This window comes from Streptomyces sp. NPDC025784 (assembly GCF_055558435.1).
The window spans coordinates 1-113,135 of sequence record NZ_JBVHMN010000022.1; the positions used below are offsets into that span (position 1 = coordinate 1).

96 protein-coding genes and 3 pseudogenes are annotated in these 113,135 nt (G+C 72.0%); 50 read left to right on the forward strand and 49 right to left on the reverse strand.

All coding sequences use genetic code 11. The annotated features are described in order from the left end of the window. Window positions 1-228 precede the first annotated feature (228 nt). Both ACZ4IF_RS36450 and ACZ4IF_RS36455 read right to left on the reverse strand, forming a co-directional pair. Entirely contained in the window at window positions 229-1,983 is a 1,755-nt protein-coding gene (locus ACZ4IF_RS36450) for an ABC transporter ATP-binding protein (protein WP_467570957.1), read from the reverse strand. A 94-nt stretch (window positions 1,984-2,077) separates the two neighbouring features. Continuing rightward, a complete protein-coding gene (locus ACZ4IF_RS36455) occupies window positions 2,078-2,644 on the reverse strand; it encodes a rhodanese-like domain-containing protein (protein ID WP_467570960.1) in 567 nt (188 codons plus the stop codon). Window positions 2,645-2,727: 83 nt separating this feature from the next. Between ACZ4IF_RS36455 and ACZ4IF_RS36460 the strand changes: the two genes are divergently transcribed. After that, window positions 2,728-3,015, forward strand: a complete 288-nt coding sequence (locus ACZ4IF_RS36460) for a metal-sensitive transcriptional regulator (protein ID WP_345652331.1) — start codon at window positions 2,728-2,730, stop codon at window positions 3,013-3,015. 186 nt (window positions 3,016-3,201) lie between these two features. Here the strand turns inward: ACZ4IF_RS36460 and ACZ4IF_RS36465 are convergent, their stop codons facing one another. The 3 genes and pseudogenes from ACZ4IF_RS36465 to ACZ4IF_RS36475 all read right to left on the reverse strand — a co-directional run. Continuing rightward, complete coding sequence (locus ACZ4IF_RS36465) at window positions 3,202-3,948, reverse strand: sulfite exporter TauE/SafE family protein (protein WP_467570963.1); 747 nt, start codon at window positions 3,946-3,948, stop codon at window positions 3,202-3,204. Further along, window positions 3,945-4,286: a rhodanese-like domain-containing protein gene (locus tag ACZ4IF_RS36470; protein ID WP_467571320.1), complete on the reverse strand. Its 342-nt coding sequence runs from the start codon at window positions 4,284-4,286 to the stop codon at window positions 3,945-3,947. Before ACZ4IF_RS36470 ends, ACZ4IF_RS36465 begins: the two co-directional genes overlap by 4 nt. Window positions 4,287-4,289: 3 nt before the next feature. Further along, window positions 4,290-5,630, reverse strand: a pseudogene (locus ACZ4IF_RS36475) (MBL fold metallo-hydrolase); the annotation flags it as partial. A 241-nt stretch (window positions 5,631-5,871) separates the two neighbouring features. Between ACZ4IF_RS36475 and ACZ4IF_RS36480 the strand changes: the two are divergent. From ACZ4IF_RS36480 to ACZ4IF_RS36490, 3 genes are all read left to right on the forward strand, one after another. Continuing rightward, window positions 5,872-6,957 (forward strand): S-(hydroxymethyl)mycothiol dehydrogenase, encoded by a 1,086-nt coding sequence (locus ACZ4IF_RS36480; RefSeq protein WP_467570966.1) that lies wholly within the window; start codon window positions 5,872-5,874, stop codon window positions 6,955-6,957. After that, on the forward strand, window positions 6,957-7,586 hold the full coding sequence (locus ACZ4IF_RS36485; protein ID WP_359499622.1) for an MBL fold metallo-hydrolase: 630 nt from the start codon (window positions 6,957-6,959) through the stop codon (window positions 7,584-7,586). Before ACZ4IF_RS36480 ends, ACZ4IF_RS36485 begins: the two co-directional genes overlap by 1 nt. 147 nt (window positions 7,587-7,733) lie before the next feature. Continuing rightward, entirely contained in the window at window positions 7,734-8,660 is a 927-nt protein-coding gene (locus ACZ4IF_RS36490; RefSeq protein ID WP_467570970.1) for an SDR family oxidoreductase, read from the forward strand. 66 nt (window positions 8,661-8,726) lie between these two features. On the opposite strand, the gene ACZ4IF_RS36495 is transcribed toward ACZ4IF_RS36490, so the two are convergent. Next, window positions 8,727-9,266, reverse strand: a complete 540-nt coding sequence (locus tag ACZ4IF_RS36495; RefSeq protein WP_467570973.1) for a hypothetical protein — start codon at window positions 9,264-9,266, stop codon at window positions 8,727-8,729. Window positions 9,267-9,316: 50 nt separating this feature from the next. On the opposite strand from ACZ4IF_RS36495, the gene ACZ4IF_RS36500 reads away from it, so the two are divergent. Continuing rightward, a complete protein-coding gene (locus tag ACZ4IF_RS36500) occupies window positions 9,317-10,117 on the forward strand; it encodes an SDR family NAD(P)-dependent oxidoreductase (protein ID WP_467570976.1) in 801 nt (266 codons plus the stop codon). A gap of 13 nt (window positions 10,118-10,130) precedes the next feature. Here the strand turns inward: ACZ4IF_RS36500 and ACZ4IF_RS36505 are convergent, their stop codons facing one another. Then, a complete protein-coding gene (locus ACZ4IF_RS36505) occupies window positions 10,131-11,528 on the reverse strand; it encodes a pyridoxal phosphate-dependent decarboxylase family protein (protein ID WP_467570979.1) in 1,398 nt (465 codons plus the stop codon). A gap of 61 nt (window positions 11,529-11,589) precedes the next feature. Here ACZ4IF_RS36505 and ACZ4IF_RS36510 point away from each other — a divergent pair, with 61 nt between their 5' ends. From ACZ4IF_RS36510 to ACZ4IF_RS36520, 3 genes are all read left to right on the forward strand, one after another. Continuing rightward, window positions 11,590-12,969, forward strand: a complete 1,380-nt coding sequence (locus ACZ4IF_RS36510; protein ID WP_467570982.1) for an aminotransferase-like domain-containing protein — start codon at window positions 11,590-11,592, stop codon at window positions 12,967-12,969. 205 nt (window positions 12,970-13,174) lie between these two features. Next, window positions 13,175-13,870, forward strand: a complete 696-nt coding sequence (locus tag ACZ4IF_RS36515) for a L,D-transpeptidase family protein (RefSeq protein WP_359499610.1) — start codon at window positions 13,175-13,177, stop codon at window positions 13,868-13,870. A gap of 71 nt (window positions 13,871-13,941) precedes the next feature. Further along, window positions 13,942-14,130, forward strand: coding sequence for a hypothetical protein (locus ACZ4IF_RS36520; protein WP_095938253.1), 189 nt, complete (start codon window positions 13,942-13,944; stop codon window positions 14,128-14,130). A gap of 58 nt (window positions 14,131-14,188) precedes the next feature. Here ACZ4IF_RS36520 and ACZ4IF_RS36525 read toward each other — a convergent pair whose 3' ends face one another. Further along, entirely contained in the window at window positions 14,189-15,583 is a 1,395-nt protein-coding gene (locus ACZ4IF_RS36525) for a S1 family peptidase (protein ID WP_467570986.1), read from the reverse strand. A gap of 208 nt (window positions 15,584-15,791) precedes the next feature. Between ACZ4IF_RS36525 and ACZ4IF_RS36530 the strand changes: the two genes are divergently transcribed. Continuing rightward, window positions 15,792-16,550 (forward strand): type 1 glutamine amidotransferase domain-containing protein, encoded by a 759-nt coding sequence (locus ACZ4IF_RS36530; RefSeq protein WP_467570988.1) that lies wholly within the window; start codon window positions 15,792-15,794, stop codon window positions 16,548-16,550. Here the strand turns inward: ACZ4IF_RS36530 and ACZ4IF_RS36535 are convergent. Next, the gene (locus tag ACZ4IF_RS36535; protein ID WP_467570990.1) at window positions 16,547-17,893 is read right to left on the reverse strand and encodes an NAD(P)/FAD-dependent oxidoreductase; all 1,347 of its coding nucleotides are present in this window, start codon (window positions 17,891-17,893) and stop codon (window positions 16,547-16,549) included. The two genes, ACZ4IF_RS36530 and ACZ4IF_RS36535, sit on opposite strands and share 4 nt — an antisense overlap. Before the next feature lie 368 nt (window positions 17,894-18,261). On the opposite strand from ACZ4IF_RS36535, the gene ACZ4IF_RS36540 reads away from it, so the two are divergent. The 4 genes and pseudogenes from ACZ4IF_RS36540 to ACZ4IF_RS36555 all read left to right on the forward strand — a co-directional run bounded on the left by ACZ4IF_RS36540 (window position 18,262) and on the right by ACZ4IF_RS36555 (window position 21,127). Beyond that, on the forward strand, window positions 18,262-18,903 hold the full coding sequence (locus ACZ4IF_RS36540; protein WP_467570993.1) for an HAD family acid phosphatase: 642 nt from the start codon (window positions 18,262-18,264) through the stop codon (window positions 18,901-18,903). Between the two features lie 87 nt (window positions 18,904-18,990). Continuing rightward, a complete protein-coding gene (locus ACZ4IF_RS36545) occupies window positions 18,991-19,377 on the forward strand; it encodes a PPOX class F420-dependent oxidoreductase (protein WP_467570996.1) in 387 nt (128 codons plus the stop codon). Window positions 19,378-19,955: 578 nt separating this feature from the next. Continuing rightward, window positions 19,956-20,288 (forward strand): annotated as a pseudogene (locus ACZ4IF_RS36550) (pectate lyase family protein); the annotation flags it as partial. A gap of 29 nt (window positions 20,289-20,317) precedes the next feature. Further along, the gene (locus tag ACZ4IF_RS36555) at window positions 20,318-21,127 is read left to right on the forward strand and encodes a pectate lyase (protein ID WP_467570999.1); all 810 of its coding nucleotides are present in this window, start codon (window positions 20,318-20,320) and stop codon (window positions 21,125-21,127) included. Between the two features lie 139 nt (window positions 21,128-21,266). On the opposite strand, the gene ACZ4IF_RS36560 is transcribed toward ACZ4IF_RS36555, so the two are convergent. Then, window positions 21,267-21,632 carry a Zn-ribbon domain-containing OB-fold protein gene (locus tag ACZ4IF_RS36560; protein WP_359499718.1) on the reverse strand — a complete coding sequence of 122 codons (366 nt, stop codon included), beginning with the start codon at window positions 21,630-21,632 and terminating at the stop codon, window positions 21,267-21,269. Window positions 21,633-21,821: 189 nt separating this feature from the next. Further along, window positions 21,822-22,505: a TetR family transcriptional regulator gene (locus ACZ4IF_RS36565; protein WP_467571324.1), complete on the reverse strand. Its 684-nt coding sequence runs from the start codon at window positions 22,503-22,505 to the stop codon at window positions 21,822-21,824. Window positions 22,506-22,907: 402 nt separating this feature from the next. Between ACZ4IF_RS36565 and ACZ4IF_RS36570 the strand changes: the two genes are divergently transcribed. Next, window positions 22,908-23,840: a hypothetical protein gene (locus ACZ4IF_RS36570; RefSeq protein WP_467571001.1), complete on the forward strand. Its 933-nt coding sequence runs from the start codon at window positions 22,908-22,910 to the stop codon at window positions 23,838-23,840. Between the two features lie 203 nt (window positions 23,841-24,043). On the opposite strand, the gene ACZ4IF_RS36575 is transcribed toward ACZ4IF_RS36570, so the two are convergent. Beyond that, window positions 24,044-24,724, reverse strand: a complete 681-nt coding sequence (locus tag ACZ4IF_RS36575) for a DUF6445 family protein (RefSeq protein ID WP_467571003.1) — start codon at window positions 24,722-24,724, stop codon at window positions 24,044-24,046. 93 nt (window positions 24,725-24,817) lie between these two features. Continuing rightward, window positions 24,818-27,280 carry a SpoIIE family protein phosphatase gene (locus ACZ4IF_RS36580; RefSeq protein WP_467571007.1) on the reverse strand — a complete coding sequence of 821 codons (2,463 nt, stop codon included), beginning with the start codon at window positions 27,278-27,280 and terminating at the stop codon, window positions 24,818-24,820. A gap of 203 nt (window positions 27,281-27,483) precedes the next feature. Here ACZ4IF_RS36580 and ACZ4IF_RS36585 point away from each other — a divergent pair, with 203 nt between their 5' ends. The 6 genes from ACZ4IF_RS36585 (at window position 27,484) to ACZ4IF_RS36610 (ending at window position 33,906) form a co-directional block, all read left to right on the forward strand. After that, entirely contained in the window at window positions 27,484-28,575 is a 1,092-nt protein-coding gene (locus ACZ4IF_RS36585; RefSeq protein WP_467571009.1) for a substrate-binding domain-containing protein, read from the forward strand. 115 nt (window positions 28,576-28,690) lie between these two features. Beyond that, on the forward strand, window positions 28,691-29,998 hold the full coding sequence (locus tag ACZ4IF_RS36590; RefSeq protein ID WP_467571012.1) for an ABC transporter substrate-binding protein: 1,308 nt from the start codon (window positions 28,691-28,693) through the stop codon (window positions 29,996-29,998). 78 nt (window positions 29,999-30,076) lie between these two features. Further along, entirely contained in the window at window positions 30,077-31,039 is a 963-nt protein-coding gene (locus ACZ4IF_RS36595) for a carbohydrate ABC transporter permease (protein WP_467571015.1), read from the forward strand. After that, entirely contained in the window at window positions 31,036-31,959 is a 924-nt protein-coding gene (locus tag ACZ4IF_RS36600; protein WP_467571018.1) for a carbohydrate ABC transporter permease, read from the forward strand. The genes ACZ4IF_RS36595 and ACZ4IF_RS36600 overlap by 4 nt, the downstream gene beginning before the upstream one ends. Window positions 31,960-31,961: 2 nt before the next feature. After that, window positions 31,962-33,017 (forward strand): hydroxyacid dehydrogenase, encoded by a 1,056-nt coding sequence (locus ACZ4IF_RS36605; protein ID WP_467571021.1) that lies wholly within the window; start codon window positions 31,962-31,964, stop codon window positions 33,015-33,017. A 43-nt stretch (window positions 33,018-33,060) separates the two neighbouring features. Continuing rightward, window positions 33,061-33,906 carry an alkaline phosphatase family protein gene (locus ACZ4IF_RS36610; protein ID WP_467571024.1) on the forward strand — a complete coding sequence of 282 codons (846 nt, stop codon included), beginning with the start codon at window positions 33,061-33,063 and terminating at the stop codon, window positions 33,904-33,906. Window positions 33,907-33,918: 12 nt separating this feature from the next. Here the strand turns inward: ACZ4IF_RS36610 and ACZ4IF_RS36615 are convergent, their stop codons facing one another. Continuing rightward, window positions 33,919-36,375, reverse strand: a complete 2,457-nt coding sequence (locus ACZ4IF_RS36615) for a polysaccharide lyase 8 family protein (protein ID WP_467571028.1) — start codon at window positions 36,373-36,375, stop codon at window positions 33,919-33,921. 162 nt (window positions 36,376-36,537) lie between these two features. On the opposite strand from ACZ4IF_RS36615, the gene ACZ4IF_RS36620 reads away from it, so the two are divergent. Further along, window positions 36,538-37,251 (forward strand): peptidoglycan-binding domain-containing protein, encoded by a 714-nt coding sequence (locus tag ACZ4IF_RS36620; protein WP_467571030.1) that lies wholly within the window; start codon window positions 36,538-36,540, stop codon window positions 37,249-37,251. Here the strand turns inward: ACZ4IF_RS36620 and ACZ4IF_RS36625 are convergent. The 3 genes from ACZ4IF_RS36625 to ACZ4IF_RS36635 all read right to left on the reverse strand — a co-directional run bounded on the left by ACZ4IF_RS36625 (window position 37,248) and on the right by ACZ4IF_RS36635 (window position 39,671). Next, complete coding sequence (locus ACZ4IF_RS36625) at window positions 37,248-37,946, reverse strand: alpha/beta fold hydrolase (protein ID WP_467571033.1); 699 nt, start codon at window positions 37,944-37,946, stop codon at window positions 37,248-37,250. The two genes, ACZ4IF_RS36620 and ACZ4IF_RS36625, sit on opposite strands and share 4 nt — an antisense overlap. Window positions 37,947-38,088: 142 nt before the next feature. Next, window positions 38,089-38,589 (reverse strand): methylated-DNA--[protein]-cysteine S-methyltransferase, encoded by a 501-nt coding sequence (locus ACZ4IF_RS36630; protein WP_467571036.1) that lies wholly within the window; start codon window positions 38,587-38,589, stop codon window positions 38,089-38,091. Window positions 38,590-38,987: 398 nt separating this feature from the next. Continuing rightward, window positions 38,988-39,671: a nucleoside/nucleotide kinase family protein gene (locus tag ACZ4IF_RS36635; protein ID WP_467571039.1), complete on the reverse strand. Its 684-nt coding sequence runs from the start codon at window positions 39,669-39,671 to the stop codon at window positions 38,988-38,990. A gap of 247 nt (window positions 39,672-39,918) precedes the next feature. Here ACZ4IF_RS36635 and ACZ4IF_RS36640 point away from each other — a divergent pair, with 247 nt between their 5' ends. Together ACZ4IF_RS36640 and ACZ4IF_RS36645 are read left to right on the forward strand one after the other, a co-directional pair. After that, window positions 39,919-40,659, forward strand: coding sequence for an HAD family hydrolase (locus tag ACZ4IF_RS36640; protein ID WP_467571041.1), 741 nt, complete (start codon window positions 39,919-39,921; stop codon window positions 40,657-40,659). Next, on the forward strand, window positions 40,656-43,001 hold the full coding sequence (locus ACZ4IF_RS36645; protein WP_467571044.1) for a glycoside hydrolase family 65 protein: 2,346 nt from the start codon (window positions 40,656-40,658) through the stop codon (window positions 42,999-43,001). Before ACZ4IF_RS36640 ends, ACZ4IF_RS36645 begins: the two co-directional genes overlap by 4 nt. A gap of 16 nt (window positions 43,002-43,017) precedes the next feature. On the opposite strand, the gene ACZ4IF_RS36650 is transcribed toward ACZ4IF_RS36645, so the two are convergent. From ACZ4IF_RS36650 to ACZ4IF_RS36670, 5 genes are all read right to left on the reverse strand, one after another. Then, complete coding sequence (locus ACZ4IF_RS36650; RefSeq protein WP_467571047.1) at window positions 43,018-44,265, reverse strand: serine hydrolase domain-containing protein; 1,248 nt, start codon at window positions 44,263-44,265, stop codon at window positions 43,018-43,020. Between the two features lie 238 nt (window positions 44,266-44,503). Beyond that, entirely contained in the window at window positions 44,504-45,904 is a 1,401-nt protein-coding gene (locus ACZ4IF_RS36655; RefSeq protein WP_467571050.1) for a CAP domain-containing protein, read from the reverse strand. Between the two features lie 70 nt (window positions 45,905-45,974). Next, window positions 45,975-46,289: a DUF1232 domain-containing protein gene (locus ACZ4IF_RS36660; protein WP_467571052.1), complete on the reverse strand. Its 315-nt coding sequence runs from the start codon at window positions 46,287-46,289 to the stop codon at window positions 45,975-45,977. A gap of 105 nt (window positions 46,290-46,394) precedes the next feature. After that, window positions 46,395-46,775, reverse strand: coding sequence for a hypothetical protein (locus tag ACZ4IF_RS36665; RefSeq protein WP_467571054.1), 381 nt, complete (start codon window positions 46,773-46,775; stop codon window positions 46,395-46,397). Between the two features lie 540 nt (window positions 46,776-47,315). Continuing rightward, complete coding sequence (locus tag ACZ4IF_RS36670; protein WP_467571056.1) at window positions 47,316-48,239, reverse strand: MurR/RpiR family transcriptional regulator; 924 nt, start codon at window positions 48,237-48,239, stop codon at window positions 47,316-47,318. A 202-nt stretch (window positions 48,240-48,441) separates the two neighbouring features. On the opposite strand from ACZ4IF_RS36670, the gene ACZ4IF_RS36675 reads away from it, so the two are divergent. The 3 genes from ACZ4IF_RS36675 (at window position 48,442) to ACZ4IF_RS36685 (ending at window position 50,975) form a co-directional block, all read left to right on the forward strand. Beyond that, complete coding sequence (locus ACZ4IF_RS36675) at window positions 48,442-48,840, forward strand: hypothetical protein (protein ID WP_467571058.1); 399 nt, start codon at window positions 48,442-48,444, stop codon at window positions 48,838-48,840. Then, window positions 48,837-49,670, forward strand: coding sequence for a DUF1206 domain-containing protein (locus ACZ4IF_RS36680; protein WP_467571060.1), 834 nt, complete (start codon window positions 48,837-48,839; stop codon window positions 49,668-49,670). Before ACZ4IF_RS36675 ends, ACZ4IF_RS36680 begins: the two co-directional genes overlap by 4 nt. A gap of 156 nt (window positions 49,671-49,826) precedes the next feature. After that, window positions 49,827-50,975, forward strand: a complete 1,149-nt coding sequence (locus ACZ4IF_RS36685) for a glycoside hydrolase family 88 protein (protein ID WP_467571062.1) — start codon at window positions 49,827-49,829, stop codon at window positions 50,973-50,975. A 65-nt stretch (window positions 50,976-51,040) separates the two neighbouring features. On the opposite strand, the gene ACZ4IF_RS36690 is transcribed toward ACZ4IF_RS36685, so the two are convergent. The 3 genes from ACZ4IF_RS36690 to ACZ4IF_RS36700 all read right to left on the reverse strand — a co-directional run bounded on the left by ACZ4IF_RS36690 (window position 51,041) and on the right by ACZ4IF_RS36700 (window position 55,984). Further along, complete coding sequence (locus tag ACZ4IF_RS36690) at window positions 51,041-52,333, reverse strand: ThuA domain-containing protein (RefSeq protein WP_467571064.1); 1,293 nt, start codon at window positions 52,331-52,333, stop codon at window positions 51,041-51,043. Window positions 52,334-52,355: 22 nt separating this feature from the next. Beyond that, window positions 52,356-54,494: an RICIN domain-containing protein gene (locus ACZ4IF_RS36695; protein ID WP_467571329.1), complete on the reverse strand. Its 2,139-nt coding sequence runs from the start codon at window positions 54,492-54,494 to the stop codon at window positions 52,356-52,358. Window positions 54,495-54,607: 113 nt separating this feature from the next. Beyond that, window positions 54,608-55,984, reverse strand: a complete 1,377-nt coding sequence (locus ACZ4IF_RS36700; protein ID WP_467571066.1) for a ricin-type beta-trefoil lectin domain protein — start codon at window positions 55,982-55,984, stop codon at window positions 54,608-54,610. A gap of 548 nt (window positions 55,985-56,532) precedes the next feature. On the opposite strand from ACZ4IF_RS36700, the gene ACZ4IF_RS36705 reads away from it, so the two are divergent. Next, the gene (locus tag ACZ4IF_RS36705) at window positions 56,533-57,516 is read left to right on the forward strand and encodes an aldo/keto reductase (RefSeq protein ID WP_359501397.1); all 984 of its coding nucleotides are present in this window, start codon (window positions 56,533-56,535) and stop codon (window positions 57,514-57,516) included. A 154-nt stretch (window positions 57,517-57,670) separates the two neighbouring features. Here ACZ4IF_RS36705 and ACZ4IF_RS36710 read toward each other — a convergent pair whose 3' ends face one another. After that, entirely contained in the window at window positions 57,671-60,058 is a 2,388-nt protein-coding gene (locus ACZ4IF_RS36710) for an ATP-binding cassette domain-containing protein (RefSeq protein ID WP_467571068.1), read from the reverse strand. 511 nt (window positions 60,059-60,569) lie between these two features. Between ACZ4IF_RS36710 and ACZ4IF_RS36715 the strand changes: the two genes are divergently transcribed. After that, on the forward strand, window positions 60,570-60,944 hold the full coding sequence (locus tag ACZ4IF_RS36715) for a helix-turn-helix transcriptional regulator (protein ID WP_359501478.1): 375 nt from the start codon (window positions 60,570-60,572) through the stop codon (window positions 60,942-60,944). A 10-nt stretch (window positions 60,945-60,954) separates the two neighbouring features. Beyond that, window positions 60,955-61,371 (forward strand): VOC family protein, encoded by a 417-nt coding sequence (locus tag ACZ4IF_RS36720; protein ID WP_359501401.1) that lies wholly within the window; start codon window positions 60,955-60,957, stop codon window positions 61,369-61,371. Window positions 61,372-61,456: 85 nt separating this feature from the next. Here the strand turns inward: ACZ4IF_RS36720 and ACZ4IF_RS36725 are convergent, their stop codons facing one another. Next, window positions 61,457-62,134, reverse strand: a complete 678-nt coding sequence (locus ACZ4IF_RS36725) for a DUF2238 domain-containing protein (protein WP_467571071.1) — start codon at window positions 62,132-62,134, stop codon at window positions 61,457-61,459. Between the two features lie 203 nt (window positions 62,135-62,337). On the opposite strand from ACZ4IF_RS36725, the gene ACZ4IF_RS36730 reads away from it, so the two are divergent. The 4 genes from ACZ4IF_RS36730 to tgmB all read left to right on the forward strand — a co-directional run bounded on the left by ACZ4IF_RS36730 (window position 62,338) and on the right by tgmB (window position 65,796). Then, entirely contained in the window at window positions 62,338-63,045 is a 708-nt protein-coding gene (locus tag ACZ4IF_RS36730; protein WP_467571074.1) for a TetR/AcrR family transcriptional regulator, read from the forward strand. Between the two features lie 85 nt (window positions 63,046-63,130). Then, entirely contained in the window at window positions 63,131-64,285 is a 1,155-nt protein-coding gene (locus ACZ4IF_RS36735) for an FAD-dependent oxidoreductase (protein WP_467571077.1), read from the forward strand. Between the two features lie 350 nt (window positions 64,286-64,635). Next, on the forward strand, window positions 64,636-64,827 hold the full coding sequence (gene tgmA, locus ACZ4IF_RS36740; RefSeq protein ID WP_266764475.1) for a putative ATP-grasp-modified RiPP: 192 nt from the start codon (window positions 64,636-64,638) through the stop codon (window positions 64,825-64,827). Between the two features lie 15 nt (window positions 64,828-64,842). After that, window positions 64,843-65,796 (forward strand): ATP-grasp ribosomal peptide maturase, encoded by a 954-nt coding sequence (gene tgmB, locus ACZ4IF_RS36745; RefSeq protein ID WP_359501411.1) that lies wholly within the window; start codon window positions 64,843-64,845, stop codon window positions 65,794-65,796. 103 nt (window positions 65,797-65,899) lie between these two features. On the opposite strand, the gene ACZ4IF_RS36750 is transcribed toward tgmB, so the two are convergent. The 3 genes from ACZ4IF_RS36750 to ACZ4IF_RS36760 form a co-directional block, all read right to left on the reverse strand. After that, window positions 65,900-67,501, reverse strand: a complete 1,602-nt coding sequence (locus tag ACZ4IF_RS36750) for a serine/threonine protein kinase (RefSeq protein ID WP_467571080.1) — start codon at window positions 67,499-67,501, stop codon at window positions 65,900-65,902. Window positions 67,502-67,654: 153 nt separating this feature from the next. Then, window positions 67,655-68,866, reverse strand: coding sequence for a 4-hydroxybenzoate 3-monooxygenase (locus ACZ4IF_RS36755; protein WP_467571083.1), 1,212 nt, complete (start codon window positions 68,864-68,866; stop codon window positions 67,655-67,657). Between the two features lie 23 nt (window positions 68,867-68,889). Further along, on the reverse strand, window positions 68,890-69,186 hold the full coding sequence (locus ACZ4IF_RS36760; RefSeq protein WP_467571086.1) for a hypothetical protein: 297 nt from the start codon (window positions 69,184-69,186) through the stop codon (window positions 68,890-68,892). 78 nt (window positions 69,187-69,264) lie between these two features. On the opposite strand from ACZ4IF_RS36760, the gene ACZ4IF_RS36765 reads away from it, so the two are divergent. Then, a complete protein-coding gene (locus ACZ4IF_RS36765; protein ID WP_467571088.1) occupies window positions 69,265-70,701 on the forward strand; it encodes a serine hydrolase domain-containing protein in 1,437 nt (478 codons plus the stop codon). A 158-nt stretch (window positions 70,702-70,859) separates the two neighbouring features. Next, window positions 70,860-71,324 (forward strand): annotated as a pseudogene (locus tag ACZ4IF_RS36770) (hypothetical protein); the annotation flags it as partial. Window positions 71,325-71,885: 561 nt separating this feature from the next. Here ACZ4IF_RS36770 and ACZ4IF_RS36775 read toward each other — a convergent pair. Further along, window positions 71,886-72,101: a hypothetical protein gene (locus ACZ4IF_RS36775; protein WP_359501423.1), complete on the reverse strand. Its 216-nt coding sequence runs from the start codon at window positions 72,099-72,101 to the stop codon at window positions 71,886-71,888. A 158-nt stretch (window positions 72,102-72,259) separates the two neighbouring features. Between ACZ4IF_RS36775 and ACZ4IF_RS36780 the strand changes: the two genes are divergently transcribed. Then, the gene (locus ACZ4IF_RS36780) at window positions 72,260-72,751 is read left to right on the forward strand and encodes a VOC family protein (protein ID WP_359501425.1); all 492 of its coding nucleotides are present in this window, start codon (window positions 72,260-72,262) and stop codon (window positions 72,749-72,751) included. Between the two features lie 64 nt (window positions 72,752-72,815). On the opposite strand, the gene ACZ4IF_RS36785 is transcribed toward ACZ4IF_RS36780, so the two are convergent. The 8 genes from ACZ4IF_RS36785 to ACZ4IF_RS36820 all read right to left on the reverse strand — a co-directional run bounded on the left by ACZ4IF_RS36785 (window position 72,816) and on the right by ACZ4IF_RS36820 (window position 81,295). Next, window positions 72,816-73,166: a UBP-type zinc finger domain-containing protein gene (locus ACZ4IF_RS36785; protein WP_467571093.1), complete on the reverse strand. Its 351-nt coding sequence runs from the start codon at window positions 73,164-73,166 to the stop codon at window positions 72,816-72,818. Then, window positions 73,163-74,605: an ATP-binding protein gene (locus ACZ4IF_RS36790; RefSeq protein ID WP_467571096.1), complete on the reverse strand. Its 1,443-nt coding sequence runs from the start codon at window positions 74,603-74,605 to the stop codon at window positions 73,163-73,165. The genes ACZ4IF_RS36785 and ACZ4IF_RS36790 overlap by 4 nt, the downstream gene beginning before the upstream one ends. Beyond that, on the reverse strand, window positions 74,602-76,278 hold the full coding sequence (locus ACZ4IF_RS36795) for an NAD(P)/FAD-dependent oxidoreductase (protein WP_467571098.1): 1,677 nt from the start codon (window positions 76,276-76,278) through the stop codon (window positions 74,602-74,604). The genes ACZ4IF_RS36790 and ACZ4IF_RS36795 overlap by 4 nt, the downstream gene beginning before the upstream one ends. Window positions 76,279-76,374: 96 nt before the next feature. Next, a complete protein-coding gene (locus tag ACZ4IF_RS36800; RefSeq protein ID WP_467571101.1) occupies window positions 76,375-77,649 on the reverse strand; it encodes a DUF4032 domain-containing protein in 1,275 nt (424 codons plus the stop codon). Window positions 77,650-77,698: 49 nt separating this feature from the next. Then, window positions 77,699-78,523: an amidohydrolase family protein gene (locus tag ACZ4IF_RS36805; RefSeq protein ID WP_467571104.1), complete on the reverse strand. Its 825-nt coding sequence runs from the start codon at window positions 78,521-78,523 to the stop codon at window positions 77,699-77,701. Between the two features lie 70 nt (window positions 78,524-78,593). Then, a complete protein-coding gene (locus ACZ4IF_RS36810; protein ID WP_467571106.1) occupies window positions 78,594-79,463 on the reverse strand; it encodes an N-formylglutamate amidohydrolase in 870 nt (289 codons plus the stop codon). Between the two features lie 85 nt (window positions 79,464-79,548). Continuing rightward, a complete protein-coding gene (locus tag ACZ4IF_RS36815) occupies window positions 79,549-80,001 on the reverse strand; it encodes a Crp/Fnr family transcriptional regulator (RefSeq protein WP_467571109.1) in 453 nt (150 codons plus the stop codon). A 76-nt stretch (window positions 80,002-80,077) separates the two neighbouring features. Then, window positions 80,078-81,295: an MFS transporter gene (locus ACZ4IF_RS36820; RefSeq protein WP_467571112.1), complete on the reverse strand. Its 1,218-nt coding sequence runs from the start codon at window positions 81,293-81,295 to the stop codon at window positions 80,078-80,080. Between the two features lie 248 nt (window positions 81,296-81,543). On the opposite strand from ACZ4IF_RS36820, the gene ACZ4IF_RS36825 reads away from it, so the two are divergent. Next, window positions 81,544-82,530, forward strand: a complete 987-nt coding sequence (locus ACZ4IF_RS36825; RefSeq protein WP_467571115.1) for an ArsR/SmtB family transcription factor — start codon at window positions 81,544-81,546, stop codon at window positions 82,528-82,530. Between the two features lie 24 nt (window positions 82,531-82,554). On the opposite strand, the gene ACZ4IF_RS36830 is transcribed toward ACZ4IF_RS36825, so the two are convergent. Together ACZ4IF_RS36830 and ACZ4IF_RS36835 are read right to left on the reverse strand one after the other, a co-directional pair. Next, window positions 82,555-83,358, reverse strand: a complete 804-nt coding sequence (locus ACZ4IF_RS36830; protein ID WP_467571118.1) for a VOC family protein — start codon at window positions 83,356-83,358, stop codon at window positions 82,555-82,557. Window positions 83,359-83,602: 244 nt separating this feature from the next. After that, window positions 83,603-83,818 (reverse strand): DUF4177 domain-containing protein, encoded by a 216-nt coding sequence (locus ACZ4IF_RS36835; protein WP_028804134.1) that lies wholly within the window; start codon window positions 83,816-83,818, stop codon window positions 83,603-83,605. A 165-nt stretch (window positions 83,819-83,983) separates the two neighbouring features. Between ACZ4IF_RS36835 and ACZ4IF_RS36840 the strand changes: the two genes are divergently transcribed. Further along, entirely contained in the window at window positions 83,984-85,576 is a 1,593-nt protein-coding gene (locus ACZ4IF_RS36840; RefSeq protein WP_467571121.1) for an aminotransferase class V-fold PLP-dependent enzyme, read from the forward strand. A gap of 193 nt (window positions 85,577-85,769) precedes the next feature. Here ACZ4IF_RS36840 and ACZ4IF_RS36845 read toward each other — a convergent pair whose 3' ends face one another. Then, on the reverse strand, window positions 85,770-87,485 hold the full coding sequence (locus ACZ4IF_RS36845; protein WP_467571123.1) for an ATP-binding cassette domain-containing protein: 1,716 nt from the start codon (window positions 87,483-87,485) through the stop codon (window positions 85,770-85,772). 167 nt (window positions 87,486-87,652) lie between these two features. Between ACZ4IF_RS36845 and ACZ4IF_RS36850 the strand changes: the two genes are divergently transcribed. Next, the gene (locus ACZ4IF_RS36850; RefSeq protein ID WP_467571126.1) at window positions 87,653-88,285 is read left to right on the forward strand and encodes a DUF6629 family protein; all 633 of its coding nucleotides are present in this window, start codon (window positions 87,653-87,655) and stop codon (window positions 88,283-88,285) included. Between the two features lie 375 nt (window positions 88,286-88,660). Here the strand turns inward: ACZ4IF_RS36850 and ACZ4IF_RS36855 are convergent, their stop codons facing one another. The 3 genes from ACZ4IF_RS36855 to ACZ4IF_RS36865 form a co-directional block, all read right to left on the reverse strand. Continuing rightward, a complete protein-coding gene (locus ACZ4IF_RS36855) occupies window positions 88,661-90,565 on the reverse strand; it encodes an AMP-dependent synthetase/ligase (protein WP_467571130.1) in 1,905 nt (634 codons plus the stop codon). Between the two features lie 211 nt (window positions 90,566-90,776). Continuing rightward, entirely contained in the window at window positions 90,777-92,564 is a 1,788-nt protein-coding gene (locus ACZ4IF_RS36860; RefSeq protein ID WP_467571133.1) for an SMI1/KNR4 family protein, read from the reverse strand. 144 nt (window positions 92,565-92,708) lie between these two features. Further along, the gene (locus ACZ4IF_RS36865; protein WP_467571135.1) at window positions 92,709-93,071 is read right to left on the reverse strand and encodes a hypothetical protein; all 363 of its coding nucleotides are present in this window, start codon (window positions 93,069-93,071) and stop codon (window positions 92,709-92,711) included. A gap of 306 nt (window positions 93,072-93,377) precedes the next feature. Between ACZ4IF_RS36865 and sthA the strand changes: the two genes are divergently transcribed. The 4 genes from sthA to ACZ4IF_RS36885 are packed head-to-tail and all read left to right on the forward strand — an operon-like array spanning window position 93,378 to window position 97,219. Further along, window positions 93,378-94,781 (forward strand): Si-specific NAD(P)(+) transhydrogenase, encoded by a 1,404-nt coding sequence (gene sthA, locus ACZ4IF_RS36870; RefSeq protein WP_467571138.1) that lies wholly within the window; start codon window positions 93,378-93,380, stop codon window positions 94,779-94,781. 58 nt (window positions 94,782-94,839) lie between these two features. Beyond that, the gene (locus tag ACZ4IF_RS36875) at window positions 94,840-95,862 is read left to right on the forward strand and encodes a threonine aldolase family protein (RefSeq protein WP_467571140.1); all 1,023 of its coding nucleotides are present in this window, start codon (window positions 94,840-94,842) and stop codon (window positions 95,860-95,862) included. Window positions 95,863-95,913: 51 nt separating this feature from the next. Next, complete coding sequence (locus tag ACZ4IF_RS36880) at window positions 95,914-96,081, forward strand: hypothetical protein (RefSeq protein WP_467571143.1); 168 nt, start codon at window positions 95,914-95,916, stop codon at window positions 96,079-96,081. A gap of 4 nt (window positions 96,082-96,085) precedes the next feature. Then, entirely contained in the window at window positions 96,086-97,219 is a 1,134-nt protein-coding gene (locus ACZ4IF_RS36885; protein WP_467571146.1) for an NADAR family protein, read from the forward strand. Between the two features lie 80 nt (window positions 97,220-97,299). On the opposite strand, the gene ACZ4IF_RS36890 is transcribed toward ACZ4IF_RS36885, so the two are convergent. Both ACZ4IF_RS36890 and ACZ4IF_RS36895 read right to left on the reverse strand, forming a co-directional pair. Then, on the reverse strand, window positions 97,300-98,799 hold the full coding sequence (locus tag ACZ4IF_RS36890) for a metallophosphoesterase family protein (RefSeq protein ID WP_467571149.1): 1,500 nt from the start codon (window positions 98,797-98,799) through the stop codon (window positions 97,300-97,302). Window positions 98,800-98,919: 120 nt separating this feature from the next. Then, a complete protein-coding gene (locus ACZ4IF_RS36895) occupies window positions 98,920-99,939 on the reverse strand; it encodes an LLM class flavin-dependent oxidoreductase (RefSeq protein WP_467571152.1) in 1,020 nt (339 codons plus the stop codon). A 265-nt stretch (window positions 99,940-100,204) separates the two neighbouring features. Between ACZ4IF_RS36895 and ACZ4IF_RS36900 the strand changes: the two genes are divergently transcribed. Then, window positions 100,205-101,665: an aldehyde dehydrogenase family protein gene (locus ACZ4IF_RS36900; protein ID WP_467571155.1), complete on the forward strand. Its 1,461-nt coding sequence runs from the start codon at window positions 100,205-100,207 to the stop codon at window positions 101,663-101,665. Between the two features lie 618 nt (window positions 101,666-102,283). Here ACZ4IF_RS36900 and ACZ4IF_RS36905 read toward each other — a convergent pair. Continuing rightward, window positions 102,284-102,715, reverse strand: coding sequence for a MarR family winged helix-turn-helix transcriptional regulator (locus ACZ4IF_RS36905; RefSeq protein WP_467571158.1), 432 nt, complete (start codon window positions 102,713-102,715; stop codon window positions 102,284-102,286). A 186-nt stretch (window positions 102,716-102,901) separates the two neighbouring features. Here ACZ4IF_RS36905 and ACZ4IF_RS36910 point away from each other — a divergent pair, with 186 nt between their 5' ends. The 4 genes from ACZ4IF_RS36910 to ACZ4IF_RS36925 all read left to right on the forward strand — a co-directional run bounded on the left by ACZ4IF_RS36910 (window position 102,902) and on the right by ACZ4IF_RS36925 (window position 107,220). Further along, entirely contained in the window at window positions 102,902-103,930 is a 1,029-nt protein-coding gene (locus ACZ4IF_RS36910; RefSeq protein WP_467571161.1) for an alpha/beta hydrolase, read from the forward strand. 149 nt (window positions 103,931-104,079) lie between these two features. After that, window positions 104,080-104,769 carry a response regulator transcription factor gene (locus ACZ4IF_RS36915; protein WP_467571164.1) on the forward strand — a complete coding sequence of 230 codons (690 nt, stop codon included), beginning with the start codon at window positions 104,080-104,082 and terminating at the stop codon, window positions 104,767-104,769. Beyond that, a complete protein-coding gene (locus ACZ4IF_RS36920; protein ID WP_467571166.1) occupies window positions 104,766-106,256 on the forward strand; it encodes a sensor histidine kinase in 1,491 nt (496 codons plus the stop codon). The genes ACZ4IF_RS36915 and ACZ4IF_RS36920 overlap by 4 nt, the downstream gene beginning before the upstream one ends. A 226-nt stretch (window positions 106,257-106,482) precedes the next feature. Further along, window positions 106,483-107,220, forward strand: coding sequence for an SAM-dependent methyltransferase (locus tag ACZ4IF_RS36925; RefSeq protein WP_467571169.1), 738 nt, complete (start codon window positions 106,483-106,485; stop codon window positions 107,218-107,220). An 86-nt stretch (window positions 107,221-107,306) separates the two neighbouring features. Here the strand turns inward: ACZ4IF_RS36925 and ACZ4IF_RS36930 are convergent, their stop codons facing one another. Beyond that, window positions 107,307-110,102, reverse strand: coding sequence for an alpha/beta hydrolase (locus ACZ4IF_RS36930; protein ID WP_467571336.1), 2,796 nt, complete (start codon window positions 110,100-110,102; stop codon window positions 107,307-107,309). Window positions 110,103-110,699: 597 nt separating this feature from the next. On the opposite strand from ACZ4IF_RS36930, the gene ACZ4IF_RS36935 reads away from it, so the two are divergent. Together ACZ4IF_RS36935 and glpK are read left to right on the forward strand one after the other, a co-directional pair. Next, window positions 110,700-111,545 carry an MIP/aquaporin family protein gene (locus tag ACZ4IF_RS36935; RefSeq protein ID WP_467571172.1) on the forward strand — a complete coding sequence of 282 codons (846 nt, stop codon included), beginning with the start codon at window positions 110,700-110,702 and terminating at the stop codon, window positions 111,543-111,545. A 24-nt stretch (window positions 111,546-111,569) separates the two neighbouring features. Beyond that, window positions 111,570-113,087, forward strand: coding sequence for a glycerol kinase GlpK (gene glpK / locus ACZ4IF_RS36940; RefSeq protein WP_467571175.1), 1,518 nt, complete (start codon window positions 111,570-111,572; stop codon window positions 113,085-113,087). Window positions 113,088-113,135 lie beyond the last annotated feature (48 nt).

Genomic DNA, 113,135 nt, shown 5'->3' on the forward strand with positions numbered 1-113,135 from the left:
AACAGTGATCTTGGTCGACACGGTTCTAGCAGGAGCTCCATCTCTGCTTCAGACTGCTTGACACACCAGCCCCGCCCCTAACTACACGGCATTGGGGCTAGTCCGGCAAAGGGCCTGCCCTCACGAGCACCGGGATCGGCCCGTACGAGCACGGAGGGCCGGTTCGGTGGGCGAATATCTCTTCGCTCACCGAACCGGCCCTCTTTCTCGTGCCGGGGCCCCGCCGTCTCACCCGGCGGTGGCGAGGAACTGCGTTGCGGCGAGTTCGGCGTACAGCGGGTCCGCGGCCACCAGTTCGCGATGCGTCCCCACGGCACGGACGCGGCCCGCGTCCATCACGACGATGCGGTCGGCCGTCGTGACGGTGGACAGCCGGTGCGCGACCACGAGGACCGTCGTCGTCCGGGCCACGTCGGAGACCGTGTCGCGCAGCGCCGCCTCGTTGACGGCGTCGAGCTGGGACGTGGCCTCGTCGAGGAGCAGCAGCCGCGGACGGCGCAGCAGCGCGCGGGCGATGGCGACCCGCTGACGTTCGCCGCCGGACAGTTTGGTGCCGCGGTGGCCGACCAGCGTGTCCAGACCGCGGGGCAGCCGGGCGACCAGCCCGTCGAGACGTGTCGTCTTGAGCACGCGGACGATCTCGGCCTCGTCGGCCCGCGGATTGCCCAGCAGCAGGTTGTCGCGCAGCGAGCCCGAGAGCACCGGGGCGTCCTGCTCCACGTAACCGATGGCGGACCGCAGCTGCGGCAGGTCCCATCGGTCCAGCTCCCGGCCGTCCACGGTGATGACCCCGGACTCGGGGTCGTAGAACCGCTCGATCAGCGCGAACACGGTCGTCTTCCCCGCTCCGGACGGCCCCACGAACGCGGTCATGCCGCGCGCCGGGACGGCGAACGTCACACCGTGATGGACGTACGGCAGGTCGTCGGCGTACCGGAAGCGGACGTCGTCGAAGGTGAGCGACGCGGGCTCGGCGCCGGGGGAGGGCAACGGCGCGGGCACCGCCGCGGGTTCGGCGGGCAGCCGCATCGCCTCCTGGATCCGGGCGAGCGCGGCGGCACCGGTCTGGTACTGGGTGACGGCGCCGACCACCTGCTGGATCGGCGACATCAGATAGAACACGTACAGCAGGAACGCCACCAGGGTTCCCACGTCCACGGCTCCCGTCGCGACGCGGGCCCCGCCCACCGCCAGCACCGTGATGAAGGCGATCTGCATCGCCAGTCCGGCCGTGTTGCCCGCGGCGGCCGACCACTTGGCGGCCCGGACGCTCTGCCGCCACGACTCCTCGGCCGCGGCGTGGACGGCCGCCTCCTCGCGGTGCTCGGCACCGGACGCCTTCACGGTGCGCAGCGCGCCGAGAATCCGCTCCAGCGCGGCACCCATCAGCCCGACGGCGTCCTGGGCCTGCTTGCTGGCCCGGTTGATGCGCGGCACGATCACCCCGAGCACCGTGCCCGCGCACAGGATCACGGCGAGGGTGACCCCGAGCAGCACCACGTCGACCAGGCCCATCATGACCACCGTCGCGACGAGGGTGAGCCCGCCCGTGCCGATGCCGACCAGGGAGTCGGTCGTCACCTCGCGCAGCAGGGTCGTGTCGGAGGTGATGCGGGACATCAGATCGCCCGGCTCGCTGCGGTCCACGGCAGGTATGCGCAGCCGCAGCAGATACGAGGACAGGGTGCGCCGCGCGCCCAGCACCACCGACTCCGCGGTGCGCCGCAGGACGTACGAACCCGTCGCCCCCACCGCCGCGTTGGTGACCACCAGCGCCGCCATCCCGAGCAGCGCCCGCCCGATCGGCCGGTCGTGCGACAGGTCGTCGATGAGGCCCCGCGCCACCAGCGGCAGCACCAGCCCGGTGGCGCCGGTCGCGAGCGCCAGCAGCGCGCCGGCCAGCAGGGCCCATCGATGCGGTCGTACGTAGCCGAGCAGCAGGCGCCACGCGGGCACCTCGGGCTGGGCGTCGGTGAGGCTCACGGCGCTCCTTGGCGTGAGTCGGTGCGGAGCACTCAGGCTACGTCCGGGCCCGCCGGGACCGGGAGCGGGTCAACTCCCTTACGGGATACAACAGTCAGCGTGCCGCCAGCGCGGCGAGCGTCGCGTCGAGGTCGGCGGGCCGGGGCCGGTTGTGCGGCAGCCTGGCCAGCACGGCCGCCATGCCGCAGGTGTTGGTCAGGGCGGAGAAGACCAGGCCGCCGGCGATGCCCGCCGAGAGCAACTGCCAGGCGGGGTGCAGCAGTCCGAGGCCCAGCCCGGCCAGGACCACGCTGCCCGCGGTGAACCGGACCTGGCGCTCCATGGACCAGGTGGTGCGGGACGCGGTCGCGGGACGGTCCAGTTCATGGCCGCGCGCGGCCCAGGCGCTCGTCCCGCCGGTCAGGGTCGCGGCCGTCACACCGTGTTCGGCGAGCGTCCTGCGGGCGCTGTCGGAGCGCGCGCCGGAGGCGCAGACGACCAGCAGGCCGGACGTGATGTCCTTGAGGGCGGGCAGGGCGCGGTGCAGCTGGTCGAGGGGGACGTTCAGGGCGCCGGGCAGATGCCCGGAGGCGTACTCGCCGGGCGTCCGGACGTCGAGGACGGTGAGCTCGGACAGGCGGGTTCGGGCCTGGTCGGCGTCGAGGGTCGAGGGAGTCGTCATGTCGGGTGTCATCCTTGCTCTTCGTGGGTGCCCCGGAGGGCGGAGTACGATACCCCTAGGGGTATCGGTGGAGGAGTGTTGTCGTGGACTTGGATCTCGCGGGTGCCGAGCTGAAGTCGGTGCTCAACCGACTGCGTCGTGCGCAGGGTCAGATCTCCGGTGTGATCAAGATGATCGAGGAGGGGCGCGACTGCGAGGACGTGGTCACCCAGCTCGCCGCGGCCTCCCGTGCTCTCGACCGGGCCGGATTCGCGATCATCGCCACCGGTCTCCAGCAGTGCCTGACCGATGTCGAGGACGGCGCGAAGAACGGCGAGGACAGGGACGCGATGCGTGCCCGGCTGGAGAAGCTCTTCCTCTCACTGGCGTGAGGCGCTCCGCCGCCGGGCGTGCGGCCCCGCCGTCACCCGTCGGCCCCGTGGCGACGCTCGCGGCCCGTCGGTCCACGGCGACGCCGGTGGTACGGCGGTCCGCGGCTACGTCGGTGGTACGGCGGTCCGCGGCTACGTCGGTGGTACGGCGGTCCGCCGAGCAGGTCGTCCCGTGACGGGCCCCGGTCATACGACGGCGTCGATCAGCATGAACGCGGCCACCGCCAGCAGGACCCAGGCGAAGATCCGGCGCAGCGCGGCGCCCGGGACCTTCGCCGCCAGCCGTCTGCCGTCCCACGCGCCGAGGACCGCCGCACCCGCGAAGGGGGCGACGACCGCCCAGTCGAGCCGTTCCGCCGTACCGGTGCGCGCCAGCAGTGCCGCCACCGAGTTCACGGTGATCACCAGGAGGCTCGTACCGACGGCGGCCCGCATCCGCAGACCCACCACACCGACCAGCGCCGGTACGGCGAGAAAGCCGCCGCCCACGCCCAGGACACCGGTCACCGCTCCGAGCCCGGCGCCCGCCCCGGCGATCCGGCCGCCCCGCGGGGCCGGTGCCTCCGGATCGGCCGACGACGGGCGCAGCATCCGCACCGCCGCCAGCGCGGCGACCACCCCGAAGGCGGCCGTCAGCAGCCAGGCCGGCAGCCGTCCGGCGACGGCTCCGCCCGCGGCGGCGGGCAGCAGCCCCGCCGCCGCGAACAGCGCGCCTGCCCGCCAGCGGACCGTGCCCTGCCGGGCGTGGGCGGCGAGCGCGGTCACCGACGTGACCGTGACGATGACCAGGCTCGCGGTGGTGGCCGCGGAGGGCGTGAAGCCCAGCAGATAGATCAGGGCGGGGACGGCGAGGACACTGCCCCCGCCGCCCAGCGCGCCGAGCGCCAGCCCGATCACACCACCGGCGGCCAGGGCGAGGATCAGATCGCTCACGCCGTCGGGCCGCCGTTCCCGTGCTCCCGGACCGACGGCAGGCCTTCCCGCACCCAGGCGCGCATGCCCCCGACGACGTCGACCGCGTCGAGGCCGCGGGCCGTGAGCAGCGCGACGGCGTCACGGGACCGCACCCCCGAGCGGCACACGACGACGAGGGGGCGGTGCCGGGCGGCCACGGGCAGGTCGCCTCCGGCGGCGAGCGCGGACAGCGGGGCGCTCACCGAGCCCGGTGCGTGCCCCTGCGCCCACTCGTCCGGTTCGCGCACGTCCAGCAGGACGGCCTCGGCCCCCGGGCCGGTGCGCTCGCCGGCCTCCGCCGGGGTGATCCGTGCCATGGGCAGACCGGCCGGGCCCGCCGCGGCGAAGGAGTCGTCCACGGCGACCACGTCACGGCCGGCGGCATCGAGGACGGACGCGGCGATGGCGGCCCGCATGCCTCCGGCGCAGTGCACCCAGACGGTGCCGCCCGGTATCTCGGCGAGCCGGTCGCGTATCTCGTGGACGGGGATGTGCACCGATCCGGCGATGTGGCCCTGGACCCGCTCGGACGCCCGCCGCACGTCCAGGACCACGATTCCGCTGCCGTACGAGCCCGCCAGGTCGGCGAACCGGGCGCGCGGGAAGGAGCGTGGTTCCTCCCCCTCGCGCAGCCAGTCGGCGGGCGCGCCGACGGCCCCGGCGGCGGGGCGGTCGACGCCCACACGGACGAGTTCCCGCTGGGCTTCGGTGATCCGCTCCGGTGACTCGGCGAGCAAGGTGACCGGCTTGCCCCACGGGAGCAGCCAGGCCAGGTACGTCGCGAGCTGGCCGTCGGCCTCGAAGTTGACGGACCCGGCGACGTGTCCCGCCGCGAACGCGACGCGGTTGCGCAGGTCCACGACCCACTCGCCGGCGGCGAGGCGCGCCGCGATCTCCTCGGCGTCCGCGGGTGCGGGCGGGGTGAGGTCGACCGGCGCGGGTCCCGCCGCGTTGGCCGGAGCCATGTGCGCGTAGTACGCGGGCACGTCGTCGAGTCCGGCGAGCAGGTCGGCCACGAAGGTGTCGACGTCCTTGACCAGTGCCTCGTTGACGGCACGCTCCTGCCCGATGGTCGTGGCCTCGCCGGTGGCGTCCCCGGCGGAGCAGAAGCTGCCGAAGCCGTGGGTGGGCAGCACCGCGGTGTCGTCGGGCAGCTCGGCGGCGAGCCGGTGCGCGGAGGCGTGCTGGGCCCGTGCCAGCTGTCCGGTCAGCCGTGGCTCGACCAGGTCGGGGCGCCCGACCGTGCCGATGAGCAGGGAGCCGCCGGTGAACGCCGCCACCGCGTGACCCCCCTCCTCCAGCACGTACGACGTGTGGTGCGGGGTGTGACCGGGGGTGGCCAGGGCGCGCAGGACCAGACCGGCGTCGACGTCGAAGCGGTCCCCGTCGGCCACCGCGACCCGCTCGAAGGCGACCCGTGCGCCGGCGGGCACCAGATAGGCGGCGCCGGTCAGCCGGGCCAGTTCCAGCCCTCCGGTCACGTAGTCGTTGTGCAGGTGCGTCTCCACGACGTGGGTGATCCGCACGTCCCGTCGGGCCGCCGCCGCGATCAGCCGGTCGACGTCCCTGGGCGGATCGACCGCCACGGCGCCCTGCGGGCCGCCCGCCAGATAGCCGCGGTTGCCCAGGCCCGGCACCTCGATGGTGTCGACGAAGAACACGGCAGCACTCCTTTCCTCGTGAACCCGCAGGGTGAGTACCCCCGGGGGTATATTCACGGTAGCAGAAGTACCCCCGGGGGTATCTGACCCCGGGGCGGTTCGCCTCGGCGGCCCCGCCCGGCGCGACCCCGGAACGGGGCGACCCCAGAACGGGGCGGACGTGCGTCACCTGGCCTTCTACCGGTCGGTCACCCCGTAGGGTCGGTTGACGGAACGTCGACCTAGGGAAGGGCTCAATCACATGGCGCAGGAAGTGCGGGGCGTGATCGCACCGGGCAAGAACGAGCCGGTGCGCGTCGAGACCGTCGTCGTACCGGACCCGGGACCCGGCGAGGCCGTGGTGAAGATCCAGGCCTGCGGGGTGTGCCACACCGATCTCCACTACAAGCAGGGCGGCATCAACGACGACTTCCCGTTCCTGCTCGGCCATGAGGCGGCCGGGATCGTGGAGTCGGTCGGCGACGGCGTCACGGACGTCGCGCCCGGCGACTTCGTCATCCTCAACTGGCGTGCGGTGTGCGGGCAGTGCCGGGCGTGTCTGCGCGGCCGGCCCTGGTACTGCTTCAACACGCACAACGCGAAGCAGCGGATGACGCTCAAGGACGGCACCGAGCTCTCGCCCGCCCTGGGCATCGGCGCCTTCGCGGAGAAGACCCTGGTCGCCGCAGGGCAGTGCACCAAGGTCGACCCCGCGGTGTCCCCGGCGGTCGCCGGCCTCCTCGGCTGCGGCGTGATGGCCGGGATCGGCGCGGCCATCAACACCGGGAACGTGGGCCGCGGCGACAGCGTCGCGGTCATCGGCTGCGGAGGCGTCGGCGACGCGGCGATCGCCGGGTCCCGCCTCGCGGGCGCCGCGAAGATCATCGCCGTGGACATCGACGACCGGAAGCTGACGACGGCCCGCGAGATCGGCGCCACGCACACCGTCAACTCCCGCGAGACCGACCCCGTCGAGGCGATCCGGGAGCTCACCGGCGGCTTCGGCGCCGACGTCGTCATCGAGGCCGTCGGCCGCCCGGAGACGTACCAGCAGGCCTTCTACGCCCGCGACCTCGCGGGCACCGTCGTCCTCGTCGGAGTGCCCACCCCGGACATGAAGCTGGACCTGCCGCTGATCGACGTCTTCGGACGCGGCGGCGCCCTCAAGTCCTCCTGGTACGGCGACTGCCTGCCCTCACGCGACTTCCCCATGCTGATCGACCTGCACCTGCAGGGGCGCCTGGACCTCGGCGCGTTCGTGAGCGAGACGATCGCGCTGGACGAGGTGGAGGCGGCCTTCGAGCGGATGCACCACGGCGACGTGCTGCGCTCGGTGGTGGAGCTGTGATGACCACCCGTATCGAACACCTCGTCACCTCGGGCACCTTCTCGCTCGACGGAGGCACCTGGGACGTCGACAACAACGTGTGGATCGTGGCCGACGACCACGAGGCGGTCGTCATCGACGCCGCCCACGACGCCGACGCCATCGCCGAGGCCGTCGGCGACCGGCGGCTCACCGCGATCGTGTGCACCCACGCCCACAACGACCACATCGACGCGGCCCCCGCCCTCGCCGACCGCACCGGCGCCACGATCTGGCTGCACCCGGACGACCTGCCGCTGTGGAAGCTGACCCACCCCGACCGCCTCCCCGACGCCTGGCTCCAGGACGGCCAGGTGATCGAGGCGGCCGGCGCCGATCTGACGGTCCTGCACACCCCGGGCCACGCTCCGGGCGCGGTCTGCCTGTACGACCCGGGCCTGGGCACCGTCTTCACCGGCGACACCCTCTTCCAGGGAGGCCCGGGCGCCACCGGCCGCTCCTACTCCCACTTCCCGACCATCGTCGAGTCCATCCGCGAGCGGCTCCTGAGCCTCCCGGCCGACACCGTGGTGCGTACCGGGCACGGCGACTCCACCACGATCGGGGCGGAGGCCCCGCACCTGAAGGAGTGGATCGCGCGCGGCCACTGACGCCGGTGGCCCGCCGCTGACGCCTCCACACGGAGACCGGCGAAAGGTCCCGGCGAATCCTGACAGAGGATGTCCGGCTTCCGGGAGACGCTCGGGGCAACACCGGCGCGAAAGGCGGCGCCGGAACCACGCGTACGGAGGTCGGACATGTCGGAGCCGCTGCAGGACACGCTGCGAGGCAGGGTCGCCCTGGTCGCCGGGGCGACCCGGGGCGCGGGACGGGGGATCGCGGCGGAGCTGGGCGCGGCCGGCGCGACCGTCTACGTGACCGGGCGCAGCACCCGGGAACGGCGCTCCGAGTACGACCGCCCGGAGACCCTGGAGGACACCGCGGACCTGGTGACGGCGGCCGGCGGCCAGGGCATCGCCGTCCCCACCGACCACCTCGTGCCCTCCGAGGTCCAGGCCCTGGTCGCCCGCATCGCGGACGAGCAGGGCCGCCTCGACGTCCTCGTCAACGACATCTGGGGCGGCGAGCACCTCTTCCAGTGGGACACCCCGGTCTGGGAGCACGACCTCGACAAGGGTCTGCGGCTGCTGCGCCTGGCCGTCGAGACGCACGCCGTCACCAGTCACTTCGCGATGCCCCTGCTGCTGCGCCGTCCCGGCGGCCTCGTGGTCGAGATGACCGACGGCACCGCCGAGTACAACCGGGACAGGTACCGGGTGTCCTTCTTCTACGACCTCGCCAAGTCCTCCGTGCTGCGCATGGCGTTCGCCCTCGGGCAGGAACTGGGGCCGCGCGGTGCCACCGCGGTGGCACTCACGCCCGGGTGGCTGCGCTCGGAGATCATGCTGGACACCTTCGGCGTGAGCGAGGACAACTGGCGCGACGCGCTGGAACGCGTCCCGCACTTCGGCATCTCCGAGACGCCGTCCTACGTGGGCCGCGCGGTCGTCGCCCTGGCCGCCGACCCGGACGTGGCACGCTGGAACGGGGAGTCGCTCTCCAGCGGGCAACTGGCCCAGGTGTACGGCTTCACCGACCACGACGGCAGCCGCCCCGACGCGTGGCGCTATCTCGTCGAGGTCCAGGACGCGGACAAGCCGGCCGACACCACGGGCTACCGGTGAGCCGGGTCCTCCCGCCCGGCGGCGAGCCGTACGGGCCGGGGAGGCGGTGCCGCCCGGGCGGCGGGCTCAGGGGCGCCCGTGGAGCGGCGGGACCTGCCACCCGGCCGGACGGCCCGTCGTGAGAGCCAGGTCGGCGCGGACCGCCACGTAGTACGCCTCGCGCACGGTGCGCTGTCGTTCGAGCAGGGCCTGCCAGCCGTCCGGATCACGAGTCCCGTCGTTCAGGAACCGCTCCATCTCCATCACCACGACGGCCCAGGCCCGGGCCTTCTCCACCACGTCCGGGATGCCCAGGAGCAGCAGGGCCTCACCGGCCGGGTCACCGGCCTCCGCGGCCTCGGCCAGCAGAGGAGCCGCTTCGCCGGGCGACAGCGGATGCGGATGCGGATCGTTGCCGAGATGGGCCGCGACCCGGTACGTCAGCGTGACCGACTTCTTCAGACAGCGCGCGTAGTCCGCGTACACCGTCAGCCGCCGCTCCTCCCACCGCGCCGTCTGCTCGCGGCGGAAGCGGGCGCGGTCCCCCCTGACGATCGCCAGGTACGAACCGAGGGCGCCGATCACCACGCCGATCAGCGCCGGGAGTTGTTGTATGAAGGCGGACATGCGCGCACGGTATCTGTCGTCCTGACGATCATGGCAGTACCTTCCCTGCCATGACTGCGACGATGCGATTCGAGGGACACGGCGTTCTCATCACGGGCGCGGCGCGCGGCATCGGCGCCGCAACCGCCCGCCGCTTCGTCGAGGAGGGCGCCCGGGTGCTCGTCACCGACGTGGACGTCGCCGAGGCGGAGAAGACCGCTGCCGCACTGCGTGAACCGGGCGGTCACGCCGAGGCGTTCCGCTGCGACGTGGGGGAGCGGGCATCGGTAGAGGCGGCCGTCGCGCACGCCGTGGACGCCTTCGGCTCGCTCGACGTCCTGGTCAACAACGCCTACCACTGCACCCCCGACGCCCCGCTCTTCGAGGACGAGACGGACGACGTCTGGGCCCGCGACCTCGACATCACCCTGTCCGGCGCCTACCGCTGCTCCCGGGCGGCCCTCCCGCACCTCGTGGCCTCCGGCCGGGGCGCCATCGTCACCATCGGTTCCGTCAACGGCATCCAGGACTTCGGCAACCACTCCTACAGCGCCGCCAAGGCGGGCCTCATGTCGCTGACCCGCACGCTCGCCGGGCATGCCGCGCCGAGGGGCGTCCGCGTCAACCTGGTGGCACCGGGCACCGTGCACACCACGGCCTGGGACGGCCGGGAGGACCATCTCGCCGCGCTCGCACGGCTGTATCCGCTGGAGCGGGTCGGCAGGCCGGAGGACATCGCCGCCGCCGTCGCGTTCCTCGCCTCCCGCGACGCGGCCTGGATCACCGGTACGACGCTGCCCGTGGACGGCGGCCTGATGGCGGTCAACACCGGCTTCCGGCACGCCCTCACCCTGCTCGACGGCACCCCCTAGGTCAGGCGCCCCGCTACCCGAGGTCCGCGCCGTGGCGGCGCAGGGCGGCGAGCACCCGGTCGACGTCGCCCGCGGTGGTGCGCCAGTTGCTGAACGCCGCGCGCAGCGCCGGCGTTCCGCCGTACGACGTCGGAGTCACAAAGGCCTCGCCGGAGGCGGCGACCGCCATCGCCAGCGCGCGGACCCGCTCCTCGGAGGGGTCGTCGGCCGGCGTGAAGCAGACGACGTTGAGCCGCACCGGAGCCAGGAGCCGCAGCTGGGGGATCTGCGCGATCCCCTCGCCCAGCCGCCCGGCGAGCGCGACATTGCGTTCGACGATCTCGCGATGACCCTCGCGTCCGTACGCCGTGAGCGAGAACCAGGCGGGCAGGGCACGCAGCCGACGGGAGTTCTCCGGTGTCAGGTGCAGGAAGTCCGGGGCACCGGTGGGCGGTCCGAGGTACGGCGACGCGTTGTGGAAGACCCGGACCTGGAGGTCCTGCCGGCGCGTGAACTGGACGGCCGCGTCGTAGGGGACGTTGAGCCACTTGTGCAGGTCGACACAGACGGAGTCGGCCGCGTCGAGCCCGTCGACCAGGGAGGCGTACGACGGTGACAGGGCGGCGAAACCACCGAAGGCCGCGTCCACGTGCAGCCAGAAGTCGTACCGCTCCCTGAGCGCGGCGATCGCCCGCAGGTCGTCGAAGTCGACGGTGTTGACGGTCCCCGCGTTCGCCACCACGACGGCGGGGCGCCCGCCGAGCGCGTCGAGGGCGTCGGCGAGCCGGTCGACGTCGACGGCCTCGCGGTTGCCCGGCAGCACCGGCACGGCACGCAGCCGGTCCCGTCCGACGCCCAGTACGGAGAGCGCCTTGCCGATGCTGGAGTGCGGGCTGCCCGACAGCACCTCGACCGGCCCGAGCGCGCCGACGCCCTCGCGCGAGACGGACACCCCCAGACGTTCGCCGAGCCATTCCCGCGCGATGGCCAGCCCGACCGTGTTGGAGGCCGTCGCCCCACTCACGAAGGCTCCGGTGTGGTCCTCGCCCAGCCCGAACAGCTCGCGCAACCAGCTCAGCGTCTCGCGTTCCAGCGCGGTCGCAGACGAGTCACCACCGCCCGACACGTTCTGGTCGTAGGCGGCCGTCAGCCAGTCCCCGGTCAGGGCGGCGGGAGTGGCGCCACCGGTCACGAAGCCGAGGTAACGCGGGCCCGCGGAGCCGGAGAAGCCCGCGGACCAGCGGTCCGCGAACCGGGTCAGCGCCCCGTCGGCGCCCACTCCCACCTCGGGAAGCGGCGCACGTGCGGGTGCCGCGTCGGGGCGGGCGACGGGACGTTCGGCGAGCCCGCCCACCTCCCTCGCGGCGAAGTCGCGGGCGGACTGGAGGAGATCGGGAAGCCGCTGGAGATCGTCGGCGAGAGTGCGGTGCATGACGGCAGCGTAGGCAGGAACCGGGCGGCAGATCCTGGTCCACTTGAGGAAAACTGGACCGATGGACACAGGGTTCGCGGTGACGCTCGCCGGCCGGCGCGCCAGGCGGGGCCCGCTCGCCGGGTCGCTGTCCGCGGCCGTCCGCGAGGCGGTGATCGACGGCCGGCTGCCCGCAGGGACCCGACTGCCGTCCGAGCGGGAACTGGCCCGCACGCTGAACGTCAGCCGGGGCACCGTCGTCGCCGCCCTCGCCCTGCTGCGGGACGACGGCTGGCTGCACACCCGGCACGGCAGCGGCAGCGTCGTCCGGCTCCCGGCACATCTCACCGAACGGACCACGCCGTGGTCCCTGGACCGGGGCGGCGCGGGCGACGCCGGCCTCGATCTGACGCTGGCCGTCACGGCGGCGCCCCACGACGCCTGTCTCGCCGCGCTGGGCCGTGCCGTCGAGCGCAGCGCGGCCCTGCTCGTCGACTCGGGCGTGCCGACCTCGGGCCTGCCCCGGCTGCGCGAACTCCTCGCCGAGCGGTACACCCGCTCCGGACTGGCCACCCGCCCCGAGCAGATCCTCGTCACCTCCGGAGCCCAGGCCGCGCTGACCCTGCTCACCGACCACCTGCACACCGACCGCAGGTCCCCGGTCCTGGTGGAGAACCCCACGTACCCGGGGGCGCTCACGATCCTCCGGCGGCGCCGCGTACGGCTGCTGCCCGTGCCGGTGACGGCCGCGCACGGCTGGGACGTCGAGCGACTGGCGCGGACCGTACGCGACCGCGGCCCCCGGCTCGCCTACCTGATCCCGGACTTCCACAACCCCACCGGCGCGCGCATGGGCGCACCCACCCGTGGGGAGATCGCTGCCCTCGCCGAGCGGCACGCCCTGACGGTCGTCGTCGACGAGACCATGCGCGACCTGGATCTGCGGACGCCGCCGCGTCCGGAGCCACACCTCGGCGGCGCGACGGCGATCCAGATCGGTTCGACGAGCAAGGTGTTGTGGAGCGGACTGCGGGTCGGCTGGATCAGGGCGCGCGCGGCACTCGTCGCCGAACTGGTGCGCAACCCGCTCCAGGCCCAGCTGTCGCCGCCGCCCCTGGAGCAGCTGATCGCCACCGAGCTGCTGGGCGACGCCGACGGCCTCGCCGCGGTGCTCGCCGACCGGCGCGCCCGCCTGCGCACCCAGCGCGACCGTCTCGCGGAACTCCTCACCGGGACGGGCTGGTCGTGCACGGTGCCGGACGGCGGGCTGTCGCTCTGGCTGCACCTGGGCCCCGACACCCTGGCCACGGAGCTCGCGGCACGGGCGGCGCGACGAGGGCCGGCGGTGTCGCCCGGGCCGCAGTTCGCCGCGGACCGCGCCGCCCTGGCGCACCACCTGCGGCTGCCGTTCACGGCGACACCGGACGTGCTCACCCGGGCGGTGCGGCTGCTGACGCGGTGACGCGGTGACGCAGTGACGCGGATTCGCGTTCCGGCTCCGTGTGACGTGTGACGTTCCGTACATGCGCGCCGCCCCCGACGGGCCGGGCGGCGACGAGGAATGTCACCGTTTGGTCCCAGTCCCGTCGGCCGCACAACGTATGCCCCCCGACGAGGGTCTAGCAGGCCGACGACACAAGAGAGAAGCAGGAAAAGGAAGGCCCACCATGGGGGACATACGCAGACGAGGCGCCGTCGCGCTCGGGATCACCGGACTGGTCGCGCCGCTGACGCTCGCGCTGGGCGCCGCGCCCGCGCAGGCCGCGAGCTGCACCACGCAGACCGGCCCGTACCAGAAGCAGGTGGAGAAGTTCCTCGGGCGGCCGGTCGACGGCCGGCAGTCGACCACCGACTGCAAGGCCATCCAGGCCTTCCAGAACAAGCACGGCATCACCCCGAACATCGGCTACGCGGGGCCCGTCACCTGGGGCGTGATGGACCTCATGAACAAGCAGAAGGCCGTGGGGAGCAACCCCAACAAGGACGGCAAGTGCCCGGTCAACAAGGGGCGCATCGCCTGTGTGAACCTGACGCTCCAGCTCAGCTGGATCCAGGACGGCGACCGACTGGTCTACGGGCCTGTGCCGGTGCGCACCGGCCGCAACGGGTACGAGACCCGCACCGGCCTGAAGAAGATCTACTGGCGGGACATCGACCACGTCTCCAGCATCTACAACGTGCCGATGCCGTACAGCCAGTTCTTCGACGGCGGGCAGGCCTTCCACTCGGTCGGCCTCAGCATGTGGAACCCGCCGGGCTCGCACGGCTGCGTCAACATGACCACGACCACGGCCAAGAAGTACTGGTCGCTGCTGAAGAACGGCGACGACGTGTTCGTGTACGGCCGCAAGCCCGGCACATGAGTGATGAGCTTCACGGTCCGTAATGTCGTTCGCTGTACCTTTACTCACAACGTCTTCACGCCGAGGACCGTATGCTTCACACCATGTCCACCACTCCTGATGCCGACACTCGGCGCTCCGCCGCCGAGGTCAACGAGGAGATCCGGGCCCTCTGGTTCCGGGCGGGCGGGACGTTGAGCATGGAGGAGCGGCGGGAGTACCAGCGGCTCGTCCTCGAATGGGCGGAAGCCGCCCCGCCGTCGCCCACCCGGGCGGCCTGACGGCTCGCGTCCCGGCACGGGGCTCCCCGAAGTCAGCGGGGAGCCACCGCCTCGGGCCTCATCCCCAACTCTGCGCGTACTGCCGCCGATAGGCCTTGCGGTCCTGTTCCGTGCGGATGAACCGCGTCGCCACCAGCGCGACGAGACTGCCCGCGATGACCAGCAGACCCGGCCCGACATTCTTCGGGTCGGTCAGACGCGACACCAGCGTCTCGGCGTTCGCTGCGGCACCGCCCACCGGCTCCACGGCGCCCGGTGCGGCGGACCCCGGCGAGGCCGCCGCGCCCTGCGCGCCGGAAGCCGCCGTCGAACCCGCCGGCGAGGGAGACGCGAGGGCGCCCGACGACGCCTGGGGCTGCCCCGCGAGCCGCACCCCCAGTGCCGTCAGCGCCTTGTTGACCGGCTGGAAGAACGTCGTACCGCCGATCCGGCAGTCCCCGTTGCCGCCCGAGGTCACACCGAGCGCGATGCCCTCGGAGAACAACGGGCCGCCGCTGTCGCCCGGTTCGGCGCACACCGTCGTCTCGACCAGCCCGGTGACCGTGCCCTCGGGGTAGTTGACCGTCGCGTTGAGCGCGGTCACCTTCCCGTCGTGCAGCCCGCTGGTGCTGCCGCTGCGGAACACCCGCTGCCCGACGGCCGGATCGGCGGTACCCGTGATGCGAACGCCGTTGCCCCCGCCGATGGCGACGACATTGGCTCCCGCCGAGGTCTGTTGCCCGTCGTCGTACTGCACGAGCGAGAAGTCGCTTCCGGGGAAGGCCGTGGTGACGGTGCGTCCGAGCTGCTGCCGGCCCGAGTTGTCGGCGAACCAGACGGATCCGGCCGGTCCGCAGTGACCCGCCGTCAGGATGAACTCGGTGCGCCCGTTGGTCACGTTGAAGCCCGCCGAACAGCGCCCGCCGGTCGAGAACATGGGCTGCGCGCCGTTGAGCCGGGTGGTGAACGCGCCCTGGGTGCGCTGCATGCGGACGGCGTCCCCGATCCCGTCGGCCATCTTCGTCATGCGTGACCAGTCGGAGGAGGAGACCGTGCTGTCGGCCCGCACCACCACCTCGTTCGTCGTGTAGTCCACGGCCCACGCCGTGCCCACCACCCGCGGCGCCGAACTCAGCTCCCGGGTGGCCGACTTGAGGTCCTGCATGCTGTGCCGTACGAGCTTCGCGCGGGCGCCCGCCTCCGTGACCTCGGCGGCGGCCCCCGGGTCGGTCACCGCGACGACGGGCCGGCCGTCGGAGCCGATCCAGTTGCCCGCGGTGCGCGAGGTGCCGAGCCGTGACACCAGTGCGGTGCCCGTGTCCACGGCCGCCTGGGCCCGGCTTCCCGCGGCACGCGACGTGTCGGAGGGTTCGCTCGCCATCGCTTGCGTCACCATCAGCCCTCCGCAGAGCAGCCCGCCGACGGCCGCGAGTCGCGCCCCCCGTCGGACGATCCGTCGTCGTGCGTGCCTCATCCATGGGCTCCCGAAGCCGAACGGCACGGCGTCATCGCCGCCGAGGGCCCCGGTCGAGAGCCCTCCCCTCATACGTGCGGCCACGCCCGCGTGTTCACCACGGCGCGCACCCCGGGCGGGACACCGCCTCGGCCGGCCCTCACCGCCCCGACGCCGTCGCACCGCCGCCGCCCTTCACGCCCGGTGCCGCCCTGCCATGATGGGGCCCATGCGTGTGCTGATGCCGGTCCCCGACCACGACTTCGACGTCACCGAAGTCGCCGTGCCCTGGCGGCTGTTGACCGAGGCGGGACACGAAGTCTTCCTCGCGACGGAGCACGCGGGCACCCGTCCCGCGGCCGACCCGCGACTGCTCACCGGTGTGCTGTTCGGGCAGCTCGGCGCCGAACCGGAACCCCGGACGTACTACCGGCAGTTCACCGAGGCGCCCGAGTTCCGCCGCACCCTCTCCTGGGCGGACCTGGAGGTGGCGGAGTACGACGGTCTGATCCTGCCCGGCGGACACGCGCCCGGCATGCGCCAGTACCTCGGCTCGGCCGTGCTCCAGCGGCGGATCGCCGAATTCTGGGCGCTGCGGCGCCCCGTCGGCGCGATCTGCCACGGCGTCCTCCTGCTCGCCCGCGCCCAGGATCCCGCCACCGGACGCAGCGTCCTGGCCGACCGTCGCACCACCTGTCTGCCCAAGTACATGGAACGGACGGCCTACTTCACCACTGCCTGGCGCCTCGGCCGCTACTACCGCACCTACCCCGCCTACGTGGAGGACGAGGTCAGGTCGGCGCTCACCGATCCCGGCACCCAGTTCGCGCGCGGCCCGCGCACCCTGACACGGCGCGGTACCGCCCGCGACGACACGCACGCCTTCGTCGTACGGGACGGTCACTACCTCTCGGCCCGCTGGCCGGGGGACGCCTACCTCTTCGGCCGCCGGTTCCTCGCCCTGCTCCGGGACACGGACGGGCGTTAGCCGCGGACGCGGGCGGTCACTTCCTCCCGCGTCAGATACATGTCCGTGTGCTCGAAGTCGCGCAGGGTGCCCTCGCGGTCGTCGAGGAACCCGGTGCGCACGAAGTCGTCGCCCGCGACCGCGTTGAGCAGCCAGTTCGCGCCGGTCCGGAACCGGGCGGTGCCGGTACGCAGGGCGTACAGGTGGTACCCGCGGGCCACGACCTGCGCGGGCACGCCCTTCAGGTCGATGCCGAGCGGCTTGGACACCGCGTCGTGTCCGCCGAGGTCGACGACGAGCCCGAGGTCCTTGTGCCGGTACGGCGTCGTCGGCTGCCCGCGCAGCAGCGCCGTGACGTTCCTCGCCGCGTGCCGGCCCTGCCGTGCGGCGTGCTGGGCGGTCGGCACGCAGTACGAGCCGTCGCCCTTGGCGAGGTCGGGCACGGCCGCCGCGTCGCCGAGCGCCAGCACCCCGTCCAGACCCGACACCTTGAAGTCGGGTCCGGCGAGGATCCGGCCGCGCACGGTCTCCGCGCCCAGCGAGTCGACCAGAGGGCTCGCCGCGACACCGGCCGTCCACACCAGCGTGCGCGAGGGCAGCACCCGGCCGTCGGTCAGGGTGACCTTGTCCTCGGTGACGGAGGCGACGGACGTCTCCAGCGAGATGCGCACCCCGCGTTCGCTCAGCATCCGCAGGGCGCTCGCACCCAGCCGGTCGCCGAGTTCGGGCAGCAGCTTGGGGGCGACGTCGACCAGATGCCACTGGATGAGGCCCGGGTCGAGACGCGGGTGGTAGCGCTTGGCCGCGGCGGTCGTCAGGCGTTGCAGACAGGCCGCGGTCTCGGTGCCCGCGTAGCCGCCCCCGACCACCACGAACTGAAGCCGTGCGGTCCGCTCCCCGTCGTCCGACGTGGCCGCCGCCAGGTCGAGTTGGCCGATGACGTGGTCGCGCAGGCACACGGCCTGGGCGAGTGTCTTCATCCCGCGCGCCTCGTCCAGCAGGCCCGGGATGTCGAAGGTGCGCGTCACACTGCCGGGGGTGAGGAGCAGGTAGTCGTACGACACGTCGACCAGCTCGCCGGTGATCTTGCGGACGACGCACACCTTGGCCTCGGGGTCGACGCCGATCACGCTGCCCGGCAGGAGCGCGGTGCGCCGCAGGATCCGGCGCAGCGAGGGCGCCACGGACTGCGGGGTGACGACACCGGCGGCGACATGCGGCAGCAGGGGCAGGTAGAGCTGGTAGTCGGTCGGGCTGACGAGCGTGATCCGGGCGTCGCCGGGGGCGAGCGAGCGCTCCAGTCCCCGTGCGGCCTCGACACCGGCGAAACCCCCGCCGACGACGACGATGTTCGGTGCGTCCATCCGAGCGCCTCTCTCCCTGTGGGGACACCGCGAGCCCAGGCTCACACGGGGCGGCCACACCTGCCACCGCGCATCGCACGAGGCCGATGGGGCAGCAGGGACGACCGTCGGGGGCGGGGGAGACGATCCCTGGGGGAGAGGCGGCGGTCTCCGGGGGAGGAAGAGACGCACGCGATTCTCTACCGATCAGTAACTGACGCTTCCCCCTTCGTACATCCTCAGGCACGATCATCACTGCCGCGGCGACGGGGCAGTGACCCCGCCGCCGCGGCACCAGCGGTGGGCGACAGCGGTCCCCCGCCGTACCGACACGAGCAGAGCGAGGGTCCCGGTACCCCCGCCGCTCCGACACGAGTCAGGGGACGGGCATGGCAGGACGTGGCGTGGGACGCAGGACGGTCGCGGTCTCGGCGGTCGTGGTACTGGGCATCGGCGGAACCGTCACGGCGGCCGGATCCGCCACCGCGGCGCCGGCCCGGATGACGGCGAGCACGGCGGCGGCCACGACGGCGTCGGTCGACTACGCCACCTGGCAGCGCGACGTCCGCGCCGTCGTCGACCAGGCCGTGCCGTACGTCGAACAGCGCACCGCGCACGCCGACGGGCAGAAGCTCGCGATCGTCTTCGACATCGACAACACCACGCTGGAGACCGACTTCCACCCCTGGTACCAGCTGCCCACCCCGGCGGTCGGACCCTCGCTGGAACTCGCCCGCTACGCCCGCTCACGGGGCGTCGACATCTTCTTCGTCACCGCGCGCCCCGGCATCATCGCGAGCGAGACGAAGTGGAACCTGAAGGCCGTCGGCTACCCCGTCTCCGGTCTGTACGTCCGCGATCTGCCGGATCTCTTCGACGAGGTCAGCGCCTACAAGACCGGCAAGCGGGCACAGATCGAGGCCCTCGGGTACACGATCATCGCCAACGTCGGCAACAACACCACCGACCTCGTCGGCGGCCACGCCGAGCGCACGTTCAAGCTCCCCGACTACGACGGTCAGTTGTCCTGACCTCTCGTCCGGAGGGGCGGTCGCCGCGGTCCGGGCAGTTCGCGCGCGCAGGGGGCCGCCCGGTGGCGGCGGCATAGACTGCCGCCCATGGACGAGGCCTCGCTGGACAAGCTCGGTTCGGGCAAGTACCTGCTGATCACCAGCTACCGCAAGAACGGGACCGGTGTCGCGACGCCCGTATGGGTGGTGCGCGACGGCACGGCACTCGGCGCGTGGACCGCCGCGGACTCCTGGAAGGTGAAGCGGATCCGCAACCGGGGCGACGTCCTGGTCGGCCCCTGCGACGCGCGCGGCAGGCCGACCGGCGACCAGATGCCCGCCACGGCCGAGATCGTCGACGCCGAGGCGACCGCCCGTTACCGGCAGCTGATCGCCCGCAAGTACGGTGTCGTCGGCCGTCTCACGCTCTTCGGCAGCCGGCTGCGCCGCGGCGAGACCGGCACGATCGGCATTCGCATCACCCCGGCACCCTGACCTTCACAGGCGCGGGGCCCGGCAATTCGCCGGGCCCCGCGCCTGTTGCCGTTCGCAGGTCCCCGGTGCCCCTCACAGTGACAGCCGTTGCCGACCGACCGCGACCTTGACAGGTGCATGCCCATCACGTACTCGGTCGCGTCCGTGCGGGTCTGTGTGGTGGGGGAGTTGGCCGGAAGTGTGCTGCGTGAGGCGTTGACTAGAAAGCGCTTACCACATACGTTCCCGTTCGGCGGCGTGACCCCGTGTGTGACGTCTCGTATCCGAGACATCAGCTCGCCAAGCCGCACCACCTGCGCAAGTCGACGCACCTGTCCTTCAGCGAGTCCCGTACGGGCATGCCGCGCGCCGCATCATGCCCAGGTCCTCGTACAGAGTTCACAGACATGACCCGGCATTCCTGAAGGGACGCACCCCTATGCGTACTCGCCCCCACGACGTCGCTGCCGCCGGCCGGTGCTCGCGGCGGCCACGACGGCGGCACTTGCCGCCGCCACGGCGCTCGTCCGCCCGCAGTCCGCGGGCGCCGCCGAGTCCTCACCGGTCGGCTTCGGCGCCGGGACAGTGTGTCCGGCGACGACGTCAACTCGCGTATCCCGAGCCTGCGTTTCGGCACCGGTGACCTCTACGACGACTATGTCGTCGGGGCCGAGACCGCCGTGCACCCGCGCACGGGCGCCCAGACGCTCGTCCAGAACAACGTCTTCCGTGACACCGACGTCGCCGTCACCGCCGGCCGGGACAGCGACGAGGACGGCTCCGTCAACCTCACCGGCAACGATCTCTGCGGAGCCGGCACCGAGATCTCACGGGTGGGCACCTTCACCACCCCGCCCCACAGCTGCACCGCCGAGCCCGCCTCGACCGTCGTCGCGTCGGTCGCCTCGGGCGCCGGCACCGGAAGGCTCTGACCCCCACACTCGGAAGAAGGAATAGGGACATGACTCCCTCGGTACGTCCGCGCGCCCGTCGGCGCGCACTCATCGGCACCCTGGCCGCACTCGGCCTCACCTCCACCACGTTCCTGGCGAGCGGACTGGCGGGCACCGCCGACGCGGCCGCGGCCTGGCCGGCCCCCACCAGCAGCGTGCCCGTCAGCTCGACCATCTCGGTCTCGGGCACCTACGACGGCAAGCTCCAGCGCTTCTACGGCAGCGGCGACCTCGGCGACGGCGGCCAGTCCGAGGACCAGGACCCCCTGTTCGACCTGGCGGACGGTGCCGTCCTCAAGAACGTCGTCATCGGCTCTCCGGGTGCCGACGGCATCCACTGCGCGGGCAGTTGCACCCTGCAGAACGTGTGGTGGGAGGACGTCGGCGAGGACGCCGCCTCGTTCAAGGGCAAGTCGTCGTCCGCCACGTACACCGTCACCGGCGGCGGGGCGAAGTCCGCCTCGGACAAGGTGTTCCAGTTCAACGGCGCCGGGAAGCTCACCGTGACCGGCTTCCAGGTGTCCGACTTCGGCAAGTTGGTGCGCAGTTGCGGCAACTGCTCGACGCAGTACAAGCGCACCGTCGTGGTCAGCGACGTGGACGTCACCGCGCCCGGCAAGTCGATCGTCGGCATCAACACCAACTACGGCGACACGGCGACGCTGAGCAAGATCCGCATCCATGGCGACAGCGGCAAGAAGATCAAGCCGTGCGTCCGCTACACGGGCAACAACACCGGTGCGGAGCCCAAGGAGACCGGCAGCGGCCCGGACGGCACGTACTGCAAGTACGCGACGTCCGACATCACCTACAGCTGAGGGCGCACCCGTGGGCCGGCCGCAACGGGCGCGGAATTCGTCCCGGCCGGCCCGCGGGAACCGGTCGCGCCCTCCGGTCCGGTCTGCCGGCGGGGCCGATCAGGCTCTCGCGCCGGTCCGGTGGGCAAGGACGGGACCCTCAGCCCCAGCCGCCGTAGGGGCCGTCGACGAGCTGGAAGACCGGCTGCCTGCGCACCGGGTCCTGGGCGGTGGAGAGTTGCACGCGGTCGCCGCTGTGGATGGCGGCGGGCGACCCCATGACCCGTCCTCGGACGGTGAACCCCTCCGACATCTCGATGAGGGAGACATTGCGGGCGGCGGGGGTGTTGCGGTGGATCACGGTGGAATGGCGCACGATGCCCGATCCCGTGCTCGACTCCGTCCGCAGGTCGCTGCCCTGGCACACCGGGCAGAGGAGGCGCTGGTACATCGCCGTGCCGCACCAATGGCAGCGCTGGAAGAGGAGGGCGTCCCCGGGCTGCTCGTCGCGGGCGGTCCCGAGCACGTCCGTCGCGGGAACGGGCCCCGGATGAAGGGCGATTCCTGGCTGGTACACGATGTCATCTCCCTGCGCTCGGCCGGAATCTGAGGTGCCCGGATCACCGTGCACGACCACAGAGTATGGCACTGAGTGTCACAGGTAAAGGCACTCGGTACCCTCAATGTGTCGGACCGGAGTCCGGCCCCGCGACGGTCAGTCCCGGCCGAGCGTGGACTCGATCTCCTGGACCACACGCCACAGCGGGGCGTCGCGCCGGGAGACCACGACCACCACGTCGTCGTACTCCTCCGCCCTCGGGCCGCCCCGAGGGGACTCCCGTGAGTCGCCGAACGTCGCTCGTACGTACCCGAGCGCGTGGTCGACCGCCGCGGTCGCGTCGCCCTGTCCGTCCGAACGCAGCCAGGACCGCAGGCCGTTGTTGTGCGCGGCGACCACGGCCGCGGCGATGACCTCGGCCCGCAGGGTGCCGTCGCGCCGGGCGGGCAGGCGCCCGCGCAGGTACTCGGCCAGGGCCCGCTCGTAACGCCGGACGACCGAAAGCTCGTATGCGCGCAGGCCCGGGACCTCCTTGGTGAGGCGGTAGCGCTGGACGGAGAACGTCGGGTTCTCGGCGTACATGCGCAGGACCAGTCGCGCCGCGTCGCACACCCGCTGCACCGGGTCGTCGTCCGTGTCGGCGGTGTCGTCGAGGAACGCCCTCATGTCCGCCAGGCAGCGTTCGTGGTCCGGGAAGACCACGTCCTCCTTGGAGGGGAAGTAGCGGAAGAACGAGCGGCGGCCGACGCCGGCGAGTGCCACGATGTCGTCGATGGTGGTCTGTTCGTAGCCGCGCTCCAGGAAGAGCCGGAAGGCCGCCGCGACCAGGGCGTCCCGCATGGGCGGCTTCACGGTCCTCGCGTCGGAGGGCTCGCGGCGCCGGGGTCCGTCGTTCATGAACGGAAACTAACACCGAACCGGATGGTGTGGCACTCAGTGCACTCCATCGAGGGAACTGAGTTCCATGGCGCGATGCTGTGGCAAGGGGCGCCGGAGAGCCGTCGAAATCGGGGCGGACCCTGTGATTCCTCATGTGGCTGAAATGTGATCACGCATGAAGTGCTTGTCTGTTCAACGAGGTTGACAGCCTCTCCGCGGTGATCGACTATGTGGTCGCGCCGTGGCCCATGTGACCGATGAGTCCGGTGTTTCTTCGACCACTCACCCCCGGCGCGGCCCCCGGCTGTCTCGTGCTGCCCGCTGCCGCCGACCGGGGCACCGCACCTTCGAGACGGGATCCGCATGTCCACAGCGAGACGTGTCACCCTGCGCTGCCTGCTGGGAACGGGCGCGGCGGCGCTCGCCCTCTCCGCGGCCACCACCACAGCCTGGGCGACGGGCGAGCCGGGCGGGGACGGCTGGGACAAGACCGCGGGCGGTTACGCCCCGGGGCAGGGCGCCGGCACGGCGACCGCGAGTGACCGCTGCCAGTTCTCCCTGGACGGGACGCACTTCTACGACTCGGTCCGCGTCGACGACGAGAGCCTCAAGCCCACCGACGACGGCAAGGTCCACATCAAGGTCCGCACGGCCGACGACGCCGGCACCTGCACCGCCTCGCTCGCCGCCTACCGGACCCACGGCGCCACCTTCAAGACCTCCGGCGTGCAGGTCTTCCACGACTTCGACTCCGTGACGGTCAAGCCTGGTGCCACCGACTCCCTCGACATCTCGGTGCCCGACGCCGGCTGCTTCGCGCAGATCGACCTCTACCGGGGCGCCGTCAAGTTCGACGGCAAGCACGACGCCGAGGACGGCTTCGAGCACGGTGACCTGCCCGCGGGACCGGACCACGCGGTCATCAAGGACAAGCTGATCATGGCGTGGAACGGCGGCAAGAAGGACTGCACGGCGCAGCCGACCACCCCCGGGACGCCGGCCTCCACGCCGCCCGCCGAGACGCCGGGCACCCCCTCGCCGTCGGCACCGGCGACGTCGGCCGGCCCGAAGACGCCCTCGGCGCCCGAGACGTCCGCGACCCCCACCGCCTCCGAGTCCGCCACGCCGCCCGCCGCCACCCCGAACGGCGGTGCGTCGCCGAAGGAGGGCGACCTCGCCGAGACCGGCGGCGGCAACACCCTGACGATCGCGGCCGGGGCCGCGGCCGTCCTCGCGGCCGGTGCCGCGATCACCGTCGCCACCCGGCGTCGCCGTTCCACGGGCGCCCGCTCATGACGCTTGTCGTCAGCGCCCCTCGATGACGGGGCGCCGGCATCCGGTCCGCGGTGACCGGTCATCAACTCCCCCGAGGTGACCGGCCAACGCCCCGTCGAGACCGGCCGTCGGCGTCCCGTCCACGAGCCCCGGCACCCGTCGTCCGTACCGCGGTGCCGGGGCTCGTCCCCGTCATGGCACGGGATCCGCGTGATTTCGGCGGGTCATGCCATCCAGAAGAAGACCGCGGTCATCCGCTTGTCCTCCATCGTGGTGCCGCAGTAGTCCGTGGCGCTGTGCATCAGGTTGGCCTGGTACAGGAGCAGCCGGTTGTACCGGTGCGGTACGCGGACGTCCTCCACGAAGGAGTCCGGCGCGACGAAGCGCGTGCCCAGGGCCTCCACCAGGTTGTTGTGCGGCGCGGCGACCGTGTTCCCGCCCAGCCGGCCACCGGGCAGGTTCTGCCGGAAGAAGCTGGTCCCGCAGTCCTTGGGCACGTTCGGATTGAGATAGAGGACGGCGGCGTAACGGCACAGCGCACGGGAGTCCGTGTGCGGGCGCGGCTCGCCCTCGTCCTTGCCGACCACCTGGATGCAGTTGTGGTTGAGGGTGGCCCCCGCCGGCGTCGACTGCTGCCACAGTTCCCGCGCGCCCGTCGCCTTCTTCACCAGGCCTTCCACGCACGTCAGTTCGCCCGGTTCGAGTCCGGGCATGGTGCGCAGGCCGGGCCAGCTCTCCGAGGTGTACGGATGCCCCTCGACCCAGTCGTCCTTCGCGACGCACCGGGCGCGGACCGCGTCCACGTCGGGCAGCACGTCGTCGAAGACCCAGTAGTCCCGGTCGCGGGTGGGTTTTCGGTAGGGGAGAACCGGGAGCGCCGGAGTCCTCGGCGGGTGTGGGGGCATGCGGCCGACGATATAGATGAGTGATTCAGCGATCTCCAGAGAATTGGTCAACGTTGCACCAACTCGGCCTGCGCGCACAGCCGTCGGGCGGTGCTACATCTGTGGGGCCCGGAGGGACTGCTCCGCCCAGATGATCTTTCCCTCGTCCGTGTAACGGGTGCCCCAGCGCTGGGTGAACTGGGAGATCAGGAACAGTCCCCGGCCGCCCTCGTCGGTCGTCTTCGGATGGCGCAGGTGCGGAGCGGTGGCGCCGCCGTCGGACACCTCGCAGATCAAGGCCTGTTCGCAGATGAGCCGCAGCCTGAGGGGGCCGGCCGCGTGCCGGATGGCGTTCGTGACGAGCTCGCTCACGACGAGTTCGGTGGTGAAGGTCAGTTCGTCCAGACCCCAGGCGTTCAGCTGCTGGGCCGCCGCCTTGCGGGCGTCGGCCACGACCGCCGGGTCGACGGGCAGCTCCCAGGTCGCGACCTGACCGGCACCCAGCCGCCGGGTACGGGCCATCAACAGCGCCACGTCGTCGTACGGCCGCGTCGGCACCAGCTCGTCCACGATGGTGCGGCACAGGTCGTCCAGCTGCTGCCCGCGCGCCTCCAGGGCGCGGCGCAGCCGTTCCCGGCCGGCCTCCTGGTCCCTTCCGGCGCCGGGGGTGGCGAGGAGCCCGTCGGTGTGCAGGGCGAGCACCGTTCCCTCCGCGAGCTCCAACTCGACGGACTCGAAGGGCAGTCCGCCCACGCCGAGCGCGGAACCGCGGGGCAGCTCGACGAACGACACCTGCCCCTCGGGCGAGATGAGCGCGGGCGCCGGATGGCCCGCGCCCGCCATGGCGCACTCGCCGGTCACCGGGTCGTACACCACGTAGAGGCAACTCGCGCCCAGCGCCTGCATTCCACTGGTGCGGGTGTCGGCGCCCGTGCCCTCCTCCCGTGCGGTACGGCTGACGAGATCGTCGAGATGGGCGAGCACCTCCTCGGGGGTCAGGTCGAGATCCGCGAGGGTCTGCACGGCGGCCCGCAACCGTCCCATGGCCGCGGCCCCGTCGATGCCGTGACCCGCGACCTCTCCCACGACGAGGGCGACGCGGGCCCCGGACAGGGGGATGACGTCGAACCAGTCGCCGGCCAGCCCGGTCAGCTCGTCGGCGGGCCGGTAGCAGGCGGCGACCTGCACCGCGTCCAGTTCGGGGAAGCGGTGCGGGAGGAGATTGCGCTGGAGCACGAGGGCCGCGTCCCGCTCGCGGCTGTAGCGGCGGGCGTTGTCGATGCAGAGGGCCGCCCGGGCGACGAACTCCTCGGCGAGGCTCAGATCGTCCTCGTCGAACGGGTCCTCGCGGGTGCGCCGGAAGAACGTGGTGATGCCGAGGGTGATGCCGCGGGCGCGGACGGGCACGATCATCACGCTGTGCAGACCGAGGTCGAGGAAGGACGTGGGGCGGTCGCCGGGCGAGCCGGCCGTCCACACGGTGGACAGCGGGTCGAGGCGCTCCTCGGACCAGGACAGGCCGTCCGCCAGGCACCGGACCGGGGGAGACCCGGCGAGGTACGCGGCCGGCTCGCCGACCCGCACCATGGTCTCGGGCACTCCGGACCGGACCGACTGCTGGCCGGCCCGGCGCAGCGGCACCGCGTCCGCGTCGTCCCGGGGACCGGGTGCGGGCTCCGCTCCCTTGAGGACCGATTCCAGCAGGTCGACCGTGACGAAGTCGGCGAGCCCCGGGACCGCGACGTCGGCCAGCTCCTGCGCGGTCTGCACGACGTCCAGGCTGCGTCCGATGTACTCGCCGGCCCGGTCCAGCAGGGCGAGCCGCCGACGGGCGCGGTAGCTCTCCGACACGTCGACGACGGTGTAGTAGACGCCGATGGGACGGCCGAGATCGTCCTCCAGCCGGATGAACGACATCGAGTGGGCCGACTGGCGGTGCGGCGCGGACCGGACCCGGCCCACGTGCTGGTAGCCGACCACCTGCTCACCCGTCGTCAGCGCCCGGAGCATCTGCGCCTCCAGCCGCTCGGCGTCCAGACCGGGCTGCACCTCGGCGAGCCGTCGGCCGAGCCGCTGCCGGGCCGGACCGCCGCCGAACTGCTCCAGCGCCGTGTTCGACCACACGTACCGCAGGTCCGTGTCCACGATCGCGATGCCCACGGGTGAGTGCGCGGCCATCCTCTCCAGCACCTGCCGGCTCATGTCCCAGCCGGGTCCGTCGCGCAGATCGGCGAGCAGCACCACCCAGCGCGCCGGGCCGTCGCCGTGCTCCGCGGGAACGGCCCGCACCATCAGCCGGAGGGCGCGCCCGTCGCGGTGGCGTGCGGACAGCAGCCCCGACCAGCCGCGGTCCGCGTCGCACCGCTCGGTGAGGTCCCGGACCCGCGCCGCGTCCTCGGGGACGAGCAGGTCGGCCGCGTGCCGGCCCAGCACCTCCGTGGCGGGGTATCCCAGCAGCCGTTCCGCTGCGTCGGTCCAGCTGGTCACCGTCATCCGGGCGTCCAGGAGCAGTGGCGCGGCGTCCGCCATGTCGAAGCGCCGCCGCGCCGACACGTCCCGTTCCTCGCTCGCACCCACTACGACCCTCTCCGCTTCCCGAAGGTGGTCTTACCCCGTCGTGCCCATTCTTCACGCCGCATGACCGGTCCGCGGTTTCGGCGGACCGGCTGACCGTATCGATCGCAAACGATCGATACGACTGTGGGCGTACAGTTGGCGCAGGGGATCACGCTCCGCGTCCGCCCCAGTTCGTCCGTCCGGCCTTGCCCCAGGGGGAGCCCATGCGACTGCACGTCGACCAGCGCCATGAGCGGGTGCTCGAACTCGTCCGGGAGCGCGGCAGCCTCCGGGTGTCCGACCTCGCGGCCGAACTCGGCGTGTCCGCGGTGACCTTGCGGCGCGACGTGGAGACGCTGGCCGCCCAGGGGCGGGTGCACCGGCTGCACGGCGCGGTCGTCTGGCCGGGCGACACCGCGGCCGAGCCCCGGCCCGGTCGCGAGCCGGCCGAGGGCGCCGTGATCGGGATGATCGTGCCGACCACCGGTTCCATCTTCGCGGACGTCGTCCGCGGTGCCCGCGAGGCCGTCGGCGCCCAGGGCGGCCGGCTGGTCCTGGGGATGACCGGTTACGTGGACTCCGAGGACGCCGTGCAGGCGGAGCACCTGATCGCGGGCGGTGCGCAGGGTCTGCTCGTCGCGCCCAGCTGGTTCGGCGGCGTGCCGCTGGGGGGCCAGGAGAAGTGGCTCCTGGACTGCGCGGTGCCGGCCGTCCTGGTCGAGCGGTCCGCGCCGGCCGGTAACCCGGCGGCCGGTCTCGACCGGGTGCGCACCGACCGGGCGCACGGGGCCGCCGTGGCCGTGGGTCATTTCGCCGCCCTCGGGCACCGACGCATCACCGCGGTGCTGCAGGAAGGGCCGCACGCCGCGCAGATCTCCTCCGGTTATCTGGCGGCCGTGCAGTCGCTCGGACTCGACGTCGACTCCGGCGCGCCGTCGGTTCGCGAGCACGGGGACTACGAGGCGAGCATCGACTATCTGGCGCAGGCCGTGGCGAAGCGCGGGGTGACGGCCGCGCTCGTGCACAGCGACGAGGACGCGATCGTGCTGGTGCCCAAGCTCCAGGCGCGCGGCATCAGGGTGCCCGAGGACCTCGCACTGATCGCGTACGACGACGAGGTCGCCGCCCTCGCGGACGTGCCCCTGACGGCTGTCGCCCCGCCCAAGCGCTCGGTGGGGGAGCTGGCCGCGAAGCTGCTGCTCCAGCGGCTCGCGGAGCGCGCCGACGGGCGGAGCGCAGCGCCGCGCCAGCACCTGGAACTCCTGCCCGAGCTGAGGGTCCGGTCGTCCTGCGGCGGTGAGACGCTCACCTCGTGAACATCGAGCGATCGTTTTGATTGATTTGGTCGAACGCTCTTGACTCCGATCGTGTGCGCACAAAGGATGTCCTGCATCCGCCTCTGCCCGTACGAGGTCTCGTAGGAGCCGTGCCATGTCGCGCACTTCACGTTCGTTCCGCACAGCCGCCATCGCCGTCGTCGCCGCCCTGGGCATGCTCGCCACCGCGTGCGGCGGCGACGGCGGCTCGACCGACTCCGCATCGGAGGGCAAGCCGGTCACCATCAAGTACTGGACCTGGACGCTCGGGGCCAAGTCGACGGTGGAGGCGTTCAACCGGACGCACAAGGACATCAAGGTCGAGTTCACCGAGATCCCCAGCTCGACCGAGGGCTACAGCAAGCTCGCCAACGCCGTGAAGGCGGGCAACGCCCCCGACGTGGCCACCATCGAGTACCAGATGGTCCCGGAGTTCGCGAGCCAGGGAAACCTGATCGATCTGACCGACTACGCCGGAAAGACGGTCAAGTCGAAGTTCCCCGCGTCCGTCCAGAGCCTGGTGACCTTCGGCGGCAGGACATGGACGGTCCCCTACGACGTCGCGCCGCAGCTGTACTACTACCGGACCGACCTGTTCAAGAAGTACGGCATCGAAGTCCCCAAGACCTGGGACGAGTTCAGGACCGCCGCCGCCGCGGTGAAGAAGGCCGACAAGAACGTCCGGCTGGCCTCCATGCCGAAGTCCGACCCGGCGCTCCTCGCCGCCCTGTCCTGGCAGGCCGGCGGCAAGTGGTTCACCACCCGGGGCGACGCGTGGAAGCCCGGCGTCGACGACGCGCCCAGCAAGAAGGTCGCCGCCTACTGGGACGGACTGATCAAGGACGACCTGGTGCAGTCCTTCACCGCCTACAGCCCCGAGGAGACCAAGGCCCGCGCCTCCGGCCGGACCCTCTCCTTCCTCGGCGCCTCCTGGTCCGCCGGAGGCATGAAGACCGCCATGCCCGACCTCAAGGGCAAATGGGCCGTCGCCCCCCTGCCGAACTGGGGCACCGCGGCGAGCGGCAACTACGGAGGCACCTCCTACGGCGTCCTCAAGGGCAGCAGGCATGCCGAGGCAGCGGCCGAGTTCATCGAGTGGCTCACCACGAACCGCGCCGGAGTCGAGGCCCGGCTCGCCGACCTGGAGTCGCCGAGCAGCGCCCTGCCGGCCGACCCGCGGATGCGTACCGTCGCGGCGGCGAAGTTCGACACCGCGTACCTCGGCGGCCAGGACCTCTACAAGCTCGCCTCCGAGCAGGTCGACACGATCGTCCCCGGCTGGACGTGGGGACCGAACCAGCTGGACGTCTACACCGCCGTCCAGGACGCCACGGCCAAGTCCGGTTTCGGCGGCGGCGTCACGGCCGGCCAGCGCAAGGCCGAGTCGGGCATCACGGAGCGCGGACTGAAGCTCGCCCGGTGACCCTTCGGGTCCGGCCGCCCGGCGGCCGGACCCCGTCACCCGTCGCCCCCGCAGCGTCCAGCCCGCCAAGGAGCCACCGTGGCAGCACCTCCCGCCCCGGCCGTGAAGACCCGGCCCCGACCCACGACGAAGCCGCCCGCCACCTCCGTCCTGCGGCGCAGTCAGCGCCGCGCCGCGGCCCTCTTCGTCGTCCCGTTCTTCGTCCTGTTCGCCGCGGTCATGGTGGCACCCATCGGCTACGCCGTCTGGATGAGCCTCTTCCAGGAACACTCCTCGGGACTCGGCTTCGGCGGCACCCGGCGGGTGTTCTCCGGAATCGGCAACTACACCAAGGCCCTCTCCGACGCCGGATTCCGGGACTCCTTCGTACACATCGCGCTCTACTGCGCCCTGTACATCCCGGTCATGATCGGCGGCTCCCTGCTGCTGGCCCTGCTCCTGGACTCCGCGATGGCCCGCGCCAAGCGGTTCTTCCAGCTGGCACTGTTCCTGCCGCACGCGATCCCGGGCCTGATCGCCTCGCTCATCTGGATCTACCTCTACACGCCGGGCCTGAGCCCCGTGCTCGACCGGATCGACGCGCTCGGCGGCTCCTGGGACTTCTACAGCAACGACCATGTGCTGTCGTCCATGGTCAACCTCTGTGCCTGGCAGTGGATCGGCTACAACATGGTCATCTTCTACGCGGCGCTCCAGGCCGTGCCGCGCGAAGTGATCGAAGCGGCCGTCGTCGACGGCGCCGGAGCCCTGCGCACCGCCCTGCGGATCAAAGTGCCGCTGATCGCCTCCGCGCTCGTGATGACCGTGCTGTTCACCTGCGTGGGCGCCATCCAGATCTTCACCGAGCCCAAGCTGCTCAACCAGCGCGGAGCGCCCTCCGTCGACACCGAATGGTCGCCGACCTTGTTCATCTGGAAGGCCGGCTTCGTCCAGCACGACTACGGGCTCGCCGCCGCCGCGTCCCTGCTGCTCGCCCTGCTGGGCGTCGTCCTGTCCTACCTCGTCACCCGGCTCGGCAACCGGTGGAAGGCCGCCTCATGAGCACCCTCACCCGCCCTTCGAGCCCGCCGCGGACACCGGCCGCGCCGGGCGGCACACCTGTCGCCCCCCGGCCCCGCGCACGGACCGACGCGCTGCTCTCCAAGGCCGTCGTCAACGGCCTGCTGGTCGTCGCCGCGTTCTACACCCTGATGCCCGTCACCTGGCTGGTCGTCGCCGCCACCAAGAACGACCGCGACCTGTTCGGCACGTCCGGCTTCTCCTTCGGCGACTTCAGCCTCCTCGCCAACCTGCACCACGTGTTCACCTTCAACGACGGCATCTACCTGCGCTGGTTCGGCAACAGCATCCTGTACTCGGTCGTCGGCTCGGCGGCCTCCACCCTCCTGTGCGTCGCCACCGGATACGCCTTCGACAAGTACGACTTCAAGGGCAAGGAGAAGCTGTTCGGCGTGGTGCTCGGCGGAGTCCTCGTCCCCACGACGGTGATCCAGCTGCCCATGTACCTGCTCGCCACCGAGGCCGGGGTGGTCAACACCTACTGGGCCCTGCTGCTGCCCGCACTCGTCAACCCCTTCGGCGTCTACCTGGCCCGCGTCTTCTCCGAGGGATACGTGCCGAACGAGGTCCTGGAGGCCGCCCGTGTCGACGGCGCCGGCGAGCTGCGCACCTTCGCCGGGATCGCCCTGCCGATGCTCGCTCCCGGCTTCATGACCATCTTCCTGTTCTCGTTCACCTCCAGCTGGAACAACTTCTTCGGTGCCCTCGTGATGCTGAACGACGAGAAGCTCTATCCCGTCAACCTCGGCCTCTTCATGTGGAACAGCGTCACCCAGCAGCAGCCCGAGTACTACTCGCTCGTGATCACCGGCTCGCTCGTCGCCGTCGTCCCGCTGATCGCCGCCTTCGTCTGCCTCCAGCGTTTCTGGCGCTCGGGGCTGACCGCCGGCGCGGTGAAGTGACCATGCCCGTACCGGAAGGCACCCTCCTGAACAGCTCGCCACGACCGGGCGGGACCCGCCGCCCGCGCACCGCCCTCGCCATGGGCCACGAGATCCACGGTTCCCTGCTCGCCGACGGCGCACTCGACCGCCTGCGCACGGTCGCCCGGGTGGACGGCTCCGGCCCGATCACCGACTTCGCCACGGCCGACGCCACCGAACTCGCATCCGCCGAGGTGCTGTTCACCCACTGGGGCGCCCCGCGGCTGACCGAGGACGTGCTGCGCCGCATGCCGCGGCTGCGCGCCGTCGTCCACGCCGCAGGATCCGTCAAGCACCACGTCACCGACTCCGTCTGGAACCGCGGCATCAGCGTCTCCTCCGCCGCCGCGGCCAACGCCCTGCCCGTCGCGGAGTTCACCCTCGCCGCGATCCTCTTCGCCAACAAGCGGGTCCTCGACGTCGCCCACGACTACGCGCGGACCCGTCGACAGCCCGAGCTGCTGCCGTACTTCACCGGACACGGCAACTACCACCGCACCGTCGGCATCGTCGGGGCCTCGCGCATCGGCCGCCGGGTCGTCGAACTCCTGCGCCCCTTCGACCTGCACGTCCTCCTCCACGACCCGTACGTGGACGAGTCCGAGGCCCGCGCCCTCGGCGTCGAAGCCGTCGGCCTCGACGAACTCGTCCGGCGCAGCCACGTGGTGTCGATCCACGCGCCTCAACTGCCCGAGACACGGCACATGTTCGACGCGCGTCGGCTCGCGCTCCTCGCGGACGGCGCGACACTCGTCAACACCGCACGCGGCTCGCTCGTCGACACCGACGCGCTGACCGAGCGACTGGTCTCCGGACGCATCCACGCCGTGCTCGACGTGACCGAGCCGGAGATGCTGCCCGCCTCCTCGCCGCTCTACACGCTGCCCAACGTCCTGCTCACCCCGCACATCGCGGGCTCCCTGGGCAACGAACTCGGCCGCATGACGCACTGGGCCGTCGACGAAGTGCGCCGCTACGCCCAGGGGCTGCCCTTCGTGCACGGCGTCGGCCCCGACGAGCTGACCCGCTCGGCGTGACACCGCCGTGCACGAAAGCCACCGCCCCACGAGAGGAGCGCCCATGCCGGACGCCGTCCACCGCGTCCTGGTCGTCGGCATCGACGGAGTACGCCTCGACACCCTGCGCCGCCTGCCCACCCCGCACCTGGACGCGCTCGCGGCGGACGGCTTCCTCGCCCCGGTCGAGGTCGACGACCGCACCCCCACCATGTCGGGCCCGTGCTGGGCGACGATCGTCACCGGCGTGGGCGTCGACAAGCACGGGGTGTGGAGCAACGACTTCGGCGGCCACCGCCTCGACGTCTTCCCGGACTTCGCGACCCGCCTCGCCGTCCAGGACGGCCGTCGTACCTTCGTCGCCGCGGGCTGGCGGCCGCTCATGCAGGTACGGGACGGCGGGCCCCTGTTCCGGGCCCCGTCGAGGACGGCGTACGTCTCCCCGGTGGCCGACACCCCCGGGGCCTGGGACGTCTGCGACGAACAGATCACCGCGGAGGCGGCGCGTGTCCTGGCGGAGGACGACATGGACGCCTCGTTCGTGTACCTCGGCGCCCCCGACGAGACGGCGCACTTCCTCGGCTGCGGCGACGCGTACGGGACCGCGGTGGTGCGTGCCGACGCCCGGGTGGGCCGCCTGCTGGACGCCGTGCGCTCCCGTACCTCGTACCGGGCGGAGCGGTGGACGGTCCTCGTCGTCACCGACCACGGCCACGTCGACGCGGGCGGCCACGGCGGCCGTTCCCCCGAGGAGCGGACCGCCTGGCTGATCGCCGCCGGCCCCGGAGTCGGCACCACGCCCCCGGCCGCGCTGCGCCATGTCGACGTCGCCGCCCAGGTGTTCGCGGCACTGGGCGGCGACGCCGACCGGCACTGGTCGCTCGACGGGCGGCCGTTCGCGCCGGCGTGACCGGTGCCGTGGTCAGCCGAGCCTGACCGTGACCTTCTGCGTGACCCCCGCCAGAGTGCTCAGGTCGCCGAAGGTGAGGGTGAGGGAGGAGCCGGTGGTCGCCGAGGTCACACTCGACGCCTTGGACGTCACCGAGGCGACGGCCCTGTTCCAGGTGAGAGTCAGGCCGGTCCGCATGCGCATCGGGTCGCTGACGCAGATCACGGCGGTGCCGTCGCCCCTCTCGCTGATCATCACGCAGCACGGGTCGCTCGCCGTGAGGGCGCCCACCGCGCCGCCGAACCAGAAGTTCACCCCGGTGAAGCCGAGCGAGGGGACGCTCACGCCCTGCTGGTCGTCGGTGTTGGCGAGCACGGTCAGCCAGTCCACGGCGTCGGCCCGGGCCTGTGTCGCGGCGGCGCTCGCGCCCGGCATCAGCACATAGGCGTACGTGGCGTCCGCCGGGTCGGTGCCGTGATCGACGTACAGCGTCAGGTACTTGCGGTTCAGCACGGTCGTCGACCCGCCCTTGTTGACGGCGCTCCACGTGCCGTCTCGGCTGTCGCGCAACGCCTTGACGGTGGCGCCACCGGGGAAGACATAGCCGCCGTGGCCCGCGAGATGCGCCCACCGGGTGGCGGTCAACGTCTGCGACCACGGGTACGCGGTGGGCTTCGCCGTACCGTCGACGGTGAGGGCGGCGCCGCCGGTGGGCCCGAGGTTGCGGTTGTCGACGGTCGACTCCACGGCCGTTCCGTCGGAGCACCGGATGCCGGCGCCCAGACTGACGATCGCGTCGTCCAGGCAGAACCAGGACTTCTTCGCCAACAGGGTGCTCTGCAGCCCCTTCAGGTACTGGCCGATCGCGGCTCGCTGCCCGTCCGTCGCTCCGCCCACCCAGTTCACGTCGGGCAGGGACGCACCCCAGTCGCCGCCCGCCGCGTCCGCGAGCACCTTGCGCGAGGCCGTGGTGCCGGGCAGCCGGCAGGGGTCGACGGTGGGCCAGAAGGCGTCGCTGTACTGGCCGTTGCAGAAGGTGTCGCCCCACCAGTAGAGCATCCCGGATCCGGTGTGCCAGCCGTGCAGGTTCTCGCCGTTGCCCGTCTCGTAGTAGGTGATCCTGCGGTCGGCCATGCTGATCGAGGCGGCCCAGCCGGGGCGGCGGTGAGTGGCCCGGGACATGCTGGTGAACAGCCGGTGCCCGGTCGGCTCGGCGATCGCCGGGACCGTCGTGTCGTCCAGAACTCCCCTGAGCCGGGCCAGACTTGTCAGACTCAGTGCGGGATCGTCCATCGGCGGGCTGTAGTAGTCGCGCTGCATCCAGCCCTTCACCAGCCCGCGCCAGCGCGCGTTCTCCGTGCTGCTCGCCCCCTGTCCGAGCAGCACGATCGAGGCGAGGATCGGATGGCCGCGCAGATGGTCGTCCTGCTGGATGTGCTTGGCGTCCGACGCGGACAGGCCCCGGCTGACGGCCCGCCCGGACACGCCGTCCATCACCAGACCGTTGTAGAGGAACGGTGCCCAGGCCTTCTCCACCGCGTCGAAGACGATCTGCCGGCCCGCGTCGGTGACCTCCCAGGCCGAGCCGGCGAGCAGGGCGAAGAGCATGCCGAGCCCGCCGAGCATCACCGAGCCGTAGGAGCCCGTGTACGGGACGGTGGTGTGCTGGATGAACGAGCCGTCGGTGTACAGGCCGTCGCCCGTGGTGACGTACGGGAAGACGGGGCTGAGCGCGTCCCGGGCCAGCGCCACCTTGGCGGCGTTCGCGCCCACGACGCCGCGCAGCGCCAGTACCCGGCACAGGTCGACCCGGTTGGCTCCGGTGCTCGTCCCGCTGTAGGCGGCGACCGCCGAGTCCGGCACGAAGTGGTCGACCGCGGCCAGGTAGTCGGCGATCCGTGCCGCGGGCAGGGCGTCGTACATGAGGACACAGATGTCGAGCAGGGCCTGCGGGGCACCGATCTGCCAGCTGTACCAGTTGCCGTAACGGGTCTGGTTCGCGTGGTAGACCTCGGAGTGGAGGTGGTCGAGGCCGGTGAGGATGTCGTCGCGCAGCCCGGTGTCGCCGGTCAGCCCGGTGCCCTGCTGGCAGTACGCCTGGGCGAGGGTGTCGAGGCGGATGTAGCTGGTGCTCATGTTTCCGGAGTAGCCGTACGACTCCTGGTCGGTGTCGGGCTCCGGGTCGGCGTACACGAGGTCCGGCCAGAGCGAGCCGGCGGCGGGGGCCATGGCGGACCGCCATTGGGAGGCCGTCGTGCCCAGATCGGCGAGGCGGGTCCGGAACGGTTCGGCGGTGGGGCTGAATCCCTCACCCAGGATCAGGGTGCGCCACTTCGCACGCAGGGCCGCGAACTCGTCCGCGGCCTCGGCGGTGTCGGTGGTCCCGGGTGAGGTGAAGGGGGAGGCGCCGGCGGTGGGGTGCACCCCGAGCGCGAGAGCGGTGCCGCTGCCCGCGGCCAGGAAGCCACGGCGTGACCAACGAGTCGTCATGACGGCGGTTTCTAGCACGCTGTCGTTCAAACGCTCAATAACTCTTACCGAATTGAGCGTATCGATCGTTCGGCGGGTGGAGGCGCGCACTGAACATACGGGCCCGGACCCTCGTATTCCCGCACGGAGACGGCGGAGGACCGTGCGCGGAAGGGGAGCAGTGTGTCGACACCGCCCGGACCCGGGCAGCCCGTGCGGCGCCCGGCCATCGAACCGACGCGCATTCAGCGCCGACGCCGCTCGGAGGCGCTCGCCGAGCTGCTGAGGGAGGTGCGCGGGGAGGAGCCCCCGGCCGACTCCGACGCACACCTGGAGCCGGTTCCGGTGGTCGCCGGGACGAGACGGCTCCCGCCCGCCGAGGACGAGGAGACCCAGGAGCTGCCGCCGGTCCCGGCCGACGCGAACCGTGCCTCCGGTGCGGATCCCGCCCGCCCGGCGCCCGGACGCGGGTGGCGGCGCGGGCTCGACCACGGCACGGGACTGCGGCCCGCCGCCGTCGCGCTCGCCGTGACGGCGGCGGCACTCGTCGGCTTCGCCCTCGCCCTGCTGCTGACGGGCGGCGACCCGGACGACAGGGCACAGCCCGCCACCCCGCCCGCCGCACGGACGCCCGCCGAGGATCCGGCGCGGACCGGCGACCCCGACGGCGCGGGGACCCTGCGGCAAGGAGACCGCGGGCCCGATGTGACGGAGCTCCAGGAACGGCTCCGGCGCGTGCCGAACGTGTACGACGGCTCAGGCACCCACGGCAGCTACGACGCGGCCCTCACCGAGGCCGTCGCCCGCTTCCAGCTCTGGTACGGCATCCGGGGCGACGAGACCGGCGTCTACGGCGACGACACGCGCGCCGCCCTCGAATCCCGTACGCCGCGCTAGCGTGCCGCGGCCCTGAGCAGGACCCGCGCCATCTCGTGCGGCTGGGAGAACATCGGCCAGTGACCGGTCTCCATCTCGACCAGGTCCCACCGCGCGCTCTTCAGCAGCTCGGCCACGTCGTCAATGGGGTCCTCGCCGTCCATCAGGCACTTGACGTACGTCGTCGGCAGCTCACCGAGCGGACGGTCCAGCACCGCCGCGTCGGTCAGTGTGATGCCCGGCTGCGGTGTCGACCCACCGGCTATCCGTGAGATCTGCTCGTCCGTGAGCCCCTGCCCGTCGTAGTCCGCGGCCGTCAGCGGCGGCCAGAAGCCCTGGTTCTCCTCGATCACCTCCTCCAGTCGTTCCGGCCCCTGCCACCACGTGGACACGAACGACTCGCCGTCCGTCGGGACATTGGCGTCGACGAACACCACGCGGGACAGCCGGTCGCCGATCCGCGCGGCGGCCTGGCCCACCGGGATGCCCGAGTAGCTGTGCCCGACCAGGACGACGTCGCGCAGATCGAGCCGCTCGATCTCGCCCACGATGTCCCGGACGTGGGTCTGCGGTCCGACCGGCGTGCTCTGCCTGTCCGCGAGGCCGGAGAGCGTGAGCGGATGAGCGCCGTGACCGGCCGCTCGCAGCTCCGGCACCACCTCGTCCCATGCCCAGGAGCCGAGCCACGCACCTGCCACCAGTACGAATTCCGTCATGCTCGCAACGTAGCGCAGAGGTCCGACAACTTCCCTAGCCGGCGTGGGATGTAGCCGTGAACTCCCGGACGGCCCGCGCGAGGGCCTCCGGCAGGGCCGGCGGGACGAGGGTGCGGCCGCCGTCGATCTCGACCGCGGCCGGTCAGGACGACTCGGCCTCCAGGTCCAGGAGCGTGCGCTTGCGCTCCAGGCCGGCGGCGTAGCCGGTGAGGGCGCCGGTCGCGCCGATCACCCGGTGGCAGGGCCGCACGACCAGGAGCGGATTCGCGCCGATCGCCGTGCCCACGGCCCGTACCGCCGCCCTGGAGGCGCCGATCCGGGAGGCGATCTCGCCGTAGCTGAGCGTGGTGCCGTACGGGATGGCCTCCAGAGCCTGCCACACCCGTCGCTGGAAGTCGCTGCCGCTCGTGACGTGCTCGATGTCGAAGCGGGTCAGCCGGCCGTCGAAGTAGGAGCGCAGCTGGGAGACGATCTCGGTGAACGCCTCCGCGTCCTCGGTCCAGCCGTCCTGGACGACGGCGCCGTTCTTCTGGCCGGGCATCGAGAGCGAGGCCAGTGCCGTGCCGCCGTTCGCGGTGGCCGACTCCTCGCCCACGAGCAGCAGCTCGCCCAGCGGGCTGTCGAGGGTCGTGTAGACCGTCATCGGAAGTGTCCCTTCGTGAGTGTGTTTCAAGCGGTACCGGCGTCGCTTCACCAGCAATTTTGCCGCCTGCCGTGCGCAGGGTCCGGCGGGATTCGGACACATACCTGGAGCGGGGCGCGCGCCGCGCGCCGTGGCACGGGAGGATCCTTCGGCCCTTCCTGCGAGCGCACGGGCGCGGAACCGACCGCAAGCGCGGGACGTTCCGTCCGCGGCTCGCGGCTCGCGGCTCGCGGCTCGCGGCTCGCGGCTCGCGCAGTCGGCTGACGGCTCGGGCCTCGGGCGGAGGATGCCGCCGCCGCTCGGGTCGCCGCGCGGGCGGAGGACGCGGTCACCGCCCGGCCCGCCGCTCCGCCGCAGGATCCGGCACCGCGCGGCCGGGCCGTGCGGGATTTCGTGGATCAGCGTTCCGACGGGCGATGCGCGCCGGGAACCCGTACCGGAACCGCGTCCGCGGTGATCTCCGGCCCGACGACCAGGTCGGCCCGGTCCCGGGTGGCGGCCACCAGGTCGGCGTTGCGCTGGTCGGTGCCCAGAACCCACGCCACCGCCGTGTCGTGGTCCTTGCCGAACTCCTCGTGCCGGGCGACCAGCCGCCGTACCCGGGCGGCCTCGTCCAGCTCGCAGAACCAGACCTCGTCCAGCTGCGACCTCGCGCGCGCCCAGGCGTCGTCGCGCAGCAGCAGGTAATTGCCCTCGGTGACGATCAGCCGCGCGGTCCGCGGCACGGGCACGGCACCCGCGAGGGGCTGCTCCAGGGTCCGCTCGAAGCCGGGCGCGTAGACCAGGTCGTCCTCGTCCTCCCGCAGCCGGCGCAGCAGCGCAGCGTAGCCCGCCGCGTCGAACGTGTCCGGGGCGCCCTTGCGGTCGCGGCGCCCCAGCCGGTCCAGCTCGACGTCCGCGAGATGGAAACCGTCCATCGGCACGTGCGCGACCCAGTCGGGCCCGTCACCGTTCAGCCGCCGGACCAGACGCTCGGCGAGGGTCGTCTTGCCGGCCCCGGGACTTCCGGCGAGGCCGAGCAGGGCGCGCCGCCCGGGACGGACGAGTGCGGCCGCGCGATCGAGCAGGTCGTCGAAGGTCATGCGGCGGTTCCGGCGACCCGGTCGGTCAGGGGCGTGAAGGCGGCGCGTTCCATGGCCCCAGTATCCGTGTCCGGCCGCGGACGAGAAGCGGCGGACGACGAAGGACGGGCAGCACGGCCCACCGCACCCGCGCGGGGGCGGCGCGTGGCCGGGCCGACCTGGTGTCCGGCGGGCACGACCCGACGAACTACCCGCGGTGTGGCGCTCGCCACCCGTTGGCCGGATGATCTCGGGGCACACTGCCCTCATGACAGAGCTCGGTCTTCCGAAAGAAATCGTGGCCTGCCTCTTCGACCTCGACGGCGTCATCACCAAGACCGCCGTCGTCCACGCCGCCGCCTGGAAGCGGACGTTCGACGCGTTCCTGCGGCAGCGCGACGGCGAGGACTTCCACCCGTTCGACGACTCGCACGACTACGCCGAGTACGTCGACGGACTCCCGCGCGCCGACGGCGTCCGAACCTTCCTCGCCTCCCGCGGCATCCACCTGCCCGAGGGAGCGCCGGACGACCCTCCGGACCGGGCCACCGTGCAGGGCCTCGGCAACCGCAAGAACGACCTGCTGCTGGAGATGATCCGCACCGGCGGCGTCGAGGCGTACGACGGCACCCTGCGCTACGTCGAGGCGGTGCGCGCGCACGGACTGCGGACCGCGGTCGTCTCCTCCAGCGCCAACTGCCGTGACATCCTGCGCTCGGTCGGCGCCGAGGACCTGTTCGACGTGCGGATCGACGGGGTCGTCGCAGCGGAGCGCGGTCTGCCCGGCAAGCCGCAGCCGGACACCTTCCTGGCCGCCGCGCGCGACCTGGGCGTCGAGGCCGCCGAGGCCGCCGTCTTCGAGGACGCGCTGGCCGGCATGGACGCGGGCCGCTCGGGCCACTTCGGGTACGTCGTCGGCGTCGACCGCGTCGGACAGGGCGCCGCGCTGCGCGCGCACGGCGCGGACACGGTCGTACAGGATCTGTCGGAACTGGGGGAGCAGGCATGATCACCCACAGTTCCTACGGCGTCGAGCCCTGGGCCCTGCGCGAGAACGAGCTCCACCTGGATCTGCTGCCGCAGAGCGAGTCCGTCTTCGCCCTCTCGAACGGCCATGTCGGCTGGCGCGGCAACCTCGACGAGGGCGAACCGCACGGCCTCCCGGGCTCGTACCTCAACGGCGTCCACGAGGTGCACCCGTTGCCGTACGCGGAGGCGGGATACGGCTATCCGGAGTCCGGGCAGACGGTCATCAACGTCACCAACGGGAAGGTCGTCCGACTGCTCGTCGACGACGAACCGTTCGACCTGCGCTACGGCCGGCTGCGCTCCCACGAGCGCGTCCTCGATCTGCGCACCGGGCTGCTCACCCGGACCTGCGAGTGGACCTCACCGGCCGGTTCCACGGTCCGGGTGCGGTCCACCCGGCTCGTCTCCTTCACCCAGCGGGCGATCGCCGCCGTGGCGTACGAGGTGGAGGCCGTCGACAGCCGGGTCCGTGTCGTCGTCCAGTCGGAGCTGATGGCGAACGAGCAGTTGCCGGGGCGGGACGGCGACCCGCGCGCCGCGATCGCCCTGGAGTCGCCGCTGAAGCCCGAGGAGCACTTCGCGGCGGGCCGACGGCTGCGGCTCGTGCACCGCACGGGCGAGAGCGGACTGCGGGTCGCCGCGGCAGCCGACCACGGGGTCGTGGGACCCGACGGGACCGTCACGAGCAGCGAGAGCAGCGACGACGTCGCCCGGCTCACCGTCACCTCCGTGCTGACGCCGGGACAGCGTCTGCGTCTGGAGAAGTTCGTCTCCTACGGCTGGTCCGCCACCCGGTCGCTGCCGGCGGTGCGCGACCAGGTCGACGCAGCGCTCGCGGCCGCCGAGCACGGCGGCTGGCAGGCGCTCGTCGACGAACAGCGCGCCTACCTGGACGATTTCTGGGAGCGTGCCGACGTCGAGGTGGAGGGCGACGAGGAGATCCAGCAGGCGGTGCGCTTCGCCCTCTTCCACGTGCTCCAGGCGGGCGCCCGCGCCGAACAGCGCGCGATACCGGCGAAGGGGCTGACCGGCTCCGGGTACGACGGCCATGCCTTCTGGGACACCGAGACCTTCGTTCTCCCGCTGCTCACCTACACCTCTCCGGGAGCCGTCGCCGAGGCGCTCCGCTGGCGCCAGAACACCCTGCCCGCCGCACGCGAGCGGGCGACCCAACTGGGGCTGAGGGGGGCCGCCTTCCCATGGCGGACCATCGCCGGTTCGGAGGGCTCGGCCTACTGGCCGGCCGGTACCGCCGCGTTCCACGTGAACGCCGACATCGCCGACGCCGTGGTCCGCTACACCACCGTCACCGGTGACGAAGGGTTCGAACGGGACACCGGGGTCGAGCTGCTGGTCGAGACGGCACGGCTGTGGCGCTCGCTGGGACACCACGACTACCAGGGCAGGTTCCACATCGACGGGGTGACCGGGCCCGACGAGTACAGCGCGGTCGCGGACGACAACACCTACACCAACCTCATGGCCCGCGCGAACCTCCTGGCCGCCGCGGACGTCGTCGACCGCCACCCGGCGCGGGCGGCCGAACTCGGCGTCGACGAGGAGGAGAGCGCGGCCTGGCGCGACGCCGCCGACGCCATGCACGTCCCCTACAACCACGAACTCCGGGTCCACGAACAGCACGCCGGGTTCACCCGCTACCAGCGGTGGGACTTCGCGGCCACCCGGCCCGACCAGTACCCGCTGATGCTGCACTTCCCGTACTTCGACATCTACCGCAAGCAGGTCGTCAAACAGGCCGACCTCGTGCTCGCGATGTACAAGTGCAGCCCCTACTTCGACGAGGAGCACAAGGCACGCAACTTCGCGTACTACGAGCCCCTCACCGTCCGCGACTCCTCCCTGTCCGCCTGCTGCCAGGCCGTGATCGCGGCCGAGGCCGGGCATCCGGGCCTCGCCTACGACTACTTGGTGGAGGCGGCCCTGATGGACCTGGAGGATCTGGAACACAACACCCGTGACGGCCTGCACATCGCCTCGCTCGCCGGCACCTGGACGGCCCTGGTCGCCGGGTTCGGCGGCCTGCGCCACCACGGCGACACCCTGGAGTTCGCCCCCCGGCTGCCGGAGAGGTTCAGCCGCCTCGCGTTCTCCCTGGAACTCCTCGGCCGTCGCCTGCGCGTGGAGATAGAGCCGGACGCCGCCACGTACACGCTCGCGACCGGTGAACCGCTGGAGATCCGTCACCACCGCGAGTCGTACACCGTCGACGGCGACAAGCCCCACCGCCTCGACATACCGGCGCCGAGACTGCGCCCCGCCCCCGACCAGCCGCCGCACCGGCGGCCCAACCGTCAGGGGTGAGGCGCGGCCCGCACGGTCAGTCGCGGGTGACGGCCGGCGCGATGTCCTCGTGCCGCTCCACCGGGGCGGCACGGCGCAGCGTCGTCCTGGCCGCGGGCTTGCCGCAGAACGCCGATTCGAGGGTGCCGGCCATGGTGTTCAGCACGGCCGCGTTGTTGGAGGTGTTCGCCAGCGCGCTGACGCTGCGCTTGCCGTCCTTGGAGGTGAACGCGTACGTGTAGTAGCCCTGCACGGTGCCCGTGTGCCCGTACACGGAGACCCCGCACGACAGGTCGCGGCGGCGCAGCCCCAGTCCGTACGCCGTGGTGCTGTTGACCTGCGTCCACTTCCGCATCTGCGTCAGCGAGCCGGACGACATGAGTTTCCCGCGCAGCAGCGCGGACAGGAAGGTGTCCAGGTCGTGCGTGGTGGAGATGATCGCTCCCGCGCTCTGCGCCCAGGACGCCGTCTGATCGGTGGAGTCGACCAGGGCCGCACCGGCCTCGTCGGGGGTGAGATAACCGTGGGCGTGCGAACCGGGGATCGTCGTGCCGGGGTGGACGTACAGGGTGTCCATGAGGTCGAGCGGCGCGAAGATGCGCTTCTGGTACTCCGCGCCCACGGCGTGCCCGGTGAGCTTCTCGATCAGCATGCCCGCGACGACGAAGTTGGTGTTCGAGTACGAGTAGGCCGCGCCGGGTGCGTTGGTGCGCGGCTTCCGGAGCGACAGCTTCACCAGGTCCCGGTAGCCGAACACCTTGTTGCGGACGGCCTCGAAGCCCGGGACGGTCCGGGCGAACATGTCGTTGGTGTAGTCGTACAGGCCGCTGCGGTGGCTGAGCACATGGCGGACCGTGATGCGGTCGTCGGGGAGCAGGCCCGGCAGATAGGTGTTGACCGATTTGTCGAGCTTCAGCTTTCCCTCGTCGACCAGTTGGAGCAGCACGACCGCGGAGAAGGTCTTGGTGACGCTGCCGACGCGGAAGCGGTCGTTCGTGCTGATGGCCCGTCCGGTGGTCCGGTTCGCGATGCCCTCGGCGACCCGGTGCACCGTGCCGTTGTCGTCGATCCGTGCCATCGCACCGGGTGCTCCCTGGCTGATCGCCGTGCGCAGCACCTTGCGCAGCCCCGCGTCGTCGGGCGCGGGCGACGCGATTGCCGCAGCGGCCCGTCCGGCCGCGTGGCCGCCCGTCGACGTCGGTGTCGCGGCCTGTGCCGGGGCTGCCAGGAGCGACACCAGGACCGCGCCCAGCGCCGTACCCGTGCCCACCGTTGGTGAGACCATCTGATTCTTCTCCCGAGTTCTCTCGCCGGTGCGGAAGCCCGGCACGAACCGCGCGCCGCGGATGCGGACGTCGGCTCCATCTCTACGCGCCGCGAGGCCGCGTGGTTGCGTTGCCCGGGGGTGAACCGGCGACGGTGAACCCGAATTGGTGAATCGCGGCCGGGTCGCCGCACGATCCGGCCGTCCCGCGGGCCGGGCACGGGACGGCCGTGTCCGGTACGTGCCGGGGGCCCGGCGGTCAGCCGCCGAACAGTTGGGTCCAGTACGTCCCGGCCGGCCCGCCGCCCGCGAAGCCGACGCCTATGTGGGTGAACTCGGGCTTGAGGATGTTCGCGCGATGGCCGGGGCTGTTCATCCAGCCGCGGACGACCTCGGCGGGGGAGCGCTGTCCGCAGGCGATGTTCTCCCCGATGGTGCGGCGGGAGGAGCCCGCGGCCGCGGCCCGGTCCCAGGGGTGTCCGCCCTCGGGAGAGGTGTGGGAGTAGAAGGCGCGGGCCACCATGTCGGCGCTGTGCGCCTGGGCCGCCGTGGTGAGCGGGGCGTCGCCGGACAGCGGGCGCAGTCCTGCCGCGGCCCGTTCCGCGTTGGTGAGCATGATGACCTCACGCGTGGTGCGCTCCAGGCCGGCGGGGCTGAAGGGCAGTGCCCACAGGGCGGTCCAGTACGGTCCGCCGGGTCGTTCCGCGGCGACGCAGGCAAGGCCCGCCTGGCTGAAGGCCGGATCGCACAGGGTGCGCCGGGACCGTTCGGAGGACAGGCAGTACTCCACGAACTCGGCCGGGGTGCGCGGGCCGGAGACCAGATGTTCACCGATGGTGAGGTAGGGATATCCGGCGGCGGTGACCCGCTGGTGGACGGAGAGGCCGTCCGGGCCTTCGGCACCGAGCTGTCCGAGCGCGGCCATGGCACCGGCATGGGCGTGAGCCGCCGCCGTCAGCCGACTGTCGAGGGACACGGGCGGGGAACCGGCCGCGGCGCGGGCCGCGTTCACCGGGCCGAGAAGGCCGTGCGGGTCGGGCGCCGTCCCCGCGGGCACCCCCTGCGCCCGGGCCGCTCCGGACGCCGCGCCGCGGACCGCGGTGCCCGGTGCCGTCGAGCGGGCGGCGCGGGGTGTCGCTCCGGCGGGTGTGCCGGCCGCCGGCGGGCCGGGTGCCGTCCCGTCGTCGGTGACGTCGATTCCGAAGTCCCTTGCGATGCCCGCCAGCCCGTCGGCGTATCCCTGGCCCAGGGCGCGCAGTTTCCAACCGGTGCCCCGTCGGTAGAGCTCCGCGAGCAGCAGCACCGTCTCCCGCTCGGGGCGGGGTGGGGTGAACCGGGCGAGCGGACGGCCGTCGGCGGCGGTGACGTGCAGGGTCGGCACGGGCAGCCGGCCCAGGGGCGTCGTGGAATCGGCGGGGCTGACCACCACGGTGACACGGCTCGCCCCGGGCCTCAGCGCGGCCGGATCCACGGTGAGCCGCTCGCCCGCGAGGCGGGTGCCGGGCGCGGCGGGCTGGTTGTAGAAGACGAAGTCGCCGTCGCCGCGCACCTGTCCGCTGTCGTCGGTGACGAGGGCGGACACGTCGAAGGGACCCGGCACCCGCAGGGTCAGGGTGCCGTCCGGGAGGGGCATGTTGCCCCCGGGAACCAGCTCGCTCATGTGCCGCCCGTCGCCGTCGTGGTCCGTGGCGGCGCCGGGCGCGGGCTTCGCGACGCGGGCCGTCGGACCGTCAACGGCCCGCCGGTGTGCGGGGGTTCCCGACCCGGTCGGCGGACCGGTCGTCAGGGGCGGCGCGCAGGGAGCGCAGTGCCAGCAACAGGACGCCGATGTCGTCCAGGTAGACGGGGTCGGGCAGCAGGTCGGTGGGGAGCACCAGATAGGCGACGGCGCCCCAGAAGACCCAGCGCGACCCGGCCGGAAGGCCGGCCCGCTGCAGTCGGCGGCGGGTGCGGACGAGCCTGAGCAGCAGGGCGACCGCCACGCCGAGTGCGGCGGCGCCCAGAACCGCGACGACGAGCACCACTTTCCAGGTCGTGGAATCCATCGGTCCGTCCAGGGCTCTGGTAGGGCGGCCGGCCTCACGGCTCGGCCTTTGCCCCCTACGTGTTCCCGCCCGGGCCGTACGTACCGCCCTTGTCCACCGACGGGTTCAGCCCCGCGGGGGACTGTCCACGAGGGCCTGGGTCACCGCGCGGATGCTGCGCGCGATGTGCTGGAGCTGCATGACCTCGGCGGCGTACAGCTTGATGGTGTGCTCGATGACGCCCTCGTGCAGGCCGAGGGCGGGCAGTTCGGCGCGGGCGGTCTGCAGGGCCGTCCGGGCCACCCGGATCTCGTGCTGCACCTGGAGCTGCGCGTGACGGGCCAGCAGGACGGGGTGCTTGAGCAGGACCGGGTAGCTGGCGTAGCGGGCCGGCACCAGCTCGCGCAGCCACTTCACCGCCGAGCGTTCCCAGTCGAAGCTGCCGGGGGTCTTGACCTGGCACGGCCAGTCCGAGGTGATCGGGGAGTACGTCAGGGCCATGTTCATCGCTTCCGGGTCACGTCGGCGGGGGTCGCGGGTTCTGGGGCGGCCCCGGTCTAGGGGATGGCCGGGGCCGCCACCACGGGCGCTCGCACGAGGCGGGGCCCGTTTGTACACCCGGGGCCCGATGCGGGTAGGAGCGGACGGCCCCGGGTGGTCCTGGTGCGTGAGCCGGGGTCCTCCCGGTCACGATCCGCGAGAAGTATTTATATATACCGCCGGATGTGCAAGAACATGAAAACATTCATGCGCGCTTTGATGCGAATCATCCCGTGATGCCGCGGTGACGCGTGGTGCGCGCGAGGGCGGTTTGTGTGTTTCGTCGGAGGTACCGGCTCGTCGGTACGACCCGCCGTCCGTCGGACGGGCCCGTCAGGTCCGCTGCGGCGCTGCCGGGCTCGGTCCCGGCCGGTCCCGGCGCGGGTCCGTCTCGATGCGGCCGGACCCGGCCCGGGCCGACCCCGAGGCGCCGCATCCGGCGCGGTTTCGGCGCGGCCTGATCCGTCCGGCGTCTCCCGGCGACCGAGCCCGGGGGATCCCGCGGGCTCAGTCCCTGAGGAAGAACTGGTGCTGCTCGGCGACCTGCTCGTACTCCTCCAGGCGGGCCTGGGTCCGCTCCGGATCGGCGTCCGTCATGGCCTGGAGCAGCGCCGCCGACAGCACGACGGGCGCGGCGTACGAGTCGAAGACGAGCCGTGACCCGGTGCCGGTGGCGAGGGTGACGTCGGCCTCGTCGGCCAGCGGACCGAGCGCCAGGTCGGTGATCAGCGCGACCCGCAGTCCCGCGCTGTGCGCGACCCGGATGGCGGTGAGCGTCTCCTGCGCGTGCCGGGGCATCCCGAAGGCGAGCACCCACGTGCCGCCCGCCTCGCGCGACTGCAGGATCGCGTCGTAGGAGACGCTGCCGCCCCGGGTCACCAGCCGTACGTCGGGGTGGATACGGCGTGCGGCGTAGGCGAAGTACTCGGCGAGCGACACGGAGATGCGCAGGCCCAGGACCGTCAGGGGCGTCGACTCCGACAGTGCCCGGCCGAGGCGGATGATCTGGTCCGGGTCGGCGAAGTCGCGCCGCAGGTTCTCCAGGTTCTCGATCTCGGCGTCCACCGCCGCCTGGAGCTCGTTGCTCGTGACCTCCGCGGGCGTGCCCGGCGTGCTGCCGAGGGTGCTGAGCGCGATCGACTGGAGCTTCTCGCGGAGCGCGGGGTAACCGCTGAAGCCCACCGCCGCCGCGAACCGCGTCACCGAGGGCTGGCTGACACCCACCCGCTCGGCGAGGTCGGTGATCGACAGGAACGCGGCCTCGGTGATGTTCTCGATCAGGTACTGGGCGATGCGCCGCTGGCCCGGCGAGAGCCGCGGCCCGTCGAACAGCTCCCTGAGCTGGGACGTGGGTGCCGCGCCCGCCTCCGGGGCGGTCTTTCCCGAGGTGATCGCTGACGCCTGTGCACGTGCCTGCTGCGGCGATGGCACCGGTGCGCCTCCTTCTTGTCCCACAAGAACTCAACATAGCTCACGAACCGTGCTGACCTGGGCGTGTATCGGCGCATGCGATGCGTGCGGTTTCCGTTTCACCGGCACTCGCGGGGTACCCGCTTGAACATCACGACGTGCCGGTTCATCGCCGCGCGCGAGGCGCACGTCCGGTGCGTCGACGCGACGGGAGAGGGTTTTCATGAGCGTGCAACAGATGCCCGCGTCCATGGTCCACGTGATGCTCGGCGACTGCTCGGCGGCCGATGCCCGGAGCGTTCTCGCGGTCCTTTCCGACGCCTTCGAGGCCGACCGGGAGGCCGGGGACGAGCCCCGGGAGTCCGGTGCGGGCCGCCCGACGGTGTGGACGGCGGACTTCGACGCCTCCGGTGTTCCGTCAGGACGCGGCATGCCTGCCGCGGGACTTTCGGGGCAACCGACGGTCGAGGCACAGGGCGGCCCTTGCGAGGTGCGGCACCTGCGCGAGGCCCTCGGTGACGCATTCACCGTGCACGAGTTGGGCGTGGAAGCCGGAGACCAGGAGGTACAGATGAAACTGCGGCTGGAATCGGGTGCTGCGCACGAGACGCGACCGGAGTGAACGGCGGTGCGGCGGTCCGTGACGGCGGGCTCCGTGCCCGCCGCGCGGCGACGGGATCGGTACGGGAGACGGCCGCGAGGGCGGGGCTGGTGGCCCGCGGGGTGATCTACGCCCTGGTCGGCGTACTGGCCCTGCGGATCGCGTTCGGCGACGGCGGACGACAGGCGGACCGGGGCGGCGCACTGGAGGAGATCGCCTCGAAACCCTTCGGGGCCGCGCTGCTGTGGGCGCTGGGCATCGGCGTCGTCGGCATGGCGCTGTGGCGGCTCTCCGAGGCCGCCTTCGGCGCGGCCGGGCAGGACGGCGGCAAGGCGGGCAAGCGGCTCATGTCGGCCGCGCGCTGTGTGTTCTACGCGTTCGTCGCCTACTCCGTGCTCCGGTTCGCCGCGGGTTCGGGCGGTGGCGGTTCGAGCGACAAGCAGTCCCGCGACGTCACGGCCCAGGTGCTCAAGATGCCGGGCGGCCAGTGGCTCGTGGCCGTCGCCGGCGCGGGGCTGGCCGTGGCGGGCGTGTGGATCGCCGCTCGGGCCGTCCTGCGCAAGTACCACAAGCATCTGAAGCTCGGCGAGATGTCGCGCCGGGTGCGCCGGGCGGTCGACACGGCGGGAGTGGGCGGCGGGACGGCGCGCGGCGTGGTGTTCGCCGTGGCCGGGGCCTTCGCGGTGCGGGCCGCGGTCGACTACGACCCGGACAAGGCCAAGGGGCTGGACGACACGCTGCGGTCGTTCGCCGACGCCCCGATGGGGCCGGTGCTGCTGGCCTGCGTAGCTGCCGGCCTCGTCCTGTTCGGGGTGTTCTCCTGGGCGCTGGCCCGCTGGCGCAAGGTGTGACGGAACGACCGGCGGGCCACACATGTCGTTCGGCATCCTGAATTCGGTGCGGACGTATGAACACCCGCCAGTTCGGGACAACTTGACGATGTGCCATGGACACTGCCCGAGAAGGGAGTTGAGGATGAGGATTCCCCATCCGTAGGAGTTGTTCATATGCATAGACGACGCCTGCTCTCCGGCGCTGCCGCGCTCACCGCCGCGGCCGCCTTCACCCCCACACTGCCGGGCACCGCACGGGCCGCCTCCCGTGCGGTGCCCCCGGACGTTCCGCCGAGGGCCGAGATCACGGCCGTCCTGCGGCGCGTGGCCGATCAATGGATCGGCGCGCACACCGACCCCGGCGACAACGGCTGGGCCAACGCCACCTTCTTCAGCGGACTCCTCGCCCTCCAGCGGCTGACGGGCAGCGCCCGCTACCTCGCCTACGCCCGCGGCTGGGCGGAGAAACACGCCTACGGCCTCAACGGCGGAGTGACCACCCGGCACGCCGACAACCACTGCGCCGGGCAGGCCTACCTCGACCTCTACGAGAGAGAACCCGAGGAGCAGAAGCTCACCGCGATCGAGACCTCCCTGCACCGCATGGTCTACGAGGACCAGCCGGACAAGAACGACGACTGGTGGTGGGACGACGCCCTCCACATGGCGATGCCTCCCTTCGCCCGCATCGGCGTCCTGCGCGGGGACCCCGGGTACGGGGAGAAGCTGTACGCCCTCTACGACCACACCAAGCGCGCCGAGGGCGGCCCCGGCCTGTACGACGCCGCGACCGGCCTGTGGTACCGCGACAAGCGGTTCCTCCCCGGAGGGATCACGTCGCCGGCGGGCAGGCCGGTCCTGTGGTCCCGCGGCAACGGCTGGGTGGCGGGCGGACACGCCAAGACCCTCGGGGCACTTCCGCGCGGCGCGCGGCACACCGCCGAGTACCGCGACACGCTGGTACGGCTGGTGAAGGCCGTCGCCGCCGTGCAGCGTGCGGACGGCTTCTGGAACGTCAACCTCGCCGACGACACCCATCTGCCCGGCCCGGAGACCAGTGGCACCTCGTTCTTCCTGTACGGCACGGCCTACGCGATCGGCGCGGGTCTGGTCGGCCGGGACACCCACCTCCCGGTGGCGGTCCGGGCCTGGAACGGCCTCGTCACCACCGCCGTACACCCCGACGGGTTCCTCGGCCACGTCCAGAACGTCGGCGACCGCCCGGAGTCCAGCCAGCCCGTCACCTACGACAGCACCGCGGACTTCGGCGTCGGCGCGTTCCTGCTCGCGGGCACCGAACTCGCCCGTCTCGCCCGTTCCTGACTCCGCCCGCACGGACAGGTGCCCCCGCGGCGCGCAGGCCGCGGGGGCACCTTCGGACAGCCCGGTCAGGGCTGCGCGGTGAGCGTGAAACTCTGCGCCGGGGAACCGTCGCAGGCGCGCTGGGTGAGCTGCACGCCGTTCGCTCCGGAGCCGGCAGCGCTCAGGCACTTGCCGCTGTGCCGGGCCGTGAAGTGGTAGCGCCCGCCGCTCTCCCGTACGGGCTGCCACTGCTGGTTCTGGCCGTTCGACCAACTCCACAGCTGGAGCGGAGCGTTGTCCACGGTCGAGCGGTCGGTCACGTCGACGACCTGCTGCGGATTGCCCCGGATGGCGATCCGTGAGAAGCCGCCGTCCGTCGAGCGGAACTGGAACTGCTGCGCCTGGGTGCCGTTGCAGGTGTACTGCTGGATCGGTGTCCCGTTCGCCGTGGCGGCCGAACGGGCGTCCACACAGGTGCCGTTGGCGGCACTGGTCAGTGTGTACCAGGACGTCTCCGAGATCGGGTCCGCCGGTGGCACCGAGCCGTCGGCCCCGCCCAGCCACTTCAGGCCGTCCAGCAGGAACCGGTTCTGTGTCGCGCTCGCGAACGTGGACGACAGCGTGGTGTTCGTCGAGTAGTCCATGGCGTTGTGGCCGAAGTTCGCGTACAGCATGCGGTACTTCGTGTTGGTCCACAGGATCGGGTAGTAGCCGCTGTACCAGGTCTGGTTCGGGTCGGTGCCCAGCGGGAAGCTGCTGGGGTCGACGGAGGCCAGGATCTTGATGTCGGGGTTCTGCCGCAGGTCGTTCGACCAGCTGTACCACTCGCTGACCGACGAGGTGAACGTCGCGGGCAGGTTCCTGGTGGCGGCGTGCGTGCGGTCCTCGACCTTCAGGACGGCCGTGGTCGGGCCCCAGGTGTTGGACCTGAAGTTCCCGCTGCCGAGGAACTGGTTGTGGTACCAGGGCCAGCTCTGCGCGTCGGTGGTGAAGGCGGAGACGTGGAAGCCCATCCAGGCGCCGCCCCCGCGCATGTACTGCTCGAAGCCGGCCCGCTGGGCGGCGGTCTGCGGCAGGTCGTCGAGGAACAGCACCACTTGGTAGGCGTTCACGCCTCCGTCGGCGAGGAGGTTCCAGTTGTTGCTGGCCGTGTAGGTGAAGCCGTTCTGCGCGGCCTGCTGCGGGAACCACTCGTTGGCCTCGTGGACGAAGCTGATGTGCGCCGCGTCCCAGGTCCCGTTGTAGAGGGCGAGCACCTTGAACGGCGACGCCGCGGTGCCCGCGTGGGCGGCGGGAGGAGCGGCGAGGCCGAGCAGCGTCGCCAGCAGGAGGAGGACGCGCAGGGCCGCGCGTGCCGGCCCGGATCTGCTGATGCGCATCGGACGGTCCTTTCCGTACGCGTCAGGGGTAGCTGACGAGGTTGGCGACATTGGTGGCGGAGTTCGACGGTCCGCCGCGGTCGTTGACGACGTGCCGGATCGTCCCGGTGCCGCCCAGGGACACGGTCACCATGTCCTTGAAGCGGACGTTCGCGTTGTCGGGCGCCTCGATGGCGTGTTCGGCGGCCACGGAGGAGTTGACGTTGAAGTAGCAGTAGCTGCCGAAGCCGTACACCTGGTGGCTCGTCACCGAGTTCGCGACCTTGTAGGCGGCGTAGCCCTGGGTGGAACCGTTCATCCAGGCCGCCTGGTTGGGCGGGTCGTAGGGCATCTCGTTCTGGTAGAAGTACGTCCGCCCGCCGTTGCCGTTCCAGATGGTCTGGTGCTTCTGGTAATGCTCGACGAACAGGCCGTACATGGTGACGTCGTCGCCGTTGACGACGAGGCCCGTGTCCGCCGTGTTGCTGGTCCAGCCGACGCCGCTGCCGTGGTCGGCGCGCCACAGCCACAGGTGGTCGCCGATGACGTCGTCGCTGTTGACGGTCAGGCTCGTGGTGGCCCTGCCGACGCCCGCGCCGCCGATCCGGAAGAACACGTCGTGCAGCGAGCTGGGGTCGGCACCGTGGTCGGCGGAGGAACCGCTCGGTCCCATCTCCAGCAGCTGCGCCGAGTTGGTGGTCCCCGCGTCGATCAGCAGTCCCGCCAGCTGTACGCCGTCGACGTCGGCGACGGTCATCGCGGTGATGCCGTTGTCCGGGATGAGCGTGGCCAGGCCGAGGCCCAGCACGACGGTGTCGGCGCGGGTCACCCGCAGCGTCTGGTCGAGATGGTAGACACCGGGCGTCACCAGCAGGTTCTTGCCCTGGGCGAGCGCGTCGTTCATCTGCGCGGCCGTCGCGCCCGGCTTCACGACGAAGAAGTCGGACAGCGGCAGGGACGTACCCGCCGGTGTGCCTCCGCTCCACGTGGTGCCGGAGGAGCCGGTGCGCACGGACGGCACGAACACCTTCCAGGCGTCGGCCGTGTCGACGTACAGGAACGGCTTCTCACGGGAGACCGGTGTCTGCGACACCGTGGTGTAGGGCGGGTTGGGGAAGCTGTTGGCGGGGGCGTTCCTCGCCCCGACGAAGACCATGTTCCAGTTGGAGCCGGTCCAGTTCGACCACTCGGTGTTCCGCGACAGCCACTGCTGCTGCGAACCGGAGTTGACCTGGCCGTCGATCTTCGTGTCGGCCATGTATCCGCCGCTGGACCAACCGCCGTCGTCCAGCGCGAGGTTGCCGCGCAGGTGCATACGCCGGTACGGCGCGGCCTGCGACACCGCCCAGCGGTCGGAGCCGTTCGTCGGGGTCACCGACAGGTTCTCCGCCGAACGCCAGAAGTTCTGGGTCGCGTTGCCCTGGAACCAGTCCGCCTCCGCGTGCACCGCCCCCCGGACGGTGACGTCGTCCGGGGAGAGACCGAGGCCCGCGACCTGGGTGTAGAAGCCGACGTCGGCGTTGGCGTCGTAGGTGCCCGGTTTGAAGAGGAAGGCCTTGCGCACGGTGCCGAACTGGTTGGTCTCCTGCTGGGCGAAGGCCGCGTTCAGGCTGCTCTGGACGGTGGCGGCCGGAGTCGAGGGGTCGAAGACCGTGACGTTCGGGCCGAGGTCGGGGGTACCGGGCGGCGGCGTCGCGTCGACCGGGTCGACGCGGAAGGACTGGGCCGCCGTGCCGTTGCAGGTGTACTGCTGGAGCTGCACGCTGTCCGCGGCGGAGGCGCCCGGGACGTCGAGGCACTTCCCGCTGTTGCGGTTCACGAAGCGGTAGGTCCCGCCGGCCTCGGCCACGGCCTGCCACTGCTGGTTGAGGCCGCCGCTGTACGTCCACAGCTGGACGAGGGCGCTGTCGGCCGTCGAGACGTCGGTGACGTCCCAGGTCCTGGTGCTGTCGGCACGGTTGCCGACCTGGCTGTAGCCGCCCGAGGTGGCGGTGACGCGCCACTGCTGGGCCTGGCTGCCGTTGCACGCGTACTGCTGGACCGCGGTGCCGTTCGCCGTCCCGGCGGCACGCGCGTCGACGCACTTGCCGCTCGCGGCACTGACCACGGTGGCCCAACCGGTGGGCAGCGCCGCGGCCTGGGCGCTCGCCTCGCCCGGCGCGGCGACCGCCACACCGGACACCGTCGTCGCCAGGAGGGCGAAGACGGACAGCACCTTCGCCGTACGGTGACGGCCGGAGTGTCTGCTGGATCTGGACAAGGGTGTTCTCCTGCGCTGGTGGGGGGTGGGGAAGGTCAGCCGGTGTACTGGGCGAACACGCGGGTGTAGTCCCAGTTCTGCTGGCTCACTCCGGAGCAGCTGTCGGCGACGCCGCCCGTGCAGGGCCGGTCGCGGTTGACGGACCAGAAGGTCAGCCGGGCCAGGTGGTGCTGCTGCGCGTAGCCGAGGATGGTGCGGAAGTCGGCCACGGTGACGGTCTCGTTCTGGTCGGTGACACCGTTCATGGAGGAGATGCCCATGCCGCGGTACGCCTGGTCGTCGCTGTAGCCGTACGCGTTCTTGAGCGCCGTCTTCAGGCCCTCCGCGGCTCGGGTGGTGAGCGTCCCCATGTTCTGGCCGGCGCCGCCGAAGTCGAACGGCATGATGGTCCAGCTGTCCACGGACAGACCGGAGTTGGCCGCGCGGTTGATGAGGCCCGTGTCGGGCCCGCTCTGGCCGGTGCCAATGGTGACGTACACCTTGAGGCCCGGATTGTTCGCCTTGACGGTCTTGAGGGCGTCCACCGTGCGCTGCTGGACCGTCGGGTTGCTGTAGGCGTCGGCCTCGATGTCGATGTCGATGGCCTTGAGGCCGTAGGCGTTGATGACCTTCTGGTAGGCGGCCGCGAGCTCCCCGGCGCTGGAGCACGAACTCTCCAGCTTGTTGCCGCTGTAGCCGCCGAAGGACGGGATGACGTCGCCGCCGTTCGCCCGCACGGTGTTCACGGTCTGCTGGTCGACGCCGCCGGTGAGCGGACGGCTCCCGTCCCACTGCGGGTTGCAGTAGCCGTTGCTGAGCACGAAGGCGAGGGTGAACCACTTGACGCCGGTCGCGTTCATGACGGTGGTGGGGCTCGGCGGGTTGCCCCAGCCGTTGTACAGGTACGGGGCGACGGCCATCGGCGCGGCGGGGGCGGGGCCGCCGGCACTCGGGGCGGTCCACTTCTGGTTGGCGGCGCCGGTACAGGTCCACAGCTGCACCGGCGTGGCGTTGGCCGAGGTGTTGCCGGTGACGTCGGCGCACTTGTCGGCCTGCGGATTGACGAGGTCGTGGGCCGCGGAGACGGTCCACCTCTGGTTCGCGCCGCCCGTGCAGTCCCACAGCTGGAGCCTGGCGCCGTCGGCGGTCGAATTGCCCGTGACGTCGAGGCACTTGCCGAGCGCGCGGACGGTGCCGTCGGAGCCCACGGTCCACTGCTGGGCGGCGGTGCCGTTGCAGTCGTAGAGCTGTACGGCGGTGCCGTTGGCGGAGTTCGCCCCGGCCACGTCGAGACACTTGCCGCCCAGGCCGGTGATGGTGCCGGTGGCGGCGGAGGCGGGTGCCGCGCTCAGGGCGCCGACGGAGAGGGCGAGGGCTGCGGTGGTGAGGGTGGTGCGCAGCGCGGTGGAGCGCAGGAGGGATCGTCTGGCCATCAGCGGGATCACAGCCCTTCACGGGTGGCGGTGGGGGGTGTACGGGCATGCGTACGCGGATGCGCACGCATGCCCGTAGGCGCGCGGGGAGGCGCGGGCGTTCATGTTCTTGAACGTGGGGCGTATTCATGGAGCGCTGGTGATCGGTGAACCTAAAGGTCTGAACCAGACACGTCAAGACATGAAGCAGAAACACTCTTCAATTCCTGAACTTGCACAAGGAGTTGAAGAACCGTCTCGTCACAGTGCGCCTCCGGTTCGGGCGAACGGCCTGCTTAACGGTTCACACTCGTGGGTCCGGACGAACGGTGGGAGGTGCGGGCGGGTGAAGGGGGAAATGCCATTCACTTCTTGAACACCGCTCAGAGCCCGTCCGCCGGTCAGTCGTTGACACGATTCAGCCGCGTACCCGGACGCTGCACGAAGGCCGGGGGCGAGGCAGGACGGCAGCCTTCGCGGACGCACAGGTTCCCTCCCGCACCACCGCGCGGACGCGCTGACCGGGTGGGTGCGCCGGCGTCCCAGGGGCGAGGTGTCAGACTGGCGGCATGGAAGAGCGCGAATTCGGCAGGTCGGGTCAGCATGCTTCGGTCATCGGCCTCGGCACGTGGCAGCTGGGGGCCGACTGGGGCGAGGTGAGTGAACGGGACGCCCTGGCCGTGCTGGAGACTGCGGCCGAGTCGGGCGTCACCTTCTTCGACACGGCCGACGTGTACGGCGACGGGCGGAGCGAGGAGATCATCGCCACGTTCGCGCAGAGCAGGCCCGACCTCCATGTGGAGATCGCGACGAAGATGGGCCGCCGCGTCGAACAGATCCCGGAGAACTACGTCCTCGACAACTTCCGTGCGTGGAACGACCGTTCCCGGCGCAACCTGGGCGTCGACCGCCTCGACCTGGTGCAGCTGCACTGCCCGCCGACCCCCGTCTACTCCTCCGACGCGGTGTACGACGCCCTCGACACCCTCGTCGAGGAGGAGCGCGTCGCCGCGTACGGCGTGAGCGTCGAGACGTGCGAGGAGGCGCTGACGGCGATCGCCCGCCCGAACGTGGCGAGCGTCCAGATCATCCTCAACCCGTTCCGCATGAAGCCTCTGCGGCAGGTGCTCCCGGCGGCACGGGAGGCGGGCGTCGGCATCATCGCCCGCGTACCGCTGGCCTCCGGCCTGCTGTCCGGCAAGTACACCAAGGACACGGTGTTTGCCGCGGACGACCACCGGACGTACAACCGCCAGGGTGAGGCCTTCGACCAGGGCGAGACGTTCTCCGGCGTCGACTTCGTGACCGGCGTGGAGGCGGCGGCCGAGTTCTCCGCGCTCGCCCCGGAGGGCTTCACGCCCGCCCAGCTGGCGCTGCGGTGGATCATCCAGCAGCCCGGTGTGACCACCGTGATCCCGGGCGCCCGGTCACCCGAGCAGGCCCGTGCGAACGCGGCGGCCGCGAAGCTCCCGGAGCTGACCGCCGAGACGCTGGAGGCGATCGACGACCTCTACGAGCGGCGGATCAAGGACCAGGTGGAGAGCCGCTGGTAGCGGCGCCGCCGACCGGCCATCGGGTGGGACGGGCCGGGTGCCCGGTACTCGTGGAGAGCCGGTGGGACGCCCTGTCGGGACTCGGCTCGTCCCGGTCCGGTGGGACGAGCCGGGTGGCGCGGTACCCGTCCCACCGAGTCCGCCGGTGCTCCGCTCAGCTGCCGACGTAGGCCGCGAGGTGCTCACCGGTGACGGTGGAGCGTGTGGCGACCAGATCGGCGGGCGTTCCCTCGAAGACGACCTGCCCGCCGTCGTGGCCCGCGCCGGGACCGAGGTCGATGATCCAGTCGGCATGGGCCATGACCGCCTGGTGGTGCTCGATCACGATGACCGACTTGCCGGAGTCGACGAGCCGGTCGAGCAGACCGAGCAGCTGCTCGACGTCGGCGAGGTGCAGACCGGTGGTCGGCTCGTCGAGTACGTAGACGCCGCCCTTGTCCGCCATGTGCGTGGCCAGCTTGAGCCGCTGCCGCTCGCCGCCGGACAGCGTGGTCAGCGGCTGGCCGATGGTGAGGTAGCCGAGCCCCACGTCGACGAGCCGTTCCAGGATGCGGTGGGCGGCCGGAGTGTGGCCCTCACCGCTGCCGAAGAACTCCTCGGCCTCGGTCACCGACATCGCGAGCACCTCGCTGATGTCGCGGCCACCGAGGTGGTAGTCCAGCACCGAGGCGTCGAACCGCTTGCCCTCGCAGTCCTCGCACGTGGTCGCGACGCCGGCCATCATCGCCAGGTCCGTGTAGATGACGCCCGCGCCGTTGCAGGTCGGGCAGGCGCCCTCGGAGTTGGCGCTGAACAGGGCCGGCTTCACGCCGTTGGCCTTCGCGAACGCCTTGCGGATCGGGTCGAGCAGACCGGTGTACGTCGCGGGGTTGCTGCGCCGTGAGCCGCGGATCGGGCTCTGGTCGACCGACACCACACCCGCTTCGGCCGGGATCGAACCATGCACGAGCGAGCTCTTGCCGGATCCGGCGACACCCGTGATGACGGCGAGCACCCCGAGCGGGATGTCGACGTCGACGTCACGCAGATTGTTCGTGCTCGCGCCGCGGACACCCAGCTTGCCGGAGGGTGTCCGCACCGTCTCCTTGAGGGCGGCCCGGTCGTCGAAGTGCCGGCCGGTGATGGTGCCGCCGGACCGCAGCCCCTCGACGCTGCCCTCGAAGCAGACGCTGCCGCCCGCCGTCCCGGCGCCCGGGCCGAGGTCGACGATGTGGTCGGCGATCGCGATGACCTCCGGCTTGTGCTCCACGACGAGCACCGTGTTGCCCTTGTCCCGCAGCCGGAGCAGCAGATCGTTCATCCGCTGGATGTCGTGGGGGTGCAGGCCCGCGGTGGGCTCGTCGAACACGTACGTGACGTCGGTGAGCGAGGACCCGAGGTGGCGGATCATCTTGACGCGCTGCGCCTCACCGCCGGACAGAGTGCCCGCCGGCCGCTCGAGCGAGAGATAGCCGAGGCCGATCTCCACGAACGAGTCGAGGGTCTGCCCGAGCGCGGTGAGCAGGGGCGCCACCGACGGTTCGTCCAACGCGCGGACCCATTCGGCGAGGTCCCTGATCTCCATCGCGCAGGCGTCGGCGATGCCGATCTTCTTGATCTTCGACGCCCGGGCCCCCTCGCTGAGGCGGGTGCCGTCGCACTCGGGGCAGGTGGTGAAGGTGACCGCCCGGTCCACGAAGGCCCGGATGTGCGGCTGCATCGACTCCTGGTCCTTGGAGAGCATCGACTTCTGGATCCGCGGGATCAGACCCTCGTAGGTCATGTTGATGCCCGCGATCTTCATCCGGGTGGCCTCGTGGTGGAGGAAGTCGTGCAGCTCCTTCTTGGTGTACTTGCTGATCGGCTTGTCCGGGTCGACGAAGCCGGACTCGCTGTACAGCCGGTAGTTCCAGCCGCCCGCCGTGTAGCCGGGGATGGTGAGCGCGCCCTCGTTGAGCGACTTGGAGTCGTCGTAGAGCTGGGTCAGGTCGAGATCGGTGACCGAACCTCGCCCCTCGCAGCGCGCGCACATGCCGCCGGTGCGGGTGAAGGTCGCCTTCACGGCCTTCTTCGCGCCGCGCTCCACGGTGATCGCACCGCTCGCCCGGACCGAGGGGACGTTGAAGGCGTACGCGCTGGGCGGCCCGATGTGCGGCTTCCCGAGCCGGCTGAAGAGGATGCGCAGCATCGCGTTGGCGTCGGTGGCGGTGCCGACCGTGGAGCGGGGGTCGCCGCCCATCCGCTGCTGGTCCACGGTGATCGCCGTGGTCAGACCGTCGAGGACGTCCACCTCGGGCCGTGCGAGGTTGGGCATGAAGCCCTGCACGAAGGCGCTGTAGGTCTCGTTGATCAGCCGCTGCGACTCGGCGGCGATCGTGTTGAACACCAGCGAGCTCTTGCCCGAGCCGGAGACGCCGGTGAACACCGTCAGCCGGCGCTTCGGGATCTCGATGCTGACGTCCTTGAGGTTGTTCTCGCGCGCGCCGTGCACGCGGATCACGTCGTGGCTGTCGGCGGTGTGCTGGGCAGGCGACGGCGTGTCCGTCCTCGTGGCCTTGCTCATGGTGTCTCCATCTGTCGGGCGGAGCCGCCTGCGCGGTCTCCGTCGGCGTCGCCCGGCTCGATCCGACCGTCCTCGAGCAGCACGTCCGGTCGTCCTCCGTCGGCGTGGTCGCGGCGACGTCCCCCTGTCTACCTGATCCGCGCCGTCCGCGGGGGCGCTACGGGGCGGGCTGCGGCCGCCGGGCGGCTCGGGTCGGCCCGCCGCAGCGCGTCGGGCCACCGGCCGCGTCCGCGGACACCGTACGGCTGCCCGGCCGGCTCCCCGTCGGATCCGGCCGGTGGTCGGGACCCGCCGGAAGAGGTGGTCGAGGTGCGCGACGGCCACGGCGATCACGCTAGCCGCACCACCGTGACCGGGGCTTCTCCATTCCTGACCGGACCGGCCGGCCGCTCCCGTACGCCCGCTGCGGTCCGCGGGGCCCCGTCGCCGGTCGCGGGCGCTGTGGCACACTCATCGGGTGAAACGGCAGGATCTCGACGACCTCGTCCGGCTGCGGAGGGCGCGCGACCGGATGGACCGCGACTATGCCGAGCCGCTCGACGTCCCGGCGCTCGCACGCGACGCCCTGATGTCGTCGGGCCACTTCTCCCGCAGCTTCCGCGCCGCCTTCGGTGAGACGCCGTACAGCTACCTGATGACCCGCCGCATCGAGCGGGCCAAGGCGCTGCTGCGGCGCGGCGACCTCACGGTGACGGAGGTCTGCTTCGCGGTCGGCTGTACCTCGCTGGGGTCGTTCAGCTCGCGCTTCACCCAGCTGGTCGGCGAGAGCCCGAGCGCCTACCGCGGCCGCAGCCACGATCACGCGGCCCCCATCCCGGCGTGCATGGTCAAGATCCATACGAGGCCCGTCAGGAACGGAGAAGCAAGCCCCGCCGCCCGGCCGTAGCGTGAGCGCCATGGATATCAGGCTCTCCCAATGCTTCATCGCCGTCGACGACCACGACAAGGCGATCGCCTTCTACCGCGACGTGCTCGGCCTGGAGGTGCGCAACGACGTCGGGTACGAGGGGATGCGCTGGGTGACCGTCGGGGCTCCCGCGCAGCCGGACGTGAACATCGTCCTGGAACCTCCCGTCGCCGACCCGAACGCCTCACCGGCCGACAAGCAGGCCATGGCCGAGCTGATGGCGAAGGGTCTGCTGCGCGGCGTCATCTTCGCGACGGACGACTGCGACGCCACCTTCGAGCGGATCAGCGCCGCGGGCGGCGAGGTGCTGCAGGAGCCGATGGACCAGTTCTACGGCGTCCGCGACTGCGCGTTCCGCGACCCCGCCGGGAACCTCCTGCGGTTCACCCAGCCCATCGGGAAGTAGGCCCTACCTACGGTCCGCCGCCCGCCCGGTCGCCCTTGCCGTCCCGGGGCTCTGCGAGGGCGGCGAGCCGACCGTCCCGGCTCCCTCACCGTCCCCGCGGCTTCGCGAGGGCGGTGAGTCCGCGGTCGTGCAGCCTGCTCAGCAGCAGGACCGAGAGGGTGGCGCCGATCAGGGCACAGAACATGTCCCACTGGGTGTCCCACACATCGCCCTGGCTGGCCAGGAAGTCGTCGGCCGTGTGCCCACCGATCACGGCAGCCGCCCACTCGAACATCTCGAAGACCGCGCTGAAGGCGAGACAGGCGCACACGGTCAGCGGCGCCAGCCGGCGACTGCCGCGCAGCGGTGACGTCCGGCTGAGCAGCTCCCGCACCAGGACGGCCGGCACGAAGCCCTGCATGAGGTGCCCGAACCGGTCGTACGGGTTGCGGTCGAGGCCGAGGGCGTCCCGGACCCAGTCGCCCAACGGCACTTGCGCGTAGGTGTAGTGGCCTCCCACGGCGAGCACCAGGGCGTGCGCCGCGAGCAGGCAGCACAGCAGGTTCGTCAGCGGGAACCAGCGTCGGGTCAATACCACCAGCGGCAGTCCGACCAGCACCCACACGGTCTCCAGCAGCCAGGTCGTCCGGTCGTGCGGACGCAGGCCGGAGAGGGTCAGGCCGGCCACGACGACCGCGACGAGCACGGCGGGGAGCGTGCCGCGCGGCACGCGTTCGCCGGATTCCGGTCGGCGAGCGGGCAGGGCGAGAAGAGAACCGCGCATGCGTGGGCTCCTTGGCTTCCAGGTGGCCCCATGGTGGTCGAGCGCGGAGGCGGGGGCATGAGTGCGGCTACTCAGCCCGGATCTGTGCAGCGGAGCACCGAGGCTGCCGCTGCCGACCCTCGGGAACGCGATACGGGCGCGGGAGGAACGAACATGTTCGTCACGTACTTGTTCGCAACGAACATGTTCGTTACCTTGGAGGGGTGACAGGACAGAACAGCCCGCGCCCCAGCCGTCGCGAGCGCCCGGCGAAACCGGCTCTCACCCGGGACGGGATCATCGAGACCGCCGTCGCGCTGATGCGGGCCGAAGGCCTCCAGCGCGTCACCATGCGCCGTCTGGCACAGGAGCTCGACACCGGACCGGCCTCGCTCTACGTCTACGTGCGCAACACCGCCGAGCTGCACGCGGCGGTCCTCGACGACCTGCTCGGCGCCGTCGACCTCACCCCCGTGGGCGCACGCGGCGACTGGCGCGACCGGCTCGTGCGCGTGCTCACCTCCTACACGAACGTGTTGTTCGAGCACCCGGGCCTGGCCCGCTCGGCACTGGTGGCCCGCCCGTCCGGTGCGCGCTACCTCGATCTGCTGGACGCTCTGCTCGCCCTGCTCGGCGAGGGCGGAGTTCCCGGCGAGCGGGCCGCGTGGGCGGTCGATCTGCTGCTCCAGTTCGCGACCTCGACCGCGGCCGAGCATGCCGCGGGGGAGAAGGACCCCGCGGACGCGGAGGGCGAATGGGCGGCGCTGGCCGCTGCGCTGCGCGGTGCCTCGGGGGAGCGCCACCCCCATGTCGCCGCGCTCGGCGCCGAGTTGCTCTCCGGACCTGGCGAGGCCCGCCTGGACTGGGGCTTCCAGGTCCTGATCAACGGCGTCCTGCACACGACCCGGCCCGGGGCGCCGGACACGCCCTGACCGCGCCGTCCCCGGCCGTCGTCGCCCTTCGTCATGTTCCACCGTCGCCTCGTTCCGACGGTCACCCCACACCAGGAGTTCTGGCATGCCCGCACTTCGTCATCACCCCATAGCCGTGATCGGCGCCGGTCTCGGCGGTCTCACGCTCGCCCGCGTCCTGCACCTGCACGGCATCGCCGCCGCCGTCTTCGATCTCGACCCCTCGCCCACCGCCCGTACACAGGGCGGGATGCTGGACATGCACGAGGAATCCGGACAGGCCGCCCTGCGGTTCGCGGGTCTCCACGAGGAGTTCCTCGCGGCCGTGCACGCCGGCGGCGAGGCGATGCGCATCCTCGACAAGAACGCCACCGTCCACATGGAGGACGACGGTGCGCAGGGCGAGCGGCCCGAGGTCTCCCGGGGCGTCCTGCGCGACCTGCTGCTCGACTCCCTGCCGGAAGGCACTGTGCGCTGGGGCGCCAAGGTCACCGGCGCCCGGACGCTCGACGACGGCCGCCACGAAGTGACGCTCGCCGACGGCGAGTCGTTCACCGCCGACCTGTTGGTCGGCGCCGACGGTGCGTGGTCGAGGGTGCGCCCCCTGCTCTCGGACGCCGTCCCCGAGTACGCGGGGGTCTCGTTCGTAGAACTGCACCTCCTCGACGCCGACGTCCGGCACCCGGCGAGCGCCGCCGTCGTCGGAGACGGCATGCTCTTCGCGCTCGACGACGAGAAGGGTTTCCTCGGCCACCGCGATCCCGACGGCTCGCTCCACGTCTACGCGGCCTTGAGGGCACCCGCCGGCTGGGCCACCTCCGGTGCCCTCGACTTCGCCGACCCCGTTGCGGCCAGGAAGGGGCTGCTGGAGCACTTCGACGGCTGGGACGACCGCCTGCGGGCGCTGATCGCGGACGCGGACGGCGCACTCGTCCCGCGGCCGATCCACGCGCTGCCGGTCGGCCACCGCTGGGAAAGGGTGCCCGGTGTCACCCTGCTCGGTGACGCCGCGCACCTGATGTCCCCGTTCGCGGGCGAGGGCGCCAACCTGGCCATGCTCGACGGCGCCGAACTCGCCCGCGCCCTCGCAGCCCATCCCGGCGACGTCGAGAAGGCGCTGACCGTGTACGAGGCGGAGCTCTTCCCCCGCTCCGAGTCCGCGGCTCGCGAGTCCGCGGAGAACCTCGCGCTCTGCTTCGGCCCGGACAACCCGCGGGCCCTCGTCGCCCGGATGAACTCGTACCGGCGCGAGTCCGTGTGACGGTGCGCCAACTCCCGCTCACGCAGCGGGACATGTCGATGGACGGATGATTTCCGGACTCAAGAAAAGTTCCCCGAAGCGGGAACTGTTCCGGGCGGGTGCTGCGTTCATGTCACTGAGGATGAAGCTTTGGCCGAAGGTTTGGGTGTGAGAAGCGCACACGCAGACCGGATCCGGGCGGACCCCCGAGTGACAAGCAAGCGGCAAACCCAGCAAAACGGAAACGAGCAAGCCGGAAACGACGCGATGTGATGGCCTTCACCCCGATGTGGCAGAAAGTGATGAATTCCTTACGGTCATGACACGTACGGGTGGGCGTCGAGCATTGTGAAACGGCGGGAGGATCTTTCGTGCGACCGTTCACCCTCAACTACGCCTTGCCCTCGGGGCAGTCGGCCGCAGTGCCCCCCTACCACTTCGACGTGTCCCTGCAGTTGAACGTCCTGCCCGACGGCCGCCCCGCCGTCAGCGACCGCGCGCTCCTCATGGCCACCGGAACCACCACGTCCACGGCCGGTTCACAGACTCACTTCGACGACTGACGGCCGCCCGCGCGCATGACGGTCCTCATTCTCACGGCAGAGCAGGACGTCACCGCCGACATGGTGGTGGCCAGACTGCACGAACGGGGCGTGCCCATGGTGCGCCTCGACCCCGCCGACGTGCCCGGCAAGGCGGTGCTGTCGGCCGACTACGCCCACGGCGACTTCGACGGCTATCTGTCGGTCAACGGCCATGTGCTCAGCATGGGCGGCCTGCGATCGGTATGGGTGCGCAGGCCGGGCGAGCCGGCGGCACACGCGCCCGAACCCTCGGCGTGGCTCACCGCGGAGACGCGGCAGGCGCTGTTCGGCATGCTCTACTCCGCCTCGACCCGGTGGATGAACCACCCGCGCCGGGCCGAGCAGGCGCGGCACAAGCCCTGGCAGCTCCGGGTCGCCCACAGCAGTGGCTTCGCGGTGCCGGCCACCATCATCACGACGGCACCGAAGGTGGCGAAGCAGTTCGTCGAGGAGTATCGGGACGTGGTGGTGAAGTCCGCGTCCGGCCCGCCTCCCGGTGAGCCGCCGGTGGCGCTGCCGACCACCCTCGTCGGACCCGGCGCGGACTTCACCGGAGTCGCGGCGGGACCGGCGTTGTTGCAGCAGTACATCCCCAAGCGTGCCGACATACGGCTGACCGGTGTGGGTACCCGGCTGTTCGCCGCCCGCAAGGCGACGGTGCCGGGACAGGTCGACGGGCGGTTCGGCGAGACCGGACACACCTGGGAGACCACCGCGGTGCCCGAGCGCATCGCCCGGTCGGTCCACGACTACCTGGCCTTCACCGGACTCGCCTACGCGGCCTTCGACTTCGCCGAGGACGAGGACGGCGTCTGGTGGTTCCTGGAGTGCAACCAGGGCGGTCAGTTCGGCTTCGTCGAGCTGGAGAGCGGCCAGCCCATCGCGGAGGAGGTCGCGCTGTGGCTGTCGCAGCGACGACCCGATCCCCGTACGTCCAAGGCGCGTTGACGCACCTCGGACGTGGACCCCGGCCGGGACGCCTCGCACAGGGCCCACGTCCGAGGCGTCCCGGCCGGGGCACGCGTACCGGGAGCGTGCCGGAGGACCCGGGTCACGGTGAAGCCGGGCGGAAGGACCGGAGGAAGACCTCCAGCGCCCGCCGGTTGGCTCTGCTCTCCCAGTCGTCCGCGGGGGTCGTCCACCTCAGCGAGAAGCCCATGCGCCCGCCGAGCAGGAAGCCCCGGCCGAACGTGCGCTCGCGGACCCCCTCGGAGTCCGAGAGCCACTCCATGTCGGCGCCCCTTCGGCCGCGGTAGTCCACGGCCCGGATGTCGCCCACCCGGGCGTAACCGCTGGAGTCGTCGCGCAGCGACGGCTCCAGCGCGCTCCACACCGCGACGGGATCGGGACCCAGGCGCGTGCTGTAGGTGACGGCCAGGGTGCGGGGGTCCCCGCTCGCTCCGAAGGTGACCCGGTAGGACCCGTCGGTGGACTTCTGGGTGTCACGCGGCTTCCAGCCCTCGGGCAGATCGACGGTGAACCCCTGGGGCGCCCGGTACGTGGTGAAACCGGCCGGTGCCGTCCCCTCGGACGTGGCGGACGGGGACGGCGAGGCCGGCCGGCCGGGGAGCGAGGAGCGTCCCGTGGGCGTCCCCGGCGGGTTGCCGGACGCGGACCGGGAGGCACCGGCACCGGACGCCGACGTGTCGCCGCCGGGCAGACCGCCCGCCGCGGTCAGCGCGGCGAAGCAGGCGGCGGTCACGGCGAGCGCCCCGCCCAGCAGGACCGGCCGGCTCACCCGCCGGCCGCGTACGGTCCACCCCGCACCGCTGCGGGGCGGACCCGGTGGGGTGAAGAAGACGTGCGGCGGGACCGACTGGGTCGTCGTGTCGACGTCCTCGTCCTTGAGGACGCGGGTCAGGGACTCGCGTACGACCGGCTCGGGAACCCGCTCCAGCGGATCCCTGCGCAACAGTCCCTGGATGGCAGGTCCGAGCGGGCCGGCACTGAGCGGGGCCCTGATCGGGAGCCGGTCCACCGCGCGGAGCGTGGCGTCGAGCCGCCCCCGGTCCCGGATCGCGGGCCGCCCCTCGACCAGCGCGTACATGATCGCGCCCAGGGCCCACAGGTCCGCGGCCGGCCCGGTGCCCTCACCGCGGGCCTGCTCGGGAGCGGCGTACGACGGTGCCGTGACACGCGGCGAGCCGGTGGCGCCCATCAGCCCGAAACCGCTGAGTGTGACGGTACCGCGCTCGTGCAGGCACACCTGCCCGGGGCTGAGATCCCCGTGCGTCACGCCCTCCCGGTGGGCGGCCGTGAGGACGTCGAGGAGGCCCAGTCCGATGCGGGCCGCCCGGACGTAGTTCACGGGCCCGTGCCCGAGCAGCTCGGACAGCACGGTGCCCTCGGTGCGCTCGGTGACCGTCCACACGCAGTCGTCCTCCTCGAACACGTCGAGGACCGTGGCGACCCGGCCCGGACAGACCGTCGCCAACTGTTCGGACTCGCGCAGGATGCGACGGGCGGTGAGGTGCCCCGCCTCCTGGCGCCGGTGTTCCGGCAGCCGTGACCGGGTCAGGGCGACCGGCCGTCGGAACTCGACGTCCTGGCCGTGCCAGCCGACGCGGCCCTCCTCCCCGTGGGCGACTTCGATCAACCGGTACCGTCCGGCCACCAAGTCGCCCGTGGAGTCCTGCACCTCGACCATCGTCATCCCTCGCTGCACACCGGGCTGTCGCTTTCCCGGAAGTACGGAGGGTGTGACATGGAGTGTTCAACGGTGGGCGGCTTCGGAGCCCGGTTTCTTCCGCGGACCGCTGCTGCCGTCCGCGTGTGCGAAGAGTTCAGGCCACCGCCGCACCGTGGTTCACCGTGCCACGTCCTTGCCGATGTAGGAGTTCGCGAAGGTGGTCGCGGCGGCGGGCGAGCCCAGGATCCGCTTCAGCCGGGCGCCCGCGGATCCGGCCCGGTAGGCGTCGCCTGACGACGGCCCGTGGAGCAACTCCGCGAGCCACTGCGAGAATTCCTGGTACTCCCAGACCCGCCGCAGGCTCGCATCCGAGTACGCGTTCAGCCCGCTGTCGTCGCCCGCCGTGAGATGGGCGACGAGCGCGTCCGCCAGGAGCAGGGCGTCGTGCAGCGCCAGGTTCATGCCCTTCGCGGCGATCGGCGCCACCAGGTGCGCGGCGTCGCCCGCCAGGAACAGCCGGCCGTACGTCATGGGTTCCACCACGTAGCTGTGCATGTCCAGGACCCGCTTCTCGATGAGCCGGCCCTCGGTGAGCGCCGGCGCACCCGCCACCGACAGCCGGGTCCTGAGCTCCGACCACACCCGTGCGTGCGGCCAGTTCTCCGGATCCTCGCCGGGTCGGACCTCCAGGTAGTAGCGGGTCACCTCGGGGCTGCGGGCCATGTGGGCGGCGAAGCCGTTCGGGTGGATGCCGAAGACGACGCAGTCGGAGGACGGCGGTGCCTCGGCGAGCAGCGCCAGCCACCCGACGCCGTAGTCGTACCGGGCGAGCGATCCGTGCTCCCGCGGCACACTGGCCCGGGTCACCCCGCGTGCGCCGTCGCAGCCGGCGACGAACTCGCAGTCGACGCGCCGCCGTTCGCCCGTCTCCGGGTCCGTGTAGAGAACCGAGGGCCGGTCGCCGTCGAGGCCGTGCAGGGCCACGTCCCGCACGCCGAAGCGGATGTCGCCGCCCCGCACGTCGGCGTACTCGCGCACCAGGTCGGTCACCAGCAGGGGCTGCGGGTACACGAAGTGGCGGTCGCCGGTCAGCTCGGCGTACCGGAACCGGTGGCGCTCGCCGTCGACGCGGAACTCGCACTCGCCCTGGGCCTGCGCCCACTGCACGAGCCGTTCGGCGAGCCCTCTCTCCTGGAGGGCGCGGACCGCCCACTCCTCGATGAAGCCGGCCCGGGGCCGCTGTTCGATGAACTCACGGCTCTCGGTCTCCAGGACCACGCAGTCGACCGAGGCGGCGCGCAGGATGTTGCCGAGAGTGAGGCCGGCCGGTCCCGCGCCGACGACGACGACGGGGACGCTCTGTACGGATGTGGGGGAGGGGGGAATCACCCGAGCATTATGACGGTGGCCCGTCAAGAGTCGTCATCCCCCTCGGCGGTGGACCGAGTTGACACGTCCACGTGTCCGGCTTCGCCCGCCTGCGGGTGGGGGGAATCGTCGGCGGCGGTCGCCGTGAGGGTGAGGGGAGTGCCGGCCGGGCCTGTGGTGTCGGCGGCGGGAGTGTCGATGGGGCCTGCGGTGCGGGCGGCGGGAGCGTCGGCGGGGTCTGCGGTGTCGGTGACGGGATCCTCCGCGACGCTCGCGGGACGGGCGGCGGGATCCTCGCCTGCCATGGACAGGTGCGAGTCCGCCCCGGAAAGATGTGGCATGCACGCGGTACTGCTTCAGCATGTCGCGGTTCCCGCGGCTGGACCCAGCCCACCGTCCCGAGACCGGAGGCCGCCCGTATGAACGCCCGTCCACTGCCTGTCAGCACGCCCGCCGAACAGGGAGTCGACCCGGCGGGCATCCACGCGTTCCTCGACGCAGTCGAAGCAGCCCCGGACATCGAGCCGCACGGCCTGATGATCCTGCGTCACGGTCACGTCGTGGCCTCCGGCTGGTGGGCGCCGTTCACGCCCGACCGCCTCCACCTGCTCTACTCGGTCAGCAAGAGCTTCACGTCCACCGCCGCGGGATTCGCCGTCGCCGAAGGACTGCTGAACCTCGACGACCCGGTCGTCTCGTACTTCCCCGAGTTCGAGGCGGATATCACCGACCCGCGCAGCCGGGCCATGCTGGTGCGCCATGTCGCGGCCATGGCCAGCGGCCACCTGGCCGAGACCCACGACGAGGCGGTGCGGAACGACCGACAGGAGATCGTCCGCGGATTCCTGCGCATCCCGCCGGACCGTGACCCCGGCACCGTCTTCGCGTACAACCAGCCCGCCACCTACACGCTCGCCGCGATCGTGCAGCGGGTGAGCGGCCGGACGCTGACCGAATACCTGCGGCCCCGGCTGTTCGACCCGCTCGGCATCGGCGAGGTCGCCTGGCAGCAGCACCCCGCGGGCCGTGACCTCGGCTTCAGCGGCCTGCACGCCACGACCGACGCGATCGCCCGGCTCGGCCAGCTCTACCTGCAGGACGGCGTCTGGGAGGGGCGACGGCTGCTCCCGGCCTCGTGGATCGCCGAGGCCACCCGCGCGCACGTCTCGAACGCGGACGGTACGGCCGAGGGGGCGCGGTCGGACTGGCAGCAGGGGTACGGGTTCCAGTTCTGGCGGTCCCGGCACGGCTACCGCGGGGACGGGGCGTTCGGACAGTTCTGCGTCGTCCTGCCGGAGCACGACGTGGTGATCGCGACGACTGCGGCGACCGAGCAGATGCAGGACCTGCTCACCCTGATGTGGCGGCACCTGCTGCCCGCGTTCGGCCCCGCCCCGCTTCCGGGCGGGGAGGACGACGGACTGACGCGACGCCTCGCGCGGCTCGCCCTGCCACCGGTGAAGGCGCATCCGGAGCCCCCGGAGCGGGACGCCTGGGCGGGGACGGTGTTCGCCCCGGCCGGCGGCACCTGCGTGGCCCAGTGGAGCCTGACCGCCGTCGCCGTCGAGCGCGACGGGGCCGACTGGTGCCTCACGCTGTCCGAGGGGGACAGGCCGCTCGGACTGCGGCTCGGTGCCGACGGCTGGCGGGTCGAGCCCGGCCGGGTCCCCACCGCGGTGAGCGGGGGATGGGCCGACCGGAACACCCTCGTGGCCGACGTGCTGTTCCTGGAGACCCCGCACCGTCTGACGCTGACCTGTTCGCTTCCCGAACGGACCTTCACCGCGCGATGGCACACCACCCCGCTGGGCGGCGGGCGGCTGCGGTCGCTGCGCGCCCCCGTGACCGCGCCCTGACGGCCCCGCGGAAAACGCCAGGCCGCGCCACCCCTTCCGCCAGGTAGAAATATCTACCAACATGCATATGCCGAGGACCTGATGGGCGACCGCGGGTCTCCACGTCATGTTGGTCCGCCGCGCTCTGCGAGTGCGGCGGCACGTCCCGGGGGTGGTCCATGACGAACGCGATGTGGATGCAGAGTGTGGAGTGGCTCGCCGCGGCGGCCACTGATCCCCGGTCCTGCAAGCGGGAGTGGGACCAGGGCAACGGCGGCGTGCTCCTGGAGGGCGGGCGCTTCTGGGACGTGGTCAGCGTGCCGGAACCACTGGGGCTGCTCGCCCTGGACATCCTGTGGTGCGAACCGCTGCGGGTTCCGGGCCCCACCCTGGTGGACTCCGCGGCCCGCCGGGTCGGCTTCTTCCTGCCCCCCGATCCGGCCAGCCACTGGGTGGGGGACGGGCTGCGTCACCTCGGCCGCGGCTCGTGGATCGCCGTGCCACCGCCGTACCGGTCCGCGGGACCACTGGAGTGGATCATCCCCCCGGACGGGACCGGCGCGCTGCACCTCGCCGTCCCGCTGGAGCTGGCGCTGCGTCAGGCCAACGGAACGCTCGCCGTGCTGGAGCCCCTCGGCCAGGACCAGGATCACCAGCCGGGCAGACCCCGGGGGACGGGCACGGCGGCCACGGACTCGGCCTCGTCCTTCTCCGGGACAGGTGCGGCGAAGGAGGCCCACACCACCTGATGGATCGCACGCCGTTCCGGAACCCCCCGGCCCTCGGCCCGCCATTCCGCGACGAGCTGGGCGTAGATCGGCGGATGGCCGCGCTGGTCGTCGATCGCTTCGGCGTACGGGCGGGCCGTGCGACCACCGGTAGGGACGGGCCGCAGGGCTGTGTGAGTGCTGTCCATGTGGGGGCAACGCGCGTGTACACGCCGGTGGTACGCGACAGTGGCACGGCCCACCGGGTCGGGTGAGCCTGCCCCCCGTTCGGAGCAACGCGACCACCCTGTCGGCCGTACCCGTTCGGAGCAACGCGACCACCCTGTCGGCCGTACCCGCGCCACGGCGACCCGCCGGCCCCGGCGGTGCGCGGCCCGCCGGAAAGGTGCACGGCCCATCGGAAAGTGGCGCGCGGCCCATCGGAAAGTGGCGCGCGGCCCATCGGAAAGTGGCGCGCTGCCCCGCGGTGTCGAGTTGCTACGCGGCCCCGTAGTAGTGGGCCTGGCCCCCGCGCCACTGCACCCACGACGGGTCGTCGAGGAGATCCTCCGCATCGGGCAGGCCGGCCCTGCCGAGCAGTTCCATGAGGTCCTCGTCCGAGAAGGCCACGCCCAGATTCTCGCCCCGCGCGGTCACCTGGCGGCCGCTGGTACCCAAGGCCGGGTGCACGATCAAAGGAGCCCGTCCGGACATGTTTCCAGGATCGTCCCGTGCGCCGCCGCCCGCATCCGGACGGAGCCGTCAGCACGCCCGCGGCGCGTTCTTGACGGGGAGGGCCGGGGGTCTAGAGTAGGAGCAAAGTGGTTGAATTCCCCAACAAGTCGTCGTTATTCCCGTGTGAGGAGCTTCCGATGGGCGCGGTGGACCTGGCAGCGATCGAGGCGGAACGCCGACGGATCAGGGACACGCATCTGAAGGAGGACAGGCCCGCCAGCTCGGCCCGGGGCGTGCACCATGTCGCGCTGCTCTCCTCGGACGTCGAGCGGACGGTCCGGTTCTACCAGGGCGTCCTCGGCTTCCCGCTCACGGAGATGATCGAGAACCGCGACTACAAGGGCTCCACCCATTTCTTCTTCGACCTCGGTCACGGCAATCTGCTGGCGTTCTTCGACTTCCCCGGTCTCGACCTCGGCCCGTACCAGGAGGTGCTCGGCGGACTCCACCACCTGGCGATCTCGGTCGATCCCGCCACCTGGCGACAGCTGCGCGAGCGGCTGGACGCCGCCGGGGTCGAGTACGCCGAGGAGAGCAGCACCTCGATCTACTTCCGTGACCCCGACGGCGTCCGCGTCGAACTGCTCGCCGAACCGCTCGGCGAGATGTACGGCGCCTCGGTCCTCTGACGCACGACGGGTTCCGGCGTGCCGCGTGCCCCGGCTCGGCCGGGGCACGCGGCACACCACCGACTCAGCGCAGCGTCTCGGCCCAGTTCGCGGGAACGCGTCCGGCGGGTCCGGGCGTCGGCTGGTCCGCCGGGTGGCACATCGGGGGAGCGAGGTCGGGCCCCGAGTCGAACAGCTCCGACGTGTCGTAGTTCCAGAACCAGGCCTCGCCCGGCTCGAAGCTGCGGATGACGGGGTGCCCGGTGCTCTGCGCGTGCGCGGTGGCGTGCTTGGACGGTGAGTCGTCGCAGCAGCCGATGTGACCGCACTGGGCGCAGCGCCGCAGATGGAACCACCATCCGCCCACGGCGTCGCAGTCGCCGCAGCCGGTGCCGCTCGGCGGGACGGACGGGTCGATTCCGTTCGGCGTGGTCATGATGACTCCTGTGGGGTGTCCGGTGCCGCCAGCGGCAGTCGTACCTGGAAGCGGGTGTCGCCGGGCACGGACTGCACCTGAAGGCTCCCGTGGTGCTTGTTCACGACGATCCGCCACGAGATGTCCAGGCCGAGCCCGGTGCCCTCACCTACCGGCTTGGTGGTGAAGAACGGGTCGAAGATGCGGTCGCGGATCTCCGCCGGCACACCGGGTCCGGTGTCACCGAACTCGACGAGCAATTGGTCCGCGTCGTGCGCGGTGCGCACCGTCAGCGTGCCCTCGCCGTCCATCGCCGAGACGGCGTTGTCGATGAGGTTGGTCCACACCTGGTTCAACTCGCCCGGATAGGAAGGGACCCTGGGCGCGCCGCGGTCGTACTCCTTGACGACCTTGATGCCCGAACCCATCTTCCCGGACAGCATCATCAGCGTGCTGTCGAGCAGTTCGTGCACATCGGCCACCTGGTAGGGCGCCCGGTCGAGCTGCGAGTACTGCTTGGCCGCGTCGACGAGGTGCGAGATGCGGGTGGTGGAGTCCGCGATCTCGTTCATCAACAGCTCTGTCTCGACGGTGTAGTTGAGCCACCCGATGGCCCCGGGAAGGATCTCCTCGTCGACGGCCGCGGCGATCTGCTCCAGCCAGTCGACGTCGAGGCCGCCCTGCACGAACGTCGGGGCTATCTGCCAGCCGCCCGTGAGGCCATGGTCGTCGAGCCAGTCGGTGAGCGCGTCCTCCCGGTCGGAGGCCTCCAGCGGGCTCAGGGACGGCGCCTTGGCGACCCGCTCGGCCGTCCGCTCCTGGATCTCGACGAGGGTCTTCAGCGCGTCGCGCTGGTAGGGCCCGGCGGCGATGACACCGAGCTTGTGCCGCATGTGCGCGACCCGGTCCCGCAGCGCCGAGGTGGCCCGCGCGGCCGCCGCGGCAGGGTTGTTGAGCTCGTGCGTGAGGCCGGCGGACAGTGAGCCGAGCGCCAGCAGCCGCTCACGCTGGTTGATGGTCCGCTGGGTGTTCTGCGTGCCGAAGAACATCCCCTCCAGCAGATGGACGGCCATCGGGAACCAGTCCCGCAGGACCGCGGCGAACGTCTCCGCGGGCAGCACGAAGAACCGCGACGGCTCCGTGACGCGGACGGAGCCCTTGTACCGGGCCTGTTCCCCGCCGGTCAGATAGGCCTGCATGGCCCCCGAGTACGCCCCCCGCTGGGAACTGCGGTTGATCTCCACGTCGTCGCCGCCGACCCGGCGCGACATCACCAGGGTGCCTTCGAGGAGCACGAAGAAGCAGGTAGCGGGCTCGCCCTCGCGGTAGACGTAGCCGGGCTCGAACTCCTCGACCCGGCCCTCCCGGCACAGCCGGTCCAACTGCTCCGGGCTCAGCTTCTCGAACAGGAAGAGCGTGCCCAGTTCCGCCGCGTCGCACGGCAGCGGCCGCCCGCTCACGACTGCTCCAGATAACGGTGGACGAGCATGACGGCCATGGCTCCCTCTCCGACGGCGGACGCGACCCGCTTCGCGGACTCGGCGCGGGCGTCTCCCGCGACGAACACGCCGGGCACATTGGTCTCCAGGTGGTACGGCGGCCGGTCCAGCTCCCAGCCCCGCGGCGGCTGCCCGTCGGGCGTCATGTCCGGGCCCGCCATGATGAAGCCGCGGTCGTCCCTGAGCACGGTCCCCTCCAGCCAGTCGGTGAGCGGGGCCGCGCCGATGAACACGAACATCCACTGGGCGTCGACGAGTTCGGTGTGCCCGCTCGTCACGTCGCGCAGCGTGAGCTGCTCCAGGTGGTCCGAGCCGTGCGCCGCCTCGACGACCGTGCCGGTGCGCACGCTGATGTTGGGCGCTTCGTCGATCTGCTGGATCAGGTAGTGCGACATCGACGCGGACAGCGAGTCGCCGCGCACCAGGATCGTCACTGACTTCGCGCCCCGTGCCAGATACATCGCGGCCTGGCCGGCCGAGTTCGCGCCGCCCACGATGTACACGTCGTGGCCCTGGCAGGCGGCCGCCTCGGTCAGCGCCGAACCGTAGAAGACACCGCAGCCCGTCAGGTCGTCGAGGCCGGGCGCCTCCAACTGCCGGTAGGACACACCGGTGGCGAGGATCACCGAGTGCGCGGAGATCGCGGAGCCGTCCGAGAACCGGATGGTGCGCGACGCCCCGGTGACCTCCAGGGCGGTCACCTCGCGCGCGGTGAGGATCTCCGCGCCGAACTTCGCCGCCTGCCGCCGCGCCCGGTCGGTGAGCTGCGCACCGGACACGCCGTCGGGGAAGCCGAGATAGTTCTCGATCCGGGAGCTCTGCCCCGCCTGACCGCCGGTCGCCGAACGCTCCACGAGGACCGTCCGCAGCCCCTCGGACGCGCCGTACACGGCGGCGCCGAGCCCGGCAGGGCCGCCGCCGATGACGACGAGGTCGTAGAACTCCGCGGTCGGTGTCGTGGCCAGCCCGACCTGTGCCGCGAGATCCGGGTCCTCCGGCTCCACGAGCGGTGTGCCGTCCGGTGTGATCACGAGCGGCAGGCGGTCCCCGTCCTGCCCGGCCGCGCTCAGCAGCCGCTGCCCTTCCGGCGTGTCGGACGAGTACCAGCGATACGGCACCTGGTTGCGGGCGAGGAACTCGCGGACCCCGGACGTGCGCGCCGACCACCGGTGCCCTACCACCTTGCAGGTCGGCACGGGGCGGTAGTCACTGGCCCGCCAGGCGTCGAGCAGGTCGTCGAGGACCGGGTAGAGCTTCTCCTCCGGCGGGTCCCAGGGCTTGAGCAGATAGTGGTCCAGATCGATCACGTTGATCGCGTCGATCGCCGCGTTCGTGTCGGCGTACGCGGTCAGCAGCACCCGGCGTGCGCCGGGATACACGTCGAGCGCCTGTTCCAGGAACTCGATCCCGTTCATCTGCGGCATCCGGTAGTCGGCGAGGATCACCGCCACCTGGTCGCCGCGCAGCTTGAGCTCCCGGAGCGCCTCGAGACCGGCGTCCCCGGACTCGGCGCGCACGATACGGTGCGTCTCGCCGTAGCGGCGCCGCAGGTCGCGGGCGACGGCGCGCGACACCCCGGGATCGTCATCGACGGTCATAATGACGGTCCGCGCTGGACTGGCGGCCTGTGCCATGCGTCTCCCACCCCGAGCAGGTTCCATGTCTCCGGCCGCGCGGACGCCCCAGGGGGTGCCCGTGGCCGATACACGCCCAATCGTATGTACGATCGGTCACCTTTGCTCAGGAACCGGCAGGGCGTGGCCGGACTGCGCGGTGTCCGCCTGCGTCGGAAGCCCCTCGCGGACCTTGGGAAGGATGTTGGTGACGTAGTCCTCGACGGCGGTGTCCAGACCGATGTCCTGCTGTGCGCGCTCGGACAGGAACCACCGGTGTTCGAGGAGCTGGTGGTAGATCTCGGCCGGGTCCATGGAGCCGCGCAGCTCCGGCGGGACGGCCCGCACGGTCGGCCGGAACACGTCCCTCACCCAGCGGTGGGCGAGCACTTCGGGCCGGGCCGCGAGGGGGTCGCCGGGGACGTAGTCGTCCTGGGTGGCCATCCAGCTCTCCAGGTCGTTCAGGAGCCGGCGCGCCTGGTTCTCCTCGGTGTCGAGGCCGGTCAGTCGCAACAGCTGGCGCTGATGGTGGCCCGCGTCGACGACCTTGGGCACGAAGGTGACGGTGTCGCCGTTGCCGGAGCTCGCGATCTGCATCTCCGCGACGTCGAATCCGAGGTCGTTGAGGCGGCGGATGCGCCGGTCTATGTAGTGGTGCTTGCCCGCCGGGTACACGGAGGTACGGGTCAGCTCCTGCCACAGGCCCCGGTAGCGGGCACAGATCTCCATGCCGAACTCGATCGGGTCCACCGACGGATGCAGCGCCCCGGCCGCTTCCAGGTCCAGCAGCTCACCGCTGATGTTGACCCGGGCGAGATCGAGGTCGTACTCCCGCTGCCCCTCGCTGAGCTGCGGATGGAGCTCCCCGGTCTCGGCGTCCACCAGGTACGCCGCGTACGCACCGGCGTCGCGCCGGAACAGCGTGTTCGACAGCGAGCAGTCGCCCCAGGCGAATCCGGCCAGGTGCAGCCGTACGAGCAGCACCGCGAGGGCGTCCATCAGGCGGTGCATGGTCGCCGGCCGCATCGTCGTCTCGAACATCGACCGGTACGGCATCGAGCCGCCGAGGTGCCGGGTGATCAGTACGGACTCCAGGGGCTCGCCCGCCGCGTCGATGCGGCCCGTGACGACGGCCAGCGGGTCGACCGCCGGGATCGTGAGCCGGTCCAGGCTGAGCAGCAGCCCGTACTCGCGCACGGCCGGCCGCTCGGCGAGCTCCTTGACGGCCACCACCTCGTCCCCGGCGCGCGCGTAGCGCACGACGTGCCGGGAGATGCCGCGGGGCAGGGGCACCAGGAGATGCTCGGGCCACTCCTCCAGAGGAAGCTGCCAGGGCAGTTCGAGCAGGAGCGCGGGGTGCTCCGGATTGGTGGCGCTGATCTGGAAAGCCATCGCTGGGCTGCCCTCACCTCACGGTCGAACACTGTTCCGGCCCCAGCATCTACGAATGATCCAGGCGACGGAAGACGGAGCGGGGGTTGCCCGACAGGAACAGCCCGGTCGTCTCGTCGTCCAGTCCCAGGGCCGCGAGGTGCTCCAGTGCCCGAGCGGGCGTGATCATGGGGTAGTTGGAGCCGAAGAGGACCTTGCGCCGCCCGCGGCCGCGCAGGTATTCCACCAGCTCGGGCGGATATCGGCGCGCGGTGTACGCGCTGGTGTCGATGAAGACGTTGGCGTGCTTGTCGGCCACCGCGATCATCTCCGTGGTCCACGGGTAGCCGATGTGCCCGCAGACGATGGCCAGTTCGGGGAAGTCGAGCGCGACCTGATCGATGTACGGGATGGGCCGGCCGGTCTCGGAGGGGCGCAGTGGCCCGGTGTGCCCGACCTGGGTGCAGAACGGGACGCCGAGTTCCACGCATGCCGCGTACAGCGGGTAGTACAGCCGGTCGGTGGGCGGCAGTTGCCACAGCCACGGCACGATCCGCAGCGCCACGAAGCCCAGTTCCTCGACCGCCCGGCGCAACTCCCTGACGGCCGCCACCGGTCTCGTCAGGTCGACGCCCGCGACCCCGCGCAGCCGTCCCTCGGAACGGGCCACGAAGGCGGCCACCTCGTCCTTGTCGATCAACGGGCCCTGGGGCCCGTACCAGGCCGCGGACAGGCCGGTCTCCACGTCGGCAGCCGCCATCGCGGCCACCGTCACCTCGATGGGCAGGGGCTCCGCCAGCCGTTCCATGCCCGTCCAGCGGCGCAGCGACTCGAACATCTCGTGGTGGGAGTGACGCAGTGTGGGGTGCTGCATCCACACGTCGACGACCGGCATGTCCCGTGCCTCCCCGATCCGTGACCAAGCGTTTGCTCACCCCGACCCTAGGGGCGGGCGCACTCCCCGGCTACCGCCCCACGGCGTCCACGAGCGCCGTCAGCGCGGCGGCGACCCGGGCGAACCCCGGGCCCGCCGGGCCTCCCGGTTCGCTCATGTACACGTCCCGCCGGATCTCCACCATCAGCGCGGTGACGTCGGGCTCCCGCTCGTAGTGGCGCAGCGGCACATAGGCGCCCGAGAACGGGCTGTCGACGCCCACACCGCCCAGGCCCGCGAACGCCTTCTCCGCCAGGGCCACCAGCTCCGGCGGCGTGTGGAAGGCGTCGGTGCCCAGACACACCGGCGGGCGCGGTCCGTCGCCGTGCAGCTCGTACGGCAGCCGGGCGGTCGGGTACGAGTGGACGTCGATGATCACCGCGCGTCCGGTGGCGGCCAGCCGGTCGGCCACCGCAGCCGTCATCGCGCGCGCGTACGGGTGGAAGCAGCGTTCGATCAGGGGCCCCGGGTCGACGTCCGCGCGGCGCAGCGGCGCGCGGTGCGTGGTGCGGGTGTAGACCGCGCCCATCCCGACGGCCAGCATCTCCTCCCGCTCGTCCGGGAAGCGCTCCGGGTCGACGACCAGACGGGACAGCCGGTTGACGAACCGCCACGGCGTCAGCTGCGCCGACTCGGCCGCGGCGGCGGCGAGTTCCGCGGTGTGCGCGTCCGTGATGTGGTCCAGCTCGCGCTCCAACGCCTCGTCGTCGAGGACGATGCCCTCGCGCACCTGCGCCGGAACGCGCCGTGAGGAGTGCGGCACGTGCAGGAGCACGGGTGAGTGGGCCGCGCCGGGGAGGAGCTCGAAGGGGGCCGGGGCGTCCAGTGTTTCCGGGCCCTGGGCGGGGGCCGGGGTGCCGGGGGAGGCGGTCGGGTCCGAGGTGCTCAGGGTGTCGTTCATACGAGATTCCTATCGCAGCCGGGCCCGACCCGTCCCTCGGCCGAGCCGGGCCACGATCGGACGGCGCGCCCGCCCGGGGCCGCGGTCAGTGGCCGCCGCCGTGGCGCGCGTAGTGCTCGATGAGCGCCGCGCGGGTCGTCTCCAGCCGGTGGGCCAGGATCGCGCCGATCGTCCGGGTCAGGGACAGCTCCAGCGTCGGGTCCGCGTCGCACAGGGCCCGCACGTCCGCCGCGTCGAACTCGTAGGCGCGTACGGGGCTGAAGGCCTCGGCGCCGAAGTCCCAGGTGTGCGGCGGGAAGAGCCACGACCAGCCGAGCAGGTCACCGGGGCCCAGGGTCGCGACCGAGATCCGTCTGCCCGCGATGACCTGCTGGAAGAGGGAGACCGTTCCGGAGCGGACCACCCAGAAACGGTCGGCGGTTCCCCCTGCCTCGAAGATCCGCCCGTCCGCGGGGAACGACACCTCGCGGGCCACACCCATCAGCTGTTCGCGATGGACGGGGGAGAGGGCGGGCAGGAGCCGGAGAGCACTGGGCATCGCGGACCTCCATCGCGCCGCCGCGCGACCGACGGGTGCGGCGGCCCGTGTCGTACCGGTGGTGTCCCGTCACCCTCTATTGGAGCCCGATCCGCGGATTACGTCGCGCCGTGGAGGCGGCGTGGCCGTCGTGACGGGCCCGCACCGGCCACGTCAGCACCGTGAGTGCCAGCAGCGTCAGCACCCCGCCGACCAGGAACGTTCCGCGCACCCCGACATGGGGAAGGAGAGCGCCCCCGGCCAGCGCGCCCGCGGCGACGCCCGCGTTGAAAGCGGCCGAGTTCGCGGCCAGCGCGAGTTCGGTACGCCCGGGTGCGCACCGCAGCACCTGACTCTGCGTGGCCATGAACACGGGGCCCACCGACGCGCCGAGCAGCATCAGCATGCCCACCGTCACCGCCCGGCTGTGCCCGCCGCCCGCGTACAGGCCGAGCAGCGCCGTGGCCTGGGCCGCCACCGGCACGGTCAGCGTGGCGCGCGGGAAGCGGTCGAGCAGCGGCCCCGCCGCCGTGACCCCCACGATCCCGGCCGCCCCGAACACCAGCAGCAGCGCGCTCACCGAGCCCTCCGGGAAGCCGGCCACCTCGTCCAGGAAGACCGCGACGTAGGTGAAGCCCGCGAAGGCCCCGGTGACGGAGAGCGCCGTGGTCGCCAGCACCACGGCGAACCGCCGGGCGTCGGGGGCGGCCCCGTACGCGGCATGCCCCTCCTCCGGGCGTGAGGTGGGCAGCGCGACGGCGATCGCCACCAGAGAGGCGAGACCGAGAGCCCCGAGGACCAGGAAGGGCACGCGCCAGCCGCTGTGCCCGCCGAGCCAGGTGCCCGCCGGAACCCCGAGGACGGTGGCCAGGGATCCGCCGACGGACAGCAGTCCGATGACGCGGCCGCGGCGCTCCGGCGGGAACAGCCCCACCGCTACGGGGCCCATCACCGCCCAGAACAGCGCCTGGGCGAGGGCGGTCGCGACGCGGGCCGTGAGCAGCACTCCGTACGAGGCGGCACCGAGCGCCGACACCCAGCTGGCCAGCACGAGCAGGCCGAGCAGGCCCGCGAGCACGTGACGGCGCGGCACCGAACGGGTGGCGTGCGCGACGGGCAGCGAGACCACGGCCACGGTCAGTCCGTAGCCGGTGACCAGCAGCCCCACGGACGCCGCCGGCACCCGCAGGTCGTCCGAGATGAGGGTCAGCAGCCCGACCGGCAGGTTCTCCGTGGTGTTGAAGGTGAAGGCGGCCAGCATCAGCGCCGCGACGACGACGGACCTGCGCCGGGAGGTGGGACGTGCGCTCGCCATCCACGGGCCTTTCTGCGGGGGACTGCCGAGGACCGGGGCCGGTTGCGGCCAGGGCAAGCGTGCGGGCCCCTCGTACGGCCCTCTACTGTTTCGGGTGCAGCCGAATCGCTTCTGCCGGACACCGCCGTGCCGCCTCTTCCGGACGCGGCCTCCCACTACCCCCGGGTGTGGGCGAGCCGCGCACGCGGACGGCGGCCGAAGCACCCGCGAGCCCCGCCGACGGGCTCACCGGTACACGGGAGGCCCTCTTGCCGTTGACTCTGCGCCTGGGCACCGACGACCTCACCCGGTGCCGGTTCGCGGTGTCCCCGCTCTGCCAGATCCATGAGGCGCTCCGCCTGCTGCGGCGGCCGGCACGGCACGCCTTCCACCGGGACTGGCTCCGCCGCGCCCGAGGCGTCGTCGCCGGCCTGGACCTGTCCGAGCTGTGGCTCTACTTCCCCCGTAAGGGCGGCTACACCCCGGACTTCCTCGGACCGCCGCCCGAGGCACCGGACGGGTCCATCGAGGCGGAACTGGGGCGGATGCGGGCCACCGACCCGGCCATGGCCCGTACGGAGCTGGCGCGGTCCCTCGCCTGCACGCCGGGCGCGGCCCGCACCCCGTACGGACGTGCGGCGCTGGACGACCCGGCCGCGGCCGTACGCCGGCTCGCCGACCTGACCGAACGGGCCTGGCGGGCGCTGCTCGCACCGGACTGGGCACGCCACCGCGCCCTCCTGGAGGCCGACATCGCCCACCGCACCCGGCAATGGGCCGAAGGCGGCCTCGAAGCGCTCCTCGGCGACCTGCACCCGGAGATCGGCTGGGCCGACGACACCCTCACGCTGCGCACGTACCCGGACCACGCGGAGGCACAGGAGGCCGACGGCCGCGGCGTCCTGCTGATGCCGAGCGTGTTCGTGCGCCCCGACGTGGTGAGCGGATTCGCCCGGCCCTGGCAGCCCACGGTGATCTATCCGGCGCGCGGCGCGGCCGGTTCCGGACCGGCGGGCGCCGAGGCACCTCGCGCCCTGGCCCGGCTGCTGGGGCCGCACCGGGCGGCGATCCTCGCCGGGCTCGCCACGCCGGCCTCGACGACGGCCCTGGCCGGCCGGCACGGGCTGGCCCCCTCGTCCGTCTCCGCCCACCTGTCGGTCCTGCGGGAGGCAGGACTCGTGGTGCCCCACCGCCGCGGCTACTACGTCCTCTACGCGCGCACCACGCTCGGCGAAGCGCTGACGGCCGGGGCCTGAACCCCTCGCCGCGAGGAACACCCGCTAGACGTTGCCCCTCAACGTCACCGTGAAGTGCGCGCCGTCCGGGTCGGTGAGGACCGCGTCCGTCGAGCCGACGCCCTGCTGGTGGGCCGTGCCTCCGTTGGCGCGTGCCGCCCGCGCGCACGCCTCCACGTCGGAGACGGCGAAGTGGATCTGCCAGTGCGGCCGGATGGTGGGATCGGGCGCGGCGCCCACCGCCCCCGAGTGGATCCGGGCCACGACGTCGCCGCGACTGCGCAGCACGACCTCGTTCTCCTCGTAGTCGACCTGGCAGCAACCCGGGGAGGCCGAAGCCCAGCCCAGGACTTCCCCGTAGAAGATGGCGGCGTCGAAGGCGTCCCTGGTGTGCAGCCGTACGAAGGCCGGAGCCGCGTGGCGCCAGGCCTCCCAGCCCGAGACGAGCTCACCCTCCCAGATGCCGAAGACCGCCCCGTCCCGGTCGGCCAGCAGCGCGGCCCGCCCGGGCGGCAGCGAGATCGGTCCCACCGCGGTCGTACCCCCGCGTTCCTGGCTGCGGGACACCGTCTCGTCCGCGCTCGACACCGCGAAGTACGGGATCCACGCGACGGCCGTCGTCGCCACGAAGTCGACCTCGGAGACGCCCGCCACGGGAATCCCGTTCACCCGGGCCACCCGGTACTGATCGCCCATCCGGGTGCCGGAGCGCCACTCCCAGCCCAGCACGGCACTGTAGAAGGCTTCGGCGGCCCGCAGATCGCGTGTGGTCAGGCTGACCCAGCACGGTGCGCCGAACACCGACCGACTGGTGACGACCTCACGCTTGAGTGTTCCGTCGCTCTTCATGCCGTACCGTCCTGACCTCACTGGCCGGCAGCGGTCGCGGGCGGTGCCGGCCGAGGCCCCGGCACACGTGGGCCGAAGTCCCCGGCCTGCATCGGCCGAGGCCTTCGGTGTGCCGTGCGGCGTCAGCCCAGCCGTAAGAGGCCTTCCGCGCGGAAGGCCTCCGACTGCGTCAGTAGCACCTGCGGGTCCGCTGTCCCATCCACTCCAGCATCCCCCGCCCCGGCTCCGCGCGCACCACGCGGCGCTATCCGCGGGGCCGCTCGAAGGTCAGGAGCAGCCCCTCGACCGCGCCCGGACCTATCCGGCCCTTGACGTCGGCGGAGGTGATCGCCTTGAGCGCCCACCCGTCCCCGGCGTGCTTGTTCAGGACCTTCTCCAGCTTGTCGCTGTCCAGCGCGTCGCCGATCAGCGACTCACGGAAGGTGACGACCTTGTACTCGTAGGTGTACGGGCTGCTCATGGCTGAGGTGCTCTCCTGCGTGTCGGGCGGCATGGCCGGGCCCACCCAACCACGCCTCCGCGCCGTGGCACAGAGCCGGACCGGGTCCGCACGCATACCTTGGGTGAAGCCTTACGTGGTGCCGGGCCGCGGCACGCGTCCGACCGGCCCGACCGAGGGGGACACATGGAGGAGTCACGGACCAGCAGCCACATACCGGGCGCCGGGGGAACCCCGGAACCGACACGTGACGCCAGGGACGGCCCCGGCCGCGCACCGGGCACCACGGACGCCTCCGGCGACGACGGCAGCGGCACCTTCGCCCGGCTGCGGGAGCGCGAGTTCGGCTATCTCGACGAAGGCGGGCACACCTACCTCGACCACACCGGTGCCGGGCTCCCGCCGCGTTCGGTCGTGACGGGAAGCGCGCGGCGGATCACCAGTGGGCTGTTCGGCAACCCGCACTCGGAGAGCCCGGCCTCGCGCGCCTCCGGCCGGCTGCTGGCCGAGGCCCGACGAGCGGTGCTGCGGCACTTCGACGCCGATCCCGCCGAGTACGCGGTGATCTTCACGCCCAACGCGACGGGGGCCCTGCGGCTGGTCGGCGAGGCGTATCCCTTCGCGCGCGGCAGCAGACTCGTGATGTCGCTGGACAACCACAACTCGGTGAACGGGCTGCGGGAGTACGCGCGGGCGCGCGGCGCGGCGACGGCGTACGTGCCGGTGAGCGGGCCCGGCATGCAGCTCGACGAGAAGCGGATGCGGGCCGCCCTGTCCGCGGGGCGCCGGCTCGGCTTACCGCCCGGCAGGCTCCGTCCGTCGCGCGAACGCGCCGGGACCCGGCGCCCGCGGCTGCGGGGCGGGGCGGGGGGCGCCCGCCCGAGCGGCCTGTTCGCGTACCCGGCGCAGAGCAACTTCAACGGGGTGCAGCACCCCCTGGAGTGGATCGAACGAGCCCAGGCGCGCGGCTACGACGTCCTCCTCGACGCGGCCGCCTTCGTCCCCGCCAACACCCTCGACCTGGCCCGGTTCCGTCCGGACTTCACGGTGGTCAGCTGGTACAAGGTCTTCGGGCACCCCACCGGTGTCGGCAGCCTGATCGCCCGCCGGGAGGCGCTCGCCCGGCTGCGCCGCCCCTGGTTCTCCGGCGGCACCATCTACGCGGTCAGCGCCCAGGCGCAGTGGCACGTCCTCGCCGACGACGAGGCGGCCTTCGAGGACGGCACGGTGAACTTCCTCGCCATCCCCGACGTGACGGCCGGGCTGGAGTGGATCGACCGCATCGGCATGGACCGTGTGCACGCCCACGTCACCGCCCTGACCGGCCGGCTGCTGGCCGGCCTGCGGGAGCTGCGGCACAGCGACGGCTCCCCGATGGTCCGCGTGTACGGCCCCGAGAGCGGCGTGGCGGCCCGCGGCGGAACGGTCGCGCTCAACCTGCTCGGGGCGGACGGCCGGATCGTGGACGAACGCATCGTCACCCGCGACAGCGCCGCCCGCGGCATCTCCCTGCGCACCGGCTGTTTCTGCAACCCGGGTGCCGGGGAGGCGGCGTTCGCCCTGCCGCTGCGAAGGCTGCGCTCGGCCGCCCGCCGGCGAGTCGGCTCGCTGGAGGACTACCTGGATCTCCTCGGCCTGCCGACGGCCGGCGCCGTCCGGGTCTCGCTGGGCGTGTCGTCGCAGCCCAGGGACATCGAGACGTTCCTGGACTTCGTGACGGAGACGTACCGGGACCGGGTGCCGGGGGTCGCGGGGCTGGCCGCGCGGGTGGGCTGCTGAGGCGGGAGTCCGCGCGGTGCGTACCCGGAGCCGGACGGCGCCCGTACCGGCTCCGGGCCGTCGCCGGGCGGCACGCGTGCGCCGGGGAACCGTCGGGATCCCCCGCCGCCGCGGGTTGTTCCCGCACGGGACTCGCAGGCGTCCACTGCGGCTCCGGGCCGTTTCCGCACGGGACTCGCGTACCGGGACGCCCTCAGCGTCCGTCGCGGCTCCGGGCCGTTCCCTCACGGCACTTGCGCACCAGCACGGCCCACGTCACCGCCGTGAACACCAGCGTGAAGCCCGCGAGGATCAGCCAGCCCCGGCTCGCCGGATGAGCGAACGAGTCCCCGTACGAGGCCAGCAGGGGCGGGCCGAGAGGGGAGCCGCCCCCGCGCCACAGCGCCTCCAGGCCGACCCCGCTGCCCAGGGCCTCGAACGCCCACCGGTTGGTCATCGCCCAGCTGATCGCCTCCCCGGCCGCGGCCATCCGGGGCACCGGCACGAACGCTCCGGAGAACAGCACCTGGGGGAAGCAGAGCAGGGGCAGCATGAGGGTGGCCTGACCGGGCTCCGACACGGCCGCCGAGGCCAGCAGTCCGAGCGCGAGCGCCGACGCCGACGCCAGCAGACTCGACACGAACAGCGAACCGTAGGTGCCCCAGCCGGCCCGGGGCAGCCGGTCCAGTGCGCGCAGCACGACGAGCAGCAGCGCGTCCGCGGCGGCGAGCACCGGGAGCATGGTGGTGAGTTTGGAGGCGACGTACGGTCCGATCCGCAGGCCCGCCGGCCATTCGCGCCGCAGTACGGGCAGCTCGGTGCAGATCTGGAGCAGCCCGTAGGTGAGCCCGAAGAAGAACGCGCCGAACGCGATCCAGAACATGATCATCGCGGTCGTGCCCGGGTCCGGCGCGGCGGGGTCGAACGCGCCCGCGCGGAACAGCACCGCGAACATCACCACGATCATCACGGGTGAACCGGCCAGTACGGCGACGGAGAGCCGGTTGTGCAGCAACAGCGCCGTACCGCGGCGGGTCAGCAGGGCCCACTGGCGCACGGCGCCGATCCGTCCCGGCTTTCCGGGAACCGGCACGGAGTCGGGCCGGGGAGCCGGCACCGCCCCGAGAACGCCGGGTTCGGCACGCGCGCCGGCCGCCACGGCCTCGTACACGTCCTCGACCGCCCCGACGCCGAACGCCTCGCACAGGGAGTCCGGTGCGCCCGAGTAGGCCACCTCGCCGCCGGGCGAGAGGAGCACCACGTGGTCGCAGCGGAGCAGGTCGGCCGGGACGTGCGAGGTGAGCACCACGGTGGTGCCGCCCTCGGCCAGCTCCCGCAGGGTCCGCAGCAGGGCGGCCCCGGTCACCGGGTCCAGGCCAGACGTCGGTTCGTCGAGGAAGAGCACCCGGGGCCGGGTGAGCAACTCGACCGCCGCACAGGCCCGTTTACGCTCTCCTCCGCTGAGCGCGCGCACCGCGGTCGCGGCCCGGTGGGAGAGGCCCAGGGTGTCCAGGACGGCGTCCACGCGCGCGGCGACCGCATCGGCCGGCGTACCGGCGGGCAGGCGCAGGCCCGCCGCGTAGACCAGCGTGCGGTGCAGCGGCAGGTCCCGGTGGAGGATGTCCTCCTGCGGCACGAACCCGAACTCCGGTCCCGGTGGGCCGGGCCGGGCTCCGTCGTGCAGCACCTCGCCGTCGGCGGGGACACGCAGTCCCGCGAGCGCCTGGAGCAGGACCGTCTTGCCCGCTCCGCTGCTGCCGGCGATCACGGTGAGCCGTCCGGGTGCCGCGTCGCACGACACGTCGTGCAGCACACGCCCCGCTCCGCGCACCTCCACGCCGAGCCGGCGTGCCTGCACGAGCAGGCCCTCGACCTGGGAGGCGGGGCCGTCCGCGGAGACGGGTGGACTCGGCTGCATGGGAGTCGACATGGGGGCAGCATGCCAGGGGACGGCCGTGCCGACCCGCCGTACGGAGCGGGCGGGGAGCATTCGGCCGAACGGTGGCTTCCGTGTCCGCCGTGGGCATCGTCGCGCGGCCCCGTAGCGTTGGGGTGCGGTGGGCGAGTTCATGTCGACGGCGGACCCGGGGTGGCGCGATGTGCTGGAGTGCGACGGCCGACCTGGTGGCGGGCACCGGTGTGGCGGCCGTGGGGGTGGTGTGCGTGGCGCAGGTGCGCCGCTGGGGCGATCTCCCGCTGGCGGCACTGCCGTTGCTGCTCGGTGCTCATCAGATCGTCGAGTCCGTGGTCTGGGACTCGGGAGGGGGAAGCGGCCCCGCCACCCTCGCCTGGGCGGTGATGGCCCTTCCCCTGCTCGCGGTCTGGGTGCCGCTGGGTGTGGTGTGCGCGGTGCCGCGCGAGGTACGGCCACGGGCGGCCGTCCCGCTCGCGGCCGGAGTGGCGACGGCGATGGTCCTCGCCCATGCCCTCGCCACCCGCCCGGTGACGGCCGAGATCCGTGGCCACACCGTCGGATACGCCGTGCACCTGCCCCACGCGGAGTTCCTCGTCGCGGGCTATCTCGTCGCCACCGTCGGCGCGCTGCTGGTGTCCGGGGACCGCGGACTGCTGCGGCTCGGTGCCGTGGTCGCCGTCGGCGCGGTGATCTGCTGGGCGCTGTGGCGGCTGGAGTTCGTCTCGACGTGGTGCGCGTTCGCGGCGGTGACCTCGGTCGTCCTGTGGACGTGGCTTCGCGGACGTCCGCGCGCGGGTGCCGTCGCCGTCGGGTGACGGAGGGCGTCCCGCCCGCGCCCGCGACGGGAGCGTTCCCCTTGGGCCCGGCAGCGAGCAGCGGCTAGCCTGTGCCCGGGCCCCGAGCAGTCACTCGGCCGGGTCCGGGCCCCGAGCAGCCACTCGGCCGAGTCCGGGCCTGCGGGCCGAGGGGGCCTGCGAGGCTGGTATTCCCGGTGACGCTGGTGTTTCTGGTACCAGGACCGGTGTTCCCCCGCTCAGGAGTGATCTGGTTGCGGTGACGCGCATCGCGCAAGGTGTAGGCATGAACCAGATCACCAAGCAGCCGGCAGTCAGGAGCCGAGTGACGCCTCTGAGGTCCCTCCTGGGCGGCACGTACCTCCCGGGCCGTGACCGGGCCCGCCCCTTCCGGGTTCACCGGAACACGTTGTCCGAGTCCTCCCAGATCGACGGCTCGGTCGAGTCGTACTCCCGCGGAACCCGTGACGACGTCTGATACATCGCGTCGATCTCGGCGGCGAAGCGGCTGACGATCGCGTCGCGGCGCAGTTTCATCGACGGTGTCAGCAGGCCGTTGGCCAGGTCGAAGGGCTCCGGGAGGACGCGGAACACCCGAATGGACTCCGAGCGGGACACGGTGGTGTTGGCGGCCGCGACCGCGCGTCTGACTTCCTCCCGGAGCTCGTTCTCCTCGCGGGCGTCCCGGGCCGACGGTTCGCCCCCGGCCCGGGAACCCCGCCAGTGCGCCACGAATTCGGGGTCCAGGGTGATCAGGGCTCCGACGCAGGGCCGGTTGTCCCCCACGACCACGGCCTGGTGGATGAGGGGGTGGACCCGGAGGCGCTCCTCCAGGGCGGCGGGAGCGACGCTCTTCCCGCCGCTGGTGATGATGACGTCCTTCTTGCGGCCCGTGATGGTCAGATACCCCTCGTCGTCGATCCGGCCGATGTCCCCCGTGGCGAGCCAGCCGTTGCGGAACGAGGCCTGCGTGGCGTGCGGATCATTGATGTACCCCTGGAACACCGAAGGCCCCCACACCAGGATCTCCCCGTCGTCCGCGACCTGGACCTCCACCCCCGGCATCGGGCGTCCCACCGTGCCGAACTTCTCCCGTCCCACCGGCTGTGCCGTGATGCCGCCGCTGGTCTCGGTGAGCCCGTACCCGTCGTGCACGAAGATGCCGATCCCCGCGTAGAAGAGGGCGAGTTCGCGGTTCAGGGGGGAGCCTCCCGACACCGCGCCGCAGACGCGTCCGCCGAGCGCGGCACGCATCTTGCGGTACACCGTCTTCTCGTAGAGGGAGTGCTGCAGCCGCAGGTCGAATCCGGGGCCCGGCCCCGTGCCCAGCCGGTGCCGCTCCTCGGCGAGCGCGAAGTCCTGCGCGGTGCGCACGGCGCGCTCGAACAGCGCGCCCCGGCCGGCCCGCTGGGCGGTCCGCAGGAAGTTCTTGAAGATCTTCTCGAACACGAACGGGACGGCGTACAGATAGGTCGGCCTGAAGGACAGGAGAGCGGCGGACAGCGCCTCCTCATGCAGGTCCGGCTCGTGGCCCATCATGATGCCGCCGCGCAGACACAGCCCTTGGATCATCAGCCCGTACACATGGGAGAAGGGCAGGAAGGCGAGGATGGCGGGCTGTTCCCCGGGAGGAGCGGCCGTGTGGCCCCAGCCCGCGAGGAGCGTGTCGCAGGGGCTGGCCAGGCTGCGGTGGGTCAGGGCGCAGCCCTTGGCGTGTCCCGTCGTGCCCGAGGTGTAGGCGATCACGGCGGTCGAGTCGGGCAGCACGATCCGGCGGAGCGAGTCGACCGTCGTCGCCGGTATCGCCTGCCCCCGCTCGGCGAGCTGCGCCAGCGCCCCGGTGTCCAACTGCCAGACATGGCGCAGGAACGGGAGCGACGCGCACGCGGAGCCGACCGTCATGACGCCCTGCTCGTCCTCGACGACCACGGCGACGCAGTGGGCGTCCTTGAGGATCCACGCGACCTGTTCGTGGGACGAGGTCGGGTAGATCGGCACGATCTCGGCGCCCACCGACCAGAGCGCGAAGCTGAGCACCGTCCACTCGTAGCGTGTGCGCGCCATGATGGCCACGCGGTCGCCCGGCCGGATGCCGGACGTGACGAGCCCACGGGCGAGATCGACGACCTCGTCGCGCAGTTCGGCGGCGGTGAAGGGGATCCACTGCGCGCCGGACGCCGAGTCGGCGCGCCGCGCGATCTGCAGCAGGCCGGGCGTACGGCGTGCCGTGTCGAAGAGACTGTCGGCGAGTCCCCCCTGCATCAATGCCGTGGCCGGTGGAGAAACTTCGGACTGGTGCATTTCGCCGCTCCGCAATTCTCCTCGACGTGGCGTCACCCAGGCGCCGGTGCCGAGGAATCCCGAATGTAGCCGACACGGGCGGCCATCGTGCGCGATTCGGTCAGCAGTACGCACCGACCGAGGAACCGCGCAGTCCGGCACCCGCCCGGGAGCGGCGTTCGCCGCTCACCGGACCCCTGTCCGGCTGCCGCCGGACCACCTCGGCCGCGTCTCAGGAGGACGCCAGGTCCTCGGCGAGTTCGGCCCTCCAATGCGCCGTCGTCCGCTGGTGGATGATGCTCGCGGCCGCTTCGGGGACGGGTCGCAGGATGAACGCGCGCAGCGCGCCGGCCGCGCCGTGGCGTATCCACCATGCGTTCGTTTCGTCCTGCGACAGCGGCGCCCCGTCGTCCCGCCACGAGGGCCGGGTCGGCTGCCGGGCCGCCCAGGCCTCGGCGGCGAGGGTGCGCAGACGCAGGTCCAGGGCGCCGTCCGCGGTGAGCGGTACGCGCTCGCCCCGCCCGATCAGCTCCAGCGCTTCGGCGACCTCGGGGTAGGTGTCGATGTGTGTCTCCGCGGCCAGTCGCGCCAACTGCGCGGCGAAGGCCGCGCGCAGCCGGTCCGCGGGTGTCCGTCCGACGAGCGCCGCGAGATCGAAGTCCCGTACGAACGTGACCGGATTGCCGGTCTCGGGGATGTCGTCGAGCACGGGCAGCAGCAGTGCGCTCGTCAGCTCCCTGGAGACGCCGTCGGGCCGGTGGGCGATGCCGAACTCCTCTTCCAGCGCGGCCAGCAGCCGGACGTACGCGGCCTGCGAGCCGGGGAAGGGGTCGGTACCGACCCGCCGGGCCGGCTGGTCCGTGCCGGGGAGGTCCACCAGGTCCCCGCGGGGCGACAGGACGTGGTGCAGGGCCTTTGGCCGCGTCACGCCGTCCTCGGCCAGCGTGACGGTCACCTCCGGGCCCCGCTTCGTCAGAGCGACGGCCCGAGTGCCCGCGGAGACCCGGCGCAGCACCTCGGGCCGGCCGAACTGCGCGGCACCGGCCTCCTGCACCGCGTACGCCCATGCGCCGGCGGTGCCCGCCCGGACCAGCGGCCGGTGCGCCGCCCAGCGGGACTCGGCGGACTCCTCCGCGTGTTTCCGGGTGCGGGCGAGGACCGTCCCGGGAACCGCGCCCAGCCGCTCCAGCAACCGGTCCGCACCGATGCCCTCGACGAAGACCGTGTCGGGCTGGTACGGCGGTGGCGCGGGCGGTTCGCTCTGACGGACCCGGACGAACACGAGGCGCGGACCGTCCGCCTGCCGGGGCTCCGCGGGAGGCTCGGGCGGTGCGGGCGGCGTCGGCCGGGGCTCGCCGGCCGCGGCGGCGAGCGCGAGCGGCGAACGCGGCTCCGCGACGACGGACGTCTCGTCGTCCCACAGCAGCGCGCCGTCCGCCACCACCGGTGTGCGGCCGTCGAATCTGCTGCCCTGCTCCAGCGCGTCGGCGTAGTCCGCGAGGACGTGCCGCAGGCTGGGCCATGAGGTGAAGGACGGTGCGTCCTCGTCGAAATAGCGCCCGACACGGCCCCAATGGGCGCCCGCGTGGCAGGTGAGGAACAGCCCGTCGGAGGACTGCCAGCCAATGCCGAGCGTGATGAGCAGCCAGTCCTTGTGCCAGTACGACGCCAGCTCGTCGTAGTCCTCGTCGTCCTCGTCGAGCGGCTCGTCCACGTCGAGATCCTCGTCGAGGTCCGCGCCGATGCCGCGCAGGAACTCCGTGCTGCGGACGATGTCGGCGACGGAGGACAGCGGTCCGTAGTACGCGAGGACGGGGGCGCCGTCCTCCAGCTCCACGCCGTCGTGGCAGCGCAGCGACGCCTTCAGGTCGGGGTGGAACGCGACATCGAGTGTGCGCTGGGCGGCCTCGATGTCGGCCTGTGACGCCGGAGGCCGGAGCCGGGCGTGGCTCACCGGGGCGTGCGCGGCGAGCCAGGCGTCGATCCGTGCCCATGAGTCCTCGATGCTGGGAATGCTCATGGTCGGGACACTACGACGTGCCACTGACAATCCATCCGGCAGCGGATGCCCGGCGCCTCGGACGGCGAGCGGCCGCCGAACACGTCCTCAGCGGTGCGCAGTTGGCCGCGGCGGCGAAGCGAGGGGCGCGCCTTTCCCGGGGTCTCATTCCGATCGGTGGCGGACGGCCGAGAGCAGGCGCCGCACCCCCACCGCATGGCCGCCGGTCCCCACCACGAGCCGTCGGTACAGCCCGCCGGCGAGTCCGGGGAACGCGGCTCGCGTCTCGGCCCTCAGCCGTGACCGGCCGGCGCAGACGCCCTCCAGGCGGAAGATCAGGGCGTACGAGGAGAAGCGATGGCGGCCGGCGAGCACGAGTTCACGCCCCGGCACCGCGGCGGCCACCCGGAAGCCGGGGAACGTCGAGCCCTCGGCGAGGGGGCGCGGTCCGCGGGAGGTGCTGTCGGCGCAGCGCACGAGTTTCGCGTACCAGGCGGCTCCCGGACGGGAGAACGTCCGGCTCAGCACGGCGTCGAGTCCGCGCCAGACGTCGTCGGTCTCCGCGTCGATGACCGTCGCGTGCTCATCTCCGATGATGCCACTGCCCGCCGGCCTTCCTGGCCGAGGGGGGCTCCTGCTCCTGCGGTACGGCAGCCGTACCCGGAGCGCAGCGGTGACAGCGCGCGGGGCCGGCGGCGTGCCGGAACAGCGGCGCCGCGAGGGGTGCCATGACGCGCCGGGACGACGGCGCGCGGTGGCATCGGGGTCAAGTCACGTGAATGATCCCCGGTTCACCCTTCCGGGGGATGGCCTCGGGCTGCAAGACTCCGGAGCGTGCCCGACTTCGACATGCTCGTCATCGGATCCGGCCCGGGCGGCCAGAAGGCCGCCATCGCTGCGGCCAAGCTCGGCCGTCGGGTCGCCGTCATCGACCGCCCCGACATGGTCGGCGGGGTCTCCATCCACACCGGAACCGTCCCCTCGAAGACCTTGCGCGAGGCGGTCCTCTATCTGACCGGCCTCACCCAGCGTGACCTGTACGGCCAGAGCTACCGGCTCAAGGAGGACATCACCGTCACGGATCTGACGGCGCGCACCGAGCACGTGGTCAGCCGGGAAGTCGACGTCATCCGCAGCCAGTTGTCGCGCAACCACGTGTCCCTCTTCGCCGGTACCGGCAGCTTCCTGGACGACCACACCATCGGCCTGCGCGAAGTGAACGGCGACGAGAAGCAGTTGACCGCGGATCGTATCGTCATCGCCACCGGCACCCGCCCGGCCAGGCCCGCGAGCGTCGAGTTCGACGGTCGGACGATCCTGGACTCGGACAACGTGCTGAACCTGGAGCGGGTGCCTCGCTCCATGGTCATCGTCGGGGCCGGCGTGATCGGGATGGAGTACGCCTCCATGTTCGCGGCCCTCGGCAGCAAGATCACGGTGGTCGAGAAGCGGCCCGGGATGCTCGACTTCTGCGACGTCGAGGTGATCGAGTCACTGAAGTACCACCTCCGGGACCTGGCCGTGACCTTCCGCTTCGGGGAGACCGTGGCCGCTGTGGAGCGTCATCCACGGGGCACGCTCACGGTCCTGGAGAGCGGCAAGAAGATCCCCGCGGACGCCGTGATGTACTCGGCGGGCCGCCAGGGCCTCACGGACGAACTCGACCTCGACAAGGCGGGCCTGACCGCCGACGCGCGCGGCCGGATCAAGGTCGACGAGTGCTACCGCACCGAGGTGCCGCACATCTACGCCGTCGGCGACGTCATAGGCTTCCCCGCGCTGGCGGCGACGTCGATGGAGCAGGGGCGCACGGCGGCGTACCACGCCTTCGGCGAACCGGTGAACGGGATGCACGACCTCCAGCCGATCGGCATCTACACCATCCCGGAGATCAGCTTCATCGGCCGGACCGAGGACCAGCTCACCGACGACTGCGTACCGTTCGAGGTCGGTATCTCGCGCTATCGCGAACTGGCCCGCGGGCAGATCATCGGAGACTCGCACGGCATGCTCAAGCTGCTGGTCTCGCCCGACGACCGCAAGCTGCTCGGCGTCCACTGCTTCGGCACCGGTGCCACCGAACTCATCCACATCGGCCAGTCCGTGATGGGCTGCGGCGGCACCGTCGACTACCTGGTGGACGCCGTCTTCAACTACCCGACGCTCGCCGAGTCCTACAAGGTCGCGGCCCTGGACGCGACCAACAAGATCAGGCAGATCGACCGCCTCAAGGACTGAGCGGGCCGTCCCGCCCGCATCACCCCGACGTCCTGATCACCGCCCGGAGAAAGCCGAGATGAGCAGCGCAGCACCGATCGACCTGAGATCCGACACCGTGACCCGGCCCGATGCCGAGATGCGTGCCGCGATGGCCGCCGCCGAGGTCGGCGACGACGTCCTCGACGGCGACCCCACGATGCGCGCCCTGGAGGATCGGGCCGCCGAACTCCTCGGCGTGGAAGCGACCCTGTGGGTGCCGAGCGGCTCCATGGGGAACCTCGTCGCGCTCTTCCTCCACCTGCGCAGAGGCGACCGCTTCTTCGCCCCGCAGCGCGCGCACGTGCTCGACAGCGAGGTCGGCACGGCGTCCTGGCTCGCCGGAGGCATGCCGCAGCCGCTGCCCTGGACGGCGGGCCCGGGGCGGATCACCGCGGAGGACGTCCGTGCCTCGGCGGTCGGCGGCGGAGCGTACTTCGCCCTGCGCAACCGGCTGTTGTGCCTGGAGAACACGCACAACGCGGCGGGCGGTACCACGACCTCGCCGCAGGGACACGCCGAACTGGTCGCCGCGGCCCGGGAGGCGGGACTGCTGGTCCATCTGGACGGCGCCCGCGTCTGGAACGCGGCAGTGGCCCTGAAGACCGCGCCCGCCGACCTCACCCGCGGTGTCGACACCGTGCAGGCGTGTCTCAGCAAGGGGCTGGGCGCCCCCGTCGGATCGGTCGTCGGCGGCAGCGCCGACTTCGTGCACGAAGCCCGGCGGGTGCGCAAGATGCTCGGCGGGGGAGTGCGCCAGGGCGGCGTGCTGGCCGCGGCAGGGCTCGTGGCGCTGGAGCGCGTCGACCGGCTCGCCGAGGACCACGACAACGCGCAGTTCCTGGCGAGCGGGCTGCGCGAGCTGGGCTGGGACGCCGCGGCACCCGAGACGAACATCGTCATGGCCGAGGTGCCGGACCCGGCGGGCGCGGTCGGGCGGCTTCGCCGGGCCGGTGTGCTCGCCCTCTCCCTGGGCGGCCGCCTGCGCCTGATCACGCACCGCGACGTCTCCCGGGAGGACATCCGGCAGGCCCTCGACCGTATCGCCGCACTGTCCGACTGACCTGCCGGGCGGCACCGATGGCGCGACGAGGGCCGCGCGGTGCTCGTGGGCGTGCCCCGCCACACGGACCGTGCCGCCTGGTACCACCCCGTCGACCTCGCGGCACACGACGAGGGCAGCCACTTCACCCCCTGGGAGGTCCTCGGCGCCAGGGTCGACGACCTGCGCCGCACCTTCCGCGGCCGACGCCGTACCGCCCGGTCGAGTCCGCCACAATGACCGGATGATCGGCAGACGGACCACCCACCGCATGGCGGACGGCGTACGCATACCCGGCACCTGGCGGCACGCCTTCATCCGCAACGGCGACTACCACCTCACCGACCTGTTCATCTACGCGGACGGACTCATCGACTGCTGGGGCCTGGTCACCCTGGAGGAGTTCGAGGAGAAGCTGCGCAGCGGCTGGGTCGCCACCGAACTCCCGGACGGCGCCCGGGCGTCCGGCTTCGAGCTGGCCGCCTGGAAGTTCGGCGAGCCGCGCAGCCGGCACACGCCGGAGCTGCTGCTCGCCGAGGTGCGCGACACCATCGACGAGCTCAACGGACGTCCGGACTCCACGGACCGGTGCCTGGCCGCGGTCGACGCCTTCCTCGCCGACCGTACCGAGGAGAAACGGGCCGCCGCCCGCGCCGCCTACCTCGCCATCCCCGCGACGCGGCGCCACTACGCCCTCGGCGACATGGACCGCAAGGACTGGCCGCTCCAGGTCCTGGTGGCCGGAGTCGGCGGACGCTTGGAGGGACGCCCCGAGGCGGAGGTCACGCAGGAGGCCCACGACGAGGCGATCGCCTACTTCGAGGAGCGCGCCCAGTGGATGGCGGAACGGCCCTCACGGGTCCTCGCCGACGGACCCGCGGAGCCCGTGGCGCCCGCGATCCACCTCTACCAGAGCTATCCCCTCAAGCCGTCGGACGACCCCGGCACCAACGGGCTGCGCAACGACTATCCGGCCCCCGTCGCGGTCGACGGCGTCACCTATCCGTCCGTCGCCCACGCCTACTGGGCCCTGTCGATCGCCGACGCGGCCGTCGGCTCGGCGATCGCGGCGCAGAGCAGCGTGTTCCAGGCCCGGAAGCTGGCCGTCGGCGCCCCGCTGCACGACGGCTGGGAGCGCGCCCGCACGGCCGTCCTGACCGCTCTGCTGCGCGCCAAGTACGCGCAGCACCCGGCCCTGGCCCGGGCCCTGCTGGCCACGGGCGACGCCACCCTGATCTACGACGACAGCGACTCCGCGTTCTGGGGCGACCGGGGCGGCAGGGGCCGCAACTGGACCGGGCGACTCCTCGAACTCGTCCGCTCCGAACTGCACGCCGGGAGCGCGGGCGTCCTCCCCGGGGCGCCGGTCACACCCTAGGGGCGTCGTTCGGATCGGCCCGGGTCCGAACGACACTCCCCGGGTCCCGGGGACGCCCACCCCGGCCCGCCGGCACCGGCTCAGGACAGCGGGATGACCACCTCGTCCTCGACCGGTGGCTCGATCTCCTGCTCCCGGTTGCCGGTGGCGGCGAAGCAGCGCAAGCGGACCGAGGACGGGGTGACGTCCAGCCGCAGGAACGACTTGAAGAAGGGCGGGCTGTAGGTCGCCGAGCCCGGGGAGAAGAGCTGGGTGTACGCCTTGCGCACCGGGAGGCGGAAGCGCGAGGTACGGTCGGGCCGCCCGCCGGCCCCCAGCAGGGACGCCACCAGCCGGGTGCGCCGGGTGACGCGGACGGGCGCACTCGCGGATCGGGTCGGCGGGATGCCGAGCCGCTCCGCCATGACGGCCATGGCCTGTTCCTCGGTGAGGGCGAAGAAGCGGCGCATCCGCAGCCGGCGCCCGTAGAGCCTGCTGTAGAAGGCCAGTGAGTCGCCGCGCAGCGGGTAGCAGCGGAAGTCCGCTTCCGTGACCCGGGCGACGGAGACGCGCGGGATGGTGTGCGTGGCGTGCATGAACGCCCCGCCGCCACCGGCGACCACGTACTGCAGGGTGCGGTCGCCGACCTGTACGGGATAACGCTGGTAGTTGTGGATGTCGCCCCCTATCGCGGCGACGTAGTGGTGCGCGGGGTCGCGCACGATGTCGTCGACGGTGCCGCCGCCCTCGATCTGGCACGGATGGTGCTCCGCGTCCACGTACAGCGGCGAACCGGTGATCAGGATCTTGGGGGTGTCGCCCGCGGACACTTCGCGCAGCCAGCGTCCCTGCTCGGCGTCGATCGTCCCGAGGAGACCGGTGTCGATGCCGATGATCCGCACCGGACCGGCGTCGACGGCCCAGTACGGTCCCGGCTGGACGGCCTGTTGGGCCGGGGCCGACCGCAACGTACGTGCCTCGGCGAGCCGTTGCTCGTCCGCCTTGCGCGGCGTGTGCCACAGCAGCGAACGGAGCCGGGCCGGCAGTGTCCGTCGCTGCCCGGTTTCCGGCGCGAGGGGTGGCGCGTCGCAGAAGACCCGCATGAAGCCGTGCAGGTCCTCGTACCAGTCGTGATTGCCGGGTATGGCGTATATGGGGGCCGGGTAGTCCCGGTACGGCCCGTGGAACTTCGTGCCGTAGTCGTCGGTGCTGCCGACCGGATAGATCACGTCACTGGCGAGGACCGCGAAACTCGATCCCTGACTGACCTTCAGGAAGCCGGGGACGACGGCGTATTGAGGAGCGTCGCCCTCCCCGGTGTCTCCGATCACCATGAAGGAGAAGTGGTCGGGATCGTCGCGCCGCACCACCGCGTCGGCGGGCGCGCCGGCGCTCCTGCGCTGCTCCACCCAGCGGGCGCGGGTACGGCCCGTGGGGTCCCCGAACCATGAGGCGAGCACGCCGTTGCGCGCGGGCCACAGGGTCCTCGGGTCGAGCCACGAGAGTTTCTCGACGCGGGAGGGCATCAGGTGCCGGTAGTCGCCGGGTTCCGGGGCGCCCCAGCCGGCGCCCCGGGCGGTGTCGCGTGAAGAGTCGGACATCGGTGAACCGTAACAACGATCTTCCCGGGCGCGGGAGGAGGGGCACCGTCGCCGCCCCGGCACCGTCCGGATGCGTCAGGCACGCCGATGTGCGTGCGCCGCGGGCCGGCTGACGAGCGATCAGGTTGTCGGCTGCCAGCCGAGCGCCGGGCCGAGCCGCGTCGCCATGTCGGTGAGGATCTGGACGTAGTCCTCGTGCTCGAACGTGAAGGGCAGGGCGAAGGCGACCTCGTCGATCTCCCGGAACGCGGCCTGGGCGTAGAGCCGTTCGGCGATCTCGGCGGACGTCCCGACGAGATCGGGCGCGAACATCAGGCGGGCCGGACCCTGCGGCGCGGTGGTGCGCGGCAGCCGCTCGCGGGCGTACTCCTCGTATGTCGCCCGCTGTGCCGAAGAGGCGCTGTCGGTGGGTATCACGACAAGCCCCTGCGAGACGCGGGCGCGGTCGCCGTCGGGGTGAGCGGCGCGGAAGGCCCGCACATGGGAGAGCTGCACCTCGGCGAAGTCCTCGGACTCCTCCGCCTTCACCACGCTGCTGGTCAGGAAGTTCATCCCGTGCTCGCCCGCCCAGCGCGCCGAACTCAGGCTGCCGCCGCCGTACCACATGCGGCGGCCCAGGCCGGGGGAGTGCGGCTGGACGCGGTCGGAGAACACCTCGAACCCCTCGACTCCGCTGAAGTCGCTGGCCGGCTTGCCGCGCACGAAGTCCAGCAGGCGTGCCACCCGTTCGTAGCCGAAGTCCTGGGCGTCGGCGGTGCCGGGATACAGGGCGTCCTTGACCTGGTCGTAGTGCATCGGCGGCCCGACGCTGATGCCCGGATTGAGCCGGCCCCCGGACAGCACGTCGACGGTCGCCAGGTCCTCCGCGAGCCGCAGGGGGTTCTCCCAGCCCAACGGGGTGACGGCGGTGCCGAGTTCGATGCGGCTGGTGCGCTGGGAGGCCGCCGCCAGGACGGCGACGGGGGAGGAGATGCCGTACTGGAGGTGGCGGTGGCGCAGCCAGGCGCTGTCGAAGCCCAGCCGCTCGCCCAGTTCGATGATGCCGAGCGTCGACTCGTGGCCGCGGGCAGGGTCGTCGGCGTCGAACAGCCCGATGGTCAGGAATCCGAGCTTGCGCAGAGGCTGCGAGGGCAGTGGCACGAGGCTCCTCCGTCGTCCGCGGCAGGTTCTGCCGAACACCTGCCTTGCTGCCATTGTGGCAGGTGACCTCGAGGGGAAGCCGGGCGCGGTGGCCGGCCCCGGGCTTCCCGCGGCGAGCCGCCCGGACCCCTTGATACTCCGCCTGCGCGGTAGCAGAATCCGGAGGGAAGGATCGTGAATGAAATTTCACTGGGCGAACAGACAGGTGAACCTGCCCCACGGGCCAGCGCGTGCCGTCGAAGCCACGTACCGAAGGAACCCGCACATGAGCATCACCCGAGACCTGCTGATCGGCGGCAAGGACGTGCCCGCCGCGTCCGGCCGCACCACCGACGACGTCGCCCCCTACACGGGCGAGGTGTACGCGTCCGTCGCCGCCGCCGGACCCGAGGACGTGCGGCGGGCCGTGGACGCGGCGGACGCCGCCTTTCCCGAGTGGGCCGCGCTCGATCCGTTCGCACGTCGCGCGATCTTCCTCAGGGCCGCCGATCTGCTGGACGCGCGCGGTGAGCAGGTGGCCGACGTGATGGCCCGCGAGGCCGGCGGAACCCGGCCCTGGGCGCACTTCAACGTGGCGCTCGGGGCCGGCATCCTGCGCGAGGCCGCGGCCGCGATCACCGCGCCGCGCGGCGAAGTGCTCAGCGCCCAGGAGGAGGGAGTGCTGGGTCTTGCCGTGCGTGAACCGCTCGGCGTGGTCGCCGCGTTCGCGCCCTGGAACGCGCCCGTCATCCTCGGCGTACGGGCCGTGGCGGCGCCGCTCGCCGCGGGCAACACCGTCGTCGTCAAGCCCAGCGAGGACGCCCCGATCGCCTGCGGGCTCCTCGTCGCCGACGTGCTGCGCGAGGCCGGGCTGCCCGACGGCGTCCTGAACGTGGTCACCAACGCCCCCGAGGACGCCCCCGAGATCGCCGAGACCCTGATCGCCGACCCACGCGTGCGGGCGGTCAATTTCACCGGCTCGACCGGCGTCGGCCGGATCATCGGCGAGCGGGCGGCGCGCCATCTCAAGCCCGCCGTACTGGAGTTGGGCGGAAAGAACGCCGTCATCGTGCTCGCGGACGCCGATGTGGACTACGCGGTGGACGCCGTCGCCTTCAGCGTGTTCATGAACGCCGGGCAGATCTGCATGTCCGGCGACCGCGTCCTCGTCCACGCGTCGCTGGCCGAGGAGTTCACCGCCAAGCTGGCCACGAAGGTGTCCGCGCTCAGGGCCGGTGACCCGTCGGACCCGCACACCGTCGTCGGGCCGCTCGTCACCCGCGCGGCGGCCGAGCGGGTGGCCGGACTGGTCCGGGACGCCGTGGACCGGGGCGCCAGGGCGCTCGTCGGCGGTGGTGCGCCCGAGGGGGCGGTGCACCCGGCGACCGTGCTGACCGATGTGCCGAAGGAGGCGGACCTGTACTACGCCGAGGCCTTCGGCCCGGTCTGCGTGGTCGAGACGTTCACCGACGACGACACCGCGATCGCCCTCGCCAACGACACCGAAAACGGTCTGACCTGCGGCATCATCACCGAGAACGCCACCCACGGCCTGGCGGTGGCCCGTCGCGTCCGCACCGGCATCGTGCACATCAACGACCAGTCCGTGGCCGACGAACCGCACGCGCCCTTCGGCGGCGTCAAGGCCTCCGGCTACGGGCGCTTCGGCGGACGCTGGGGCATCGAGGCGTTCTCCAGCACCCGCTGGGTCACCATCGCCACCCAGCACGCCCACTACCCCTTCTGAGGTCCGCCGGCCGGCGCGCCGGGGCCGGCCGTCGGACACGGGCGGGCGGCCCCGGCGCGGCGACGCGGCGCAGCGCTTTCCGCAGCCCGATCGCGCCGCGGCCGAGGCCAAGGGCGTCGAGCTGCTGCCGTTCTCCTGCCACCACACGCCCGATCGGATCGCGGCCTGGCGCGAGCACTTCAGCACCTGGCTGAACGAGGGCCGCTTCGTCTACCCGCAGACAGTGGTCGAGGGCGGGATCGAGGACGTGCCGCAGACGTTCCTCTCCCTGCTGCGGGGTTCCAACCGGGGCAATGTCCCGGTGCGGCTGTCGTGACCACCATCTCCGTTCGGGCCCTGAACCGGGCGCTGATGGACCGCCAGTTCCTGCCGGGGCGCACCGACCGCGCGGCAGGCTCGCCCCACTTCACCCGGAACAGCACAGGCCTGGACGCGGCGTCCTTGGTGGCCGAGGGACTCGACCTGCTCGCGGGTTCGTGGGAGGCGGCGTGGTGTCCTGCAGCGGTCCTGTCGCGGCTCAGTAGGCTTGAGGTTCAACCCCTGCACCTACCGCTCGATCAAGGCCGGGCGAGGTGAGCGCCCGATCGGCGCTCAGAGCGCGAGCCACTGTGTCATCGGTCAGTCGATGTCCGGCATGAGCGGCGGGCCGTCCTCCTCGACCGCGAGGGCCACAGTCCGAAGGAGGGCTGCCAGACGACTCAACTCCCCCTTGGTCAGGGATGAGAACAGTGTGTCTTCGGCCTCCCGCTGGTCGTCGATCACCGCCGCCCACACCTGGGCTCCGTCGGGAGTCAGGCCGACGAGGAGGCTGCGGCGATCCTCGGGTGCGTGTTCGCGGGTGATCAGGCCCGCCGACTGGAGGCGGTCGAGGCGGTTGGTGAGGGTCGCGGGGTGGATGCCGAGTCCCTGCGCGAGACGTGTCGGTGCCATGCGGTAGGGCTCGCCCGCCGAGCGCAGGCGCCACAGGATCTCGTACTCCCACAGCTTGAGGCCGTGCCGTGCCAGAGCGGTTTCCTTCTTCCGCCGCAGATGCCGCACGAGCGTCTGCATGCGGGTGACAGCGCCTTCCAACTCCGGTACCAGGCCGGGAACTTCTTGTCTCCAGCGGGCGATGTGCCGGTCGATCGAGTCCCGTGGTCGCGCCGATCCCGCCGATTGCCGTGATGTCACGGCAACACCCTACTCTCCAGAAATTACGCATTCAGATATTTTGAAATCGTAGTAACGTCCCGAGGCATGTCGACCCTCACGCTTGCCGGCCGCCTCGACGAACACGTCATAGACAGCGCGTTACTCCGCGGCAATCCCCTCGACGATCCGCCCCGACGCCCGCTGTGGGTCTACACCCCGCCCGGCTACGACGACGCGCCCGAACGCCGCTACCCCGTCACGTATCTGCTGCTCGGCTATGCGGGAACGCTGCCGATCTGGCGCAACCGCATGGCCTTCCGGCGGCCTGTTCCCGAGCTCGCCGACGAGATCTTCGCCCGCGGCGAGGCGCCCGGGATGCTGCTGGTGTTCGTGGACGCCTGGACCACCTACGGCGGCAGCCAGTTCATCGACTCGCCCGGTACCGGCCGCTACCACTCCTATCTGTGCGAGGAGGTCGTGCCGTATGTCGACGCCCGCTACCGCACGCTCCCCGTGCGCGACCACCGAGCCATCGCGGGCAAGTCCAGCGGCGGCCTCGGTGCCGCGATCACTTCCATGCTCCGTCCGGACCTGTTCGGCGCCTTTGCCACCCACTCCGGCGACTCGCTGTCCGAGGCCCAGTACCATCCGCACTTCCTCACTGCGGCACGCCAGCTGAGGCCCTACGGCGGCGACATCTTCCGCTGGTGGGACGACTTCCGCTCGCGGGTCGCCTTCACCAAGGAGGAGGACCTGAACCTCCTGGAGATCCTCGGTGTCTCCGCCTGCTTCTCTCCCGGCCCTGACGGCGGCCCCACCCTCCCGTTCGACCCGCGCACCGGCGCCCTGCGCGAGGACGAGTGGCGGCGTTGGCTGGCCTGGGATCCCGTACGAATGGCAGCCACACACGCCGAAGCCCTTCGCTCCCAGCACGGCATCTGGATCGACGCCGGCACTCACGACGAGTGGTTCCTCGACCTGGGCGCGCAGGCCTTCCGCGACGTGCTTGCCGACGTCGGAGTGGCCGACGACAACGTGCACTTCGAGCTGTTCGAAGGCGGCCATCACGCCGTCGAGTACCGGATGCCGCTCGCCCTTGTCTGGTTGGCGCACCGCATCGCCGATCGGCCCTGACCTCCTGATGCACACGGTGGCTCCGTGGCCGTTCGGCCGCCGAACGGCCACGGGCCACATCCTGTCGGCCGACTTTCGACTCCTCATCGATGTGGATCACCGCAGGCCCGGGGTATGGCGCCGCCGGACGTGTGACGCAGTATGAGCGGGTGGAAAAAGTGCGCCTCCTGGTCGTGGACGACGACCCGCCCATCGCCGACCTCGTCGCGACGGTCGCCCGCTACGAGGGCTGGGACGCCGTCACGGCGTACTCCGGCGAGGACGCGCTGCGCAGGGCGTCCGAGTTCCACCCCGACATCGTGGTCCTCGACCTGATGCTGCCCGGCCTGGACGGATTCGCCGTCCTGGACCGGCTCCGGCAGTCCGGGACGATGGTGCCCGTCGTCTTCCTCACCGCCCGCGACGGAGTCGCCGACCGGGTCGCGGGCCTCACCCGAGGCGGCGACGACTACCTGGTCAAACCGTTCGCCGTGGAGGAACTCATGGCACGGCTGCGGACCGTGCTGCGGCGCAGCGCGGGCCCCGGCTTCCAGCGCTCCGTGCTGCGGGTCGCCGACCTGACGATGGACGAGGGCACCCGCGAGGTGCGGCGCGGCGACCGGCTGCTCACCCTCACCCCGACCGAGTACGAGGTGCTCCGCTATCTGATGCGCAAGTCGCCGACCGTGCTGACCAAGGCGCAGATCCTCGACCACGTCTGGCAGTACGGCTTCGGCGGCCGCTCCAACGTGGTCGAGCTGGTCGTCAGCCGGCTGCGCCGCAAGCTCGACGACAGCGGCGTGCCCGTCATCCACACCGTGCGGGGCGTCGGATACGTGGTGCGGCAGGTCGCGGAGTGACCAGCCCCGGGCGCGGTGCCGCCGGACGGCCGCGCGACGCCTACCGCCGGCTGCGCCTGGGCACCCGGCTCGCCCTGGGCATGGGCGTGCTGTCCCTCGTGGTGTTCGCGGTCGTCGGCACAGCCCTGACGACCTACATGAGCGACTACCTGGAACGCCAGCTCGCCGAGCAGCTCCAGCTCGTCCAGATCACCCAGTCCAAGGACGCCGCCGCCCACGGCACCGTGCAGCGCCGCCCCTACTACGGCTGGTTCACCGCCGTGTACGACGTCTCCGACGGCACGGCCGTCCTGCGCAGGCCCGCCGACGTGCCCGCCGACACCGCCGAACTCGCCGCCGCCGCCCAGTCGCTCCCGCCCAAGGGCACCGAGCACATCGTCCGCACCGTGCGGCTGGCAAGGGAGGGCGACTACAAGCTGCGCGCCTGCGAGGTCGAACCCGGCGTGGTGCTGGTCACCGCGGCGCCCATGGCGGACCTCCAGGGCACCATGCGCCAGCTGATCGCGGTCCAGGTCGTCGCCTTCGCGCTCGCGCTGCTGGCGCTCGTCGTCCTCGGCCGGGCGGTGCTGCGCCGCGGACTGCGGCCGATCAGCGACATGACGCACACGGCCCGCGCCATCACCTCGCACAACCTGACCGGCTCCGCCCGCCTCCCGGTGCGCGCCGGCGGCGGCAGGGGCGGCCCGGAGGTCGAGGAACTGCGCACCGCCCTCAACACCATGCTGGAACACATCGACGACTCCCTCGCCGTCCGCACCGAGGCAGAACAGCGGCTGCGCCGGTTCGTCGCCGACGCCTCGCACGAACTGCGCACCCCGCTCATGTCGGTGCGCGGGTACGCCGACCTCTTCCAGTACGCCGCCGCCAACGCCCCCGAGGAGCGGGACGGACATCTGGCCCGGCTGCGCGCCGAGGCGGCCAGGATGGGCGTGCTCCTCGACGACCTGCTGCTGCTCGCCCGCCTCGACGCCGCCGAGGTGGAGACGCCGCTGCGCCTGGAGGAGGGCGATCTGGCGGAGCTCACCCGCGAGGCGGCGGACACCTTCCGCGCCGGGCACCCGGACCACAGACTGACCGCGGTGGTCGGCGCCGACCCGGTGCCGCTGACACTCGACCCGCTGCGCGTCCGGCAGGTGCTGGACAACCTGCTCACCAACGCCGCCGTGCACACCCCGCCCGGCACGGAGGTGCACCTGGAACTGTCCGTCTCCTCGGGCACCACGGTCGTGCGCGTCTCCGACGCGGGACCCGGCATACCGGCCGCCGACCAGGAACGCGTCTTCGACCGCTTCTACCGCGTCGACAAGGCCCGCAGCCGCGACCGCGGCGGCAGCGGCCTGGGTCTCGCGGTGGCGCGGTCGCTCGTCACCGCCCACGGCGGCGTCCTCGAACTCGTCAGCCGGCCGGGTTCCACGGCCTTCACCCTCACGTTCCCGCTCGAAGCGTCCTCCCCGCCCGGAACCGTCGTGGCCCCGAGGACTCCGTAGAACGCCCGCGCCGGTCGACGCCTGCTCCCGTCGGCGGATCGCCCTCGCGCGTACGGCACCTGTGGAACAGCCGCCCCCGGGTACGGCACGTGCGGAACGGCCGCCCCGGGTACGGCACGTGCGGAACGGCCGCGCCGCGTGCGGCACGAGCGGAACAGCCGCCTCGCGTGCGGCACGAGCGGGAAATACGGGTGCGCGCGGCGCCGACCGCTGACAGGCTGCGCCGGTGAATCGCGAACAACTGTCCGGCATCGCCCACGCCGACCACCCGATCAAGGCGCCGCTCGACGACGAATCCGTGCGCCGACTACTGGAACGAGCCCTGCCGCGCGGCGACGAGCGCGTGCTGGACCTCGGCTGCGGCGGAGGCGAGTGGTTGCTGCGCGCCCTGGCCGGCAACCCGCGGCTGCGCGCCGAGGGCGTCGACACGTCCGAGGAGGCACTGGCCCGGGCGCGCCGGGGTGCGACCGCACGGGACGTCGGGGAGCGGCTGGCACTCCATCACCTGCCGGCCTCGGACTTCTCCTCGTCGCACCCGTTCGACCTCGTGCTCAGTGTCGGTGCCACCCACGCGTTCGGCGGCCTGCTGCCCACCCTGGCCGCCGCACGCCGACACCTTGCGCCGGGCGGGCGCGTGCTGATCGGCGAGGCCTTCTGGGACCGGGAGCCCTCTCCGGATGCGGTCGAGATGCTGGGGGAGTACGACGACCTGGCCACCACGGTGGAGCGGGTCGTCGCCGACGGCTGGACCCCGGTCCACGGACACGTCAGCACCCGCCGGGAGCTGGACGACTACGAGTGGGCCTGCTGGGGTTCGCTCGCCTCCTGGGCCCTCGACCACCCCGCCGACCCGGACAGCGCCCAGGCGCTGGCCACGGCCACCGAGCGACGGTCCGAGTGGCTGCGTGTCTACCGGGACTGCTTCGGGTTCGTCTGCCTGGTCCTGCGCCGCACGCCGAGCTGACCGGCGCGGGCCCGGGCACCGAGGTGTCCTCGCGCGGCCGGCCCGGGCGTCCGCCCCGGCCGGCCGCGCGAGCGGCGACGGCGGTCCTACGACGCGTCGCGCACCTTCCCGGTGAACGGCGTCCCCTCGTGCGGCGCGCCGGTGTCGTCGTAGACCGTCGACCGCAGGCGCACCGTCTCCTCCGGCTCGGCCACCCGGTCCACGACGGTGGGAAGGGTCAGTTCGGCGCCGGTGTGCCCTGCGGGCACGTCGACGAAGACGTACAGCTCCGCCACCGACGACAGCGGCCGTGACGGCTGAGGCTGCGCGCCGGAGTGGTCCCGCAGCCACCGCGGGTCGACGTCCGTGGTGGACAGTTCGGTGCCGCTCGTGACGGGAAGGACACCGAAGTAGGCCTGGATGTCCGCGTCGGCCACCTCGGACAGGGACACCTTCCACTTCAGGCTCCGGCCCTCGGTGACCTGGTCGGAGACCGGAGTGACCCGGACGGCGGGCGCCGGGTCGTCGTTCACCGCGACGACGCCGCCGAGATGCGCGCCGACCACCGCCCCCCGGACCGCCTTCACGAACACGTCGTGCGTGACGTCGTAGCCGAAGCGGGTGTTGCCCCGCACCCGGACCCGTACGTCGACGCCGTGGCCGCCGGGCCGCACGGTCACCTCGCGCGCGGTCGCCTCGCCGGTCGTCGGATCGGCGACGAACAGCCGGACCGTTCCCCTGCCGTGCCCGGACACGGACACCGGCACGTGATAGGTCCGTGTGCCCGAGTCGCCCTCGGCGACCGACAGTCGGCCCACGTCGACACGGGGCATCTCGGCCGCCCCGACGGCGGGCAGCCCGGCACGCCAGCCCCAGGCGTCCATCAGCCACGCCTGTCCCGACCGGCTGCGCGGCACCAGCTCCAGGACCGTCACCCTGCGCAGATCGAGCCCCGCGCGGGTGGCGGCGGCCAGCGGCACGCGGACCTCCTGCCCCCAGAAGGAGGCGGTGCGATCCGTCCCCGGCAGCCCGTCGAGCTCCAGCCGCCCCAGAACGGCCCGACGGCCCGAGGCGTCGGCGACCGCCACATCGAGTCGGGTGTCCGTGCTGTCGGGCGGCACGATCACCCGCAGCGCCAGCGCGTCGGACGCGGCCACGTCCACGGCGTGCGCCGCACGGACGCGCGTCGTGGTGCCGGGCGCCGTCCAGTGCAGTGCCACGGCGTGCCGGCCGGGCTCCTTCGATGTCTCCCACATCACGAAGTGCGGGGAGCCGCCCCGCTCGCCGGGTCCGAGGCAGGCGGTGTCCACGTGGGTGTCCACCTGGTTGCAGAGCCGTCCGCCGTCCACGGTGACCCGGGCGTCCGGCAGGAACGCCGGTGTGCGGCGTCCGCCGACCGCGTGCGTGAGCACCCGCGCGGGGCCCGCCGAGGGCGCACGCCGGTTCGATCCGTCGAGCAGCGGCCGGACCCGGTCGTCACCGGCGACGAACACCCGTGCCGCCGCGGCCAGGTAGGTCGCACCGGCGGCCTGCTGCTGTCGTGCCGTCAGCCTGGTCGGCGCAGAGCGCGAGCACACCCGGTCCGGCTCGTCCCCGGACCAGAAGTCGTCCTCGGCCGGTGCCTGCGCCTGGCCCGGTGTCCACTCGCTGTTGAAGTAGTTGTGGTTGGCGCCGACCATGTAGACCGCGCTGTGCAGGGCCGCGCCGCGACCGACGCCGCGCGTGCCGTCCACGTACATCTCGCCCTGGAGGTCGGACACGTCGCCGTCGCAGCCGGGCAATATCGTCATCGAGGGCACGTCGGGGGCCGGGTTCTGCCCGAAGAGCGTGGGGCCGATCAGCACGGTGCCGCGGATGTGCCAGCGTACCGGGCCCCGGTAGCCGTCCTGGGCGGCGGGCGCGCGGAACAGGCTGTCGGTCGCCGCCCGGTTGACTCCCTCACCGCCGCGCGAGTGGCCCACCAGCAGGACGCGTGAGAGATCGGCGGGCGCCGCGCCGCGCACGATCCGCGGTGCCGAGGACCGGTGCGCGGCCCAGTCCGCCCAGCGGGCCAGGTGCTGCCGCACCAGCGACGACCGGGCCTGCGCGCCACCGTCCTCCGCCACGTGGTCCTGCCCGTTGACACCGTTGGCGGAGACGGACACCGTCACGTATCCCTGCGAGGCCAGCAGTTTCTGCGCCCGCAGATAGCCGCGGTGACTGGGGACCGGCTTCGTGCCGGCCGGGCACGGCCAGTCGCCGGTGATGTCGTCGCGGCCCGTGAAGCACGTGCCGTGGCGGCCGTGCAGGAACAGGGCGAGGGGGCGGTGCCCCGGGGCCGTCGTGGTGGGCGCGACCACCACCGCGCGCATCTCCACCGGCGCGGCGAATCCGGGCAGCCGTACGGGGTGGAGCGCGTACTCTCCCGTCACGGTCCGGTACGGGCCCGGTCTGCCGGGGTCGACCGGGGCGGCCGGAGGCCGGACGGGCGGTGTCGCCGCGAGGCCCGGCCGGCGGTCGCGCCCGCCCTTCTCCTCCTCCGGGGCGTCCAGACGGCGTTCACCGGATCTGGCCCGCAGGTCGGTCAGCCGCTCGGCGCCGATGCCGCGCAGCGGGAGGCGGAACGTCCGTCCGTCCCGCGACTCATGGGGCCTGCCGAGGGGCTCGTCCCCGCTGTAGAAGACGACACCGGAGTCGCTGGGCGGCACCGGCGCGTCCGCGCGCCAGACGAGTCGAGCCGCCACGCCCTCCCCGGTGATCCGCCAGCCGTCCGGAAGCCGTCGGTCGGAATCCGCGGTGGCCGTGGTGGCGTCGGAGCGTATGGAACCGGCCGACGGCTGCTGGGCCTGTGCCGGTCCGGGCGATGCCGCGACCGCCGCGAGTAACGCGGCAGCCACGACCCCTGTTCGCCGGAATCGGATCAATTGCTTCTCCTCGTGGTCGGTCTGCTCCCCCGTGCGTCCCGGAGACATCGCGGGACGCTCTTCGCCCCACGAGGACGGGAGCGGAGACCGAGGGGTTGCCTGCCCCACAGGCACAGGCACAGGCACAGGCACAGGCACAGGCAGGACACAGACAGAGGCGCAGCCACAGCCACAGGCAGAGGCGCTGAGGGAAAGTCAGGCCCGGGGTGCATTCCGGGTCACACGGGTGCGGGCGTGCGGCCCGGCGTGCGCGGCCCGCGGGAGCTCGCGCCGCGCATGCGAGGGGACCGGCCGGTTGCGTGCGGCGGGAGTGCCTCGGGCCGGTGCGCCGGTCGGCCGGGTTGCCGTCCGTGGCCACCCGATTGGCGTACACGCACGGACAGGTGCGCGGGCCGAATGGCGGTTGCGGTCGGGTTGTGCCACCCCGCCGTTCCGGGTGTGGTGGAGGCCTCCGGACCGGCCGCACACCGACAGACGTCTGTTTTAGAAGGAATTTCAACTCTTGTGCGGTTAATTCCGAATCGACCTATCCTGATGCCGTTAGAGCTCCGGCAGTCGACGGCCGGTCACATGTGGCCGGCGGGAAAGCGGGCTTCCATGGCTGATCGACTTAAAAGGCTCGGGTTGGTCGGCGAGATGTCGGCCGAGTTCCTCGGCACCATGATCCTCATCCTCTTCGGCGCCGGCGTGGTGGCCCAAGTGGTCGCCGGTGGAGGGCTCACGGTCCCACCGGGCGGCCTCGGCAACCACGACAGCATCGCCTGGGCGTGGGGCATCGGCGTCACGATGGGTGTCTACGTCGCGGCACGGCTGAGCGGTGCGCACCTCAACCCGGCGGTCACCGTGGCCCTGGCCACCTTCAAGGGGTTCCCCTGGAAGAAGGTGGCGCCCTACGTCGTGGCCCAGACGGCCGGCGCCTTCGTGGCAGCCCTCGTCGTTCGCTGGAACTACACCGAAGCCCTGGCCAAGGTGGACCCCGGGCACACCGTCAAGACCCAGTTCGTGTTTTCGACGCTGCCCGCCAACGGAAACACCAACCTGCCGGTCCACGAGTGGGGCGCCTTCCGTGACCAGATCATCGGCACCGCCATCCTGCTGCTGCTGATCATGGCGATCACGGACCTGCTCAACACGCCGCCCGGCGCCAACATGGGCCCGTTCATCATCGGTCTGGTCGTCGTGGCCATCGGTATGGCCTGGGGCACCCTCGCGGGCTACGCGATCAACCCGGCGCGTGACTTCGGCCCCCGGCTGGCCAGTTTCATCACGGGATACGGCGGAGCATGGCGAGATCAGTACGGCCAACTCTATTTCTGGGTGCCCATCGTCGGCCCGCTGATCGGCGGACTGCTCGGCGCGGGCATCTACAAGCTCTTCATCGGCAGGTTCCTGCCCACGGCTGAGCCGGAGCCCCCAGGACGCGTCCCGGCCTCCAAGGACTGACCCCCGGACAAGAGGCGGCACACCATGGCGGACTTCGTGGGCGCGGTGGACCAAGGGACCACCAGCACTCGATTCATGATCTTCGACCACGCCGGCAACGAGGTGGCGAAGCACCAGCTGGAGCATGCCCAGATCCTTCCGCGCTCCGGCTGGGTGGAGCACGACCCGGTGGAGATCTGGGAACGCACCAACTCGGTGATGCAGAACGCCCTGCGGCACGGCAACCTCTCCCCGGAGGACCTGGCGGCGATCGGCATCACCAACCAACGCGAGACCACCGTCGTCTGGGACCCGCGCAACGGCCGTCCCTACTACAACGCCATCGTCTGGCAGGACACCCGCACCGACTCCATCGCTGCGGCCCTGGAACGCTCGGGCCAGGGCGACATCATCCGCCGCAAGGCGGGGCTGCCACCGGCGACGTACTTCTCGGGCGGCAAGATCCAGTGGATCCTGGAGAACGTCGACGGCGTCCGGGAGGCGGCGGAGCAGGGACACGCCCTCTTCGGCAACACGGACTGCTGGGTGCTGTGGAACCTGACCGGCGGCCCGCACGGCGGCATCCACGCGACCGACGTGACCAACGCCAGCCGCACGATGCTGATGGACCTGGAAACCCTCGACTGGGACGACGAGTTGCTGGGGTTCTTCGGCATCCCGCGCTCGATGCTGCCGACCATCAACCCCTCGTCCCACCGTGAGGCCTACGGCGTGACGCGGACCACCCGGCCGCTGCAGGCCGCCATCCCCATCACCGGAGTGCTCGGCGACCAGCAGGCGGCCACCGTCGGACAGGTCTGCTACTCGCCGGGGGAGGCCAAGAACACCTACGGAACCGGCAACTTCCTGGTGCTCAACACCGGCACGGAGCTGGTCCGTTCACGGCACGGCCTGCTCACCACCGTGGCCTACCAGTTCGGCGACAGCCCGGCGGTCTACGCCCTGGAGGGCTCCATCGCGGTCACCGGGTCCGCGGTGCAGTGGCTGCGCGACCAGATGAAGATCATCAAGAACGCGGCCGAGAGCGAGACCCTGGCCCGCACCGTCGAGGACAACGGCGGCGTGTACTTCGTGCCCGCGTTCTCGGGCCTGTTCGCCCCGTACTGGCGCTCCGACGCCCGCGGCGCGATCGTCGGGCTCGCCCGCTACAACGACAACGGCCATCTGGCCCGTGCCACGTTGGAGGCCATCTGCTACCAGAGCCGCGACGTCGTCGAGGCCATGGAGCAGGATTCCGGAGTCCACCTGGACGTCCTCAAGGTCGACGGCGGTGTCACGGCCAACGACCTGTGCATGCAGATCCAGGCCGACGTTCTCGGCGTACCGGTCAGCCGGCCCGTGGTGGCCGAGACCACGGCGCTCGGCGCCGCCTACGCGGCGGGGCTCGCCACCGGATTCTGGCGGGACACCGACGAACTGCGCACCCACTGGCAGGAGTCCAAGCGCTGGGAGCCCCAGTGGTCGGACGAACAGCGGGCGGAGGGATACGCCAACTGGAAGAAGGCGGTGGAGCGCACGCTCGACTGGGCCACGGTCGAATAGGCGGCCAGGCCGGCTCATCCTTCCCCCTTCCCGAGCACGTCGCAGTCC

What these genes read in the sequence shown, in the direction of transcription:
- ACZ4IF_RS36455 (WP_467570960.1), bottom strand. Translation starts at nt 2,644, where the DNA reads ATGACGACTCCCTCGACCCTCGACGCCGACCAGGCCCGAACCCGCCTG.
- ACZ4IF_RS36470 (WP_467571320.1), bottom strand. Translation starts at nt 4,286, where the DNA reads ATGGCACGGATCACCCCGGCGGAGGCCGGCGAGCGCACCGGCCCGGGG.
- ACZ4IF_RS36480 (WP_467570966.1), top strand. Translation starts at nt 5,872, where the DNA reads ATGGCGCAGGAAGTGCGGGGCGTGATCGCACCGGGCAAGAACGAGCCG.
- ACZ4IF_RS36485 (WP_359499622.1), top strand. Translation starts at nt 6,957, where the DNA reads ATGACCACCCGTATCGAACACCTCGTCACCTCGGGCACCTTCTCGCTC.
- ACZ4IF_RS36490 (WP_467570970.1), top strand. Translation starts at nt 7,734, where the DNA reads ATGTCGGAGCCGCTGCAGGACACGCTGCGAGGCAGGGTCGCCCTGGTC.
- ACZ4IF_RS36495 (WP_467570973.1), bottom strand. Translation starts at nt 9,266, where the DNA reads ATGTCCGCCTTCATACAACAACTCCCGGCGCTGATCGGCGTGGTGATC.
- ACZ4IF_RS36500 (WP_467570976.1), top strand. Translation starts at nt 9,317, where the DNA reads ATGACTGCGACGATGCGATTCGAGGGACACGGCGTTCTCATCACGGGC.
- ACZ4IF_RS36505 (WP_467570979.1), bottom strand. Translation starts at nt 11,528, where the DNA reads ATGCACCGCACTCTCGCCGACGATCTCCAGCGGCTTCCCGATCTCCTC.
- ACZ4IF_RS36510 (WP_467570982.1), top strand. Translation starts at nt 11,590, where the DNA reads ATGGACACAGGGTTCGCGGTGACGCTCGCCGGCCGGCGCGCCAGGCGG.
- ACZ4IF_RS36515 (WP_359499610.1), top strand. Translation starts at nt 13,175, where the DNA reads ATGGGGGACATACGCAGACGAGGCGCCGTCGCGCTCGGGATCACCGGA.
- ACZ4IF_RS36520 (WP_095938253.1), top strand. Translation starts at nt 13,942, where the DNA reads ATGCTTCACACCATGTCCACCACTCCTGATGCCGACACTCGGCGCTCC.
- ACZ4IF_RS36525 (WP_467570986.1), bottom strand. Translation starts at nt 15,583, where the DNA reads ATGAGGCACGCACGACGACGGATCGTCCGACGGGGGGCGCGACTCGCG.
- ACZ4IF_RS36530 (WP_467570988.1), top strand. Translation starts at nt 15,792, where the DNA reads ATGCGTGTGCTGATGCCGGTCCCCGACCACGACTTCGACGTCACCGAA.
- ACZ4IF_RS36535 (WP_467570990.1), bottom strand. Translation starts at nt 17,893, where the DNA reads ATGGACGCACCGAACATCGTCGTCGTCGGCGGGGGTTTCGCCGGTGTC.
- ACZ4IF_RS36540 (WP_467570993.1), top strand. Translation starts at nt 18,262, where the DNA reads ATGGCAGGACGTGGCGTGGGACGCAGGACGGTCGCGGTCTCGGCGGTC.
- ACZ4IF_RS36545 (WP_467570996.1), top strand. Translation starts at nt 18,991, where the DNA reads ATGGACGAGGCCTCGCTGGACAAGCTCGGTTCGGGCAAGTACCTGCTG.
- ACZ4IF_RS36555 (WP_467570999.1), top strand. Translation starts at nt 20,318, where the DNA reads ATGACTCCCTCGGTACGTCCGCGCGCCCGTCGGCGCGCACTCATCGGC.
- ACZ4IF_RS36565 (WP_467571324.1), bottom strand. Translation starts at nt 22,505, where the DNA reads ATGCGGGACGCCCTGGTCGCGGCGGCCTTCCGGCTCTTCCTGGAGCGC.
- ACZ4IF_RS36570 (WP_467571001.1), top strand. Translation starts at nt 22,908, where the DNA reads ATGTCCACAGCGAGACGTGTCACCCTGCGCTGCCTGCTGGGAACGGGC.
- ACZ4IF_RS36575 (WP_467571003.1), bottom strand. Translation starts at nt 24,724, where the DNA reads ATGCCCCCACACCCGCCGAGGACTCCGGCGCTCCCGGTTCTCCCCTAC.
- ACZ4IF_RS36585 (WP_467571009.1), top strand. Translation starts at nt 27,484, where the DNA reads ATGCGACTGCACGTCGACCAGCGCCATGAGCGGGTGCTCGAACTCGTC.
- ACZ4IF_RS36590 (WP_467571012.1), top strand. Translation starts at nt 28,691, where the DNA reads ATGTCGCGCACTTCACGTTCGTTCCGCACAGCCGCCATCGCCGTCGTC.
- ACZ4IF_RS36600 (WP_467571018.1), top strand. Translation starts at nt 31,036, where the DNA reads ATGAGCACCCTCACCCGCCCTTCGAGCCCGCCGCGGACACCGGCCGCG.
- ACZ4IF_RS36605 (WP_467571021.1), top strand. Translation starts at nt 31,962, where the DNA reads ATGCCCGTACCGGAAGGCACCCTCCTGAACAGCTCGCCACGACCGGGC.
- ACZ4IF_RS36610 (WP_467571024.1), top strand. Translation starts at nt 33,061, where the DNA reads ATGCCGGACGCCGTCCACCGCGTCCTGGTCGTCGGCATCGACGGAGTA.
- ACZ4IF_RS36615 (WP_467571028.1), bottom strand. Translation starts at nt 36,375, where the DNA reads ATGACGACTCGTTGGTCACGCCGTGGCTTCCTGGCCGCGGGCAGCGGC.
- ACZ4IF_RS36625 (WP_467571033.1), bottom strand. Translation starts at nt 37,946, where the DNA reads ATGACGGAATTCGTACTGGTGGCAGGTGCGTGGCTCGGCTCCTGGGCA.
- ACZ4IF_RS36630 (WP_467571036.1), bottom strand. Translation starts at nt 38,589, where the DNA reads ATGACGGTCTACACGACCCTCGACAGCCCGCTGGGCGAGCTGCTGCTC.
- ACZ4IF_RS36635 (WP_467571039.1), bottom strand. Translation starts at nt 39,671, where the DNA reads ATGACCTTCGACGACCTGCTCGATCGCGCGGCCGCACTCGTCCGTCCC.
- ACZ4IF_RS36640 (WP_467571041.1), top strand. Translation starts at nt 39,919, where the DNA reads ATGACAGAGCTCGGTCTTCCGAAAGAAATCGTGGCCTGCCTCTTCGAC.
- ACZ4IF_RS36645 (WP_467571044.1), top strand. Translation starts at nt 40,656, where the DNA reads ATGATCACCCACAGTTCCTACGGCGTCGAGCCCTGGGCCCTGCGCGAG.
- ACZ4IF_RS36650 (WP_467571047.1), bottom strand. Translation starts at nt 44,265, where the DNA reads ATGGTCTCACCAACGGTGGGCACGGGTACGGCGCTGGGCGCGGTCCTG.
- ACZ4IF_RS36655 (WP_467571050.1), bottom strand. Translation starts at nt 45,904, where the DNA reads ATGAGCGAGCTGGTTCCCGGGGGCAACATGCCCCTCCCGGACGGCACC.
- ACZ4IF_RS36660 (WP_467571052.1), bottom strand. Translation starts at nt 46,289, where the DNA reads ATGGATTCCACGACCTGGAAAGTGGTGCTCGTCGTCGCGGTTCTGGGC.
- ACZ4IF_RS36665 (WP_467571054.1), bottom strand. Translation starts at nt 46,775, where the DNA reads ATGAACATGGCCCTGACGTACTCCCCGATCACCTCGGACTGGCCGTGC.
- ACZ4IF_RS36675 (WP_467571058.1), top strand. Translation starts at nt 48,442, where the DNA reads ATGAGCGTGCAACAGATGCCCGCGTCCATGGTCCACGTGATGCTCGGC.
- ACZ4IF_RS36685 (WP_467571062.1), top strand. Translation starts at nt 49,827, where the DNA reads ATGCATAGACGACGCCTGCTCTCCGGCGCTGCCGCGCTCACCGCCGCG.
- ACZ4IF_RS36690 (WP_467571064.1), bottom strand. Translation starts at nt 52,333, where the DNA reads ATGCGCATCAGCAGATCCGGGCCGGCACGCGCGGCCCTGCGCGTCCTC.
- ACZ4IF_RS36700 (WP_467571066.1), bottom strand. Translation starts at nt 55,984, where the DNA reads ATGGCCAGACGATCCCTCCTGCGCTCCACCGCGCTGCGCACCACCCTC.
- ACZ4IF_RS36705 (WP_359501397.1), top strand. Translation starts at nt 56,533, where the DNA reads ATGGAAGAGCGCGAATTCGGCAGGTCGGGTCAGCATGCTTCGGTCATC.
- ACZ4IF_RS36710 (WP_467571068.1), bottom strand. Translation starts at nt 60,058, where the DNA reads ATGAGCAAGGCCACGAGGACGGACACGCCGTCGCCTGCCCAGCACACC.
- ACZ4IF_RS36715 (WP_359501478.1), top strand. Translation starts at nt 60,570, where the DNA reads ATGGACCGCGACTATGCCGAGCCGCTCGACGTCCCGGCGCTCGCACGC.
- ACZ4IF_RS36720 (WP_359501401.1), top strand. Translation starts at nt 60,955, where the DNA reads ATGGATATCAGGCTCTCCCAATGCTTCATCGCCGTCGACGACCACGAC.
- ACZ4IF_RS36725 (WP_467571071.1), bottom strand. Translation starts at nt 62,134, where the DNA reads ATGCGCGGTTCTCTTCTCGCCCTGCCCGCTCGCCGACCGGAATCCGGC.
- ACZ4IF_RS36735 (WP_467571077.1), top strand. Translation starts at nt 63,131, where the DNA reads ATGCCCGCACTTCGTCATCACCCCATAGCCGTGATCGGCGCCGGTCTC.
- tgmB (WP_359501411.1), top strand. Translation starts at nt 64,843, where the DNA reads ATGACGGTCCTCATTCTCACGGCAGAGCAGGACGTCACCGCCGACATG.
- ACZ4IF_RS36750 (WP_467571080.1), bottom strand. Translation starts at nt 67,501, where the DNA reads ATGACGATGGTCGAGGTGCAGGACTCCACGGGCGACTTGGTGGCCGGA.
- ACZ4IF_RS36760 (WP_467571086.1), bottom strand. Translation starts at nt 69,186, where the DNA reads ATGCCACATCTTTCCGGGGCGGACTCGCACCTGTCCATGGCAGGCGAG.
- ACZ4IF_RS36765 (WP_467571088.1), top strand. Translation starts at nt 69,265, where the DNA reads ATGAACGCCCGTCCACTGCCTGTCAGCACGCCCGCCGAACAGGGAGTC.
- ACZ4IF_RS36775 (WP_359501423.1), bottom strand. Translation starts at nt 72,101, where the DNA reads ATGTCCGGACGGGCTCCTTTGATCGTGCACCCGGCCTTGGGTACCAGC.
- ACZ4IF_RS36780 (WP_359501425.1), top strand. Translation starts at nt 72,260, where the DNA reads ATGGGCGCGGTGGACCTGGCAGCGATCGAGGCGGAACGCCGACGGATC.
- ACZ4IF_RS36785 (WP_467571093.1), bottom strand. Translation starts at nt 73,166, where the DNA reads ATGACCACGCCGAACGGAATCGACCCGTCCGTCCCGCCGAGCGGCACC.
- ACZ4IF_RS36795 (WP_467571098.1), bottom strand. Translation starts at nt 76,278, where the DNA reads ATGGCACAGGCCGCCAGTCCAGCGCGGACCGTCATTATGACCGTCGAT.
- ACZ4IF_RS36800 (WP_467571101.1), bottom strand. Translation starts at nt 77,649, where the DNA reads ATGGCTTTCCAGATCAGCGCCACCAATCCGGAGCACCCCGCGCTCCTG.
- ACZ4IF_RS36805 (WP_467571104.1), bottom strand. Translation starts at nt 78,523, where the DNA reads ATGCCGGTCGTCGACGTGTGGATGCAGCACCCCACACTGCGTCACTCC.
- ACZ4IF_RS36810 (WP_467571106.1), bottom strand. Translation starts at nt 79,463, where the DNA reads ATGAACGACACCCTGAGCACCTCGGACCCGACCGCCTCCCCCGGCACC.
- ACZ4IF_RS36815 (WP_467571109.1), bottom strand. Translation starts at nt 80,001, where the DNA reads ATGCCCAGTGCTCTCCGGCTCCTGCCCGCCCTCTCCCCCGTCCATCGC.
- ACZ4IF_RS36820 (WP_467571112.1), bottom strand. Translation starts at nt 81,295, where the DNA reads ATGGCGAGCGCACGTCCCACCTCCCGGCGCAGGTCCGTCGTCGTCGCG.
- ACZ4IF_RS36830 (WP_467571118.1), bottom strand. Translation starts at nt 83,358, where the DNA reads ATGAAGAGCGACGGAACACTCAAGCGTGAGGTCGTCACCAGTCGGTCG.
- ACZ4IF_RS36835 (WP_028804134.1), bottom strand. Translation starts at nt 83,818, where the DNA reads ATGAGCAGCCCGTACACCTACGAGTACAAGGTCGTCACCTTCCGTGAG.
- ACZ4IF_RS36840 (WP_467571121.1), top strand. Translation starts at nt 83,984, where the DNA reads ATGGAGGAGTCACGGACCAGCAGCCACATACCGGGCGCCGGGGGAACC.
- ACZ4IF_RS36845 (WP_467571123.1), bottom strand. Translation starts at nt 87,485, where the DNA reads ATGTCGACTCCCATGCAGCCGAGTCCACCCGTCTCCGCGGACGGCCCC.
- ACZ4IF_RS36850 (WP_467571126.1), top strand. Translation starts at nt 87,653, where the DNA reads ATGTGCTGGAGTGCGACGGCCGACCTGGTGGCGGGCACCGGTGTGGCG.
- ACZ4IF_RS36855 (WP_467571130.1), bottom strand. Translation starts at nt 90,565, where the DNA reads ATGCACCAGTCCGAAGTTTCTCCACCGGCCACGGCATTGATGCAGGGG.
- ACZ4IF_RS36860 (WP_467571133.1), bottom strand. Translation starts at nt 92,564, where the DNA reads ATGAGCATTCCCAGCATCGAGGACTCATGGGCACGGATCGACGCCTGG.
- ACZ4IF_RS36875 (WP_467571140.1), top strand. Translation starts at nt 94,840, where the DNA reads ATGAGCAGCGCAGCACCGATCGACCTGAGATCCGACACCGTGACCCGG.
- ACZ4IF_RS36885 (WP_467571146.1), top strand. Translation starts at nt 96,086, where the DNA reads ATGATCGGCAGACGGACCACCCACCGCATGGCGGACGGCGTACGCATA.
- ACZ4IF_RS36890 (WP_467571149.1), bottom strand. Translation starts at nt 98,799, where the DNA reads ATGTCCGACTCTTCACGCGACACCGCCCGGGGCGCCGGCTGGGGCGCC.
- ACZ4IF_RS36900 (WP_467571155.1), top strand. Translation starts at nt 100,205, where the DNA reads ATGAGCATCACCCGAGACCTGCTGATCGGCGGCAAGGACGTGCCCGCC.
- ACZ4IF_RS36905 (WP_467571158.1), bottom strand. Translation starts at nt 102,715, where the DNA reads ATGCAGACGCTCGTGCGGCATCTGCGGCGGAAGAAGGAAACCGCTCTG.
- ACZ4IF_RS36910 (WP_467571161.1), top strand. Translation starts at nt 102,902, where the DNA reads ATGTCGACCCTCACGCTTGCCGGCCGCCTCGACGAACACGTCATAGAC.
- ACZ4IF_RS36935 (WP_467571172.1), top strand. Translation starts at nt 110,700, where the DNA reads ATGGCTGATCGACTTAAAAGGCTCGGGTTGGTCGGCGAGATGTCGGCC.
- glpK (WP_467571175.1), top strand. Translation starts at nt 111,570, where the DNA reads ATGGCGGACTTCGTGGGCGCGGTGGACCAAGGGACCACCAGCACTCGA.